The sequence below is a fragment of the Azospirillum sp. SYSU D00513 genome (assembly GCF_017356015.1).
Classification (GTDB): Bacteria; Pseudomonadota; Alphaproteobacteria; order Azospirillales; family Azospirillaceae; genus Azospirillum.
In genome coordinates this window covers 1-114,642 of sequence record NZ_JAFIQV010000014.1, presented here as the reverse complement: position 1 = coordinate 114,642, position 114,642 = coordinate 1, and the positions used below count along the sequence as shown (strand labels likewise).

The window sequence follows — 114,642 nt, the reverse complement described above, 5'->3', positions numbered from 1 at the left end:
TGCTGGACCACGCCGGACATCGTCGCCCTGCCAGGCGGGCGCGAGGCCTATGAGCCGGGGCTGAGGCTGATGGCGGAGGCCGGCATGAACATGGTCCGCGTCGGCGGCACCATGACCTACGAGGCGGACGCCTTCTTCGATCTGTGCGACGAGCTGGGGATCCTGGTCTGGCAGGATTTCATGTTTGCCAACTTCGAATACCCGACGGATCCCGCCTTCCAGCAGTCCGTCCGGCAGGAGGCCGCCCAACTCCTCGACCGCACCCAGGCCAGCCCGTCGCTCGCGGTGCTGTGCGGCGGCAGCGAGGCGATGCAGCAGGCGGCCATGCTCGGCCTGCCCAGACCAGCCTGGAGCCAGCCGCTTTTCGATGAGCTTCTGCGCGCCGAGGTGGAGCGTGCCCGTCCAGACGCCGTCTATGTCCCCAACTCGCCCCATGGCGATCCGGAATGGGGCGACCTGCCCTTCGCCGCCCATTCCGGCGTGACCCACTATTACGGGGTCGGCGCCTACCAGCGGCCGTTGGAGGACGCCCGCCGCGCCGGCGTGCGATTCGCGGCGGAGTGCCTCGCCTTCGCGAACGTGCCGGAGGCCGCCGCCCTGCCCCCCGGCGCGCCGCCTGTCCATCACCCCCGCTGGAAGGAAGGCGTGCCGCGCGATGTCGGCGCCTCCTGGGATTTCGAGGATGTTCGGGACCATTACCTGAAGCGGCTCTACGGCGTCGAGCCGGCGGCCCTGCGCTACGAGGACCCCGACCGCTACCTGCGCCTGTCCCGCGCCGTGACGGGGGAGGTGATGGAGGCCGCCTTCGCCGAATGGCGCCGTCCGGGGTCGGGCTGCGGGGGCGCGCTCGTCTGGCTGTTCCAGGATCTCCGGCCGGGCGCCGGCTGGGGCGTGGTCGATGCGGCCGGCGGGCCGAAAGCCGCCTGGCACGCCCTGAAACGCGCCTTCCGCCTGGTGCATCTCGCCCTGACGGACGAGGGAGTCAACGGGCTGGGCATCCACTTGATCAACGAAACCGCGCAAGTCATCAAGGCGACCCTGTCGCTGTCCTGCCTGCGTCACGGCGAACTTCCCGTGGTCCGCGCGGAGCGACCGGTGACCCTGCCCCCGCGCGGCGCGTTCACCCTGTCCTCCTCCGCGCTGCTGGACTCCTTCTTCGACATCACCCACGCCTACCGCTTCGGGCCGGCCCCGCACGACGCGACGGTGGCGCTGCTGGCGGACGCGGAGGGCAACCGGATCGCGGAGGCCTTCCATTTCCCGCGCGGCTATCCCATCGCCCCGGTCGATCTCGGCCTGTCCGCCGAGGCGTTGCGCGATGAGGAGGGTTGGAGCCTTCTGGTGATCAGCCGAAGACTCGCCCTGTCCGTTCATATCGAGGACGATGGCTACCGCGCGGCGGAGGAGTGGTTCCATCTCGCCCCCGGTGCCGAGCGGAGGGTGCGTCTCATCCCGCGTAACGGAAATGACATATCCGTCCGGCCCGATGGCGAGCTTCATGCGTTGAATGCCACGGCACCGGTTCGCTTCAGAGGTTCGGCATGATGCCCATAGAGTTCGACGGCTGTTTCGGCTGGCTCCACCCGGCATCGGGCGGGCGTGGGGTGGTGCTGTGCGGCCCCCATGCCACCGAGGAACTGATCCTCCACCGTGCCTGGCGCGACTTCGCGGAAACTCTGGCGGCGAGTGGCCTGCCGACCTTGCGCTTCGACTATCACGGCATGGGGGACAGCGCGGGCGGCGATGAGGATCCGGGGCGGGTGCGCGCCTGGATCGACAGCGTCCGCGCGGCGGTGAAACGCCTCCGCGCGGAGACCGGCGTGGCGGAGGTGACGCTCGTCGGGTTGCGGCTCGGCGCGACGCTGGCCGCCAGCGCGGCGGCCGAGATCGGCGGGGTCGACCGGCTGGTGCTGATGGCGCCCTGCGTGTCCGGCAAAGCCTTCGCGCGCGAGACGCGCGCGCTCGCGCGCATGATCCCCCTGCCCGAAGGCGCCCGGCAACCGGATCCGGCCAAGGGGATCGAGGCGGCGGGTTTCCTGCTGACGCCCGAGACGGTCGAGGCGCTGAACGGGCTCGATCTCCTGGCCCTGCCCCACCGCCCCGCACCCCGCGTCCTGCTGCTGAACCGTCCCGACGCGCCCGCCCCGGCCGGTCTGGCGCAGCGACTGCGCGACCTTGGCGCGGAGGTCGAGGAGGACACTCTTCCCGACTTCGCGGCCCTGATGCGCGCGACCGAGTGCGGTCCGGCGTCGCGTTCGGGCTTCGAACGCGTCGCGAGCTGGCTCGCGGAGGCCATGCCGCTTGCGGGCTCGGCTCCGATGGTGACGGCGGCGGAACCGGTCCTGGAACTGCCCGGTGCGGTGGAGCGGCCAGTGCTGTTCGGTCCGGACGGCGGCCTGTTCGGCGTTTACTGCGCGCCTTCCGGCGCTGCCACCGCGCGCCCGGCCCTGCTGTTCGTCAACAGCGGCGCGACGCACCATGTCGGGTCAGGCCGGGCCTGGGTCGTGATCGCCCGGCGTCTGGCGGCGCTTGGCTTCTCCTCGCTGCGCATCGATGTTTCCGGCCTCGGAGACAGCGCCGGGCGGACGGCGGGATGCGACAACCTGATCTACCACCGTGGCAGCCTCGGCGACGTGCTCGCCGCCGTGGATTGGCTCGAAAGCCGGGGCCATTCCCGCTGCACCGTGGTCGGGCTATGCGCCGGTGGCGCGCTGGCGCTGAACGCGGCGCTCGCCGATCCCCGAGTCACCGGGCAGGTCGTCATCAACCCCGGCCGCTTCTTCCTGGGCGCCGGAATCACCACGGAGGACATCAAGAAGGCGGCCCTGCACAAGGACGCCGGCGGCTATCTCCGCCAGCTCACCCGCCCCGGCGCCTGGAAGGCTGTCCTGCGCGCCGACCGGCGGGCCGCCGGTATCGCCCGCTCGCTCCTCATCCGGGCGGCGTGGCGGACGGCCGGGGCCGTCGGGGACGCCGCGGCGCGGCTGTTCGGGCGGGAGACGAGCGGGCCGGGCAATGTTCCCCAGCGCTTCCGCCGCCTCGCGGCGCGTGGCGTGGACACGCTTCTGGTCTACAGCCGGGGCGATGTGACGCTGGGGGAACGCGACCTGCGGCTCGGGCCCGACGCTGAACGCGTCCGCGACGTCCCGCGCCTGCGCCTCGTCATGCTCGACGGCGCCGACCACAGCCTGACCCTCCGCTCGGCGAGGGAACGCTTCATGGATCTGCTGGAGGAACATCTGCTCCAGAGCCAGCCGGCGGAGGAGAGGAGCCGTGCCGCCGATGCCACATGGTCGGGCGGTGGTGGCTGTGGCATACTGGACCGCCAATCCACATTGCCCTCGGCACCACGTCCATGCGCCTCCCCGCCCTCCTGACTGCCCGACCGGGCGGCGGAAACCCGTTCCAGCCCCTATTCCCGGCCCTGGCCGCGGGCATGCTCCTGGCATCCGTCCTTCCCGGCTCCGCCCTCGCCGCCTCGGTGTCGGCCGGACAGGCCGAGGCGAAGGACGTGGCGCGGTCCGGAAACTGCACGCCGACCAAGGTCGAGGTCATGCGCTACACCAGCGGCCGGACGGGCGAAACCGTGTTCAAGGTCAACTGCTCCGAGGACAAGGAAGCCTTCGTCCTCGTCCAGTGCCGTTCACGCACCTGCACCCTGATGCGCTGAACGGGAATTCACCGCTTTTTAACCGCCTTCGCGTGCAATGACATTTCCGGGACCTGTCCCGGTCTTTTCCGGATCGATGGTGCGGGCATGCAGTTGCGGCGTTCGATGGTTTTGGTCGGGTTCCTGCTCGCCGCCGGCGGGCTCGGCGGGTGCGCCGCCGGGCCGGTGGTCGGTGCCGCCGTGGCCGGCGCGCAGGTCGCCTCGCTCTCCAGCACCAAGAAGACCCTGGACGACCATGTCGCCTCCGGCATCCTCGGCGAGGACTGCTCGACCATTTCCCTGGCCGAGACGGGGCGTTACTGCAACGAGCGGGTGAAGGTGGACCGCTCCAACCTCTATTGCTATCGCACGCTGGCCGATGTGGAATGCCACCACATTCCCGACCCCTACCGAAACGGCAACACCGCGCTCGCAAGCCCCCCGCCGGACCGAAAAACGCTCCCCAAGGCGAAGGGCTGGTTCGAGTAGGCGCATAAACAACCCGCTCGGGCACCCTTGCATGAGGGCAAGGGGCGTGCTTGGTTGCCGGCATGACTCCCGAAGAGCTGCGCGCGCGCGTCCTCCACGAGGACTCCGACCTTTTCGTCATCGACAAGCCCGCCGGGCTGGCGGTGCACAAGGCCGGGAAGATCACCGACCATCTCGAACTTTACCTTCCAGCACTCGCCGGGCCGGACGGCGTGGCGCCGCGGCTGGGCCACCGGCTGGACCTCGACACGGCGGGCTGCCTGATCCTCGGCCGTTCCGACTGGGCGCTGAAGCGGCTCGGCCGCCTGTTCGCCACGGGCCAGGTGGAGAAGACCTATTGGGCGGTTTGCGAGGGCACGCCGGCGGCGGACGAGGGCACCATCGATCTCTCGCTCCTGAAGGTCAACCAGCCCGGATCCTGGAACGTCGTCACCGGCCACCCCGACGGCCAGCCGGCGGTCACCGATTACCGGGTCCTCGGCAGCGCCGAGGGGCTGTCCTGGCTCGAGTTGCGGCCCCGCACGGGGCGGACGCACCAGATCAGGGTCCATTGCGCCGCCATCGGCTGCCCGCTGCTGGGGGAGCCCTTCTATGGGCCGGAAAAGCGGCTGCGGGGAAATCTGCATCTGCTGGCCCGTTCCCTGGCCTTCCAGGTGAGCCCTGACCATCCCGCGGTGAAGGTGGCGGCCCCTCCCCCGCCGCACATGCGCGCGGCACTCGCGGCCTGCGGCTGGAACGGCGGTGCGGCCTCCGGTTGACCGGTCAGTGAAGCTCGACGACGCCTTCGGCGAGCCAAACCATGTGTTCGAGCGCCGGGTCCGGCATGGTCAGCGCCTTGCCCTTCGGCACGACGGTCCGCCCGGTGTTGTCCAGCACGGGTCCCCGGAAGACCGCGGCGTTGCCGTTGGCGAGCTGCATGCGCGCGGCGTCGGCGTGGGCCCGCGCCTCCAGCATCACGGACGGTCCATAGGGCGTGTTCCGCACATAGCCTTCCTTGAAGCCGCCGCGGATCACGCGCGGCCAGGGCTGGCCCGCGGCGATCCTGCGGACCACGTCCATATAGGCGTTCGTCCAGTTCCACTCCGCCCCGGTCAGGAAATTGTCAGGCGCGATGGCGGACAGGTCGGAATGCACCCCGCAGCACAGCAGGTTCCAGGCGGCCGCCGTTTCCAGCACCGGGCGCGGCCGGAGGACATGCGGGACCAGCACGTCCGCTCCGCGGTTCACCAGCGCATGGGCCGCCGCCGCGACCTCCTTCGGCGTCGCGTCCTGGCCCGCATAGGCGAGCTGGACCGTCACGGCCGGGTCGGCGCGCTTGGCGCCGAGCGCGAAGGCGTTGACGCCGCGCAGCACCGAAGAACTCGGGTGCGAGGCGACGAGGCCGATGGTCTTGGAAGCGCTCGCGTAGCCGGCGACGATGCCGGACACATGCTGCGCCTCGCTCAGGAAACCGTCATAGAAGCCGACATTGTCCGGCAGGCGCATACCCTCCATCGGTGCCGCGCAGAGCAGGAAGGCCGCTTCCCGGTGGGCGTCGGCATGGGCCAGCAGGGAGGACAGAAGGTCCCCCGGCGCCGTGACGAACACCACGCGGCAGCCCCGGCCGCGGACCAGATCCTCCACCGCCGCCGGCAGCCCGGCGGGCTCCGCCTCGATCTCCTCCAGCCGGACGCCGGGAATCGTGGACAGCGCCTGCGCGGCATCCGCATGGGCCTGGTTGTAGCCGAAATCCGTCCGGCTGCCGCAATAGGCGACGCCAACCGCCAGGGGCGCCCCAGTGGACGCCGCCATGGGCGCCTGGGCCAGGACCTCCGGGGCGAGGGCCGCGTGCGCGGCCGTGGCCAGCGCGGCGGCCCCGAAACCCTGCAAGATCCGTCGGCGGTTGAAGTCCATCTCTGCCATACAGCCTCCTGTCGACCGTATGACTATAGCGGGAGGTGCTTCTTCATTCATCCTTAAACGTCGCCGGTCCCCGGCGGGGGATCCGCAGGGGGCCGGAGCGTGCCGTTCCGGGCCGCGACTCAGGCGGCGTCCTTATGGCGGTGGCGCTCGTACAGGAAGCGGAGCACCTCGCCGCGACAGTGGATGTAGGTCGGGTCCTCGGCCAGCGACAGCCGGTGGCGCGGCCGCGCCAGCGGGATCTCCAGCACCTCGCCGATGGTCGCGGCCGGGCCGTTCGTCATCATCACGATCCGGTCGGACAGAAGCACCGCCTCGTCCACGTCGTGGGTGATCATGATAACCGTGTTGCCGAGCTTTGACTGGATCTCCATCAGGCTGTCCTGGAGATGGGCGCGGGTCAGCGCGTCGAGCGCTCCGAACGGCTCGTCCATCAGCAGGACCTTGGGCTGCATCGCCAGGGCGCGGGCGATGCCGACGCGCTGCTTCATGCCGCCGGAGATTTCCTCCGGATACTTCTTCACGGCATGGTCCATGTGGACGAGCGACAGGTTGTGCAGCGTCCATTCATGGCGCTCGGCGGCCGACTTGGTCCGGCCGAACACCTTGTCCACCGCCAGCTTCACGTTGTCGTAGACGGTGAGCCAGGGCAGCAGCGAATGGTTCTGGAAGACCACCGCGCGGTCGGGGCCGGGTTCGTTCACCTCCCGGTTCTCCAGCAGCACGCCGCCGGCCGTGGAGGTCAGCAGGCCCGCCACGATGTTCAGCACCGTGGACTTGCCGCAGCCGGAATGGCCGATGATGGAGATGAACTCGCCGCGGTCGATCCGCAGGTTCACGTCCTGGAGCACGACGGAGGTCATCTTGCCCCGCTTGAACTCCATGCCGATGCCTTCGAGGCTGAGATAGGCGCTCATGTCGGTATCCTTGTCTTCCGGGGACGGGATCTTGGCGGGATGAAGATCAAGACCGGGTACTGCGGCCGGACACGCGCGCCCCCAGGGCGCCGATCATCCGGTCGAGCAGGAAGCCGACGATGCCCACATAGACCAGCGCCAGGATGATCTCGCTCATCAGCGAGCTGTTCCAGGCGTCCCAGATGAAGAAGCCGATGCCGACGCCGCCGATCAGCATCTCCGCCGCGATGATCGCCAGCCAGGACAGGCCGATGCCGATGCGCAGGCCCGTGAACATGTAGGGCACGGTCGCCGGCAGCATGATCTTGAAGAAATACTCCGGACCCGACAGGCGGATGACGCGGGCGACGTTCCGGTAATCCTCGGGGATCTGCCGGATGCCGACGGCGGTGTTCAGGATGATCGGCCAGACCGAGGTGATGAAGATCACGAAGATGGCCGAGGGATCGGCCTGCCGGAAGGCGGCCAGCGAGATCGGCAGCCAGGCGAGCGGCGGAACCGTGCGCAGCACCTGGAAGATCGGGTCCAGCCCGCGATGGGCGAGGCTCGACTGACCGATCAGCACGCCCAGCAGGACGCCGACGACCGAAGACAGGGCAAAGCCGATGGCGACGCGCTGCAGGCTCGCGGCGAGATGCCAGAACAGCCCCTTGTCGATGCCGCCGTTGTCGAAGAACGGATCGACGATCAGCTCCCAGGTGTCGGTGACCACCTGGGAGGGCGGCGGCAGCAGGGCGCCGGGCAGTGAGCAGAGCGCCTCCCACAGCGCGATCAGGATGGCGAGCGCCACCATCGGCGGCACCACGGTGGAGGCGAGGCCGCGCAACCGGTCGGGCAAGGTGCCGATGAAGCCGGCCATGGCCGTTCCCAGCCGGGCGGAGAAGGACGGGGCTGCCTCGGCGCGCGCCTCGGAGTTGGAATAGATCGTCATGGTTCCTGAACTCCCGTGATCAGACGCGCGTGATGGCGAGCGACTTGAGGTAGGACGCCGGATCGGCCGGGTCGAAGACCTTGCCGTCGAAGAAGGTCTCCTTCCCGCGCGAGGTGCCTTCCGGCATATCGGCGGCGGCGACGCCCAGCGCCTTGGCCGCGTCGCGCCACAGATCCTCGCGGTTGACCTCGTCGATCAGCTTCTTCGCGTCGAGGTCGGCGGGCTGGTAGCCCCAGCGGATGTTCTCGGTCAGGAACCACAGGTCGTGGCTCTTGAAGGGGTAGGAGGCGAAGTCCTTCCAGAACTTCATGATGTGCGGGCTGTTCTCGACCACCCGGCCGTTGCCGTAGTCGATGGTGCCCTGGGAGCGGCCGAGGATGTCCTCCACCGGGACCTTGAACCACTCGCGCTTCGCCAGGATCTTGCACATCTCGGCCTTGTTCTCGGCCTTGTCGCACCACATCGCCGCTTCCTGGACGGCCATCAGGATGGCCTTGGTGGCGTTCGGGTTCTTCTCGACCCAGTCGGCGCGCATGCCCAGCGCCTTCTCGGGATGGTCCTTCCACAGCTCGCCGGTGGTCAGCGCCGTGTAGCCGATCTTCTGGTGGACGAGCTGGGCGTTCCAGGGCTCGCCCACGCAGAAGGCCTCCATCGTGTCCACCTTCATGTTGGCCACCATCTGCGGCGGCGGCACGACGATGGTCGAGACGTCCTTGTCCGGATCGACGCCGTTGGCCGAGAGCCAGTAGCGCAGCCACATGTCGTGGGTGCCGCCGGGGAAGGTCATGGCGCACTTCACTTCCTTGCCCGCCGCCTTGAGCTTGGCGAACTCCGCCTTCAGCCCCTTGGCGTCGGTGGTCAGCCCCAGTTCCTTGTACCGGTTGGAAACGGAGATGCACTGGCCGTTGGTGTTGAGGCGGGCCAGAATGACCATGGGAAGCTTCTGGTTGTTCTTCGTCACCTTGCCCGTGCTGATCAGGTAGGGCATCGGCGTCAGGATGTGCGCGCCGTCGATGCCGCCATTGGCCGAGCCAAGTTCGATGTTGTCGCGGGTGGTGCCCCAGCTCGCCTGCTTCTGCACTTCCACGTCGGGCATGCCGTGTTTGGCGAACAGGCCTTTTTCCTTGGCGATGATCAGCGGGGCGGAGTCGGTGAGCGCGATGAAGCCGAAAACCGCCTTCGTCGTCTCCGGCGTGGCGAGCGGCGCCGCCCAGGCCCCGCCGGGGAAGGCGCTGCGCGCGGCCGAGAGGAGCGCCGCCGTTCCCAGCGCACCCGCCGTGCCGGTCAGCAGACGGCGGCGGGAGAGGCCGGTGTTCGTGGCGCTCGGAGAGATCGTCTTCTCAGTCATCTCGCACATTCCTTCAGTGAGGCCCTTCAGTGAGGCGGCCTGGATCGAGGCGGTGGTGAGGCGTGGGTTCGAAGCTGGTCGGCCCTGGTCGTGGCCCGGGTCTGGGGCGGGGCCGTCGTGATGGCGCGTGGGGCTCGGCATGAGGTGCTCCCGGAAAAAAAGCACAAAAAAAGGCGGCCAAACGTCAGGCGGAACTCCCACCTGCGTTCGGACGCCATTATCCGAGGCCGGCCCATCTTGACCCGGCGGCTGTCTCGCGCGGTGCGCCGTCGTCAGCGCTCCGCTCGACCGCCGCATCGACGCCATTGCCGATGCGAACGAAAAGCTATTTGCAGTTACCGTGCCAACTGGAGCGGAGTTAAGAATAACCTTGTCTGGTAAGGGACGTGGTCACCGTCACTCCTTGCCCTTCTCTTCCTTCCCCTTGCCGCCTGCCCCAATGCGAAGCAAAGGATGCCAATTATTTGGGCTGCGAAGGTAACTGCACCGAGAATAGGCAGAAAAGGCGGAAATAGGGGTTTTCCGGCCCTGTTTCCACGCTCATATGTCGAGCCCCAAGTCGAGATTCGGGGCGCTGTGCGTCAGCCAGCCCACGGAGATCATGTCCACGCCGCTCTCCGCGATGGCGCGGACCGTCGCCAGCGTGACATTGCCCGATGCTTCCGTCAGCATGCGCCCGTCCACCATGGCGACGGCGCGGCGCAGCGTCGCCGGGTCCATGTTATCCAGAAGCACCACGTCGGTGCCCAGCGGAAGCAGTTCCTCCAGCTGCTCCAGCGTATCGACCTCGACCTCCACTTTCACCATGTGGCCGATGTTGGCCCGCACCCGCTCGACCGCGGCACGCACGCCACCGGCGACGGCGATGTGGTTGTCCTTGATCAGCACCGCGTCATCCAGCCCGAAGCGGTGGTTGTGGCCGCCGCCCAGCCGGACGGCGTGTTTTTCGAGCAGCCGCAGGCCGGGCGTGGTCTTGCGCGTGCAGACGATGCGCGCCTGCGTGCCCTCCACTTCGCGGACCAGCGCGCGCGTCGCCGTGGCGATGCCGGACAGCCGTCCCATGAGGTTGAGGCCCGTCCGCTCGGCCGTCAGCAGCGCCCGCGCCCGGCCGGACAGGGTCGCGATGGTCCCACCCGCCGGCACGTCGGTGCCGTCCGGTTGGGTAACCTCAATCTCCATCGAAGGATCGAGCAGGCGGAAGGCGATCAGCGCCGCCTCCAGCCCGGCCACCCTGCCCTCCTTCCGGGCGGCGATCCGCGCCGCCGTCCGCAGGTCCGCAGGCACGATGGAGTCGGTCGTCACGTCGCCCGCCCGGCCGAGGTCTTCGAGGAGCGCCGCCCGGACGAGCGGCTCGATGGTCAGAGGATGGAGCATGCTGCGTCTCCGGAAGCCGGATCCCCAGCCACGGCCAGGGCCGTGACGGGTGCGGACAGGTCGTTCAATGTGATGGTGTGACGTCGGGCGGCGGGGTTCTCCGCCGGCCAATCGCTGCGGAAATGGGCGCCACGGCTCTCCTCGCGCCCCAGGGCGGCGTGGAGCAGCAGGCGCCCAACCAGGGCCCGGTTGCGCGCCTCGCCCCAGCGGCGCACGTCGTGATGGGAAACCGCCGGCGCGGTTCCCAACCCCTCCAGCATGACGCCGATCCGGTCGAGCCGGGCACGCGCGGCCCGGAGCCCCGCGCCGCTGCGCACCAGCCCTGCCCCCTCGTACAGGACGCGGCGGGCTTCCGCCGCCATGGCATCGACCAGCGGCATGGCCGACCGGCCGGCGACGCGCGGCGGTTCCGGTAAGGCGAAGGGCGCCGCCGCAACCGCAGGCGCCTTCGCCAAGTCCTCGGCGACCCGCGCGCCAAAGACCAGCGCCTCCAGCAGCGAATTGCTGGCGAGGCGGTTGGCGCCGTGCACGCCCGTGCAGGCGACCTCCCCGCAGGCCCAGAGCCCCTCGACGCTGGTCCGCCCAGCGGCGTCGGTCACCACGCCACCCATATGGTAGTGCGCCGCCGGCGCGACCGGCACGGGCTCCTCAAAGGGTCGCAGGCCATGCGCGGCGCAGAGCGCCAGGACGGTCGGGAAGCCGCCGGGCTTGGCCGCGAGAGCCGGACGCAGGTCGAGGAAGACCGCCTCGCCCGCCGCGACCCGCCGCCCGATTGCCCGCGCCACGATGTCGCGGGGCGCCAGCTCGGCCAGCGGGTGTTCCGCCGCCATGAAGCGCCGCCCTCGCCCATCCAGGAGGGTGGCGCCAGCACCGCGCAGCGCCTCGGTCAGGAGCGGTGCCGGGTCGCGATCGACGGCGAGTGCTGTGGGGTGAAACTGGACGAACTCCAGGTCGGCGAGATGCGCCCCGGCACGCGCAGCGAGTGCCAGACCGTCCCCCGTCGCTTCCGCGGGGTTCGTCGTGCGGGCGAAGGCGGCGCCGATGCCGCCGGTCGCCAGAACCACGCGGGAGGTCCGGTGCAGGACCCAGCCCTCGGGATGGTGGGCCATCACTCCCCGCACGCGCCCCCCGCCGAGCACGAGGTCGGTGGCGAAGGCGTTCGTCTCGACGCGGACGGCGCCGGATTCGCGCAGCCGCCGCGCGAGCGCGGTCACCAGCGTGCGGCCGGTGGCGTCGCCGCCGGCATGGACGATCCGCGCCATCCCGTGCGCCGCCTCCCGACCGAGGCAGACCGCGCCGTGCGTGTCCCGGTCGAAGGGCATGCCCTCTCCGATCAGCTCCCGGACCCACCTGGCGCCCTCGCGGGTCAGCAGGCCCGCTATGGCCGGGTCCACGAACCCGGCACCCGCCGCGACCGTGTCGGCGGCGTGGAGCGCCGCATCGTCGCCCGGCCCGATGGCGGCGGCAATGCCGCCCTGGGCGTGGAGGCTCGACCCACCGGGCAGCTCTTCCGTCTTCGTCAGCAGGACGACCGGCCCGGCCCTCCCCGCGTTCCGCGCGAGGTTCAGCGCGGTCACGAGTCCGGCCAGCCCGGACCCGATCACGACGACCCCCGCCTCGCGCACCGCATAGCCGCTGGTGGCGCTCATGATCCCCTCCCTTTGGCCGGAGTTACCGGGGCTTGACGGCGAGCATGCGGCCGACGGCCCGGCGCGCCGGTTCCGCGAGAGCCGGATCGATCTCGACGCGCGGCTCCAGGGTGCGGAGCGCCTCCAGGATGTTCGCCAGCGTGATGCGCTTCATGTGCGGGCACAGGTTGCAGGGGCGCACGAACTCCGTGTCCGGAGAGGAGGCGGCGACATTGTCGCTCATCGAGCATTCCGTGACCATGAGGACGCGCGGCGGGCGCTTTTCGGCCACGAAATCGATCATGCGGGCGGTCGAACCGACGAAATCCGCCGCTTCCAGCACGTCCGGGGGGCATTCCGGGTGGGCTATGACGACGAGACCGTCGAAACGGCCACGGAAATCCTCAATCTCGGCGCCCGTGAAGCGCTCATGCACCTCGCAATGGCCCTTCCAGGCGATGATCTCCACATCCGTCTGTGTGGCGACGTGCTTGGCCAGATACTCGTCCGGCAGGAAGATGACACGCGGAACGCCGAGCGATTCCACCACCTCCACGGCGTTGCCCGACGTGCAGCAGATGTCCACCTCCGCCTTCACGGCGGCCGAGGTGTTGACGTAGGCCACGACCGGCACGCCCGGATAGCGTTCGCGCAGAAGGCGGATGTCGGCCGAGGTGATCGATTCGGCGAGCGAACAGCCGGCGCCCGTGTCGGGGATCAGCACCGTCTTGGATGGATTCAGCAGCTTGGCGGTTTCCGCCATGAAATGGACGCCCGCCACGACGATCACGTCCGCGTCGGTCTCCGTCGCCCGCGCGGCCAGCGCCAGGCTGTCGCCGACGATGTCCGCCACACCGTGGAAGATCTCCGGCGTCTGGTAATTGTGCGCCAGGATCACCGCGTTCCGCTCGCGCTTCAGCCGGTTGATCTCATGGACCAACGGCGCATGAAACGGCCACTCGACCTCCGGCATCACGCGCTTCATGCGCTCGTAGATGGGGCGGGTCGCGCGCGCGACCTCCGGGCTGTAAGTAAGTTCGGCGGCTTCGGCCATCACCTTCCCTCCAAAAAATGCTCAGAAAGAGCAAAAACCTATCTGCTCGATATGAGCATATTGTTTTCTGCTCATCAACGTCTCATTGAAAAGGCCAGAATAGAGGACGTCTAATCGACTTCGACGTGTGTTTTTGCCGAAACATTCCCTTAGCCCATCACAAAGCCCCTATCAGTAATAGCTATTTGGTGGTATACCCTGTAGGATAGGGTGCCTTGATGATGTGAACCGAGGGAATCGTGCTGAAGACAGTCAAACTTTCTTTGAACGCTTTTCCTGGGATTCCAAAATCATTGAGAGATCCTGTTAAGGGAGACGCTGCTTCAAAAATACCAGTTAACTTGGCAGACCTATATCACCAGTACTACTTAGATAGCTGGGGTGTTAGGCCGCCGATTCCAGATCCAGCGCATTTTGAACACGTGCGCTACCTACTGCCTTGTTCTGATTTTCGTTTCTCGAAGCAGGGTCTCGGAATTGCGAAAACGTTCAAGGGCAATAAGTCAAATGAACTCGGCCAAGCCTTCTGTCGCTGGTTCCTAAGTGAACACTTGGACATCCATTACATAGCACACCTTGAGTCCGTGCGCGACCATGGTGCCCTTACCGACTACGGCGGTGTTTCCGTGCATACTAAGGAGAATGGGGAAGGTGATGCCCCCGATTATTTTTGCGTGTCAAGAGATAATAATATCTACCTCGCTGAGGCGAAGGGCACTCGACACGCAGTGGGCTTCAAGACGAAGGAATTCCAAGCTTGGCGTGACCAGTTCAATCGGGTGACGGTAAACGATTCGCAGGGTGAGCCTGCTAAGGTGAAGGGTTACATTGTAGCCATGCGCTGGGCAATGGAAACTGACAGTGCAAAAATCTCTACTACTCTGTTAGCAGAAGACCCTGAGACCTTAGGCGAACGGCCACTCGGTAGTGATAGCTTGGGTTTGGTGTTTGCGACGAAGTCGATTCACTACGCCTCAAGTCTACAGCGCCTGCGCCAGCCGTTAATGGCGCAGGCGCTGCTGCGGGGTTTCACAATCCCTGAAGAACTCCAGTTTCAACTAGTCGTATGGAAGTGCCTACTGCCACCCTTAGACAAGCTTCAGTTCGTAGGAGGCTATTTCCCTGACTCCCCCGGTCTTCCCCCAATCAAACTGACCCCAGAGGGCCAAGTGATATTCCATCCAGCGGACCCTTTCCGGCTTGACATCGGCTCGGGAACTTTCTTCGGAATTGAAAAACGGACATTCAAGATCCTAGCTGAGGCTACGCGTACCGGTCCTCACGCGGTGGCACAGCTAGAACCCTTAGAAGGTAGTCGGTTTGCCGAAAGCAGCCTGAGCCTACTTCGCGACGGGCACATACTGGGTCCAGTAGATTTTTTCCGACCAGTCGAAGTTATTACGGTCTAGTTCTACGCTGTTAAATTAGTAAAATTCCACTTTTCTGGTCAATTATAAAGCCGAGGTTTTTTTTAAAGCGGGCTCTATGCCCACTCTACGGCATCGACTTACAACCCTCCTGACCGGCACATGAGACTCGGTCAATTGGAGTGGCTGCTCCGCCAGTATTTTTCTCCGTCAATGCGACCCTCAGTTCCCCAATTTAAAATACTTCCTAGTGAGCATCCGGAGGCAGCGCGCCCGTGCTCGTGCGCTCCAGCATGGCCTCGCGCCGGAAACGGTAAAGTTCCGCCGGGCGTCCGCCGGTCTGGCTCTGGAGTTGGCCGGTGGGCTCGACGAGGCCGCCGGCGATCATCAGCCGGCGGAAGTTCTGCTTGTGCAGGCGGTTGCCGGACAGCGCCTCCACCACCTGCTGCAACCGGTGCAGGGTGAAGGTCGGGGGCAGAAGCTCGAACACGATGGGGCGGTATTTCAGCTTGCCGCGCAGGCGCTCCAGCGTGGCGGCGAGGATGCGCCGGCCGTCGCGCGCCATGGGACGGCCGAGCGCGCGCGGCATGTCCAGCCGGCCGGCGCCGGGCTCCTCCACGCCGGCCCGGCGCTGAAGGTCGCGGTCCCGGAAGGACTCGACGAGCAGCCCGGCCTCGTACAGCAGCTCATAGCGCTCCAGGACCCGCTCCCCGTCCCACTCCGCGCCGTCCATCGCGAAGGCGAGGTGCGCGCGCTCCTTCCGGCGGGCACGCGCCCGCTCGTCCGTCTCGACCGCGATCCAGCGCTCCAGCGCGGGGCGGATGACGCTGTCGAGGATGGCTGGCCGCTCCTCGCGCCAGTCCTCCCAGGGGAAGCAGTCGTAGAGGTCGCGCCATTCGGCTCCACCGCCCAGCGCCGCTTCCCGCACCAGGGCGAGATAGCCGACCACCACGGACCGGGCGCCGCCGAACAGCTCGTGCGGGTCGCGGTGGCGGTCGCCGAAGGTGTAGAGCTGTTCCACATAGCGCAGCGACAGGCCGGACAGCCCCTCGGCCACGGCGCGGACCCCGTCCTGGAGCGTGCGGAAACGGTTGGGGTCGAAGGGTGCTCCCGGAAGGGCGTCGCGGTGCGGCGGGGTCTCGTCGCCGCGCCGGAAGGGCTCGGGAATCTCGAAGCCGCTGCGCACGACGACGACGCGCGGGCTGGTGCCGGCCACCGCCACGATGGCCACCGTCAAACCGAGCTGCGTCCCGTACGCCACACCTGCCTCCCCGCCCCGAACCCGGCGCGGAGCATACGCATCCCGGACGCGCGAATCATCCCCGGAAAAGGCGTCTCAGCGGGCGTCCCAGTTGGCGAGCAGCTGGCGTTCCTCGGCGGTCATGCCGCTGACGTTGCCCGGCGGCATGGCCGAGGACAGCCCGGCCTGCTCGCGGATCTGCCGGGCGTGGCGCCGGATATCCCCGGCATTGTCGAGGCGGACGCCGCGCGGCGGGTGGGCGATGCCGTCCCACACCGGCTCGGCCGCGTGGCACATGCCGCAGCGGGTCATCACGACCTCCTCCACCTGCGCGAACTCGACCGGCACAGGGGCCGGGACTGCGGCGGCCTCCGCCCGGCCGGCGGGGCCGAAGCTGCTCAGCCAGACCATGACGGCGAAGCCGGCCGCCGCGACTCCCCAGGTCCACCAGGGGGTGGGCCTCCCGGCGTGGCGGGAATTGAAGAAGTGCCGGATGGCCGCACCCATCACCAGCACCACGGCGACGATCACCCAGTTGAAGCGGGTGGCGAAGGCCAGCGGGTAATGGTTGCTGATCATCAGGAAGATGACCGGCAGCGTCAGGTAATTGTTGTGCAGCGACCGCTGCTTGGCCTGCTTGCCGAGCGCCGGATCGGGGCTTTCCCCCTTCAACAGGGCGTTCACCACCTTGCGCTGGTTCGGGATGATGAGCATCGCGACGTTGGCCGACATCATGGTGCCGATCAGGGCACCCACATGCAGCAGTGCCGCCCGCCCGCTGAACAGCTCCGTGAAGCCCCAGGCCGCCGCGACCAGGAAGGCGAAGCCGACGAGCGCCAGCGCCGTGTCGTTGCGGCCGAGCGGCGACTTGCAGAGCCGGTCATAGACGACCCAGCCCAGGACCAGCGTGCCGACACTGACCGCGATCCCTTGCCAGGGCGTCAGCTCCATCACCGTCGGGTCGATCAGGAACAGGTCGGCGCCCGCGTAATAGAGAACGCAAAGCAGGAAGAAGCCGCTGATCCAGGTGGTGTAGGCCTCCCACTTGAACCAGGTCAGCTCCTTGGGCAGCCGGTCGGGTGCGACCAGATACTTGACCATGTTGTAGAAGCCGCCGCCATGGATCTGCCAGGCCTCGCCCGCCGCCTTGTCGGGCAGCCCCTCGCGCCGCCGGAGGCTGAGGTCCAGATGCACGAAATAGAAGGAGGACCCGATCCAGGCGATGGCGGTGATGACGTGCAGCCACCGCACGGCGAAGTTGATCCATTCCCAGAGAATCAGGTCCATCGGCGAAAAACCTTCCTAGTCGCTGCGGCAAGGCGGGATGCGGGGCCGGGCTGCGGCAACGCTCCTGACCCTTCTTCGTAGCCTGCGCCGGCCCGCGCCGGAAGGCGCGCGATTTTTCAGCACTTTAAAAAATTCCGCAAAGATGGCCGGAAATGGCAGTCTGCCCGCCGGAGGGCAGTGATGGCGTTGCTTGAGAACATGCGTGTCTTCGTCCGGGTCGTCGACCTGGGCAGCCTGTCGGCGGCGGGGCGAAGCCTGCGGCTGTCGCCGGCGGTGGTCAGCCACAGGCTGCAAAGCCTGGAGGAGCATCTGAACGCCCGGCTGCTCAACCGCACGACCCGCCAGGTGCAGCTCACCGAGGCCGGCCAGGTCTTCTACGAGCATTGCCAGGAGGTGCTGGACGCGGCGGAGCGGGCGGAAAGCAGCGTCGCGGCCATCGGCGGCGCCCCGGCGGGCAGCCTGCGCGTGACCGCCCCGCTCGGCTTCGGGCGGCAGGTCCTGGCGCCTCTAGTGCCGAAGTTCCGCGAGGCCCACCCGCTGGTCGATGTGCGGCTGCGCCTGTCCGACCACATGCTCGACCTCCTGCGGGAGGCGGTGGACGTGGCGATCCGCATGGCGGTCCTGCGCGATTCGAGCCTCGTCGTCCGCCGCGTCGGCGAGCTGCGCCGGGTCCTCTGCGCCGCCCCCTCCTATCTGGAGGAGAAGGGCACCCCGGCCCGGCCGGAGGATCTGCTGGACCACCACTGCCTGCTGCTGCGCTTCCCCGGATCCCAGCAGTACCACTGGACGCTGCAGGGCGAGGGCGGGCCGATGACCCTGCCGGTGTCCGGCCGCTTCGACGCGGACGACGGCGACGTGCTGACGCAATGGGCGGTCGAGGGCCAGGGCATCGTCCTGAAGCCTCTGTGGGAGGTGGCCGGCCATCTGGAGAGCGGGGCGTTGCGCACCATCCTGCCGGACAACCCGCCGGAACCGGTGAGCCTTGCGGTTCTCTACCCGCATCGCAATCTGTTGCCGGCGAAGGTGCGGGCCTTCACGGACTTCCTCGTGGACCATCTGCGGGCCGACCTGACCCGCCGCCATCCCGACGCCCTGTTCTGACCTGATAACCTTCTTTCCCTAAGTCTGGTTTCTCGGACCCATGCACGCGGATTCCAAAGGCGTCTGCCGGGACTGCGCCGCCGCCCTGAAGGGCACGGAGGCGCGCTGCCCGAAATGCGGCAGCCGCCGGCTGTTCCGCCATGATGAGCTGCACTCTCTGCACATCGGCCACATCGACTGCGACGCCTTCTACGCGACGGTGGAGAAGCGCGACCGGCCGGAGCTGGCGAGCCGCCCGCTGATCGTCGGCGGCGACCACCGGGGCGTGGTGGCCGCCTGCTGCTACGTCGCGCGCATGGCCGGCGTCCGCTCCGCCATGCCGATCTGGCGGGCGCTGGAACGCTGCCCGGACGCGGTCGTGCTGCCGCCGGACATGGCGAAATACAAGGCGGTCGGCCACCGCGCCCGCGCGATCATGGAAACCTTCACGCCGCTGGTGGAGCCGATCTCCATCGACGAAGCCTTCCTCGACCTGCGGGACGTCGGCGACCGGCTCAGCATCAGCCCGGCCCAGGCGCTGGTGGAGCTGGTCCGCCGCTTCGAGACGGAGCTGGGCATCACCGCCTCGATCGGGCTCAGCTACAACAAGCTCTTCGCCAAGATCGCGTCCGACCTCGACAAGCCCCGCGGCTTCAGCGCCATCGGCCGGGCGCAGGCCGTGCCCTTCCTCGCACCGAAGAAGGTCTCCATCCTCTGGGGCGTCGGCCCGGCGCTGGAAAAGAAGCTGGCCGGCGACGGGATCCTCACCGTCGGCGACCTGATGGACAAGGAGGAGATCTGGCTGGTCCGCCGCTACGGCGCCATGGGCCGCACCCTGTTCCGCTTCGCCCACGGGCGCGACGACCGCCAGGTGGAGCCGGAGGGACCGTCGAAGAGCATTTCGTCGGAGACGACCTTCGACTGGGACACCAGCGAGCCCGAACTGCTGAAGCAGGAACTCCGCCCCTTGAGCGAGCGGGTCGCCCGCCGCATGGCGAGTTCCGGGCTGCTCGGGCGCAGCGTCGTGCTGAAGCTGAAATCCGCCGACTTCCAGCAGCTCACCCGCTCCCGCCGCGTCGATCCGCCGACGGCGTCCGCCGACACGATCTGGGCGACCGCCTGCCAGCTCCTGGAATCCGAAGCCGACGGCCGCGCCTTCCGCCTGATCGGGGTTGGCTGCACCGACCTGATCGATCCGGCGGAGGACGCCGAGCCAGAGCTGTTCGGGTCGGCTTGATGCAGACTCTGAGGTTACCGCCGAGACAAGCCCTTCCCGCCAAACGTGGCTGCTAACTCAAACGGCCAGCTCGAAGTCTTCGTCGAGCTTTCCTTTTTGCAACAAAAGCCACGATCCATAACCGACTGGATTTTCTGCCATTTGGTTCTCCGCAACCTGACCTAGGTCGCCTCCAAACACCCGCGGATGTTTATCGTGATTGGGGTTCTCCGCCGGCTGGGGCTCATCCTGCGCTGCCATCCCGGACCTCCATTCTGTGCGAAAACTATACTCCCGAGCGCCCGACAGAGGAAACGTTCCAACGAAACAAGACAGGACCCACCAATTTCCATTGCAGCAACCAAGATGCCGAAGCAGCGTTCATTGCCCTCCCGGAACGACTCCGCCCAGCCCCTGTTGTCCTGGCCCCTTCAACAGCGATGGCCGAGGAGACGACCGGATGGCACAGGTGAGAAAACGGGAACGTTCGAACCGCCACAAGGCGAAGCTGAAGGCCAAGCGCCGCCGCCAGCGCAACCGGGCCGGCAGCGCTGGCTGAGGACGGCGCTTAGATCCTGCGGATCAGCCGCACGGCCGCGAAGCCGAGCGTCATGATGAGGAGGCCGGCGGCGACGAAGGTCGCCGTCAGCCCGATGGCGTCGGCGCCCACGCCATAGATCATCGGCCCCAGCCCCTGCCCCAGGAAGAAGGCCGACGCGAAGAGGGCCAGCGCCGATCCGCGCGCCGTGGGGGCAAGCTCCGTCGCCTGGGTCTGCATCGTGTTGTGCAGCATGTAGAAGCTGAAGCCGGCGACCAGGAAGAACAGGGACACGACCGGCCAGGGCACCGGTGCGGCCGCCGCGACATAGGCGAGGCCGCAGAGCAGACCGCCGACCCGCATCATGCCCCACTGCCCCAAGGTCCCCAGCAGCCGCCGCACGACGAAGCTGTAGAAGACGCCGCCGACCGCGTAGGCGGCGATGGTGATACCCGCCTCAAAGGAGCCGGTGGCGCCATGGCCGGCGAGCATCGGCGCCACGAAGGGGAAGGCGCCGAACATCAGGATCCCCTCCCCCAGCACCGTCGCGAAGACGAAGACAGAGGCCGGATTGGACAGCACGAGACGGTACCGGTCCCGCGCGTCGGCGAAGGACAGGGCCGTGCGCGTCTCGTCGCTCGCCTTCAGGAACAGCACCGAGACGACCGCGATCACCCCGACGATCGCCGCCGCGAGGGCGAAGACGGGCCGCCAGCCGGTCAGCTCGACCATGGCGCCCGCCACGGCCGACCCAGACATCTGGCCCAGGATCACCGCCACCAGGAAGCGGCTGATGGCGAACTGCCGCTCGGCGTAGGGCACCCGGTCCCCGACGAGCGCCAGGGCGGCCGGGATGACGCCGCCCGCGAAGGACCCCGCCAGCACGCGCGCCGCCAGCACCGTCCAGTAGTTCGGCGCGACCGCCGACAGCGCGATTCCGACCGTGAGGACGATCAGCGACAGCCGGATCAGCCGGCTCTTCCCGATGGCGTCGCCGACCGGCCCCAGCACGAGCTGCATGACCGCGTAGGGCAGCGTGTAGGCCGAGGACAGCAGCGCCGCCTCCGACAGGCTCACGCCGAGGTCCTGCGCCAGGATCGGAAGCATCGGGTCGGTGGTGCGCAGGGAGAAAGCGCTCGCGAAGCCGCCGAGCGCCAGGACGAAAAGGAAGGGCATGCGGGCCGTTCGGTGCGGTGGAAACCGGCGAAGGTTGGGGCAGCCACGTTACCCCAACGCCCGCGCGGAAAGCCTCGAAGCATGACCATGGCAGCCATGCGGCAGGCCTCGCCCTTATACCGACAGGACAGGTCACCAGTTTGTCATTGCCGATCACGTTTCGTTCTTGCTTATCTCCGGCCCATGCACTCCGAGTCGCTCAGCACCGCCCAGCACCTCAGATCCCGAAGAACGAACATGGCGAAGAAGGCCGGTCCGGAAAGCCACAGCCTGCAAGGGGCGGAGGTCATCCGCTCCTACCTGCCCACCCTGCCGGAGACGCCCGGCGTCTACCGCATGATCGCCCATGACGGCGCGATCCTCTATGTCGGCAAGGCGAAGAACCTGCGCCGCCGCGTCGCCAGCTACACCCGCACGGACGGGCTGGTGAACCGCATCCGGCGCATGGTGTCGCTGACCCGCTCCATGGAGTTCGTCACCACCCACACGGAGGCCGAGGCGCTTCTGCTGGAAGCCAACCTCATCCGCACGCTGCTGCCGCCCTACAATGTGCTGGTGAAGGACGACCGCGCCTTTTCCTACATCATGCTGGGCAAGGGGCACGACTATCCCCGGCTGCTGCACCATCGCGGCTCCCGCCGCGGCGAGGGGGAACTGTTCGGCCCCTACGGCTCGCCGGGCTTGGTCGGCATGACGGTGTCGGTGCTCCAGCGCGCCTTCCAGCTGCGGACCTGCACCGACCAGATCTTCGATTCCCGCACCCGCCCCTGCCTTCAGCACCAGATCAAGCGCTGCTCGGCGCCTTGCGTGGGGCGGGTGACGCCGGAGGAATACCGGGAGCAGACGGACGAGGTGCGCGCCTTCCTGAAGGGCCGCAGCAGCGAGGTCCAGGCGGCCTTCGCCCGGCGCATGCACGAGCATTCCGAACGTCTGGAGTATGAGGCGGCCGCGCAATGGCGCGACCGCATCCGCGCCCTGACCAGCCTCCAGTCCCGCCAGGATATCAACATGGAAGGCGTGCTCGACGACGCGGACGTGATCGCCGTCCACGCCGAGGGCGGCACGATCTGCGTCCAGGTCTTCTTCTTCCGGGGCGGGCGCAACCAGGGCACCCGCGCCTTCTTCCCCTCCCACGACGCGGAGGAGGACGCGGCCTCCGTCCTCGCCGCCTTCGCGGGCCAGCTCTACGACGAGGCGCCGCCGCCGCGCCTGGTCCTGCTGAGCCACGATCTGCCGGAACGCGAACTGCTGGCGGACGCGCTGACCCTGCGCGCCGGGCATAGGGTCGAGGTCGAATGCCCCAGGCGCGGCGACAAGCACCGCGTCGTCGGCCACGCCCTGACCAACGCGCGCGAGGCGCACGGCCGCCGCATGGCCGAGCGTTCGACCCAGGCCCGCCTGCTGGCCGGGGTGGCCGAGGCCTTCGGCCTGCCCGCCGCGCCGAACCGCGTGGAGGTCTACGACAACTCCCACATCCAGGGCGCCTTCCCGGTCGGGGCAATGGTCGTCGCCGGGCCGGAGGGCTTCCAGCGCAACGCTTACCGCCGCTTCCACCTCGCCGCGGGCAGCGTCGATGGAACCACCGCCGGCAGCGACTACGACATGCTTCGGGAGATGCTGATGCGCCGCTTCGCCCGCGCCTTGAAGGAGGACCCGCAGCGGACCAGCGGCAGCTGGCCCGACCTCGTGCTGATCGACGGCGGCCTCGGCCAGCTCAATGTGGCGCGGGATGTGATGACGGAGCTGAGGATCACCGACGTGCCGCTCGTCGCCATCGCCAAGGGACCGGACCGGGACGCCGGCCGGGAGCGCTTCTTCATGCCAGGCCGGGAGCCCATCCAGTTCAAGCCGAACGACCCGGTGCTCTATTTCCTGCAACGGCTGCGTGACGAAGCGCACAACACCGCCGTGGAGAGCCACCGCGCCCGCCGGGTGAAGGCCATCCGCCACTCACGCATTGATGAAATCCCCGGCGTCGGCCCGATCCGCAAGAAGGCCCTGCTGCACCATTTCGGCAGCTCCACCGCCGTCGCCGCCGCCGGCCTGCGCGACCTGGAAAACGCTCCGGGCATCAGCGCCACCGTCGCCCGGCGGGTGTACGAGCATTTCCACGGGTCGGTTTGAGGAGAACAGATCGCAGCGGGCAAGCCAATGCGTGCCCACTGCATTCCTTTAAGACAGGTCGCTCATCGCCTGTTCCAACGACGGGTAGATCGACTCCGCGACGGAGCCGTCGTTGCGCATGGGGATGGGCAGGATCTTGACCGCCTCGATGGCCTTGTCGAGGGTCAGGCCGTTGACCTCGACGAAGCCGCCCTTTTCGCCATAGCGGCCGGCGACCCATTCCGCCGCCTCGGGATCGCCGTCCAGCTTGCCGTTGCAGGTGAACATGACGTGGGTGCGCTGGCCAATGTCCTTCGACCAGGCGAGATAGCCGTCGCCCGTGTCGATGGGGGTGAAGCCCTCGGCCACCGCCACCATGCGGACAGCCGCCCGCACGGTCGACTCCACGCCCTCCACGGGCTTCGCGCGCCGGTGGGTGCCTTCGTCGTAGAATCTGTCCGCCATGACCTTGCTCGCGCCCTTGTGAATCTCCCTGTGTGAACATGCAACGAGCGGAAATGTGCCGTCCCGCTTGCGGTCAGGACGAGGTCGCGGCGGCGGCAACCCGTTCGGCGGCGCGGTCGATCTCCGCCTCCGTCGTGCCCCGGCCCAGGCCGAAGCGCAGACTGCCATGCGCCTCCTCCGCCGTGCGCCCCATGGCGAGCAGCACATGCGAAGGCCCGCCCCGCCCGCCGGCGCAGGCCGAGCCGGTGGAGAGCGCCAAGTCCGGCAGGTCGAGCAGCAGGTCGGCGGCGTCCAGGCCGGGCAGCGTCACGTTCAGGCAGCCGGGCAACCCGTCCGCCGGGCTGTTGCGCCGCAGGCCCGGCAGGCGGGCGGACAGCGCGCCGAACAGCCGTTCCCGCAACAGGCGCAACCGCGCCGCGTCGCCGTCCCGCCGCTGCCTTGCAAGCCGGCAGGCGGCACCCAGCCCGACGCAGAGCGCCACCGGCAGCGTGCCTGCCCGGCGCCCCTCCTGCTGGCCGCCACCGAGGATCGCCGGGCGCAGGGCCAAGCCGTCGCGCAGCACCAGGGCGCCGATGCCCTGCGGACCATAAAGCTTGTGGCCGGAAAGGCTCAGCAGGTCGATGCCCTGCCCGCGCATGTCCAGTTTCAAGGTGGAGAGCGCCTGCACGGCGTCGGTGTGGAACAGGGCGCCGCACGCCCGGCAGAGCGCCGCCAGTTCGTCCAGCGGCTGGATCGTCCCGACCTCGTTGTTCGCGGCCATGACCGAGACGAAGGCCGGCCCAGCCTCCAGCCGCGCCGCCAGATCGGCGGAGTCCACGCGCCCGTCCCTGTCCACCGGAAGCACCGCCGTCCGGTGGCCGCGCCGGGCGAGTTCCGGCAGCATTTCCAGCACGCTCGGGTGCTCGACCGCAGAGACGACGACCGGCCAGCCCTCCGGTACGGCGCCGAGCAGGGCGAGGTTGTTCGCTTCCGTGGCGCCGGAGGTGAAGACCACCTCCCCTGGCCGCGCGCCGACCAGTGCCGCCACCTCCGCCCGCGCCGCCTCCACCGCGTCCGCCGCGCGCCAGCCCGCCCGGTGCCCGGAGTGCGGGTTCCCGGCGCCCGTGGCGGACAGCCAGGGCAGCATCGCTTCCAGCACCGCCCGGTCGAGGGGCGTCGAGGCGAGATGGTCGAGGTAGACGATATCGTCGGCGGGCGGCATGGCGGTCCGGTCGCCTCGCGGACGGCTAGGAGCCGAAGCGGCGCGCCGCCCGGTCCGTCGCCGCGGCCCGGGCTTGCGCGAAGACGGTCAGGATCTCCGCCGCCGCCAGCGCGGCGATCACCGCCGGACGCTTGTCGCTCACCCGGTCGCCGCCGATCGGACAGGTCAGGCGCGCCAGCCGGCGCGGGTCGCCGCCGCGCGCCGCATACTGCCGCTCGAAGCGCCGCCGCTTGGTGGCGGAGCCGATCAGCCCGGCGTAGGCGAAGTCGCCCCGGTCCAGCACCGCCCCGGCGATTTCGAAGTCCCGCTGGTGGTCGTGGGTCAGCACGAGATAGCCGGCCCCGGCCGGCGCCTCGGCGACGAGATCGACGGGCCGGGCGGCGACGATGCGGGTGACTCCGGGCGGCAGGAGGTCCGGAAACTCCTCGGCGCGCTCGTCGATCCACCGGACCGAGAGGGGCAGTGGCGCCAACGCGCTGGCGAGCGCCTTGCCGACATGGCCGGCCCCGAAGATCAGAACCGTGGGGTTGCGCGCGGCCTCCGCCCGTTCCTCCTCCTCCAGGCGGCGGAGCGTCGCGGCATCGGCGCGCTCCAGCCGCAGCCGGATGTGGCCGCCGCAGCATTGCCCCAGGGCGGGGCCGAGCGGCAGGTCCAGGCTCGTGCCGGCCTCGCCCCGCACGATCAGCCCGCGCGCGGCCTCGATGGCTTCCCACTCCAGCCGCCCGCCGCCGATGGTGCCGAGCGCCGCCGCCGGTCCGACCAGCATGCGGGCACCGGCCTCGCGGGGGGTGGAGCCCCGCGCCTCGGCGACCTCCACCAGCACCGCCGGGCGCCCGGCGGCCATCCATTCCCTCAACGCGTCGGCAAGGCCGATCATGCCGGCGCCAGGGCGGGTTGCGCCGTGCCGGCCTCCGCCCGCAGCCGCTCGATGGCGGCCAGCACCCGTTCCGGCGTGGCGGGCGCATCCAGGCGCGGCGGCAGGCTGTGGCCGGCGACGCTTGCCACAGCGTCGCTCAGCGCGTAGAGCACCGAGATGCCGAGCATCAGCGGCGGCTCGCCCACCGCTTTGGAGCGGAAGATCGTGTCCTCCGCGTTCCGGGCGTTCTCCAGAAGGTTGACGTTGAAGATCCGCGGGCGGTCGCCGCAGGCCGGGATCTTGTAGGTGCTGGGGGCGTGGGTGCGCAGGCGCCCCTGGCCGTCCCACCACAGCTCCTCCATGGTCAGCCAGCCCATGCCCTGGACGAAGCCGCCCTCGATCTGCCCCTTGTCCAGGATCGGGTTCAGCGACTTGCCGACGTCGTGCAGGATGTCCACCCGGTCCACGACATATTCGCCGGTCAGCGTGTCCACCGTCACCTCGCTGACGGCGGCGCCATAGGCGAAATAGTAGAAGGGGCGGCCCTGCCCCTTGGCGCGGTCCCAGTGGATCTTCGGCGTCTTATAGAATCCGGTGGCCGACAGCGGCACGCGCGCCATGTAGGCGAGGTGGGCCATCGCCGCGAATGTGATCTCCTCCGTGCCGATGCGGACGCGGCCGGGCAGGAACTCCACCTCGTCGGGCGCCACCTTCCAGTTCTCCGCCGCGAAGGCGACCAGCCGCTCCTTGATGGTGCGGCAGGCGGCCTGGGCGGCCTTGCCGTTCAGGTCGCTGCCCGAGGACGCCGCCGTGGCCGAGCTGTTCGGGACCTTGCCCGTCGTGGTGGCGGTGATGCGCACCGTCTCGATATCGACCTGGAACTCCTCCGCGACGACCTGGGCCACCTTGGTGAAGAGGCCCTGCCCCATCTCCGTCCCGCCGTGGTTCAGGTGGATGCTGCCGTCGTTGTAGACATGGACCAGCGCGCCGGCCTGGTTGTACTGGGTCGCCGTGAAGGAAATGCCGAACTTCACCGGCGTCAGCGCGATGCCCTTGCGCAGCAGCGGGTTGCCCGCGTTGTGGGCGCGGATGGCGGCTCGGCGCTCGCGGTAGCCGCTGGACGCTTCCAGCTCCTCCACGAGCCGGTCGATGATGTTGTCCTCGACGGTCTGGTGGTAGGGGGTGACGTCGCGCTCCCCGTGCCCGTAGAAGTTCCGCTTGCGCACGTCCAGCGGGTCCATGCCCAGGGCGTAGGCGATCTCCTCGATGACGCGCTCGGCCGCGACCATGCCCTGCGGGCCGCCGAAGCCGCGGAAGGCGGTGTTGGAGACCGTGTTGGTCTTCAGCGGCCGGGACGTCAGCGTCACGTCCGGGTAGTAGTAGCTGTTGTCGGCGTGGAACAGCGCCCGGTCGGTGATCGGCCCGGACACGTCGGCCGAAAAGCCGCAGCGCGCCAGGAACTCGCCCTCGATCCCCAGGATGCGGCCGGTCTCGTCGAAGCCGACCTCGTAATCGACCTCGAAGTCGTGGCGCTTGCCGGTGATGCACATGTCGTCGTCCCGGTCGGGGCGGAGCTTCACGGGCCGTCCGGTGATCCGCGCGGCCAGGGCGGCGGCGGCGGCGAACAGGTTCGACTGCGTCTCCTTGCCGCCAAAGGCGCCGCCCATGCGCCGCACCTCCACCGTAACCGCGTTCGACGGCACGTGCAGGACGTGGGAGACGACGTGCTGCACCTCGCTCGGGTGCTGGGTGGAGCTGTGGACGGTGACCTCCTCGTCCTCGCCCGGAATGGCCATGGCGATCTGGCCCTCCAGGTAGAAATGGTCCTGCCCGCCCATGGCGACCCGGCCCTTCAGCCGGCGCGGGGCCGAGGCGATGGCCGCCGAGGATTCCCCGCGCTTCAGCGTCATGCCCTTGAACACCAACTCGCCGGCCTTGCGGGCCGCCGTGATGTCCAACACGGGCTCCAACTCCTCGTAATCGGCCCTGGCGAGTTTGCAGGCGCGCCGGGCCTGGTCGCGCGTCGCGGCCACCACCAGGAACATCGGCTGGCCGACATGCTGGACCAGATCACGGGCGAAGAGCGGCTCGTCTCCCAGGCTCATCGAGCCGATGTCGTTGGCGCCGGGCACGTCGTCGGCGGTCAGCACCGCCGCCACGCCGGGTGCGGCACGCACCGCCGACAGGTCCAGCGAGCGGACCCGCGCGTGCGCCCGTTCCGACAGGCCGAGATAGGCGTGCAGCAGCCCGGCCGGCTCCCGCAGATCGTCCACGTATACGGCCTCGCCCGAGACATGCTTGTGGGCGCTGTCGTGCCGGCGGTCCTGGTGGACGGCGCCGGAAACGCCGGTGGCCGTGTCCTTTGCCGGTGCGTGGGGCGTGTTCAGCGTGTCAGGCATGGGCAAGGCTCCGGTCGCCGACCAGGCGGGTTTCCGCCGCCGGGTCCGTGGTTTCCACGTAGAGCTTCATCAGCAGGTTCGCCGCGACCCGCGCGCGGTACTCCGCACTCGCGCGCATGTCGGAGAGCGGCGTGAAGTCCTGCGACAGGGCGGCCATGGCGCGGCGCACCGTCGCCTCGGTCCAGGGCTGACCGGCCAGAGCGGCCTCCGCCGCCGCCGCCCGCTTCGGGATGCCGGCCATGCCGCCGTAGGCGAGCCGGACCGCCGTCACGGTGCCCCGCTCCACCGTCAGCAGGAAGGCGCCGCACAGTGCGGAGATGTCCTGGTCGAAACGCTTGGAGATCTTGTAGGCGCGGAAGCGCGCCCCCGCGGCCGGACGGGGCAGCAGGATGCTCTCCACGAACTCGCCGGGCCGGCGGTCCTGCTTGCCGTAATCGATGTAGAAATCCTCGACCGGCATGGAGCGGCGCTCGTCCCCGCGCCGCAGCACCAGCGTCGCCCCCGCCGCGATCAGGGCCGGCGGCGTGTCGCCGATGGGGGATCCGTTGGCGACGTTGCCGCCGATGGTCCCCATGTTGCGGACCTGGGTGGCGCCGATGCGCCGGATCAGCTCCCCGAAGTCGGGATAGAGCGCCGCGATGGCCGGGGCGGCCTCCGTGTAGGTCACGGCGGCCCCGATCTCCAGCCCGGCCTCGGTCTCCCGGATGCCGCGCAGCTCCGCCACCCGGCCCGTGTGGACCACGGTGCCCAGAACCCGCTGGAACTTGGTGACCCAGAGCCCGACGTCGGTGGCACCCGACACGATGGTGGCGTCCGGATTGTCCAGCAGAAGCTGCGCCATCTGCGCGGCGGTGGCCGGCGCGTGGAAGACCCGCCCGCCGCTGCCGACGCTGACCATCTCCTGATCCTGTAGGGCCTTGAGCTTCGCCGCGATGGCCGCCTCCTCCGCCGCGAAACGGTCGGCGGGCGCGCCGTCGCGACCCTCGCACAGGGCCTCCGCCGCCTTGACGATGGGGGCGTAGCCGGTGCAGCGGCAGAGATTCCCGGCCAGCGCATCGTCGATGGCCTGCCCGTCCGGGTTGGCCGCGCCGTGATAGAGCGCGAAGAGCGACATCACGAAGCCCGGCGTGCAGAATCCGCATTGCGAGCCGTGGCAGTCCACCATCGCCTGCTGGGTCGGGTGAAGCCGCCCGGCCGCGTCCTTCAGATGCTCCACCGTCAGGATCTGGCAGCCGTCGAGCGTGGGGAGGAAACGGATGCAGGCGTTCACCGCCTCGTAGCGGACGCGCTCACCGTCCAGCCGGCCGACCACCACCGTGCAGGCGCCGCAGTCGCCCTCGGCGCAGCCCTCCTTGGTCCCGGTGCGGCGTTCCTGGAGGCGGAGCCAGTCGAGGACGGTCAGGGTGGGATCGACCTCGCCGATCTCCCTCAGCTCATCCCCGAACAGAAACCGGATACTGGTGCGCATGGGTCCCCCCGTTGCGGCGATGCTGCATCGCGATGACACATCGATGACTATGGCGCATTGCCTGTGGGATGTTCCACCAGCCTTTCGCTCCTCTCAATCTGTGCCTTCCCGGAAAGAGTTTCAAAGCAATCCGAAAGGTCATTGCGCGGCGAAGGGTTTAGGGTGGCGCCGGTGAGATTTCGGCAGAGGAAGGCCAGCCGTGCAGGACAACACCAGCGACACCGTCCGGCGCGGCGCGGCCGATCCGTCCATCGGCGCCGCGCTGATGGCGCGCCTCGACGCGTTCGCCGCCTTTTCGGAGGAGCCGGGCGCGCTGACGCGCCTGTTCCTGACGCCGGAGCACGCGGCGGCGGCGAAACAATTGTCGGGCTGGATGGCCGAGGCCGGCATGACGGTGCGCACCGACGCGCTCGGCACCGTGATCGGCCGGTACGAGGGCACCGCGCCCGGCATGCCGGCCCTGCTGCTCGGCTCCCACATCGACACGGTGCGCAATGCCGGCAAGTATGACGGCAATCTCGGCGTGCTGGCGGCCCTCGCCGCCGTGCAGGAGCTGAACCGCCGGGGCGAGCGGCTGCCCTTCGCGGTCGAGGTGCTGGGCTTCGGCGACGAGGAGGGCGTGCGCTTCCCCGTCACCCTCACCAGCAGCCGTGCCGTCGGCGGCACCCTGACCCCGGCCATGATGGAGGTCGCGGACCGCGAGGGCGTGACGCTGTCCGACGCGCTGCGTGCCTTCGGCGGCGATCCGGGCGGTATCGCCGGTGCCGCGCGGCGGGACGCGCTCGGCTATGTCGAGCTTCACATCGAACAGGGGCCGGTGCTGGAGGCGGAGAATCTGCCGGTCGGCATCGTCACCGCGATCAACGGCGCCACGCGCCTGACCGCCACCGTGACCGGCATGGCGGGCCACGCCGGCACCGTGCCGATGGCCCTGCGCCGCGACGCGCTGGCCGCGGCGGCGGAGATGGTGCTGGCGGTGGAAGCGACGGCATTGGAAACGCCGGACCTCGTCGCCACGGTCGGCCGCATCGCGGCGGAGCCGGGTGCGGTGAACGTGATCCCCAGCCGGGCGGTCTTCACCATCGACGCGCGCTCCTCCTCCGACGCGACCCGGCGCGCCGGGCTTGACGCCATCACCGGGCGCCTGCGCGCCGTCGCCGCCCGCAGGGGCCTGGACCTCTCGCTGGAGACGGGGCACGAGGCGACGGCGACCGCCTGCGCCCCCGGCCTGATCCGGCAGCTTGAATCGGCGGTGGAGCGCTGCGGCTTCCGTCCGCTCCGGCTCGCCAGCGGCGCCGGGCACGACGCCATGGCGGTGGCCGCGGCGATGCCCGTGGGCATGCTGTTCGTCCGCTGCCGGGGCGGCATCAGCCATCACCCGGCGGAATCCATCACGGCGGAGGATGCCGGAACCGCCGTCGCGGTGCTTCTGGACTTCCTTCGGCATTTCGACCCGTCTAACCTCGCCGCCTGATCCACCGGCGCCCGCGACCGGGCGCCTCACACCGTGACGGACATGACCAACACCGCCGATCAAACCGCCATCCGCAACGCGCTCGCCGCCGACCGCGAACGCCAGACCCGCTTCCTGGCCGAGCTGGTCAAGGTCCCGTCCGACAACCCGGCCGGCGACTGCACCCCGCACGCCGAGCGCGCCGCCGGGCTGCTGGAGGAACTCGGCTTCGAGGTCGAGCGGCACAAGGTCCCCGACGATCTGGTCCGCGCCAACGGCATGATCAGCGCCACCAACCTGGTGGTGCGCCGCCGCTTCGGCGACGGGCCGGTGATCGCGCTGAACACCCATGGCGACGTGGTCCCGCCCGGAGAGGGATGGACCCGCGATCCCTATGGCGCGGAGGTCGTGGACGGCTGGATGTACGGGCGCGGCGTCGCCGTCTCCAAGTCGGACTTCGCCACCTACGCCTTCGCGCTGCGCGCGCTGGAAGCCGCCGGCGGCCCGCTGGCCGGCACGGTCGAACTGCACCTGACCTACGACGAGGAGGCCGGCGGGGAGATCGGGCCGCGCTGGCTGCTGGAGCAGGGCATCAGCCGCCCCGACTTCGCCATCGGCGCCGGCTTCAGCTACGCCGTCATCACCGCCCACAACGGCTGCCTGCATCTGGAGATCGACGTGAAGGGCCGCTCGGCCCACGCCGCCCTGCCGATGACCGGGGTGGACGCACTGGAAGCGGCGAACGGAATCCTGTCGGCGCTCTATTCCCTGCGCAAGGGCTTCTCCAAGCGCGTGTCCGACGTGCCGGGCATCGGCTCGCCCCAGCTCACCGTCGGCCTCATCAAGGGCGGCATCAACACCAACGTCGTGCCGGACCGCGTCACCCTGCGGCTCGACCGCCGCATGATCCCGGAAGAGCAGCCGGAAGCGGTCGAGGCGGAACTGCGCGCGATCATCGCCGAGGCCGCCCGGTCCTTCCCGGACGCCGTGGTCGATGTCCGCCGCATCCTGCTGGCCCGCCCGCTCACCCCCCTGCCCGGCACCGACCGTCTGGCCGAGGCGGTGTGCCGCAACGCCACCGCCTGCATGGGCGAGCCGGTCGGGACCAAGGGCGTGCCGCTCTACACCGACGCGCGCCACTACACCGAGGCCGGCGTGCCCATCGTGCTGTTCGGCGCCGGCCCGCGCAGCATCGAGGAGGCCAACGCCCACCGCGCCGACGAGCGCCTGCCGCTGAGCGACCTCCACAAGGCGACGGAAACGGTGGCGCTCTCGCTCCTCGACCTGCTGACCCCGGCCTGACCGGGCAAGGCGGAAAGCGTTATGGACACTGGGCGCGGGCTGGCTTTGCGCCGCCCGCCCCTTTACCGTGTCCGGATGTTCCGACAGGATTTCCCAGCACCATGACCCAGCGCGACAGCGGCCCCGCGGCCGAAGCCACCTCCCGCAGCCGCGCGATCCGCGGCCGCCTCCTGACCTTCCTGCGGGAGCCCGCCGGACCCGGCGACCGGGACAGCTACCGCTACATCGCCGACGGCGTCGTGCATGTCGCGGACGGGCGCATCGCGGCGGCCGGCCCCGCCGAAGAGATCCTGCCCGGCCTGCCGCCGGGCACAACGGTGGACCATCACCCGGACCGCATCGTCATGCCGGGTTTCATCGACCTGCACATCCACATGCCGCAGACGCAGGTCATCGCCTCCTACGGCACGCAGCTCCTCGACTGGCTGGAACGCTACACCTTCATCGAGGAGCAGAAATACGCTGACCCGGAGCATTCCGCGGCCGGCGCCCGCTTCTTCCTGGACGAGCTTCTGCGCAACGGGACGACGACCGCCGTCGCTTACGGCAGCGTTCACCCGCAGTCGGCCGACGCGCTTTTCGCGGAGTCGGAGCGGCGCGGCGCCTGCATTATCGCGGGCAAGGTTATGATGGACCGCAACGCGCCCAACGCGCTGCGCGACACGGCGCAGAAGGGATACGACGACAGCAAGGCGCTGATCGAACGCTGGCACGGCCGCGACCGGCTGCGCTACGCCGTCACGCCGCGCTTTGCCATCACCTCGACCGAGGCGCAACTCGAGGCCGCCGGCGCCCTGATGCGGGAGCATCCCGACGCCTACATGCAGACCCACCTGTCGGAGAACCTGGACGAGATCGCCTATGTCCGGACCCTCTTCCCGGACGCGCGCGACTACACGGACGTCTACGACCGCTTCGGCCTGCTCGGCCCGAACTCCCTGTTCGGCCATTGCATCCACCTGTCCGACGAGGAGCTGGACCGGCTGTCGGAAAGCCGCTCCGTCGCGGTCTTCTGCCCGACCTCCAACCTCTTCATCGGCTCCGGCCTGTTCGACCTCGCCCGGCTGCGCCGCCGCGAAGCCCCGGTGCGCGTCGGCCTCGCCACCGACGTCGGCGGCGGCACCAGCTATTCCATGCTGCGCACGGTGGCCGAGGCCTATAAGGTCCTCCAGCTCCGCCGCCAGAACCTGCCGGCCCTGACCGCCTTCCACCAGATGACCCGCGCCAACGCCGAAGCCCTCGGGCTGGACGCGGAGATCGGCACACTGGAGCCCGGCTGCTACGCCGACCTCGTGGTGCTCGACGCCCGCGCCACCCCCGCCATGGCCCACCGCATGGACACCGTGCGCGGCGACCTGGAGGAGGAGCTGTTCATCCTGCTGACGCTGGGTGACGACCGGTCGGTGACGAAGACGTATCTGCGGGGCGAGCCGGTGGAGTTCGAGGGCTGACTGAAAGAAGTCAGCGTCGCAGCGGCTGTTAACGTGGGCCACCACTTGAACGTCATCCCCGCTGTCGCGCATAGGCGCTAACTTTTGTACATCGGCCCGTTTTGCCGAAGCCTGCAACCTCCCTCCTCGTCATTCCCGCGAAAGCGGGAATCCAGTCCTTCCCGTAGCGAACCCTTTGGAAACTCTGGATCCCCGCGTCCGCGCTATGGAGTGTACTTATCTCGCTAAGCGGTAACGTGTTGAAAGACAATCGCTTTTCCGTCATCCCCGCGAAAGCGGGGATCCAGGAGTCCGCAGAACGAATGCTGTGGAAACGTCCTGGACCCCCGCTTTCGCGGGGGTGACGGTTAAGTGGCTGTTTTCTATGAGAAAGATGATCCAGAGATATGTACACCCTATAGCGCGTCCGCGGGGATGACGGTGGAAGGTGGTCGGAACCTTGATTTGGTCGATCAACCCTCAAAGTTAGCGCCTATGCGCTTTCGCGGGGATGACGGAGGGGTGGACGTCACTTGTTAACGGGCCTAAACGGCGGCCGTAAGAGGCGCCATCACTGTCGAATTACGAAAAAACTCAACCCAGCGCCTCACTGATCCCCCGTTCCAGCTCCCGCAGGTCGGTGATCAGCACCGTCCCCTCCGGGAACAGGTTCTCCACGCCCTCGGCCACGACGCCCACGAAGGGCATGGCGTGATGGGCCGCCGCGTCGAAGTCGGTGGTGGCGTCGCCGACGAAGACGCAGCGCGACGCGGTCAGGCCGTGCGCCTCCAGCAGTTCGGCGACGATGACCTCCTTCACCTTCGGCGCGCCGCGCACGGCGCGGAAATGACGGGTCAGGCCGCGCCGGTCCACGATGCGCCGCAGCTCCTCCTCCGGCGTGCCGGAGACGACGAACATCGGCAACTCGTTGGAGAAGCGCTCAAGGAAGGCCTCGGCCCCGGCAATGGCCGGGGTCCGCACCACCTGCTCCACCACCATCTCCTCGTAGCGCGTCGCCAGTTCGGCGATGCGCGCCTCGTCCGGCGGGTTGCCGAGCAGCACCTCCTCGAAGTAGCGGAACTTCGGGATGCGGGAGACGCCGCCATGCGCGAGCTGGTAGTCGCGCACCGCCTTGGTCACCGCCTCCCCGTGGGGGCGGTAGATCTCGACGAAGGCTTCCAGCTTCAGGATCGCGGAATCGACGATGACGCCGTCGAAGTCGAAGAAGATCGCGTCGCAGGGCAGCGTCATCGCGTCACACCACCGCCGTCGGCAGCGGCTCGCCGGCGAAGAAGGCCTTGAGGTTGGCGAGCACGAGGTTGCCCATGTCCATGCGCGTCTCCACCGTGGCGCTGGCGACGTGCGGCTGGAGGACGACGTTGTCCAGCGCGAACAGCGCCTCCGGCACCTTCGGCTCGTCCGCGAAGACGTCGAGCCCGGCGCCGCCGATCCGCCCCTCGGTCAGGGCGGCGACCAGTTCCGGCTCGTCCACGACGGTGCCGCGCGCCACGTTGACCAGGATGCCGTCGGGTCCCAGCGCGTCGAGCACGGCCCGCCCGACCATGTTGCGGGTGCCGGCCCCGCCGGTGGTCGAGACGATCAGGATGTCGCAGCCCCGCGCCAGCTCCTCCAGGCTGCCCACATAGCTCCAGGGGGCGCCTTCGACCGGGCGGCGGTTGTGGTAGGAGATTTCCATGCCGAAGCCCTGCGCGCGCTCGGCGATGGCGCGGCCGATTCGGCCAAGCCCGAAGATGCCCAGCCGCTTGCCGGAGATCTTGCGGGCGAGCGGCATCTTGTCCTTGCCCCAGCGCCCGGCGCGCACGAAGCGGTCGCCCATCGCCAGCATGCGGGAGGTGGCGATCATCAGACCGATGGCGAGGTCGGCCACGTCCTCCGTCAGCACGTCGGGCGTGTTGGTGACCCGGACGTTGCGCGAGCGGGCGTGCTCCAGGTCAACCGCGTCGGTGCCGACGCCGTTGATGCCGATGATGCCGAGATTCGGCAGCGCCTCCACCAGTTCCCGGCTCGCCCCCGTGCCGCCCCCGGTGACGATGGCGCGCACGCGCGGCCCCACCTCGGCCAGCAGGGCGGCGCAGTCGGGCGCCTGGGCCAGCCGGTGCACGGTGTAGGCCTCGTCCAGGGCCGCCTCGATGGCGGACATCATGGGTTCGACCAGGATGATTTCGGTCTTCATGAGGGCGGTCCTCCGGTGTCTCTGGCTTGTCTTTTCAGGGTGCCGAACGGGTCAGTGCGAGAGGATCTGGCCCAGGAAGTTGCGGGTGCGCTCCGACTTCGGGGCGGAGAAGAAGGTCTCGGGTGCGGCCTCCTCGACGATCTCGCCGCGGTCCATGAAGATGACGCGGTCGGCGACGCTGCGGGCGAAGCCCATCTCGTGCGTCACGCAGATCATGGTCATGCCGTCCTCGGCCAGCCCGATCATGGTGTCGAGCACCTCCTTGACCATCTCCGGGTCGAGCGCCGAGGTCGGCTCGTCGAACAGCATGATCTTCGGGCTCATGCAGAGCGCCCGCGCGATGGCGACGCGCTGCTGCTGCCCGCCGGAGAGCTGGCCCGGATACTTGCCGGCCTGGTCGGGGATGCGCACCCGCTCCAGGAAGCGCATGGCCGTCTGCTCGGCGTCCTTCTTCGCGATGCCGCGCACCTTCATCGGCGCCAGCATGCAATTCTGCAGGACCGTCAGGTGCGGAAACAGGTTGAACTGCTGGAACACCATCCCGACCTCGCGCCGCACCAAGTCGATGTTGCGCATGCCGGGGTCCAGCTCGACCCCGTCCACCACGATCCGGCCGGACTTGTGCGTCTCGAGCTGATTGATGCAGCGGATCATGGTGGACTTGCCTGACCCGGAGGGGCCGCACACGACGATGCGCTCACCCTTGCGGACTTCCAGGTTGATGTTCTTCAGCACATGGAAGTCGCCGTAGAACTTCTGGACGCCCTGCATCTGGATGATGACCTGGTCGGTCACACGGTGCGGGACGGGATGGTCCGCGATGTCGGGCGGCACCTGCATTGGGTCTCTCCGGGTCTTTCAAGGCGGTCGGGCTGGTTTGGGACGGAATCAGGGAGCCGACAGGTCGGGCAGGCCGGTGCCGAGCCACTTCTGGTGGATGGCCTCCAGCTCGCCGTTCTTCTTCACGGTTTCGACGAAGCCGTTGGTCCAGGCCAGCAACTCGTCCTGGCCGGGGCGCAGCGCTATGGCGTTCGGCTGGCGGCGGAAGACCATCTTGGTCTCGTAGCCGGCGCCGGGTGCGAGCTTCTTGATCTCCTGGGCCACGACGTTGCTGACGCCGATGGCGTCCACCTGCTGGGACAGCAGGGCCTGAACGGCGCTCGCGTCGTCGTCGAAGCGCATGATTTGCGTGCCCTGCGGGGCGACGGCGGTCACGGCCGTGTCCTGGGTGCTGGCACGGGTCACGCCGATGCGCTTGCCCTTCATGGCTTCCGCGTCCTTGATCGCGGTCGAGGCGGGGGCCAGCAGGCCGATCTCGATGGCGGCGTAGGGGGCGGAGAACTGCACCTGCTTGGCGCGCTCCGGCGTGATGCCGAGCGAGGCGACCAGCACGTCCACCTTGTTGGTCTGCAGGTAGGGGATGCGGTTCGGGCCGGTGACCGGCACGATTTCCACCGGCACGCCCATGTGCTTGCCCATCAGCTTGGCGACATCGGCGTCGTAGCCGTCCGGCTGGTTGTCGGTGTTCATGATGCCGAAGGGCGGGAAGTCCACCAGCATGCCGACGGTCAGCTTGCCCTTCTGCTTGATCTGGTCGACCGTCTGGGCGGCGGCCGTCTGGACGGCGGTGCCAAGCGTGGCGGCGGCCAGCAGGCCGGCGGCGACGGTGCGGATGAAGGTGCGCTTCATGATCTGTCCTCTCCTGGTGCGCCGGCCGGGGATTCCGGCCGGCAATGCCGGTTGGTGCCTCACCGTGCCGGTGCGGCGTAGCGTCGTTCGAGCCGGGCGCTGAGAAGCGACAGCGGCCAGCACAGGATGAAATAGAGCGCCGCGACGATCGCGAAGACCAGGAAAGGCTTGAAGGTCGCGTTGTTGATGATCTGGCCGGCGCGGGTCAGCTCGGTGAAGCCGATGATCGCGGCCAGCGACGTGCTCTTGATGAGCTGGACCAGGAAGCCCACGGTCGGCGGCACGGCGATCTTCAGCGCCTGCGGCAGCACGATGTAGCGCATGCGCCCCATGTAGCGCAGGCCCAGCGCCATGGCGGCCTCCGACTGGCCCTTCGGCACGGCCTGGATGCAGCCGCGCCAGATCTCGCCCAGGAAGGCGCTGGCGTTCAGCGTCAGGCCGAGTGCCGCGGCGATCCAGGGGTTGACGTTGAAGCCCAGCACCGTGGCGCCGAAGAACACGAGGAAGAGCTGCATCAGCAGCGGCGTGCCCTGGAAGACCTGGATGTAGGCCGTGGAGGCGATCCGCAGGCCCTTTACCGGCGAGGTGCGCCCGAGAGAGACGATCAGCCCGCCGATGGACCCGCCGATGAAGGCGATCAGCGACAGGGCCAGCGTCCATTGCACGGCGCTGAGGATGAAGAGGAATTCGTTGAAGCCGAAGGGGCGGATCATGGCGTGGCTCCGTCTCAGCGCGGTCAGCGGTCGGTTGCGTAGGCGAAGGCCAGGCGGTAGATGCCCGCGAAGACCGCCGAGAACATCAGCGACAGCAGCAGGTACAGCCCCGTCACCACGATGTAGACCTCGAAGGCCCGGAAGGTCTGGGACTGGATGTTGTTGGCGATGGAGGTCAGCTCTTCCGCCGAAATGGCGGAGACCACGCTGGAGCTGAGCATCAGCAGGATGAATTGGCTGGTCAGCGCCGGGTAGACCGTGCGCAGGGCCGGCTTCAGCACGATGTAGCGGAACACCTGCAAGGGCTTCATGCCCAGCGCCATGCCGGCCTCGATCTGTCCCTTCTGGATCGATTCAATGCCGGCGCGGATGATCTCGGCGGCGTAGGCACCGACGTTGAACACCATGGCGACCAGCGCCGCCATGTCCGGCGAGAGCCGGATGCCCGCCGCCGGCAGCCCGAAGAAGATCAGGAAGATCTGCACCAGGAAAGGCGTGTTGCGCACGATCTCGATGTAGGCGTTGATCAGCCAGCGCACCGGGCGCGGGCCGGAGGTCTTGCCCAACGCGCAGAGCACGCCGACCACGAGGCCGATCACCATCGCCATCGCGGACAGGCGGATGGTCAGCAGCGCCCCGTCCAGCAGCATGTCGGCCGAGGCGAAAACGGGCCCGAATTGAAAGGTGTAGTCCAAGATGCCCCTCCTCCCTTCCGGGTCCCTCGCCCATGGCCGCGCGGTCCGGCCCACATCCCGAACATCTCGAAATGTTCGTTGCGCGAACTATGCACGTCGTTCGGAACGGTAATTAGATCGTTCTAAATTGGCAAGCCCCAAAGATCGGCTCCAGGGATCGTCGGCGCATCAAACCAGTTGCAGAACCGCCGTGCCCACGTCGGGAAAGTGGGCCTCAACCCGGCAGCCCGGTTCGACGAAGATGGTCCCGGTCGTGGATCCCGTCGTGACAAGGGTACCGGCGCGCAGGCCCCCAAGGCTGTGGGCGCCGACGTTCGCCATCCAGACGAGCATCCGCATGGGATGGCCGGCGGAGTTGCCGCCGATTCCCTCCGCCGCCGGCTCTCCGTCGATCCGCAGCGTGACGGGAAGGTTGGGCGGGTCGATGGCGGCCCAGTCCGGGCGCCCCTCCCCCACCACCAGCACGCCATGGTTCATCTGGTCGGCCACCTGGCTCAGCCGGTCGGTGCCATTCCAGTCCCGGTAGCGGGTGTCCACGGCCTCGATCGCCGCGTGCACCGAACCAATGGCGGCGGCGACCTCCTCCTCCGTGTAGGGCGTCTCGCGCGGCGGCAGGTCCCGGGCGAAGCGGTAGCACAGCTCCGCCTCCACCCCGATCACGTTGAAGCCCGGCCCGATGAAGGTCGTGGCGGTCAGGGTGGTCTCGCCCTCGAAGATGGTCTCCGCGTGGATGGCGCCACGGAAGGGTTCGGCCTCCGGCGTCACGGCGCCGACCTTCCAGCCCTTCACCGGGCCGAGCCGCCGGGCGACCTCGTCCTGGATGGCGTAGGCCTCCTCCCAGCTCTGGGGAACGCTTCCTTCGGGCAGGGCGGCCGGACGCCCCTCTCCCTTGCGCGCGGACAGCAGGGCGGCGACGGCGCCGTTGAGATCGGTCATGGAAGGCTCCTCGTTCGGTGTGAAGGGATGGACGTCCAGCGGGATCACCCGCGGGTGAGGCCCCGCTCGCGCCGGGGCGCGGCGCCGCAGGATTCGCGGATGATCAGGCGCGTGGGCAGGATGACCCGCTCCGGCGAGCCGTTCGGATCCACGATGCGGCGGAGCAGCAGCTGTGCCGCCTCCTGTCCGATCTGGAACGGAAGGGTGGAGACGGTGGTGAGCGCCGGGCGGCTGAGCGCCGCCTCCGGCACGTCGTCGAATCCCGCCACGGCGAAGTCGCACCCCGCCTCCAACCCGCGGTCGGTCAAGCCCAGCATCATGCCGAAGGCCACGATGTCGTTGAATCCGATGGCCGCCGTCGGCGGATCGGCGCGGTCGAGCAGCGCGCCGACCGCCTCCGCGCTCGCGCGCCGGTTCAGGGGCGACCTGACGATCAGGTCTGGCGCCAGCCCGTGCCGGCGCATCGCGTTGGTGAAGCCCGTCCGGCGGTCGGACAGGGCGGAATGGACGAGGTTTCCCCCGACCAGCGCGATCCGCCGGTGCCCCAGCCGGATCAGATGCTCCGTGATCATCTCCATGCCGAGCTGGTAGTCCGACCCGGCGTAGTCGCCGTCCCGCGCCGACACATAGCGCAAGGCCTGCACCAGCGGCATGCCCCAGCGGCGCAGCCGCTCCACCAGATCCGGGCTGGATCCCGATGCCGGGCAGAGGATCACGCCGTCCACGTTCTGCTCCCGCATGCGCTGGAGCGAACGTTCCTGTTTTTCCGGCGATTCGTTGGTGTTCACCAGGAATGTGGAGACGCCAGCACCGTCCAGCACCTCGTCGATGCCCGCCGTGAGTTCCGCGAAGAAGGGGTTGCTGACGTCGCAGACCAGCAGGCCAACCGTGTTGGTCCGGCTGGCGCGCAGGTTGGCGGCACCCCGGTTATACACGTATCCCAGCGCCTCCATGGATGCCCGGACCCGTTCCCGGGTGCCCTCCGCCACCAGTGGGCTGTCGCGCAGCACCAGCGACACGGTGGAGCGCGAAACGCCGGCGTCCCTGGCGACCTCGTCGAGCGTCACACGCCGGCGCTCCGCCCCCCCAATTCCATCCGGCATCGTCACCCGTTCCGCCCGACCTGTTCGTCCGGCCCCGTGCGGACGCGATGCCGCAGCGGCCTGGAAATATTGGATCGATCCAAAACTGCTCCCGCCAGCGATCATCTGTCAAGCGGACGGAAAGGACAGGAAAATGCAGTGAAAACCCGGATCGTTCCTGACCCGTTTTTATTCCGCGGAGAGGGTTGCAAACGATGCGCGGCAGGGGCGCGTTGCGATTCACGATCCTTAACCGTTCATTCACCACGGCGGACGTATTTCGCCGCACCCTCAACAGACATCCAGTCAGTCAGCGAACCCGAACATGGCAAACAAGACGGTCATCCTCTCCGACAAGGTCGGGCGCCGCGAGGTCGAAGTCGACAGCCTGCCGCGCAACGTGCGCGCCGCCATCACCGATCTGGCCGCGAAGAATCCGCTCGCCAACATCCTCGTCGATCAAGCCGGCGTGCTCTACCGCATCCGCCTGAACGAGCCGGCGAACCTGTCCCTGGACGTCCTCTCGGTCGCCTGAGGCCTATAAGCCCAAGCAAAGCCGCCTTCTCCGGCGGGTCAGGCGCTCACCCACCGGCGCGCCGGCCCGCTGTCGAGATGCACGAAGCCCTGGCGCGGGTAATAGCCGGTCCCTCCCCCGCCCTGCGACAGGCCCAGCTTGTACAGAAGGTTGGCGCGCCGGCCCGGCACCCGGATGTCGGCGGCCATCCCCTCGATGTGAAAGCTGTGGAGCGCCGCGCGGATCCCCCGCTCGATCATGCCCTGGTTCGTCCGAAGCGAGCGGAAGCCGGACAGGATCTCGAAAGGGCGGTCCGTTTCCAGCCGCTCCTGCATCTCGGACAGCCGGTGCAGAAGCGACAGGTCGATGCGGCGGCATTCGTCGATGTGATGGTCGCGCATCAGCCAGTCGATCCGCGCCAGCGCGTCCGGAACCGGACGCCCTTCCGCCCAATAAACCCCGTCGAAGCTTTCCCCCGTCACGCAATGATGCAGCCGCAGCCGCCGCTCCGGCGCGGGCTCCCACGCCCAAGCGCTAAGGGGGTGGCCGAATCCCAGCGCGACGGCCGTCCCGAATCCGAGGGCATGCCGGCGCGACATCGTGAGACCCTGGGGGGATGGCTGACCGTGGGGAAGGGGTAAGGCAGGGTTTTGCTCGCAATGGGACGTGGAATGAGACATTGAGACAGCCGGAGTCTTGTTTGTTGCCGGTGCCCCAACAGCTCAAAACGGATTTTGTCGGCAACCTGCTTGCAATTGGATGCCGCCTGCCAAGGCCGGGGACATGATCGTGGCTGAACCGGGGCGCATCGCCCTTGCCACGCACGCCCGTCTTTGCCATGGTGCCCGTCGCTGAACGGTGCCGGACGGGTCGATGGATCCTGCCGGTTAAAAGGGAACAGCGGTGCGGACCGGAAACGGCCCAACGCCGCGGCTGCCCCCGCAACTGTGAGCGGTGAGCGTCCCTGCGATCGACGCCACTGGCCGGAAGGCCGGGAAGGCCGCAGGGAAGCAGCGACCCGCAAGCCAGGAAACCTGCCGCAGCGAACCGCGACTCCAAGCCGCCGGGTGGGCGGAGACAGGGAACAGGACCATGATGAACACCGCCGTCCGCAAGGGCTCCGTTTCGACGACCGAGACCGTTTTGGCCGCTCTCGGCGCCATGCTGCTCGGCACCTTCCTGCTGTTCGGCGTCGGCTTCGCCCAGCCGCAGGTTCTGCATGACGCCGCGCACGACGGGCGTCATTCCTTCGCCTTCCCCTGCCACTGAGCGCCCGGCATGGCGCTTTTCCGGCGGCTGATCCTGGCCGCCGTGGCCGCGGGCGCGCTCGCGGGCACGACGGTTTCCGCCGTCCAGCAGGTGACCACCGTTCCCCTGATTCTGGAAGCTGAACGCTACGAGGGCGACGGCCCGGCTACGGCCGGCCACGCCCACGGGCACTCCCATTCACACGACATCGCCGCCGGCGATGCCCAGACCCACGGCGACGCCGGGACCGGGGACGCGCATGGCCACGCCATCTTCGCCGACGCGGAGAGGCTGGGCTTCACCGTCCTCGCCAACCTGATGGTCGGGGTCGCCTACGCGTTGCTGCTCGGCGCGGCTTGGCTGCTGACCGGTGCGCCGATGGACGCGCGGCGCGGACTGCTATGGGGGGCTGGCGGTTTCGTCGCCTTCACCCTGGCTCCGGCGGTCGGGCTGCCGCCCGAACTGCCGGGCATGGCTGGCGGCGAACTGGCCGCGCGCCAGCTCTGGTGGATGTCCGCCGCGGTGAGTGCCGCCGCCGGACTGCTGGCGCTCGCCTTCGGCCGCAACCGCCTCGTTGTGGCGGCTGGCCTCGCCATCGCCGCCCTGCCCCATCTGGTGGGCGCGCCGCACGCCGACGCCTTCGGCGGCGCCCCGCCGCCCGAGCTGGCGGCGCGCTTCGCCGCCCTGTCGATCGGCGTGGCCGCCCTGTTCTGGCTGGTGCTGGGTGCTGCCAGCGGCGCCATGCTGCGGCGCCTCCTGCCCGCGCAAAGCTGAGGAGTTCTTCATGTCGCACCCGAACAAGACCGGTGCGGGCAAGACGCCCGCGACCGTCATCACCGGCTTCCTCGGCGCCGGCAAGACCACGCTGATCCGCGGCCTGCTGGAACAGGCGCAGAGCCGGCGGCTGGCGCTGATCATCAACGAATTCGGCGACGTCGGCGTGGATGGCGAGATCCTGCGCGCCTGCGGCAGCCCGACCTGCACCGACGACGACGTGATCGAGCTTGCGAACGGCTGCCTGTGCTGCACCGTGGCCGACGACTTCGTGCCGGCCATCGAGAAGCTGCTGGCCCGGCCGAACCCGCCCGAGCACATCATCATCGAGACCAGCGGCCTCGCCCTGCCGAAGCCGCTGGTGAAGGCCTTCAACTGGCCGGCCATCAAGTCGCGCGTCACGGTGGACGGTGTCGTCGCCGTGGTGGACGCGGCCGCCGCCGCCGAGGGCCGCTTCGCCCCCGATCCCGCCACGCTCGCCGCCCAGCGGGAGGAAGCCGGACAGGTCGATCACGAGACGCCGGTGGAGGAGGTGTTCGAGGACCAGCTCCTCTGCGCCGACCTGATCGTCGTGAACAAGACCGACCTCGTGGACGCCGCCGGCCTCGCCAAGGTCGAGGCGCTGATCCGCGAGGCTTTGCCGCGCGACGCCAAGATCCTGCGGGCCGCGCAGGGCAAGGTCGATCCGCGCGTGCTGCTGGGTCTGGAGGCCGCCGCCGAGGACGACCTCGCCGCCCGCCCGAGCCACCACGACCTGGAGGAGGAGCACGACCACGACGACTTCACCAGCTTCGTGGTCGAACTCCCGGCCCAGCTCGATCCGGCCGCGCTCGTGAAGCGGCTGGAAGAGGTCGCCGGCACTCATGGCGTGCTGCGCATGAAGGGCTTCATCGACGTGCCCGGCAAGCCCATGCGCCTGCTGGTCCAGGGCGTCGGCACCCGCATCCAATCCCACTTCGACCGCTTCTGGAAAGCCGACGAGACCCGCGCCAGCCGGCTCGTGGTCATTGGCGAGACGGGGCTGGACGAGGCCGGTGTGAGGGCGGCGCTGGCGGGGTGACCGCCAAGGCGTCTGATCCAACCACTTAGCCGTCACCCCCGCGAAAGCGGGGGTCCAGGACTCGCCCAAAGCATTCATTCTGCGCACTTCTGGATCCCCGCTTTCGCGGGGATGACGGAGAGGCGGTTGTTTTCATTTGGAAGGTTGATGCCGCGCGGGGCCTGGGCACATGTGTAAACTGCCTCCAGCGTGGTTCCAGCACACCGTACCGATTGACCCATCATGCATCTGATCGCCGCCCGCCAGGATGAGCTGGACGCCGGGCCCCAGGCCGAGGATCTGGGGCAGAGCCCGGCGGACGTGGTGGTCTTGTCCTTTTCCGACAGCGACCTGACCGCGCTCGCCGCCGCCTGGCGGCGGGACCGCGACCGGCTGCCCACGCTGCGGCTGGCGAACCTCGCACGGCTCGGCCACCCGCTGTCGGTCGATCTCTACACGGACGCCGTCATCCGCAAGGCCCGGCTGGTCGTGCTGCGGCTGCTCGGCGGGGCCGGTTATTGGCGCTATGGGCTGGACCATGTGGCGCAGGCCTGCCGCGAGGCGGGCGTGGCGCTCGCCGTCCTGCCCGGAGAGGCGCAGCCGGACCCCGGCCTCGACGGCTACGGCACCATCGATCCGGAGGCCGCCCGGCGGCTGTGGCGCTACTTCACGGAGGGCGGGCCGGACAACATGGCCCAGTGCTTGGCCTGCGCCGCGACGCTCGCCGGCCGGGACCTGCCCTGGCGGGAGCCGGCGCCGGTGCCGCGCTTCGGCCTCTACGAGGGCTGGCAGGGTCCGGTCGCGGACGGCGCGCCGGTGGCACCCGTCGTCTTCTACCGCTCGCACCTGCTGTCCGGCGACTTGGAGCCGGTCCACGCGCTCGCCGACGCGCTGGCCGAGCGGGGCCTCGCCCCGCTGCCGCTCTTCGTGGCGAGCCTGAAGGAGCCGGACGCCTCCGCCTGGATGCGGGCGACGCTGGTCGCGCGGCAAGCCGCCGTGGTCGTGAACCTCACCGCCTTCTCGGCCTCCAAGGACGGGGCGTCGCCGCTGGAGGCCGCCGGATCGCCGGTTCTCCAGGCCATCCTGTCCACCACGCCGGAGGCCGGCTGGCGCAACGGGCCGCGCGGGCTCGGCCCCGCCGACCTCGCCATGAACGTCGTGCTGCCGGAGATGGACGGGCGCACCGTGACACGCGCCATCGCCTTCAAGGCCGAACGCGACCTCGACCCAGACCTGGAGTTCGCGGGCACCGCCTTGCGTCCCGTCCCCGACCGCATTGCCTTCACCGCCGACCTCGCCGCCGCCTGGGTGCGGCTGGGCAGCACCCCGCGCGCGGAGCGCCGAGTGGCGCTGGTGCTGTCCGACTATCCCGGTCCGGGTGGCGGCATCGGCCACGCCGTCGGGCTCGATACGCCGGCCAGCGTCGTCGGGATGCTGAAAACGCTGAAAGCCTCGGGCTACACCGTGGACGGCATTCCGCCGGACTCGGCGGCATTGATGGCCTCCCTCACGGGCGATGCCACCGCCACACTGAGCCTGTCCGACTACCGCGCGCTGGCCCCTGGCGGGGCGCGGGACCGCATCGCCGCCGAATGGGGTGCGGAGGAGGCCGACCCGGCGGTGGCGGACGGCGCCTTCCGCTTCCGGCTGCTCCGCTGTGGAAACACGCTGGTCGCGGTGCAGCCGAGCCGTGGGCATGGCCCGCTCGACACCGCCCAGCACCATGACCCGGACACCCCGCCGAGCCACGGCTACCTCGCCTTCCACCTGTGGCTCCGCCATGCGGTGGGAATCCATGCGCTGGTGCAGGTCGGCGCGCACGGCACTCTGGAATGGTTGCCGGGCAAGGCGGTGGCGCTGTCCGCCGACTGCTGGCCGGAGATCGTCGGCGGTCCCCTGCCCTGCCTGTATCCCTTCATCGTCAACAACCCCGGCGAGGGGGTGCAGGCGCGCCGGCGGATCGGGGCCGTGCTGATCGGGCACCTGACGCCCCCGCCCGTCCAGGCCGGTCTGCACGGCGACCTCGCGGCGCTGGAACAGGCCATCGACGAATACAGCCTCGCCACCGGCATGGACCCGCGCCGGCTGGGCCTGTTGCGGGAAACGATCCTCGACCTGGCCTGGAAGTCCGGCGTCGCCGCCGACTGCAACCTGCGCCCCGACGACGATCCCGACGCGATCCTGACCCGGCTGGACGCGCATCTCTGCGACGTGAAGGAGATGCAGATCCGCGACGGGCTGCACGTCTTCGGCAGCCCGCCCGCCGAGGAGGCCCGCGCACGCCTGCTCGCCGCCGTGGCGCGTTTCCCGCGCGGGCGCGGTGAGGGGCGGGACATGGCCCTGCCCCGCGCGCTGGCGCTCGACCTGGACTTGCCCACCGAAACCCTTTTCACCGCAGCGCCGGAAACGCCCTGCGAGGACGCCCGCTGGCGCACCGCCGGCGACGCCCGTTCGGCGCTCGACGCCTTGGCCGCCGAACTGCTGTCCGGCACCCGCACGGCGGAGCCCGGCTGGGCCAACGCCCGATCCGTGCTGGATGCCATCCGGGAGGAACTGTCCCCGAGGCTCGACGGCTGCGGCGCCGCCGAGACCGCCGCGCTGCTGGACGGGCTGGACGGGCGCTTCGTCCGGCCCGGCCCCGGCGGGTCGCCCGCGCGCGGGCGCGCCGACACGCTGCCCACGGGGCGAAACCTCTACGCGCTGGACCCGCGCGCCGTGCCGACGCCGACCGCTTGGACGCTCGGCTGGAAGGCCGCCGACGCGCTGCTCACCCGCTATCTCCAGGACCATGGCGACTGGCCCAGGCGGCTTGTCGTGGATTGCTGGGGCACGCCCGCCATGCGCACGGGCGGCGACGAGCTGGCCCAGGCGCTGGCGCTGCTCGGCGTGCGGCCAGTGTGGGAAGGCGGGTCGGGCCGCGTCACCGGGATTGAGATCCTGCCCCCCGGCCTGCTCGACCGGCCGCGCGTGGACGTGACCCTGCGCGTCTCCGGCCTGTTCCGCGACGTCTTCCCGCAGCAGATCGCCCTGTTCGACCAGGCGGTGCGGACCGTCGCCGGCCTGGACGAGCCGGATGAGACGAACCCGCTGATCGCCACCGTCCGCGCCGACCGCGCGGCGCTGGGCGCCGGCATCCCCGACGCCGAACGCTGGGCGACCGCCCGCGTCTTCGGCGCGGCGCCGGGAGTCTACGGCACGGCGCTCTCCGGCATGGTGGCGTCCGGACAATGGACGGACCGCGCCGACTTTGGCGCTGCCTATCTGGAAGGCGGCTGCCACGCCTACGGCGCCGGGCTGGACGGCGTGCCCCTGCCCGGTCTGTTCCGCCGCCGGGTCGGCGGGGCCGATGCGCTGGTCCACCACCAGGACCAGCGGGAAACGGACGTGCTGTCGCAGGACGGCTTCATGCAGTTCGAGGGCGGCTTCGCCGCCGCCGCCGCGCTGGAGGACTCCTCGCCTACCCTCTACCATCTGGACAGCGCCGAGCCCGACCGCATCACCGTGCGCACCCTGCCGGAGGAGATCGCCCGCACCCTGCGCGGCCGGGCGGTCAACCCGCGCTGGATCGCCGGCATGATGCGGCACGGCTACCGCGGGGCGGCGGAGATGGCGGCGACGGTGGACAACCTCTTCGCCTTCGCCGCCACCACGGACGCCGTGCGGCCCCATCACTTCGACCTCCTCTTCGACGCCTATGTCGAGGAGGCGGAGGTCTGGGACTTCCTGTCCCGCGCGAACCCGGCGGCGGCGCGCCACATACTGGACCGGCTGGCCGAGGCGCTGGAACGCGGCCTCTGGCATCCGCGCCGCAACTCCACCCCTGATGAGCTGCGCGACCGGCTGCGGAGGGCCGCATGACCGGCCCCATGCGCAAGGGCTACTGCCCCGGCGTGCTCGCCCCCATGGCCGCGCGCGACGGGCTTCTGGTGCGGATCCGCGTGCCGGGCGGGCGGCTGCCGTCGGCCTCCGCGCGCCGAATCGCCGAACTTGGCCGCCGCCACGGAAACGGGCTGATCGACCTCAGCCAGCGCGCCAACCTTCAGCTTCGCGGCGTCAGGCCGGAGGAGCTGGAGGCCTTGACCGAGGAGCTGCGGGCGCTCGGGCTGGTGTCCGATGACGCGGCGAGCGAGGCCGTGCGCAACGTGCTGACCAACCCGACGGCCGGTCTGGACCGCCGGGCGGTGCTGGAGGCGCTGCCCCACGCGCTGGCGCTGGACGCGCGTCTCGCCTCGGACAAGGCCCTGCACGCCCTGCCGGCGAAATTCGCCATGATCGTGGACGGCGGGGGCGGCGGTCATCTCGCGGACAGCGCCGCCGACATCCGCTTCGACGCCGTCGCCCTGCCGAGGGGGTCCCTGTACCGCGTGGCGCTTGGCGGAGACTTGGCCTCGGCCAAGGGCCTCGGCTTCTGCGCCCCGAACGACCTTCCAGATGCGGCGGCCTCCATCGCCGCCGCCTTCCTGGAGCTGCGCGCCACGCTGCCGGACCCGCCGCGCCGCATGGCGGCCCTTCTGAGGGCGACCGGCGCCGAGCCGGTCCGGGAGCGTGCGTCCGCCCTCACCGGGCCGCTGGAAAGCCCGGCGCCCGAGCGGCCCGCCCGCGCCGTGCTGGGGCGCAAGCCCGGCTGGCTCGGCGTGGCCTTCGCCTTCGGGCGGCTGGACTGCGACGCGCTGGAGGGGATGGCGGCCCTCGCCGGCGAACTGCGCCTGACGCCCTGGCGCGCCCTGCTGCTGCCGGGTGCCGGGGCCGCCGCCACGGCCGCCGTCGAAGGACTCGGCGGCATCCTGGACGAGAATGATCCGCGCCTTGCCGTGGCCGCCTGCAGCGGCGCGCCGGGCTGCGAGGCGGGCACGACGGACACCCACGCCGACGCCCGCGCCATCGCCGACGCCGCCCGCGCGTTGCTCGCGGCGGGCCGGACGGTGCATGTTTCCGGCTGTGCGAAGGGCTGCGCGCACCCGGCCCGCGCCGATGTCACGCTGACGGGACGTGACGGCGGGTACGATATCGCGCTAAACGCCCTTCCCGGCGCGCCGCCCACGTATGCCGGGCTATCGCCGGAAGAGGCCGTGCGCACGGTCGCCGCCCTGAGTTCAGAGTTTTGAGGATCGAGGAGTGTCGCGTGTCTGACGGGCTGTACGATTACATTCGCGATGGTGCGGCCATCTACCGGCAGTCCTTCGCCACCATCCGGGCGGAGGCGGACCTGTCCGGCCTGCCGCCCGACCTGGCGCCGGTGGCCGTCCGGATCATCCACGCCTGCGGGCTGGTGGAGGTCGTGCAGGACCTGATGTTCTCCCCCGACGTCGGGTCCGCCGCGCGGGCCGCACTCCGGGCCGGGGCACCCATCCTCTGCGACAGCGAGATGGTCGCCCACGGCATCACCCGCGCCCGGCTGCCCGCCGATAACGCGGTGGTCTGCACGTTGCGCGATCCCTCCGTGCCGGACCTCGCGAAGGAGATCGGCAACACCCGCTCCGCCGCGGCGCTGGAGCTGTGGCGCCCGCAACTCGCCGGATCGGTCGTCGCCATCGGCAACGCGCCCACGGCCCTCTTCCGCCTGCTGGAGATGCTGGCTGACGGCGCGCCCAAGCCGGCGGCGATCCTCGGGTTCCCGGTCGGCTTCGTGGGTGCGGCGGAGAGCAAGGACGCGCTGGCCGAGCATTCCTACGGCATTCCCTTCCTGGCCGTGCGCGGCCGGCGCGGCGGCAGCGCGATGGCAGCCGCGGCGGTCAACGCCCTTGCGAGCGACGTCGAATGAACAGCCCCACCCAGACCACCGGCGTCCTCTACGGCGTTGGCACCGGCCCCGGCGATCCCGAGCTGATGACCGTCAAGGCGATGCGGACCATCCGCGCCTGCCCGGTGGTCGCCTATTTCTGCAAGCGCGGCACCAAGGGCAACGCCCACCGCACGGCGTCGGACTGCATCACGGCCGAGCATGAGGAGATGCCGCTAGTCTATCCGGTGACGGTCGAGCTGCCGCCCGGCCACCCGGAATATGGCCGGCAGATCGAGGCCTTCTTCGACGAATCCGCCGAGCGCGTCGCCGCCCATCTCGCCGCCGGCCGCTCGGTGGTCGTGCTGAACGAGGGAGACCCGTTCTTCTACGGCTCCTTCATGCACCTGTTCCTGCGGCTGGCATCGCGCTTCCCGACGGAGGTGGTTCCCGGCGTCACCTCCATGGTGTGCAGCGCCTCGCTGCTGCCGCGCCCGCTGACGATCCGTGACGACGTTCTGTCGGTCATTCCCGGCACGCTGGACGAGGAATCGCTGCTGCGCGCGCTCAACAACGCCGACGCCGCCGTGGTCATGAAGCTGGGCCAGAACCTGCCGAAGGTGCGCCGCGCCGTGATCGCCGCCGGCCTCGCCGAGCGCGCCTGGTACGTGGAGCGGGCGAGCATGGAGAACCAGCGCGTCATGCCCTTCACCGAGGCGCCGGAAAGCGGCGCGCCCTACTTCTCGCAGATCGTCATTCCCGGCGTGGGGAAGCGCGGATGAGCGCGCCAGGGACGAAGGCGGACGGTGCAAGCGGCTGGCTGACCGTCGTCGGGCTCGGTCCGGGGCCGGAGGACTGGCTGACGCCGGAGGCGCGGCGCGACCTTGCCGAGGCCACGGACATCGTCGGCTACGGCCCCTATGTGGACCGCGTGCCGCCGGGTCCACAGATCCGCCACGCCTCCGACAACCGGGTCGAGCTGGACCGGGCGCGCCAGGCGCTGGCGCTCGCGGCCGAGGGGCGGCGGGTCGCGGTGGTGTCCGGCGGCGACCCCGGCGTCTTCGCCATGGCCGCCGCCGTGTTCGAGGCGCTGGACGACCCGGCAGCACCCGCCGCCTGGCACCGTGTTCCCCTGCGCGTCGATCCCGGCGTGTCGGCCATGCAGGCCGCCGCAGCAAGGGCCGGCGCGCCGCTGGGCCATGATTTCTGCGCCATCTCCCTCTCCGACAACCTGAAGCCCTGGGAGGTGGTGACCCGCCGCGTGCGGCTGGCGGCGGAGGCGGACTTCGTCATCGCCTTTTACAACCCCATCTCCCGCGCCCGCCCCTGGCAGCTCGGCGCCGCCTTCGACGTCCTGCGGGAGGTGCGCGCGCCGGAGACGCCGGTGATCCTGGGACAGGCCATCGGCCGCCCGGACGAGAAGCTGATCGTCACCAGCCTCGGCGCCGTCGATCCGGCCCAAGCCGACATGCGCACGGTGGTGATCGTCGGCGCCTCCCATACCCGCCTGATCCCGCGCGACGGCAGGCAGCCCTGGGTCTACACCCCGCGCAGCTACAGGGCGCCCGCGTGACCGGCGAGTCCTTCCAGCCAGCGGAGTGCTTCGGCGGGGTCATGCGTCTCCGGCACGCCGTTTCCACGTGGGCGCTCGACCATCACCACGGGGATGCCCCGCGCGCGCGCGGCGGCCAGCTTGGCCTCCGTCGCCCGTCCGCCGCTGTTCTTGCTGACCAGCGCGCCGATGCGGTGCCCGTCCAGCAGGGCCAGTTCCCCCTCCAGCGTGAAGGGGCCTCGGTCGAGCAGGAGCCTATGGTTCGGCAGGGCGGGCATGGGATCCGGCGGATCGACCGCGCGGATCAGGTAATTCTTTTCCGGAACGGCCTCGAAGGGCTCCAGCTCCTGCCGGCCGACGGTCAGGAAGATGCTGGGGCCGAGCGGACGGACCGCCTCTGCGGCGGCCTCCATGTCCGGAACGCCGATCCAGCGGTCCTCCGGCCCCGGCACCCAGGGGTCGCGTGTCAGCACAAGCAGCGGCAACCCCAGCGCGCGGCAGGCCGTCGCCGCGTTGGCGGACATGCCGTCCGCGAAGGGGTGCGTGGCGTCCACCACGGCGCGGATGCCCTCTTCGGTGAGATAAGCCTTCAGCCCCTCGACGCCGCCGAATCCGCCGATGCGCGTGGGCAACGGCGGCAGCACGGGCCGTTTCGTGCGCCCTGCCAGCGACACGGTCGCCGCGACCGCCGCGTGCCCGGCCAGCAGGCGGGAGAGCGCCATCGCCTCCGTCGTTCCGCCGAGAATCAGCGCTTTCATGCGGTTTCCTGTGCCCCAAACATCATTGCACCCGTCCCGGCCGTTTCCCTCTCCCCTCCGGGGAGAGGAAGGGGCCCAAGCCATAGGCTTGGGAAGGTGAGGGGGTTCCGCCTTTGCCGAACGTAAACGTCCCTCCGCAACCCCCTCACCCTAACCCTCTCCCCAAGGGGAGAGGGGATCAAGTGACTAGCACGTCCAACCGCTGGCTCTCCATCGTCGGAATCGGCGAGGACGGCTGGGACGGGCTGGCGCCTTCCGCCCGCTCTCTCATAGAGGCCGCCGGGCTTCTGGCCGGCGGGGCGCGGCACCTGTCGATGGTGCCGGAGCGGGTGGGACAGGAGCGGTTGCTTTGGCCCTCCCCCCTGTCCGACGCCTACCCGCTGCTCTTGGCCCGGCGCGGCCGTCCGACCTGCGTGCTGGCGAGCGGAGACCCCTCCTGGTACGGCATCGGCGCGACCCTGAGCCGGCTCGTTCCGGCGGCGGAGACTCTGGTGCTGCCGGCCCCTTCCGCCTTCAGCCTGGCGGCGGCCCGGCTCGGCTGGCCCTTGCAGGAGGCGACCTGCCTGACCGTGCATGGCCGCCCTCTGGAACTGGTCATCCCGCACCTGCGGCCGGGCGCGCGCCTGCTGCTGCTGAGCTGGGACGGCACCACGCCGGCCAGGCTCGCCGCCCTGCTGCGCGCGCGGGGCTTCGGCCCGTCGCGCCTGACCGTGCTGGAGGCGATGGGCGGACCGCGCGAACACCGGGTCGAGGCCACGGCCGACGCCTGGACCGAGGAGCGCACGGCCGACCTCAACACCATCGCGCTGGACTGCGCGGCGCTGCCCGGCGCGCGAGTCCTGCCGCTCACGCCCGGCCTGCCGGAGGATTGGTTCGAGCAGGACGGCCAGATCACCAAGCGCGAGGTGCGCGCCATCACCCTGTCCTGGCTGGCGCCCCGTCCGGGGGAGCTGCTGTGGGACGTGGGCGCCGGGTCGGGCTCCGTCGGGATCGAATGGATGCTGGCCTCCCCCGCCTGCCGCGCCGTTGCCATCGAGCCGCGCGAGGACCGCGCCGCGCGGATCCCGTTGAACGCGGCGGCACTCGGCGTGCCGGGGCTGGAGTTGGTGCGGGGCAAGGCCCCCGACGCGCTGGCCGGCCTGCCGGCGCCCGACGCCGTCTTCATCGGCGGCGGCCTGACCGCCCCCGGCCTGCTCGACGCCTGCTGGGACGCGCTCAAGCCCGGCGGGCGGCTGGTCGCCAACGCCGTGACGCTGGAAAGCGAGGCGGCGATGGTCGCCGCCCATGCGCGGTTCGGCGGGCATCTGTCGCAGATCTCGGTCAGCCGGGCCGTGCCGCTCGGCGGCTTCCACGGCTGGCGTCCGCTGATGCCGGTCACGCTCTGGCGGACGGAAAAGCCGTGGGCATGAGGCTGGTCGCGGCAGGCGTCGGCTGCCGGAAGGGCTGTCCGGCGGAGGAGATCGCCGGGCTGCTGCGCGCCTGCCTGGACGAGGCTGGAATGGACGGGAATGCCCGCGCCCGCCTGATCCTCGCTGCCCCCGCCCGCAAGGCGGAAGAGCCGGGCATCGCCGGGACCGCGCGGCTTCTGTCCCTTCCCCTGCGGCTCATCGACGATGCGGCGTTGCACGCGGCGCAGGATCGTGTTCAAACCCGCTCCGCGCGGGTCGAGGCGGCGGTCGGCCTCGCCTCGGTGGCCGAGGCCGCGGCGCTGGCCGCCGCCGGGCCGGGCGCGCGGCTGCTGCTGACGCGCCGTTCCAGCCCCGCCGCCACCTGCGCCATCGCCGTCCTGGAGGAGTTGCCATGACCGTTCACTTCATCGGGGCCGGACCGGGCGCGCCCGACCTCCTCACGCTTCGTGGCCGCGACCTGATCGCCTCCTGCCCGGTGTGCCTCTACGCGGGCTCGCTGGTGCCGAAGGAGATCCTGGCCCACTGCCCGCCCGGCGCGCGCATCCTGGACACGGCCCCCCTGACGCTCGACGGCATCGCCGCGGAATTCTCGCGCGCCCACGCGGCCGGGCAGGACGTGGCGCGGCTGCATTCGGGCGACCTGTCGGTCTTCAGCGCGGTGGGCGAGCAGACCCGCCGCCTGCGGGAGCTTGGGATCCCCTACACGATAACGCCGGGCGTGCCGGCCTTCGCCGCCGCCGCCGCCGCGCTGGGACAGGAGCTGACCCTGCCGGAGGTCAGCCAGACGTTGGTGCTGACGCGGACGGAGGGCCGCGCCTCGGCCATGCCGGCGAAGGAGACGCTGGAGGTGCTGGGCGCCTCGGGCGCCACGCTGGCGATTCACCTGTCCATCCACACGCTCGAAAGCGTGGTGGCCCGGCTGACCCCGCTCTACGGCGCCGACTGCCCGGCGGCCATCGTCTACCGCGCCTCCTGGCCGGACGAGGCGGTGCTGCGCGGCACGCTCGGCACCATCGCCGCGCGCTTCGCCGAGGCACCGGTGGAACGCACGGCCCTGATCCTCGTCGGCCGCACGCTCGGCCATGAGGATTTCCGCAACAGCGCGCTCTATGATGGCTCCCACATCCGCCGCTACCGGGGCATGGGGGAATGAGAATCCGCGTCCGGCCCGCGCCAGGGCGCCGCGCCGACGATCACGCCGGCGCGGTTCACGACCAGCACCTCGACCACGACAGGCGCGCCTTCCAGCACGCCGAGTGCGGTCGCCTGCGCCAGCTCCGCGATCCGGCCGGCGAGCGGCAATCCGGCCGCCTCCGCCATGCCCTGAACCTGGAGGGCGGTGTTGGCCTGCCGCGCCTCCGCGACCAGGACCGGTGCAGCGCCCAGTTCGGCCAGCCGGTCAGCCAGCCAGTCGAAATCGACGCTGCCGCGCTTGGAATGCAGGTCGAGCAGCCCGCGCGCGAGCTTGCCCATCTTGGCGACGCCCCCGGCGATGGTCAGGCGCGGCACCGGGTTGCGGCGCAGATACTTCAGCGTGCCCCCGGCGAAGTCGCCCATGTCGATCAGCGCCTGTTCGGACAGGCCGTGGTGCCGCGCCGCAGCCTTCTCGGACACGTCGCCGGTGCAGGCCGCGACGTGGTCGATGCCAGCCGCCCGCGCCACGTCCACGCCGCGCTGGATCGACGCGATCCAGGCGGCACAGGAATAGGGCACGACGATCCCCGTGGTGCCCAGGATCGACAGGCCGCCGAGGATGCCCAGCCGGGCGTTCATGGTGCGCTTGGCCAGCAGCTCCCCGTTCTCGACGGAGATCTCCACCACCACGTCCGGCGCCACGCCGGCCAGCGCCGCGGCCTCCTCAACCGCCTGGCGGATCATGGCGCGCGGCACCGGGTTGATGGCGGGCTCTCCCACGGGGAGCGGCAGGCCCGGCAGCGTGACCGTGCCGACGCCGGATCCGGCCCGGAAGCTCACCCCGCTGCCGGGCGCGCCGCGCGTCACCCGCGCGCCGACCAGCGCGCCGTGGGTCACATCCGGGTCGTCGCCCGCGTCCTTCACCACGCCGGCCATGGCCCAGCCCTCCCCGGCCTCGTGGCAGGCCAGCGCGAAGGCGGGCGTCTGCCCGCCGGGCAGCGTGATGGTCACGGGGTCGGGGAAGTTACCGGTGAAAAGCGCCTCGCAGGCCGCGCGCGCCGCGGCGGTGGCGCAACTGCCCGTCGTCCAGCCCCGGCGCAAGCTGGCCGTCTCCATCCCATTGCCGTCTTCGTTCGATGAGCGCTGCTCCATGACCACCGCAGAGCCGATTCCCGACTCCGTCCTCGTTCCCTTCGAACCCGGCACCGTTTGGCTTGCCGGGGCCGGTCCCGGCGATCCGGGCCTGCTGACGCTTCTGGCCCTGCAAGGTCTAAGGCAAGCCGACGTGATCGTCCACGACGCGCTGGTGGGCGACCGCATTATGGCCCTGGCGGGACCGAACGCCCGGCTGGAGTTCGCCGGCAAGCGCGGCGGCAAGCCGTCCGCCCAGCAGGAGGACATCACCCGCCGCCTGATCGAGCTGGCGCGCGAGGGCAACCGCGTGCTGCGCCTGAAAGGCGGCGACCCCTTCGTCTTCGGGCGCGGCGGTGAGGAGGCGAGCGCACTGTCGGACGCCGGCGTCCCCTTCCGCATCGTGCCCGGCCTGACCTCGGGCATCGCTGGGCTCGCCTACGCCGGCATCCCGGCGACGGACCGGCGCACCAACCAGGCGGTGATCCTGGCGACCGGCTATTCCCAGGGCGGAGGGCCGGACTGGCGCGCGCTCGCCGCCACCGGCGCGCCGCTGGTCCTCTACATGGCCTGGCGCGGCCTTCCGCAGATCGCGGCGGAGCTGATGGCGGGCGGACGCGCCCCCGCGACGCCAGTCGGGGTTGTGACGGAGGCGACGACCGAACGGCAGCGCGTGCTGGTCACGACGCTGGAGGCTTGCGTGGAGGATCTCGCGGCAAGCGGGCTGGAGCCGCCGGCCATCATCGTCATCGGGGAGGTCGTCACCCTGCGCCCCTCGCTCGACTGGCTGAAGGATCTGCCCCATGGCTGAGCCCTCCGTCCGCGGCCTGATCGTCGCCGCCCCCGCCTCGGGCACCGGCAAGACGACCCTGACGCTGGGCCTGCTTGCCTCGCTCCGCGCGCGGGGGGTGCGGGTGGGCGCGGCGAAGGCCGGGCCGGACTACATCGACCCCGCCTTCCACCAGGCCGCGACCGGCCGGCCGAGTGTGAACCTGGACAGCTGGGCCATGGCGCCCGGCCTGCTCGACGGGCTGATCCGGCGGGCGGGCGACGGCGCCGACCTCGTGATCGGCGAAGGGCTGATGGGGCTGTTCGACGGGGTGGCCGTTCCCGGGGCCACCGGCAGCGGGGCCACCGCCGACATTGCCGCCCGCACCGGCTGGCCGGTGCTGCTGGTGGTCAACGCCGGGGGCCAGTCGCAGTCCGCGGCCGCGCTGGTCAAGGGATTCGCGACATACCGCGGGGATGTGCGCATCGGCGGCGTGGTGCTGAACAACCTGGGCAGCCCGCGCCACCGGGCACTGGCCGGCGGCGCCATCGAGGCGCTGGGCATCCCGGTTCTCGGCGCCCTGCCCCGCAAGCCCGACATCGCCCTGCCTGAACGCCATCTCGGCCTCGTCCAGGCGGGGGAGACGAAGGACCTGGAGGCACGGCTCGACGCGCTCGGCCGCATCGTCGCCGAGCATGTGGACCTCGACGCCGTCCTAGCGCTGGCGAAGCCCTACGGCGTCCCCGACCGGCCGCTCCACCCGGCCCTGCCGCCGCTGGGGCAGCGCATCGCCGTGGCGCGCGACGCCGCTTTCACCTTCGCCTACCCGCACCTGCTGGAGGGCTGGCGCGCAGCCGGGGCGGAAATCGCCTTCTTCTCCCCCCTGGCCGACGATCCGCCGCCGGCAGGCGCCGACGCCGTCTATCTGCCCGGCGGCTATCCGGAGCTGCACGCCGGGCGCATCGCCGGAGCCCGCACCTTCCTGGAGGGGCTGCGCGGTTTCGCGGAGACGGCCACCGTCTATGGGGAGTGCGGCGGCTACATGGTGCTGGGCGAAACGTTGGAGGATGCCGAGTGCACCACCCACGCCATGGCCGGCCTGCTCGGCGTCCGCACCTCCTTCGCCAAGCGCAAGCTTCATCTCGGATACCGGCGGGCGACGCTGCTGGGCGACAGCCCGCTCGGCGGGGCCGGCGGCGTGCTGATGGGGCACGAGTTCCATTACGCGTCCATCCTGACACGCGGCGAGGACGAACCGCTCTTCAACGCCTGCGCCGCCGACGGCACCGACCTCGGCGCGCTCGGCGGGCGGCGCGACCGGGTCTCGGCCTCCTTCTTCCACATCATCGCCTCGGGTGAAGCCTCGTGAGCGGCGGGGACGGATTCTCTCAAGCAGAACGCGACGCGCTCTACCGCGCCATCTTCACCCGGCGCGACGTGCGCGGGCAGTTCCGACCCGACCCGGTGCCCGAGGATCTGCTCCGCCGGCTGCTGCTGGCGGCGCATCACGCGCCGTCGGTCGGCTTCATGCAGCCCTGGAACTTCGTCCTCATCACGGACCCGGCGGTGAAGGACCGCATCCACGCCGATTTCCTGAAAGCCAACGACGAGGCCGCCGCGCTGTTCACCGGCGAGCGGCAGGCGCTCTATTCACGGCTGAAGCTGGAGGGGATCAAGGACGCGCCGGTGAACCTGCTGATCACCTGCGACCGCGGGCGCGGCGGCCCGGTGGTGCTGGGCCGCACCCACAACCCGGCCATGGACCTCTACAGCTGCGCCTGCGCCGTACAGAATCTCTGGCTCGCCGCGCGGGCCGAGGGGGTGGGCGTCGGCTGGGTCAGCATCCTGCACGAACAGGCCCTGCGCGACGCGCTGGGGCTGCCCGAGGAGATCGTGCCGGTCGCCTATCTCTGCATCGGCTACGTGACCCACTTCCTCGACCAGCCCGAACTGGAAAAGGCTGGCTGGCGCAACCGCCTGCCGCTGGAGGAGTTGGTCTTCCGCGACCAATGGGGACGGAAAGCCGGGCAGGATTGAACGAAGCGCCTCAACCGAACGCGTTCCGACGCAGCCCGCTGCACCCGCAGCTCCCACTGTGGACGTGCCCGGAGGCCGGCGCGCCGGACACAGCGGGGGACGCACCGCCGCCCAGACTCGGCGCGCGCAGGAAGGCGCGGGAGGAACTGGCACCACACACCGGGCAGGGCTGCGGCAGGCTGGATTCCGACATGGGCCGCATTTCGGTGAAGGGGCCGCAGGCGTCGCAGAGATAGTCGTAACTCGGCATCGGGTTCCGTTCCCAATCGGACAGGCCCGGCCGGACCGGCCGGGATGGCTTGTTATCGCACGGGAGCAACGGCCCGCGCGACGGTGGGGTCCTTGCCGCAACGGAAAATCGGGCTGAAAAAGCGAAAGGCCGGCGTTACCGCCGGCCTTTTCGATGTCGCTTCATCCATCCCGCTGGGGGAGGATGGAGCGGGCGAAGGGATTCGAACCCTCGACCCCAACCTTGGCAAGGTTGTGCTCTACCCCTGAGCTACGCCCGCAGTGTGTGGCGCGAGTGACGGGACTTGAACCCGCGGCCTCCGGCGTGACAGGCCGGCGCTCTAACCAACTGAGCTACACCCGCATCCCCTCCGGCCTGCACCGGAAGTGGCGCGTAAGTACGACAAAGCCGGGCCGGCGGCAAGGGGCATTTTTCGTTTTCGTGAAACTTCTTCCCGAACCCTGCCATCCGCCCCTGCCCTGCTCCAGCCTGTCGCATCCCGCAACCGCTTGGCGTTGGGCGCTTTTTTAGACAAATTGACACGCGGGTTGAAAGGCTCGGCGCCCGTCCGGCATTGTCCGGTTCATCGGTGGCGGGCCGGCCCAGGCCCCGCCCGCAAAGCCCCCGCCCGCAACGCCAGTGATTCACCGCCATGACAGTTACGGTCGCACCGAAGCCGAACGCGGACGCCAAAGCGGCGGACGGCAACCGGCAACTCCTCGTGCTCACAGGCCTTCTCCAGCTCGAGCGCCGGGCGAGGCAGGCCGCGACGGCGGAGGAGCTGGGCTTTCTGATCGTGAACGAGACTCTGGGGCTCCTGCGCTACCGGCAGGCAGCCCTCTGGCGTGATGGGGCGGTGGCCGCATTGTCCGGCGTCCCCATGGTGGACCGCAACGCACCCTACGTGCTGTGGCTGAAACGCCTGTTCGCCTGGGCGCGCGCGACCCATGGCGGTCCCGTGGCGCTGGACGCGGCCGCGCTGCCGCCGGACCTCGCGGGCGGCTGGGCCGACTGGCTGCCGGCCCATGCCCTGTGGCTGCCGTTGGCCGGCGCCGGTGAACGGCCCGCCGCCCTCCTCCTCGCCCGCGACGAGCCGTGGAGCACGGGGGAAATTCACCTGCTCGGCTACGCCGCCGACGCCTATGGGCATGCGCTGAAGGCGCTGACCGGGGGCAAGCGCCGCTGGCGCCTGCGCGGTCCGGGACGGCTCCTCCTGACCATGACGCTGCTCGGCGGCGCCGTCGCGGCGCTGGCGACGCCCGTACCGCAATCCGCCCTGGCGCCGGCCGAGGTGATCGCGCTCGACCCCACGGTCGTGCGCGCGCCCATCGACGGGGTGGTGGACCGGTTCGAGGTCCAGCCGAACGAGGCGGTGCGGGAGGGACAGCTTCTCCTGGTGCTCGACCGCACGAAGCTCCAGAACCGGCTTGAGGTCGCCCGCAAGGCCTACGAGGTGGCCGAGGCCGAATACCGGCAGGCCTCGCAGCAGGCCGTCTTCGACACGCGGACCAACAAGGCCAGCGTCGCCGTCCTGAAGGGCCGCATGGAGCAGCAGGCCGCCGAGGTCGCCTACGTCAACGAGCTCCTCGCCCGCGTGGAGATCCGCGCGCCGCGCGCCGGCATCGCCATCTTCAACGACGTGCATGACTGGATTGGCAAGCCGGTGAGCCTCGGCGAACGGATCCTCACCGTCGCCGATCCGGCCGAGGCGGAGCTGGAGATCCGGCTGCCCGTCGCCGACGCCATCGCGCTCGACCAGGGGGCCGAGGTGCGCCTGTTCCTGAACATCGACCCGCAGAACGTCATTCCCGCCCGGCTCAGCTACAGCGGCTATCAGGCGGAGCCGACGCCGGAAGGCGTGCTGGCCTACCGGCTGAAGGCGCGGCTGGAGGGCGAGAGCGCGCCGCCGCGCATCGGCCTGAAGGGGATCGCCAAGCTCTACGGCCAGGACAGCCCGCTGATCCTGTCCATCCTGCGCCGGCCGCTCGCCGCCGCCCGCCAGCGGCTCGGGCTGTGACGGCGGCGGTCACCGTCGGCGCGGCGGACGCCGGGGAGCCGGCGGCCCAGCCGATGCGCCTTCCGCCCCTGCGGGAGGAGCTGTCACTGCATCCCGGCCCGCGCTCGCCCGACGGCGCACCGAGCTGGACGCTCCAGGACCCGTCCAGCAACCGGTTCTTCCGGATCGGCTGGGTCGAGCTGGAGATCCTGTCGCGCTGGCATCACGCGGAACCCGCGGCCATCGCCGCCGCCGTGTCGCGAGAGACGACGATCGCCGCCACCCCCGGCCAGGTTGAGGGCTTCGCGCGCTTCCTCTGGTCGCAGGGGCTCCTCCAGGCGCAGGGCGACGGAGCGCTCGGGCGGCTGAAGACCTTGGCCGACGCGCAGCGCCCGCCCTGGCTGATGTGGCTGCTGAAGACCTATCTCTCCTTCCGCATCCCGCTGGTCCGCCCCGACGCCTTCCTGCGCGCGACCCTGCCGCTGGCCTCGCTGCTCTACAGCCGGGCGTTCCTGCTGCTGACGCTGCTGGCGGCGGTCACCGGTGGCTATCTGGCGCTGCGCCAGTGGGACGCCTTCGTGACCACCTTCCTGCATTTCTTCTCGCTGGAGGGGGCGATCCTGGCCGGCTGCGCGCTGGGGGGTGCGAAGATCCTGCACGAGTTCGGGCATGCCTACACGGCACGGCGCTACGGCTGCCGGGTGCCGACGATGGGGATCGTGTTCCTGGTGATGTGGCCGGTGCTCTACACCGACGTCAGCGAGGCCTGGAAGCTGCCATCGCGGGCCAAGCGCCTGCGCATCGGCGGCGCCGGCATCGCGGCGGAGCTGGCGCTGGCGGCCTGGGCCACGCTGGCCTGGAGCTTCCTGCCGGACGGGCCGTTGCGCAGTGCCGTGTTCCTGCTCGCCACCTCCACCTGGGTGCTGACGCTGCTGATCAACCTGAACCCGCTGATGCGCTTCGACGGCTATTTTCTGCTGTCGGACTGGCTCGACGTGCCGAACCTCCAGGACCGCGCCTTCGGGCTTGCCCGCTGGCGCCTGCGGGAGCTGCTGTTCGGCTTCGGCGACCCGCCGCCGGAACCCGTCGCGCCGCGCCTGCGGGGCACCCTGCTCCTCTACGCCTACGCGACCTGGATCTACCGCTTCTTCCTGTTCCTGGGCATCGCGCTGCTCGTCTATCACCTGTTCTTCAAGCTTCTGGGGCTGTTTCTGATGGCGGTCGAACTCTGGTGGTTCATCGGCAAACCGATCTTCACCGAGCTGCGCGGCTGGATCTCTCGGCCCGGCGGCATCCGTCCGACCCGCAACGCCCTCGTCACGGCGACCGTTGCCCTGGCCGGGCTGGCCGCCGTGCTGGTGCCATGGGAGGGGGGCCTGACGGCCCCGGCGGTGCTGAAGGCGGAGCAGCAGACCCAGCTCTTTGCGCCGGAAGGCGCGCGCCTGGCGGAGATGAACGCCCGCCCCGGTGCTGCCGCCGCCGAGGGCGACCGGCTGTTCCGCCTGGAATCGCCCGACCTCGCCCATGAGCTGGCCCAGGCCGAGCGAAAGGTCGAGGTGTTGCAGGGCCGAGTCCAGGTGATGAGCCTCAACCGCGACCTGCTCGACCAGACGCAATCCACCTGGCGGGAGTTGGAAACCGCGCGTGCCGAAGCGCAGGCGCTCAAGGCAGACCTCGCCCGGCTCGACGTGACCGCGCCCTTCGCCGGCGTGTTGGTCGATGTCGCCGATCCCCTGGCAACCGGCGAGTGGGTGAAGAGGAACGACCGGCTGGCGACCTTGATCGACCCGCGTTCCAGCGTGATCGAGGCCTACGTCCGGGAGGAGGACTTGCGCCGGATCGGCGTCGGAACCCGGGCGCGCTTCCTGCCCGACGATCCCTCCGGCGACGCCGTCGACGCGGAGGTCACGGCCATCGCGACGGCGAGCAGCCGCCTGCTGACGGAACCGTCCCTGGCGTCGGTCCATGGCGGCGGCGTCCCCTCCTACCAGGGGCAGGACCAGGCGCTGGTCCCGGAAAAGCCGGTCTACCGGGTGCTCCTGCGCGCCACCTCCCCCCTGCCCGCCCCGGCCCGCGTGGAGCGCGGCGCCGTGAGGCTGGAGGGCGAGCGGGAGAGCATCGCCGCGGGAATCTGGCGCACGGCGCTGGGCGTTCTGGTCCGGGAAAGCGGCTTCTAACGAGTGTCCCGTCCAGGCGAAACGGTCCGTTCCGCTGTTGCCGACGCACCGAGCATCGGCGATGGGCGACGGAGGACAGGGGTCATGCCGAAGACGGACGCTTTCACCTGGGACGAACTGCCTGCGGCAGGCGGGAACGGGGCGGAGCGCCGGGAGATTCGCGGCACCGGCGCGAGCCTCAGGCGGATCCGAACCAAGGCGGGCGCCGTGGCCGCGCGCCACAGCCACGACCATGAGCAGTTCCTGCTGGTGCTGGAGGGTCGCGCGCGGCTCGACTGCGAGTCCGGCCCAGTCGAGCTGCGCCCCGGCATGGTGGTTCGCTTCGACCCCGACGCCTGGCACGCGGCCGAGTTCCTGGCCGACACCGTGCTGGTCGAGGTGAATTTGGCTCGCGCGCCCTGAAGTTCAGCCGCCGTGCGCGGGAATGTCGAAGCGAGCGTTGCCGCTCATGCCGGACATCAGTTCCGGGAAGCTGCCGGTGACGGACCCGAACAGCTTGACCGTCTGGCTCACCGGATCGATGCGGGCCGCCAGCCTGTCCACCTTGGCGGGATAGTCCTTGCCTGTCTCGTCCAGCGCCAGGGTGAAGGCGCTGCCCGGCTTCAGCCAGGTCAACCAGCGCGACGGGACCACCAGTTCGACCTGCAATTCGCGGTCGTCGAGGATCTCCAGAAGCTCGCTGCCCTCGCCGACATACTGGTGGCGCTTCACCTTCAGCTCGACGACACGCCCCGGAAAGGGGGCCGCGATGGCGCAGCGGCTCACGACCGTGCGCATCATGGCGACCTCCGCCTCGGCGGCGGCGAGTTCGGCGGCGGAGGTCTCGAACTCCAGGGTGCTGTTGGACCCCAGCTTGGCGAGCCGCCCCTGCACCTGGTGCGTCTTGCGTGCGCCCTGCTGCAGGGCGAGCGCCTTGTCCAGCCGGGCCTTGTGCATCGTGCAGTCCAGCGTCACGAGCGGCTGCCCCTCCGCGAAGCGCTCACCCTCGCGCACGCTCAGATCGCCGATCTTGCCCGGGATCTCCGCCGACAGCACCGTGCTGCGCGTCGGGCTGAGCTGCGCGCGGATTTCCGGCTGCGGCTCCTCCGGCGATGGCGCGGTCTGGGCCAGCGCCGCGCCGGCCCCCAGCACCAGGAGGGCCGTCAGACCATTCAGGAGGCCGCCCCGCAGAGGGGGTTGCGCCGTCATGACGACGGTCCGGCAATCGACGGATCCGATGGAGCCGCCGCGACGGGAACGCCGCCGGTGTGGGGTGCCACCGGCTCGGGCATGGCCTGCTCCGGCGCTTCCGCGGCCGGGAGGTCCGCCGGCACCGCCTCCTCCGCCGGGAGCATGTCCAGCCGGATGCGCCCGGCCATCCAGTCGGCGACCAGCGGGGTCAGGCCGGCGGTCAGGCCCTTGATGTCGTGGCTGTCCACCGTCTCCGGCACCGGGTCGAGTCCGAGCGAGACATAGAGGCTCGACACCGCGTTCTGCAGCTCCGCGTAGGCGCGGTCGCGCGCCAGCTTCGCGGTGATCGCCTGCGCGCCGGCGCGGATCCGCTCCAGGGAGGATTCGGCGTCGGCCGTGGCCGCCTGCTGGATGTTCTCGTTGATGCGCTGCTCGATCGTCTCCATCAGGCGCGCCTGCTCGAAGCCGGTGCGGGTGCGCTTGTACTGCTGGACCGCCACATGGACCTGCGTCAGCGTCGCCATGCTGAGGGCGAGGCGGCGGAACTCGCCCGCCTCGACCTGCGCCTCGGCGGCGGCGATGTTCGCGGGGCCGGTGAAGACGTTGAACAGGTTCAGCGTCAGCCTGGCGCCAGCCTCGGCCCAGGCGTTGTTGACTAGGTAGGAGTTGCTGTCGAAGTTCAGCGAGGTGTTCAGGTTGATGCCCGGCAGCATGCGCAGCATCGCCTTGCGGACCTCCTGCGCGTTGATGCGGCTCTGGTATTGCTCCTCCCGCATTTCCGGGCGGTTCAGGAGCGCCGCCGTCTCCATCCGCTCGATGGGAATGTCGATCTGCGGGATGTCCTGCTTGAACCCCTCCGGCAGCGCCAGCGTGAAGCTCTGCCCCAGCGGGACGTTCATCAGGGCGGCGAGCTGCGCCTTGGCGATGGAGAGGTCCTGCTGCACCATCTCGAGCTGGCGGATGATCTCCAGCAGCGCCTTCTGGTAGCGTAGCGCCTCCAGCGGCGGCCTCAGCCGCTCCTCCTCCACCTGCTGGGCGTCGGCCAGCGCCTGGCGCGCCTCGGCCAGCAGCGGCTCGATCTCCACGAGGATGCGTTCGCTGCTGACGGCCAGCCAGTAGGAACCGCGCACCTGCTGGATGATGGAGTTGATCAGCCGGCGGCGGCGCTCATGCGCGATCAGCACGCGGTCGGACTGCTGCTTGGCCTGGTAGTAACTGACGCCGAAATCCAGGACGTTCCAGGTCAGGCCGAGGTCGGCGACGAACCGGTTGTCGTCCTGGCTGATCGCCGGGTCGATGGACCGGAAGTTGGTGATGGTGTTGCGGCTCAGCGACTCGTTGGAGGGCGCCCGCGTCAGGTAGCCGGCGCTCGCCGCGAGGCGCGGCAGCATGTCGTAGCTGGTGACGTCGAGCTGGCGCGCCTGGAGAACCTCCTCCATCAGCGCCTGCCGCGAATCGAGATTGTACTTGATGGCGCGCGCCATGGCCTCCGCCAGGGTGATGGGGCCGGTCACCGGCTCCTGATCGGCGAAGAGGCGGGACCGGTCGTCCCTGGCCTGGGCGAGGCGCTGCTCGACCGTCACCGGCTCCGGCGTCACCGCGCAGGCCGAGGCTGAGACCGCCACCGCTGCGGCCAGAACCAGGCGCGACACACCCGCCCGCATCCGATCGGACACCCTCCTGGCCCGCCTCTCCCCCGTCACCATCACCGAAGTTCCTTTCCAAGCACGCCGCAGATCGACCATGCGTCAACTCACTAGACAAATGCTTGAAAAATTCAAGTCTTTCCGGCAGCTTCGGCATCAGTGATCGCTGATGTCACGCTCCTATCCAGGGCTTCCCTTGGAGCGGTGCAAAAGAACAGAGGTCAGATCTTGTCACAAAATGCTACATTTCGCTTTTTTTGAAGAAAATAGCGAACTGAACGGCGCGGAAGAACAGACGAGTACCGGAGTTGGACAAAACTCTTCATGAAAAGCTCTAGGCGTAACCGCTTATGCGTATTTGCCTATAACTTTACCTGAATTGTCGAAACCGGAAGAACAAGGACCTCGGCGCTCCAGCATACTGTGGTGTTCAGCCGGGCAACATCGGATCGAGGGGAAGTGGCCATGGGCATTCTGAAGCGCGTTTCGAAAGGCAAGGCAAAGCACGGCTTGGTGGCGTCACGTCCGGCCGACGGGCTTGCCATCGCGCTGGAACCGCGCTTCCTGTTCGATGCGGCGGGGGTCGCGACCGCTGTGGAGACGGCGCATTCAATTTCCCATGACGACGCCCTGCCTGCAGCCGTGTCTCCAATGGCTGATCAGCATCTGATCGAGGCAGCCGAGTCGGTCGGTGCGCAGGCAACACCCCCGCGTTCCATCGTCTTCGTCGACTCGTCTGTCGGCGACCACCGGAACATGCTGCGGGACATTCCGGCCGGAACGGAAGTAGTCGTGCTCGACGCCGAACAGGACGGCCTGGGCCAGATCGCGCGGGCACTCTCGGGGCGGACCGGGATCGAGGCGATCCACATTATTTCGCATGGCTCGGCGGGAAGCGTGACCCTCGGCACGACAACGCTAACGGCTGGGAACGTCGCGGACTTCAGCGTCCAGCTTCAAAGCATTGGCCAGACGCTGACGGAAAACGCGGACATCCTCATCTATGGCTGCGATGTGGCCAGTGCGGATCACGGCCAGATCCTGCTTTCCGAACTGGCACGGATGACGGGCGCGGACATCGCCGCGTCCGATGATCTCACGGGAAACGCCGAGTTCGGAGCGGACTGGACTCTCGAATCCCGCACTGGCGTCATCGAAGCGTCCGAATTGTCCGTCCCAGCTTATGGCGCGGTGCTTTCCGCTTCCTCGGGAACGCTGAAGGACGTGGACGGGACCGTCATCGTGTCCGGAGGGCGGATCACCACCGACAACACGAAACTCAATCTTGCTCTGGCCACCCCCGACGCCACCGGCGAGAGCTCCATTCAGAACACTTCCGACCTTTACGGTACGGTCGGAATGTACGCATCCTATGTTTATGATACCGACGCTAATGGCAACATCATCAATGGTGATGGTTATATCGCTCTGCGCGTCGCGGTAAATTCGGCTTTCAATTCATATCTTCAGATCGACATCGACGCGATCAACAATCCCACGGGCGCCGCAGGTCCGGACGGCAAAATGGATTTCGCCATCGTCGTCGATACCAACCTGACGAGCAACGGCAACAAAGGCGTCTATATCACGGGCGTGACCAAAGCCGCATCCGCTTTGGCTACCGACAACAACAGCCCAAGTTCGACCACCTTCGTGATCGGAGCCAGTGCGCTCTCGGACCACGCGTTCGACGGTTCGGTCGCTCTCAGCAGCGGTACCGGCATCACCACCCTGGCCGGAGCCAATGCCTCGGTCAGCGCGGTCACGATCGGCTCGTCGAAGTACATCGACGTCATCGTCTCGATCAGCGCGATCAAGAGCAAACTGAGTTCGGTCGACATCTCCGGGCGTCCGGCGACGAATTCAGGCGGTGACCCAGGTTCCGATGACTTCCAGTTCATCGACCGAACGTCGCAGCTTCGCTTCGCGCTGACGTCATCGACGCAGGTCAATACCATCAACAAGGACGTATACGGCGGTAGCGACAGCACGTCCTGGTCGGTCCTCAGCCCGGCGACGACCACCTTCGCCCAGCTGGGCGGCGAATCCCCGACTGACACGACCCCGCCCGTCTTCGCCTCGGCGACCGTAAGCGGTACGTCGCTGGTGATGTCCTACACCGAAGCGACCACCCTGGATGCCACGCGGCCGCCGGCCGCTGGCGCCTTCACGGTCATGGCCGGCGGAACGGCGGTTACAGTGAACGGCGTCTCGGTCGACGCCGCCAGCAAAACCGTCACGCTCACGCTCGCCAGCCCCGTCACGCACGGGCAGCAGGTGACGGTGGCCTATACCGACCCGAGCGCCGGGAACGACGCGAACGCCATCCAAGACGCGACCGGCAACGACGCCGCGACCCTGGCGGCCACCAGCGTCACCAACAGCACGCCCGACACCACGCCGCCTGTGTTCGTGTCGGCGACCGTGAATGGCACTTCGCTGGTGATGACCTACACCGAAGCAACTATCCTGGATGCAGCGCATCCGCCGGCCGCAGGCGCCTTCACGGTCATGGCGGGCGGCTCGGCCGTCGCAGTGAGCAGTGTCGCGGTCAACGCCGCCAACAAGACCGTCACGCTGACGCTGGCATCGGCGGTTGCGAACGGCCAGGCGGTGACGGTCGCCTACACCGACCCAAGCGCCGCAAACGACACGAACGCCATCCAGGACAGCGCCGGCAACGACGCCGCGACCCTGGCGGCCACCAGCGTCATCAACAGCACGCCCGACACCACACCGCCTGTGTTCGCGTCGGCGACCGTGAACGGCACCTCGCTGGTGATGACCTACACCGAAGCAACGACCTTGGATGCGGCGCATCCGCCGGCTGCCGGAGCCTTCGTCGTCAAGGCCGGCGGCACGACCATAACGGTCAGCAGCATCGCGGTGGACGCCGATAACAAGAAGGTCACGTTGACCTTGGCATCACCGGTGACCGGCGGCCAAACGGTGACGGTGACCTACACCGACCCGAGCACTGGCAATGACCCGAACGCCATCCAGGACGCAGCCGGCAATGACGCCGCGACTCTGGCCGTGACCGATGTCACCAACACCACCAGCAGTGCGTTCACGATCAGCGCCTCCACCGCAACCGGCCCGAGGATCGGGGCTTCGTCCGACACGCTGGCGGAGCTGCGCACGAAACCGACTGCACCACACGGCTCGAATAACGAAGTGTCAGGCACTTCGGCACTTTGGGAAAACGTCGCCACCCTGCCCGATGGTTCGAAGATCGATTTGCGCGCAACTCTGGTCGAAGGTTCCAACACCACTGGAAAGCCTCCCAAATTCGGCACGGTAAACGATGACCCGAAGGTTCTCACGGACGGCGCCGGCAGCTTCACTATCCGCTGGGAATTGTTCAAGGCCGGAACAGACATTCCGGTAACCGGCAACGTCACATTCAACATCAAGGATCTTGACGGAAACGGCCCCAATGAATACGTGACGGCTGTTTTAGGTCAAATCAGCAGCTATTCGGTTGCATCGCCAACGTCTTTGACGATCAACAAGACCAATGAAAAAGTTACGTTCTCTGGAACGTCCAACGACTCAACCGCACTGCCGAGCAACACCGTTCAGCTCAAATGGGTCAATGTTTCCTCGTTCGAACTGACCTACGGCGCCGCTCAGACCAATCGCGGCTTCGAGCATGACGGCGACCTGGATTTTTCGCTCGGCGCCAACCCCATTACCTACAATCTACCCCCGTCCGTGATCGCCCAGACCACCCGTGATACGACACCCACCATTACAGGTCGCGCTACCCTTGATTCGGGCCAGACATTGGCGGTCACGGTCACCAACGGCACTTTCACGAAGACCTACACGGCGGCGGATGGTCTCTCCTTCGACAACGCGAACTGGTCGCTGACCATCCCCAACGGTGACGCCCTGTCGGATGGCACCTATTCCGTGACCGCCACGGTCAAATCGAGCGGTGGAGCGACCGTGTCTTCGGACCCGACCGAAGGGGAGTTGGTGGTCGACACCACCGCCCCGGCGATCCCGACCGTCGACAGCCTTACGACCAAGAACACTAAGCCGACGCTCACCGGCACGGCGAACGTGGTGCAGGGCGAAACGCTGGTGGTGACCGTCCATGGGGCGACCTATACGGTGGTGCCCAGCAACGGCAACTGGACGCTGGACCTCTCCACCGCCGTGCCGACCTCCGGTACGCTGGGGACCTTCGTCGACGGGCAGACCTACAGCGTCGAGGCCAAGGTTACCGACGCCGCCGGCAACGCCAGCTCGGACGTCACCGCAAGCGAACTGAAGATCGACACCACGGCGCCCAGGCTGACGAGCAGCGTCCGCCAGACGCCCGCGGCAGAGTTCACCAGCGCGGACGCCGTGACCTTCCGGGTCACCTTCAGCGAGGCGGTCGCCAGCGTCGATGCCGCAGACTTCGCCCTGTCCGGCACGGCCGCCACCGGGGCCAGCGTCACGGGCGTGACGAAGGTCAGCGACGGCGTCTACGACGTCACGGTTGGCGGCATCGCCGACGCGAACGGAACGCTGAACCTGGACCTCGCGGCCAACGCGAGCATCGCGGACGCCGCCGGGAATGCCCTGACCGACCGGACCGCAACCGGAGCCGACCAGGACTACACGCTCGACAACACCAAGCCGGCTGCGCCGACGGTCACCGCGACGACCACAAACAGCACGACGCCCACGCTCAGCGGTACGGCATCGGTCAGCGATGGTGAGACGCTGACGGTCGCCGTTAACGGCGCGACCTATACGGTGGTGCCCAGCAACGGCAACTGGACGCTGAACCTCTCCAGCGCCGTGCCGACCTCCGGCTCGCTGGGGACCTTTGTCGACGGGCAGACCTACAGTGTCGAGGCCAAGGTTACCGACGCCGCCGGCAATGCCAGCTCGGACGTCACGACGGGCGAACTGAAGATCGACACCACGGCGCCTGCGGTCCCAACGGTCGCAACGAAGATCGCCAACAGCACGAGCCCGACGCTCACCGGCACGGCTACGGTCAGCGATGGTGAGACGCTGACGGTTACCATCAACGGCGCGACCTACACCGTGGTGCCCACAAACGGCACTTGGACGCTGGACCTCTCCAGCGCGGTGCCAACCTCCGGCTCGCTCGGGACCTTTGTCGACGGGCAGACCTACAGTGTCGAGGCCAAGGTTACCGATGCCGCCGGCAATGCCAGCTCGGACGTCACGGCAAGCGAACTGAAGATCGACACCACGGCGCCCAGGCTGACGAGCAGCGTCCGCCAGACGCCCTCGGCAGAGTTCACCAGCGCGGACGCCGTGACCTTCCGGGTCACCTTCAGCGAGGCGGTCGCCAGCGTCGATGCCGCGGACTTCGCCCTGTCCGGCACGGCCGCCACCGGGGCCAGCGTCACGGGCGTGACGAAAATCAGCGAAGGCGTCTACGACGTCACGGTTGGCGGCATCGCCGACGCGAATGGCACGCTGAACCTGGACCTCGCGGCCAACGCGAGCATCGCGGACGCCGCCGGCAACGCCCTGACCGACCGGACCGCAACCGGGGCCGACCAGGACTACACGCTCGACAACACCAAGCCGGCTGCGCCGACGGTCACCGCGACGACCACAAACAGCACGACGCCCACGCTCAGCGGTACGGCATCGGTCAGCGATGGTGAGACGCTGACGGTTACCATCAATGGCGCGACCTATACGGTGGTGCCCAGCAACGGCAACTGGACGCTCGACCTCTCCACCGCCGTGCCGACCTCCGGCACGCTGGGGACCTTCGTCGACGGGCAGACCTACAGCGTCGAGGCCAGGGTCACCGACGCCGCCGGCAACGCCAGCTCGGACGTCACCGCAAGCGAACTGAAGATCGACACCACGGCGCCCAGGCTGACGAGCAGCGTCCGCCAGACGCCCGCGGCAGAGTTCACCAGCGCGGATGCCGTGACCTTCCGGGTCACCTTCAGCGAGGCGGTCGCCAGCGTCGATGCCGCGGACTTCGCCCTGTCCGGCACGGCCGCCACCGGGGCCAGCATCACGGGCGTGACGAAGGTCAGCGACGGCGTCTACGACGTCACGGTTGGCGGCATCGCCGACGCGAACGGCACGCTGAACCTGGACCTCGCGGCCAACGCGAGCATCGCGGACGCCGCCGGGAATGCCCTGACCAACCGGACCGCCACCGGAGCCGACCAGGACTACACGCTCGACAACACCAAGCCGGCTGCGCCGACGGTCACCGCGACGACCACCAACAGCCCGACGCCCACGCTCAGCGGTACGGCCACGGTTGGTGACGGCGAGACGCTGACGGTCGCCGTTAACGGCGCGATCTATACGGTGGTGCCCAGCAACGGCAACTGGACGCTCGACCTCTCCACCGCCATGCCAACCTCCGGCACGCTGGAACCTCTCTTCAACGGACAGACCTACAGTGTCGAAGCCAAGGTCACCGACGCCGCCGGCAATGCCAGCTCGGACGTCACCGCAGGCGAACTGAAGATCGACACCACGGCACCCAGGCTGACGAGCAGCGTCCGCCAGACGCCCTCGGCAGAGTTCACCAGCGCGGACGCCGTGACCTTCCGGGTCACCTTCAGCGAGGCGGTCGCCAGCGTCGATGCCGCGGACTTCGCCCTGTCCGGCACGGCCGCCACCGGGGCCAGCGTCACGGGCGTGACGAAAATCAGCGAAGGCGTCTACGACGTCACGGTTGGCGGCATCGCCGACGCGAATGGCACGCTGAACCTGGACCTCGCGGCCAACGCGAGCATCGCGGACGCCGCCGGGAACGCCTTGACCGACCGGACCGCCACCGGGGCCGACCAGGACTACACGCTCGACAACACCAAGCCGGCTGCGCCGACGGTCACCGCGACGACCACAAACAGCACGACGCCCACGCTCAGCGGTACGGCATCGGTCAGCGATGGTGAGACGCTGACGGTTACCATCAATGGCGCGACCTATACGGTGGTGCCCAGCAACGGCAACTGGACGCTCGACCTCTCCACCGCCGTGCCGACCTCCGGCACGCTGGGGACCTTCGTCGACGGGCAGACCTACAGCGTCGAGGCCAGGGTCACCGACGCCGCCGGCAACGCCAGCTCGGACGTCACCGCAAGCGAACTGAAGATCGACACCACGGCGCCCAGGCTGACGAGCAGCGTCCGCCAGACGCCCGCGGCAGAGTTCACCAGCGCGGATGCCGTGACCTTCCGGGTCACCTTCAGCGAGGCAGTCGCCAGCGTCGATGCCGCGGACTTCGCCCTGTCCGGCACGGCCGCCACCGGGGCCAGCGTCACGGGCGTGACGAAAATCAGCGACGGCGTCTACGACGTCACGGTTGGCGGCATCGCCGACGCGAACGGCACGCTGAACCTGGACCTCGCGGCCAACGCGAGCATCGCGGACGCCGCCGGCAACGCCCTGACCGACCGGACCGCAACCGGAGCCGACCAGGATTACACGCTCGACAACACCAAGCCGGCTGCGCCGACGGTCACCGCGACGACCACCAGCAGCACGACGCCCACGCTCAGCGGTACGGCATCGGTCAGCGATGGTGAGACGCTGACGGTTACCATCAATGGCGCGACCTATACGGTGGTGCCCACAAACGGCACTTGGACGCTGGACCTCTCCACCGCCGTGCCGGCCTCCGGCACGCTGGGGACCTTCGTCGACGGGCAGACCTACGGCGTCGAGGCCAAGGTCACCGATGCCGCTGGCAACGCCAGTTCCGACGTCACCGCAAGCGAACTGAAGATCGACACCACGGCGCCTGCGGTTCCAACGGTCGCAACGAAGACCACCAACAGCACGACGCCGACGCTCACCGGCACGGCCACGGTCAATGACGGCGAGACGCTGACAGTCACCGTGCACGGCGCGACCTATACGGTGGTGCCCAGCAACGGCAACTGGACGCTGGACCTTTCCACCGCCGTGCCGACCTCCGGCTCGCTCGGGACCTTCGTCGACGGACAGAGCTACAGTGTCGAGGCCAAGGTCACCGATGCCGCTGGCAATGCCAACTCCGACGTCACGTCAAGCGAACTGAAAATCGACGCCACGGCACCAACGGCACCGGGTGTCGGGCTGCTGACCGACAGCGGCACGATAGCCACCGACAAGATCACGAACAACGCCACTCTCAGCCTTACTGGCGTAGAGGCGAACGCCACCGTCGAATACAGCACCGACGGCACCAGCTGGTCCACGACGGCTCCGGTTCCGACCCAGGGCTCCAACACGGTGCAGGTGCGGCAGGTCGACGCCGCAGGCAATGCGTCCAACGCGACGACCTTCACGTACCAATACGACACTGTTGCGCCGGTTATCGCCTCGGCCGTCGTCAACGGAAACACGCTGGTCCTGACCTATACCGAAGCCAGCACCCTCGATGCTACGGGCGCTCCGGCAGGAACGGCGTTCGCCGTGACGGTTGCAGGCCAGCCCGTTACCGTCACCAACGTCGCGGTGAACGCTGCGAACAGGACGGTCACCCTGACCCTGGGCACTGCGGCATCGCATGGGCAGGCGATCACGGTCAGCTACACCGATCCGTCCGCCATCGACGACTCCCAAGCCGTCCAGGACGCGGCGGGGAACGACGCGGTCAGTTTGGTGAACCAGCCGGTGACCAACGACACTCCCGCACCGCCTCCGCCGCCCCCGCCGCCGCCGCCGCCCCCGATCGTGTCTCCTCCGGTCGTATCGCCGCCGGTTGTATCGCCGCCGGTCACACCACCGACTCCGGATCCGGTGTCGCCTCCAGTATCGCCGCCACCGGTCGTTTCGCCGCCGGTCGCACCGCCGACACCGGATCCGGTGTCGCCTCCAGTATCGCCGCCGCCGGTCGTTTCGCCACCGGTCGCGCCGCCGACTCCGGATCCGGTGTCGCCTCCAGTATCGCCGCCGCCAGTCGTATCGCCGCCGGTCGCACCGCCCTCTCCGGATCCGGTGGCACCGCCGGTCGCTTCGCCACCGATTCCGCCGACAGCGTCCGTTTCGCCCCCCGCGCCTCCCGCTCCTCCTGTCGCGCCCGCCACACCTGCGGTTCTGTCGACGGTGCAGACAGGCACCGGCGCACCGGCCGCGCCCACCATTCCAGGGGCGTCGGTGCTGACGACCGTGACAACCATGGTGCCGACCGCACCGGCTGCGCCCACAGCACCGGCTGCGCCCACAGCCACGCAAACCGTGGTTACGCCGGTCCAAACATCCACCCCGGCCCCGGCGAACACGCCGGCGGCCCCGCTTTCTGTTGCCAGTACACCGGCCGTGGCCACTTCCGACCCAGGTCCGAACACGCCGCTGGCCGGCAACGGTTCGTCCACCATCAACAGCCTTCCGCCTCCCGTGGTGCTGGCGACCAACGCGGCTGGCAGCGGCCCTAGCCTCCTGGTCGTCGGGACCGTGGGCGACCGCGTGATCAGCGCCGGCCAGCCGAGCAATTTCGCCGTGCCCGCCGGCACCTTCCAGAGCACCGATCCGCAGGCCAGCGTCACGCTGGAAGCGACGCAGGCCGACGGCTCGCCGTTGCCGGTTTGGCTGAAGTTCGATGCCTCCTCCGGCACCTTCACGGGCAGCCCTCCAGCCGACCTGAACCAGCCGGTCAACATCAAGGTGATCGCGCGCGACAGCCAGGGTGCCGAGGCGGTGACCGAGTTCCGTATCAGCGTCGGCGAGAACGCCGGGGAGACGGATGGCGCTCCGGCCGAGCCGAACGCACCGGCGCAGGGTCAGGGTTCCGCCCCGGCGGCCGGCGACGCGGCACCGGCCAGCGCCCCTGCCAATGCCCCCGCGGACGGCGCCGCTCAGCCGGCGGGCGAGCCGGCAGGGGAGCCGAACGGCGCGGACGCCCAGGATGCCCCTGCCGGCGGGACCGAAGCGAATGGCCGCCGGGCCGACGCGGCGGAACCCGCGGCGCCGGTCGGCAAGCCGGCTTTCAGCCAGCAACTCAGTGGTGCCGCCGGCTCGGGCGTTGCGGCGGAGATCGCGGCGCTGCTGCGCAGCCTGGAGGACATGCTGGTCGGTTGACCCTGCAAAGCAGCAGCCCTTGGCAGGTTCCAGGTGCGGGTGCGGGCGCCCCCTACCCGACCGGAGGCGTGGCGGCACCCGTCCCCGGCCTCCATATGGAAGGGCCGGGTGGCGCGTGACGGCAGGGGCGGCGAATGCGTTGGTTCATGGTCCTGGTGCTGGCCGCCCTCCTGGCGGCCGGCGCGCTGCTCCTGACCGGTCGCCTCGCACTGCCCCCTGACTTCGACCCGTGGGCGCCGCTGGACATTCGGGCAGAGCCCAACCTGCTGACGGGGTTCAAGCTGTCACGGCTGGAGGGCGACCTGCCGCGGTGCCTTGCCGCGCTCGGCAGGTCCGGGCTGCGCTTCACGCCCCTGCCCGACCGCCCATCGGACAGGGGCTGCCCATTGGAGGGCACGGTGCGGGTGAGCCGTTCGGAAGGGCTGGAGTTCAGCAGCGCCTTCACCGCCACCTGCGCGGTGAGTGCGGCCTGGTCGCTGTTCGAGCGCCACGCCCTGCAACCGGCCGCCCGCGCGCATTTCCGCAAGCCGGTCACCCGCGTCGTCCATCTCGGCAGCTATGCATGCCGGAACATCTACAACCGAGCCTCCGCCCGGCGCAGCGAGCACGCCACGGCCAACGCCCTGGACGTCGCTGCCTTCATTCTCGAAGACGGAACCCGGATCTCCGTCGCCGTGGACTGGAACGGCGGCTCACCGGCCAAGCGGGCCTTCCTGCGCGACGTACAGCAGGGGGCCTGCCGCTTCTTCGATGTCGTTCTCGGTCCGGACTACAACCAAGCCCACAGAGACCATTTCCACCTGGACATGGGTCCCTTCGGAAGCTGCCGCTGAAGGACGCGCAAAAAAAGGACCGCAACGCCGTTGCGGTCCTTTTTCGTGGATGCGCCGATACGCCTTGCCGCCATCGGCACCGCCTGGCCCTTTGGGACCAGGAGTGCCTGGCGCTCCATCAGGCGCGAGGCAGCTTCGGCAGGTCCATGGCGTAACGGGCGACGTCCTCGCGGCGCAGGCCCTTGGCCGCCAGCGTGGACGGGCTCTTCGGCGACAGCTCGCGGTAGAGCGTGTAAGCGGCGGACGCCTCGGCCCAAGCGCTGACGAACTCGCGGACAGCCTTGAAGAAACGGGACGGGCCACGCTCGGTGCCGAACTGGGAAACGGTCGAGTAGGTCACAGCAGGTCTCCTTGTTCTTATGGAGACGAATATAGGCTGGTACACCCAATGCCAAATCCGCACATTTTGCAATGCAACAGAGCAGAAACGCATAGCTCTCAAAAGACTACGGCTACACTTTCCGTGACGCAAACAATCATTTCTTCGAATTGCCTGAATGGGAAAGCCGCGCTGTTGGGGAGCATTCTCCGGCGTCTGCTCTGCCGCCGGCGATCACTCCGGAACGCCGCACCGGCCGCTTCCTGCACCACGCTGTGGGCGTCGGCGCCTTCCGCGCCTGACTTCGAGGGAAAGGAAAACGCCCCCGTTTCGGCTTTCGCGGAAACGGGGGCGCGGGGAGATTGGAAGGCGAACAGACTGGGGTCGCGACGGGGAACGTCAGGGTGCTTCGATCAGCAGCGCGCGGAAGTCGTTGACGTTGGTCAGGGTCGGGCCGGTGGTCACCAACCCGCCGACCCCGGCGAAGAAGCTGTAGCCGTCGTTGTTCCGCAGGCAGGCCTTGGCGTCGATGCCCGCCGCCGCGGCGCGGGCCAGCGTGTCGGGGCCGGTGATGCAGCCGGCATTGTCCTCCGTCCCGTCGATGCCGTCGGTGTCGGCGGCCAGCGCGTGCACGCGCGGCAGCCCGTCCAGCGCCACCGTCAGGGCCAGCAGGAATTCGGCGTTGCGCCCGCCGCGTCCCTTGCCGCGCACGGTGACCGTCGTCTCGCCGCCGGACAGCAGGACGCAAGGCGCCCGGCCCGGCTGGTTGTGTTCGACCACCTGCCGGGCGATGCCGGCATGGACCATGGCCACCTCGCGCGACTCGCCCTCCAGCGCGTTGCCGAGTATCACCGGCTCGTAGCCGGCCTTGCGCGCCACCTCGGCGGCGGCCTCCAGCGCCATCTGCGGCGTGGCGATCATCACCATGCGCGCGTCGGAGAGGCGCGGGTCGCCCGGCTTCGGCGTCTCGTCGCGTCCCTCGGTCAGGTGGCGCATGACGGACTCCGGCGCCTCGATCCCGTACTTGTCGATGATGGCCAGCGCGTCCGCGAAGCTCGTCGGGTCGGGCACGGTCGGGCCGGAGGCGATGACGGAAGGATCGTCGCCCGGCACGTCGGAGATCACCAGCGACACGACCCGCGCCTTCGTCGCCACGGCGAGCCGGCCGCCCTTGATCGCGGAGAGGTGCTTGCGCACGCAGTTCATTTCCGTGATCGAAGCGCCGGACTTCAGCAGCGCCTTGTTGACGGCCTGCTTGTCGGCCATGGTCAGGCCGGCTGCCGGCAGCGCCATCAGCGCCGACCCGCCGCCCGAGATGAGGCAGAGCAACAGGTCGTCGGACCCGAGCGTTCCGACCAGTTCCAGGATCCGCCGCGCCGCTTCCTCCCCCGCCGCGTCGGGCACGGGGTGGCTCGCCTCCACGACCTCGATCCGCTCGCAGGGAACGTTGTGGCCGTAGCGCGTCACCACCAGCCCTGACAGCGGCCCCTTCCAATGGTCCTCCACCGCCTTGGCCATGCTCGCGGCCGCCTTGCCGGCGCCGACCACGACCGTGCGGCCCTTCGGCGGTTCCGGCAAATGCGCCGGCACGCAGGCCGCCGGCAGCGCGGACGTCACCGCGGCGCGGAACATGTCGTTGAGAAGGGTATTCGGATCGGTGGTCATCGTGCGTTCCCCGTGGGCCAGTCCGGCGGCCTCATGCGCGGGCCGCTTTGGTGGATGGAAGTACGTTAAGTCCGTCCGGGCAACAAAGCTTTCCGTGCCGGGCTTTTTTCCCGCAAGACGGAAAGCTCAGGTTGGCACGGCCCGTACGGTAGCGTACATTTGATGCAGAATAGGCAACGATGCGTACCGGCGACAATTGCCAGTCTTCACCTTTGCGCAATACTTTCGTGCCAAAAGCTATTACAGGGAGGCAGACGCCTCAATCAATGTCGGTGCGCAAGGGGCATATGAACCTCACCGTGGACGCTCAAGCCGAGGCGAACCGCGCGTCGGAGCGCTTGATGACCCTCGTGGTCCGCGACCGGGATCGCGCGGCCTTCGCCGCGCTTTACCGGCTGTTCGCGCCGCGCGTGAAGGGTTACGCCATGCGCGGCGGGCTGGGCGCTTCCGAAGCGGAGGAACTCGCCCAGGAAGTGATGATCGCCGTCTGGCAGCGGGCGGAAACCTACGACGCCTCGCAGTCCGCGGTCGGTACCTGGATCTTCGCCATTGCCCGCAACCGCCGCATCGACTGGCTCCGGCGCGAACGCCGTCCGGAGCTGGATCCCAACGACCCGATGCTGGTTCCGGCACCGGAATCGGCGGCCGACGAGCAGCTTGCCCTTGCCCAGAACCGCCGCACGTTGCAAAAAGCGATGGAATCCTTGCCGGAGAGCCAATCCGATCTGCTGCGTCTCGCGTATATCGAAGGCAAGACGCAGAGTGCGATCGCAGCGGAGCGGAACATTCCGCTCGGTACGGTAAAATCCCGCATGCGTGCGGCGTTGGAGCACCTGAAGGGTGCGATGAAGGAGAGCGCGTGATTCGTACGGCACACCGCCAAACGGCATATGACCTGCCGACATCTCACCCTGGTGACGATCTTCTGATCGCTTACGCCTCGGGAACGATGCTGGAGGTGAAGTCGCTGCTCGTGGCAACGCATCTCGCCTACTGCCCCGCCTGCCGCGCGCGCGTCGCCGAATTCGAATCGCTATGCGGCGACTGGCTCGAAGCCCTTCCGCCCGAACCGGTGTCGGAAGACGGGCTCCAGGCGCTGCTCGGCCGGCTGGATTCGGGTGACCTCCAGCCACCGCCGCCGCGCGCGAAGGTGCCGCTCCCCACCGGCGCCTTCGCCCGCGTCCCCGAACCGCTGCGCAGCCGTTTCCCGGCCCCCTACGAGGAGCTGGAATGGTCGAACATCGCGCCAGGAATCGACCTTTCCACCTGGTCGGTGGCCGACGAGTCGACCATCTGCCTTCTGCGCATGCAGCCCGGAAAGGCCGTGCCTCCACACCGCCACACGGCGGATGAGATGCTGCTCGTGCTGTGGGGTTCCTACACGGACGAGTATGGCCAGTTCCGGCCGGGCGACGTCGCCTCCTACGTCGGGGACACGGATCACCACGCGACTGGCGACGAGCATGGCGAGTGCCTGTGCCTGTTCCTGCTTGACGGACCGCTGATCTTCCTGCGCGACTGACGGGCGCGTATCACCGCTTCCCGTGCAAGAGTCGCCACCACGCCGAAGCGCGGGGCGTTTGCAACGTCCGGCTGCGCCTGAAGTTCTTGTTAATGTTTCAGCGTCATTCTTGTGACATCCGGTCCCTACCGAACCGAGGCCGAGATGGAACAGCGCCGAGTCCCTCCGACCAAAGAACGCCCCTCCCGCCTCCTTCCGGACCCTATCCGGAAGGCCGGCCGCGGCATGGTCGGCGTCCTTCCGGAAGAGGCGGCGGAAGTCCTGATCCTGCTCGCCTGCGGCGTTCCCGCCTACATGGCGGCGACCGGCGCCGGGCTCGGCGACCGCATCCTCGACTGGGCGGAACAGCATGGCATGGGGCATCTCCAGCCCAATGGCCTTGTGGTCGGCCTCTCGCTGAGCGTCTTCGGATTCGGATGCTTCGCCGTGCGGCGCTGGCGCCAGGCCCGCCGGAACGCGCAGGCCTATGAACGGACCCTGTGGGATCTGAGAAAGACCCAGGCCGAAGCGGTCTTCATCCGGGACGAACTCGCCCGTTCGAACCTTCGCCTCGTCGGCGCCATCGAAACGATTCCCGAAGGTGTTGCCCTGTTCGACGCCGAAGACCGCTTCGTGCTCTGGAACAGCCGGTACGAGGAACTCTACGGCAAATGCCGCGACCTGATCGTCGCGGGCGCCCGCTTCGAGGATGTGCTGCGCCAGGGCGCCGAACGGGGCATGTACGCCCATGCGGTCGGCCGGATCGAGGAGTGGCTGGCCGAGCGGCTGGAGCTTCACGCGCACCAGACCGGCAGTCACGAACAGCCGCTCGATGACGGCCGCTGGCTGCTCGTCCAGGAACGCCGTTTGGCGGACGGCGGGAGCGTCGGCGTGCGCATCGACATCACCGACCTCAAGCGGCGCGAGGCATCGCACCGGCTGCTGTTCGAGGCGAACCCGCTGCCGATGTGGGTGTATGACCTGGAAAGCCTGCGCTTCCTGGCGGTGAACGACGCCGCCGTCGCCCGGTACGGCTACAGCCGGGAGTGCTTCCTGGGCATGACCATAGAGCAGATCCGCCCGCCGGAGGATCTTGCGCGGCTGCGGTCCGACCTCGCGGCACCCCGGATCTCCAAGCTCCAGCATTCCTCCACACCCTGGCGCCACCGGAAGGCCGACGGGACTCTCATCGCCGTCGAGATCGCCTCGCACTCCATCGATTTCGAGGGCCGCCCGGCGGCGCTCGTGGTGGCCATCGACGTGACGGCCTCGCAGGCGGCGGAGGCGGAGCTGAAGCGTGCGCGCGACGCCGCCGAGGCCGGCAGCCGGGCCAAGTCGGAGTTCCTGGCGAACATGAGCCATGAGCTGCGGACACCGCTCAACGCGATCATCGGCTTCTCGCAGCTGATCATGGACCAGACCGCCGGCCCGGTGCCGCCGGAGCATGTCGAATATGCGCGGGACATCAACCGCGGCGGGCAGCATCTGCTCGCCCTGGTGAACGAGATCCTGGACCACGCAAAGGCCGAGTCCGGGCAGATGATCCTGCGTCCCGAGCGTGTCAGCCTTCAGCATGTCACGGCGCAATGCGTCCGGCTGGTGCGCGAACAGGCCGAAGCGGCTCGGCTGAGGCTCGTCACGGAGCTTCCGCGCGAGAGCGTCATTGCGCTTGCCGATGAGCTTCGACTGCGCCAAACCCTGCTGAACCTGCTCTCCAACGCGATCAAATTCACGCCGCCCGGCGGCCGGATCATCCTGACGGTCGACAGCGACGATGGCTGGGCGCGCATCATCGTCGCCGACACGGGCGTCGGCATGAACCGCGACGACCTCGCCAAGGCCCTTGAGCCCTTCCAGCAGCTCGAGAACCACAAGACCCGCCACACGCAGGGAACCGGGCTCGGGCTGCCGATCGCCAAGCGCCTCATCGAGCTTCAGGGCGGCCGCTTCGCCATCGAGAGCCGCCCGCGCGCAGGCACCACCGTCATCATTTCCCTGCCCCAGGAGGCAGAGGACGCGGAACCGAGGCGCGCGGGTCAGGCGCTGGAGCCCGCCTGATCCTGACGCCTGCCCCAAATAGGGCGAAGGCCCCTCCCCCAGCGCGGGAGAGAGGCCTTCGATGCCGCGTCGAGGTGGCTCCCCGGCCGGGGCTCCGGCCTCGGCGTCAGGCCGTGGCGCTGATCCCGGCCGCGTCGGCGGCGTGGTCGCCGATGCCGTTGTTCATGGCCCAGATGGCGGCCTGGGTGCGGTTGGACGCGTTGATCTTGCGCAGCAGGCTCTTGAGGTGGACTTTGACCGTGGCCTCGGTGATGCTGAGATGGTTGGCGATCATCTTGTTGGAGTTGCCGTTGAGCAGGCAGCGCAGGATCTGCACCTCGCGCTGCGACAGCCCCTTGCGGCGCGCCGGCACCTCGGCCCCGATCTCCTCGGTGCGGCCGCTCACCAGAAGCTCGGCCAGGTGGGTCGGGAACACCTTCTCGCCCATCATCACAAGCTTCAGCGACTGCATCAGCGACTCGCAGGCGATGTCCTTCATCAGGTAGCCGTCGGCGCCAGCCCCCAGGGCACCCGACAGGCGCCGCGTGCAAAGATCGGAAGTCAGCACCACGATGCGCAGGCCCGGATGCTCCGCGCGCAGCGCCCGCATCGCCTCGACCTCCTCCTCGTTCCCGCTGACCGGGTCCACCAGCACCAGCGCCGGCGCTGCGGCGGCCGAGCCGATCCCCTCGCGCACGGAACCCGCCTCGCCGACCACCGCGAAGGGCGAGCCGTCGAACAGCCGCTTCATCCCCTCGCGGAACAGCTTGTTCGAATCGATCAGGAAAGTGGTGATGCTGTCCATTGCTCTTGACCCGCCATTTTGAGTTCTTGTCTTCGGTCGCTTCCGCGCCGTTCCGGCGGCCCGCCCCTTTTGCTCCGGCCCGATGCCACGGACGCACCCGTCTCGCCCCGTCATCCGGCTGAGCGCTCCATCGGGAGCGACCACCATTGGATGAAAGGTAATCCCTTCTCGCGGGAGCGAACATTTCCCCTAAGTATCAAATTCCGGATTCATTGATCATATCCCCCATTGCCGTGGCAAAGCGGGCATGTGCCGAGAAAGGCAGGGGTCCTATGACCCCGTTCAGGCGCAAGAATCGCCGCTTTCAGTCTCGCCGGAACGCTTGTCATGGAAAGGCCACAGCACGGGATCCACCAGCACGCTCTTTTCGCGTGCGGCGGTGAAGACCATTCACAATCCACCCGCGATTTGACGGCAATTGCCAGAAATACGGGGTTTTCTTACGGGAGGCTTCCCCGATGATAGGTCCGCCCCTTTGGATGAGGCGGAAGAGATTAGCCGGAAAGGGGAGCTTTGGGCTCGTTCAGGATCCACGTGGCGCCAAGGAGGCAATAACAAGGAACCAGCCAAAACAAAGGACATCTTTAACATGTCGTTAACCAGCGTGACGGCTCAATGACCTCACGAAATCCTGCTCCATCGGAGATCCGAGCCATGATGACCGCCGACGCCGCGCAGAAACTCTTCACCGCCTCGCAGGTCCATCTGAGCGTCCTGGAGGAGTTCATCGGCACCGTCGAAGCAAGGCTGACCGCGCCGATGAGCGCCTTCGCCCGTGAAAGCCTGACGGAACTGCTCGGCAGCCTGCGCGAGCAGCGCGCCAGCTACCGGCTGCCGGTCCAACTGCGGGCCACCGGAGCGCCCACCGGGGGCGAGGCGCTGGCCGCCGCCTGAACGCCTGCCCCCGGACGGGGCCGCCGGTAACTCGCCAGCGCCTCAGGCGGATGCCGCCCGCGCGCCCTTCATGGCTGCCGGGCGGGCCGTCTCGCCGGCATAGCGGGCGATGGACAGGCCCGTGGGATCGGTTTCGGGCTGCCGCCCCGACACGAGGTCGGCGAGCAGCCTCCCGGACCCGCAGGCCATGGTCCAGCCCAGCGTGCCGTGCCCGGTGTTGAGATAGAGGTTCGACAGCGGCGTCGGGCCGATCACCGGCGTTCCGTCCGGCGTCATCGGGCGCAGCCCGCTCCAGAACTCCGCCCGGCCCACGTCCCCGCCGCGCGGGAACAGGTCCGTCACCGAATGCTCCAGCGTCTTGCGCCGGGGTGTGCTGAGCTGGATGGCATAGCCCGACAGCTCCGCCGTGCCGCCGACGCGGATGCGGTCGCCCAGCCGGGTGATCGCCACCTTGTAGGTCTCGTCCATCACGGTCGAGACGGGTGCGGCGTCCGGATCGGTGATCGGCACGGTGATGGAATAGCCCTTCACCGGATAGACCGGCAGGTCGATCCCGAATTCCTTCACCAGGAAGGGCGAGAAACTGCCCATCGCGAGGACGAAGCTGTCGGCGGCGACATCGCCCGCGTCCGTCGCCACGCTGACCACCCGCCCGCCCGAGGCGTTCAGGCGCCGGATAGCGGTGTTGAAGCGGAAATCCACCCCCAGCTCCGCCGCCATGCGGGCCAATTCGCCCGTGAACATGCGGCAGTCGCCGGTTTCGTCGCCGGGCAGCCGCAGGCCCCCGACGAACTTGTCCCGCACGGCCGCCAGCGCCGGCTCCACCGCCACGCAGCCCGCCGGGTCGAGAAGCTCGTTGGGCACCCCGGACTCCTTCAGGACGGCGATGTCCTTGGCCGAGGCGTCGAGCTGCTTCTGCGTCCGGAAGAGCTGGAGCGTTCCGAGGCTGCGCTCGTCGTAGCGGATGCCCGTCTCGGCGCGCAGCGCCCGCAGGCAGTCGCGGCTGTATTCGGCCAGCCGGACCATCCGCGCCTTGTTCACGGCGTAGCGTTCGGCCGTGCAGTTGCGCAGCATCTGGGCCAGCCACATCCACATGCGTGGATCGAGCTGCGGCTTGATGACCAGGGGGCCATGCTCCATCGTCAGCCACGTCACCGCCTTCAGCGGCACGCCCGGCCCGGCCCAGGGCGCTGAATAGCCGGGCGAGACCTGGCCCGCGTTGGCGTAGCTGGTCTCCAGCCCGGGGCCGGGCTGCCGGTCGATGACCGTGACCTCATGCCCGAGCTTCGCCAGGTAATAGGAGGTGGTGACCCCGATGACGCCCGCCCCGAGTACGACGACCTTCATGCCTCCACTCCCCCATCGATGTAGCGGCGGCAATAGCGGCCGCCGAGGCTGGTAAGAATCTCATAGCCGATGGTGCCCGCGCGCTCGGCGACCGCGTCCACCGGCTGTTCCGGCCCGATCAGGTCCACGAGCGTGCCCATGGGCAGCGCTCCCCGAGGGAGCGCCGTCGCGTCGAGCGTGATCGAGTCCATCGAAACCCGCCCGGCGAAAGGCAGGGCCACCGACCCCGCATGGGCAATGCCCCGGTTGCCGAGGCTGCGCAGGAAGCCGTCCGCGTAGCCCACCGACACGGTGGCGATCCGCCCGGGCGCGGTGGTCCGGAAGCTGTGGCCGTAGCCGACCGGCGTCCCGGCCGGCACCTCGCGGACCTGAACGATCTTGCCCTGAAGCCGGACAACCGGCCGCATTGGATTCAGCTGGCCGTTCACCGGCGCCACGCCGTAGAGCGCGGCACCGGGCCGCACCATGTCGAAATGATAATCGGGACCCAGGAAGATGCCCGAGGAATTGGCGAAGGACGCGGGTGCCGCGGGCAGACGGCGGAGGGCCGAGCGGAAGCGCTGGAGCTGTTCGCGGTTGGCCGGGTGCTCCTGGTCGTCGGCGCAGGCGAGATGACTCATCACCGCGCGCAGCCCGACGCCTTCCAGGCGGCCCGGATCCTCCGCCAGGACCGACAGCTCGTCCTCCGGCAGGCCCATTCGCGCCATGCCGCTGTCGACCTGAAGCACCGCCGGCAGACTCCGCCCGACAGTCGCCGCCAAGGCGGTCCAGGCGTCGATCTGCTCCAGGCTGTTCAGCACCGGGGTCAATCCATGCTCGGCGCAGTCCAACTCGGCGCCAGCCGGCGCGCCATGCAGGACGAACAGCTCGGCGTCCGTCGGCAGCGACGACCGCAGGGCGATGCCCTCTTCCAGATGGGCGACGAAAAACTCCCGGCAGCCCTCGTCATAGAGGACCGGCGCCACGCGGGCGGCGCCCAGCCCATAGGCATCGGCCTTGACCACGCCGGCGCAGACACCACTGCCCAGCCGGCCGCGCAGCAGCCGGTAATTCTCGCGGATGGCGCCCAGGTCGATGGTCAGCAGGGCTCCGGCACGGTCGGCGGCGCTGCCCGACCCGGTCTCCGCAACGGCCATCGCCGGCTTGGGCAGAACGGAAGACCTCGGGATCATGACAGGCCACCTCCGCGTGCGACGATACTGCATTCTTCATGGGGCGAATCGGGGTCCGGAAAACCACCCGGCGATCCCGAAAACCCGCCCACGATCAATGATATGGCAGGCGGCTCCGCCGGTCTTTGCGTTCCGTCGTTGAATGTGCGATGGCTAGGGGACGTCTTCGCAGAAGATGAACGGACTTCGCAGATTCGTGCATGCCCACCCTCGACGCCATCGACCATAAGATCCTCCGCCTGCTCCGGACCGATGGCCGGATGAGCAACGCCAAGCTGGCCGAGGAGGTCGGCCTGTCGCAGTCGGCCTGCCTGCGCCGGCTGCACATGCTGGAGCACAGCGGCGTCATCCGCGGCTACACCGCCATCATCGAGGAGCCGGAGGTCGAATGCCCCACAGTCGTGGTCATCCAGATCACGCTGGAGCGCCAGACCGAAGAATTCCTGAACCGCTTCGAGGCCGCCGTCCGGAAATGCCCGGAGGTCCGCGAATGCTATCTGCTGTCGGGCATGGCCGATTACCTGCTGCGGGTCGAGGCGCGGGACGCCGCCGACTATGACCGCATCCACAAGGAACACCTGTCCCGCCTGCCCGGCGTCGCCCACATCCAGTCCAGCTTCACCATCCGCAACGTGATGCGGAACGGGTCCCAGCGCTAGGATAGCGCTAGGACAGGGTCACGCGGTGCCGATGGCTGCCTGGCAGGCCTGCTCGCACCGGCGGCAGGCCTGGGCGCAGATCCGGCAATGCTCGTGCATCCTGGCGTGGCTCTCGCACTCCTCCGCGCATTTCCGGCAGGCGGCGAGGCAGGCCGTCAGCATGGCGCGGATGACCTCCTTGTTCGATCCCGTCCGGCGCGAGGCGATGGTGCCCGTCGCCGCGCAGGCGTCCGCGCAGTCCAGATTGTAGCGGATGCACTGCCGCAGCTCCGCCACCATCTCCTCCGCCAGGCAGGCGTCTGCGCAGGAAGCGCAGGCCTGGGCGCAGGAGAAGCACTCCTCGATGCAGCGGACCAGCGCCTCGTTGACGCTGCCCTTCACGTCGGGGTGCGTGGAGATCATCTCGCGTGCGAACATGGGCTCGATCCTCTCAGGCTTGTTGGATTTCAAACGACATCGGGGACGCCGATGGCGTCCCCGATTCGAGCCAACACCCGATCCCCGGAAAGCTCACGCCCCCAAGGACCGGAAGGAGGAAGGCGCAGCCTCAGTGCTCGGCACCGCTGCGGAAGTTGAACTGCGCGCCGGAGCGGATGCCCGACGGCCAGCGGGCGGTGACGGCCTTCTGCTTGGTGTAGAAGCGCACGCCCTCCGGCCCGTGGATGTGCAGGTCGCCGAACAGGCTCTGCTTCCAGCCGCCGAAGCTGTGGTAGGCGACCGGCACGGGGATCGGCACGTTGACACCGACCATGCCGACCTGGACCCGCGCCACATAGTCGCGCGCGCAGTCGCCGTCGCGGGTGAAGACCGCCGTGCCGTTTCCGTACTGGTGGTCGTTGACGAGCTTCAGCGCCTCGTCGTAGGCGCCTACGCGGACGACGCTCAGCACCGGGCCGAAGATCTCGTCCTTGTAGATGCTCATGTCCGGCGTCACCCGGTCGAACAGGGAGCCGCCGACGAAGAAGCCCTTCTCGTAGCCCTGGAGCGCCAGATCGCGCCCGTCCACCACCAGCTCGGCCCCCTCGCGGACGCCCGCGTCGATGTAGCCGCGAATGCGGTTCAGGCTGTCGCGGCTGATGATCGGGCCCATCTCCGTCTCGGGGTCGCTGGCCGCCCCGACCTTCAGCGCGCGGACCTTCGGCGCGAGGCGCCGGATCAGCTCGTCGCCGGTCCCGTCGCCCACCGTGACCGCGACCGACACCGCCATGCAGCGCTCGCCGGCCGAACCGTAGGCAGATCCCATCAGCGCGTCGGTCACCTGGTCCATGTCGGCGTCCGGCATGACCACCAGGTGGTTCTTGGCGCCGCACAGCGCCTGCACCCGCTTACCGTTGGCGCAGCCCGTCGCGTAGATGTAGCGGCCGATGGCGGTCGAGCCGACGAAGCTGATGGCCGGGACGCGCGGGTCCTCCAGCAGCGTGTCCACCGCCTCCTTGCCGCCGACCACGACGTTCAGGACGCCGGCCGGCAGCCCGGCTTCCACCAGCAGCTCGGCCATGCGCAGCGACGCCGAGGGCACCTTCTCCGACGGCTTCAGGACGAAGCAGTTGCCGCAGGCCAGCGCCACCGGAAACATCCAGAGCGGCACCATGGCCGGGAAATTGAAGGGCGTGATGCCCGCCACGACGCCGAGCGGCTGGCGGAAGCTGAAGGCGTCCACCGCCGTGGCGACGTTCTCGCTGTATTCGCCCTTCATCATCTGCGGGATGCCGCAGGCGAACTCGACCACCTCCAGCCCGCGGGCCAGCTCGCCCTTGGCGTCGGCCAGCGTCTTGCCGTGCTCCTCGGAGATGAGCTGCGCGATCTCGTCCGCGTTCCGCCGCAGCAGGTCGCGGAAGGCGAACATCACCTGGGCGCGCTTGGCCGGCGGGGTCGCGGCCCAGGCCGGGAAGGCCGCCTCGCAGGAGGCGACGGCCTCGCGCACCTCGTCGGCGGAGGCGAGCGGGGCGCGCTTGGCGACCTCGCCCGTCGCCGGGTTGTAGACGTCGCCGAACTGGCCGCCGCGCCCTTCGACGCGCCGGCCGTTGATGTAATGGTGCAGGGTGTTCATCAGCTGTGCCTCACGCGACGGTCTTGAGAATGTCGCCGATCGTGGAAACGATGGTATCGATCTGGCCCGTCTCGACGATCAGCGGCGGCGAGAGGGCGATGATGTCGCCGGTCTGGCGGACCAGGACGCCGGCCTCGAAGCACTTCACGAACAGCTCGTAGGCCCGGGCACCCGGCGCGCCGGGGCGCGGCTCCAGCTCCACGGCGCCGACCAGCCCGATGGCGCGCAGGTCGATGACGTGCGGCGCCCCCCGCAGCGAGTGGATGGCGTCGCTCCAGTAACCCGCCAACTCGGCGCCGCGGGTCAGCAGCCCCTCCTCCCGGTAGACCTCCAGCGTCGCCAGGCCGGCGGCGCAGGCCAGCGGGTGGCCGGAATAGGTGTAACCGTGGAACAGCTCGATCGTGCCTTCCGGCCCGTTCATGAAGGCGTCGTAGATGAAATTCCGCGCGAAGACCGCACCCATCGGCACCGCACCATTGGTCAGCCCCTTGGCCGTGGTGACCAGGTCCGGCTGCACGCCGAAATGATTGACCGCGAAGGGCGAGCCGAGCCGGCCGAATCCGGTGATCACCTCGTCGAAGATCAGCAGGATGCCGTGCTTGTCGCAGATCTCGCGCAGGCGCTTCAGGTAGCCCTTGGGCGGGATCAGCACGCCGGCGGACCCCGCCATCGGTTCGACGATCACGGCGGCGATGGTGGAGGCGTCGTGCAGGGCGACGATGCGCTCCAGATCCTCGGCCAGATGCGCGCCCCACTCCGGCTCGCCCTGCGTGAAGGCGTTCTTCTCCAGATTGTGGGTGTGCGGCAGATGGTCGACGCCGGCCAGCAGCGGGCCGAAGAACTTACGGTTGTTCGGCAGCCCGCCGACGGAGATTCCACCGAAGCCGACGCCGTGATAGCCCTTCTCGCGCCCGATCAGGCGGGTGCGGGTGCCCTCCCCGCGCACGCGGTGGTAGGCCAGCGCGATCTTCAGCGCCGTGTCCACCGATTCGGAACCGGAGTTGGTGAAGAACACCTTGTCCAGGTCGCCCGGCATCAGCTCGGCGAGCTGGGTGGCGAAGTCGAACACCAGCGGGTGGCTCATCTGGAAGCCCGGCGCGTAGTCCATCTCCGCCGCCTGGGCCTGGATCGCCTTGGTGATCCGGTCGCGCCCGTGGCCGGCGTTCACGCACCACAGGCCGGACGTGCCGTCGAGCACCTGCCGCCCGTCGTCCGTCGTGTAATACATGCCCTTGGCGGAGGCCAGCATGCGCGGCTTGGCCTTGAACTGGCGGTTCGCCGTGAAGGGCATCCAGTGGGAGGAGAGATCTGGGGCGTTGCGGAGAGTCGCGGACATGCCGTGGGCCTCGGTTTCAGCCGGTGTCGGGATGCTGGAAGACTGCGGCGCTTTCCGGGACTTAACAAGATGATTTCTTGCGCTGTCCTAAGTCTTTGATTTCTCTATGACGCTGTGCAAAAACGTTCAGTATCCTGAACAGCCGAAACGGGGAGCCCCTTCCATGGACGTCGATGTCGGCACGCGGCTGCGCGCGGTGCGGCTGATGCACAACCTGTCCCAGCGCGAACTGGCCCGGCGGGCCGGCGTCACCAACGCGACCATCTCGCTGATCGAATCCCACCAGCTCAACCCCTCGGTCGGCGCGCTGAAGCGGGTGCTGGACGGCGTGCCGATGAGCCTCGCCGCCTTCTTCGCCTTCGAGCCGGCGATCCCCCAGAAGGTCTTCTTCCCGGCGGAGGAACTGGTGGAGATCGGGCGCGGCGGCATCTCCTACCAGCAGGTCGGCCCCGACCTCACGGGACGCTCCCTCCAGATCCTGAAGGAACGCTACCGCCCCGACGCCGACACCGGCCGCGTGCTGCTGACCCACGAGGGCGAGGAAGGCGGCATCGTGCTGAGCGGCCGGCTGGAGATCACCGTCGGCGACCAGAAGCGCACGCTCGGCCCCGGCGACGCCTACTATTTCGACAGCCGCACGCCCCACCGTTTTCGGAATGTCGGCGACGACGACTGCCATGTGGTCAGCGCCTGCACGCCGCCGAGTTTTTGAGAAGTGGGCACTTCTGCACGGAAAAAGCCGTCCAGAGCGGAGCCGTCATAGCAGAAGATCCCTTGCCGTCACCCCCGCGAAAGCGCATGGGCGCGGCTTTTGCACATCGGCCCGTTTTGCCGAAGCTCACGCCCTCCCCCTCATCATTCCCGCGAAACGCTCCCGGCGAATGCCTTTGGCATTCGCTTGCCGCGTCAGCGCAAACGAAGTTTGCGTGAGAGCGGGAATCCAGTCCCTCCCAAAGCGAACCTATTGGAAACTCTGGATCCCCGCGTCCGCGGGGATGACGGTGGAAAGGCGGTCGGATGCGCGGTTTCATCGGTCGATTCTCAAAGTCAGCGCCTATGCGCGAGAGCGGGGGGCCAAGACTGTTCCAACGAATCCGCTCCACGGGCTTCTGGATCCCTCGGACTCACGGCGCTCGATGAACTCGGCCTGCTGGAGCGCGACCCGGACACGGGAAGGCTCTCCATGACGATCGATGAGATTTCCTCGACCATCCGTCTCAAAGCTTGAACGGAAAAGGGGACGGCCCACCCTGCGGCAGACCGTCCCCTTCTTCAAACCGAATAACAGCCCGATCAGGCGGCCTTCAGCTGGGCCTCGGCAAACTCGTAGTTGGCGAGGTTGTCCAGGAAGTTCTGGGTGTAGTCCGGACGGCGGTTGCGGAAGTCCAGGTAGTAGCTGTGCTCCCACACATCGAGGCCGAGCAGGACCTTGCCCTCGCCGGTGGCGAGCGGGTTGGAGCCGTTCGGGGTCTTGGTGACCTTCAGCTTGCCGTCGCCGCCAGCGACCAGCCAGGCCCAGCCCGAACCGAACTGCGAGGTCGCGGCGGCCTTGAAGGCTTCCTTGAACTTGTCGACGCTGCCGAAATCCTCGGTCAGCTTCTGCTCCAGGCTGCCCGGCAGCTTGCCGCCGGTCGGGGACAGGCACTGCCAGAACAGGATGTGGTTCCAGTGCTGGCCGGCGTTGTTGAACACCGGGGCCATGTCGTCCTTGCCGAAGGAGAGCTTCACGATCTCCTCCAGCGATTTGCCCTTCAGCGCGTCGTTCTTCTCGACGAAGCCGTTCAGTGCCGTGACGTAGGCCTGGTGGTGCTTGCCGTGGTGCAGTTCCAGCGTCTCCTGGCACATGCCGCGCTCGGCCAGGGCGTTGTGCGAGTAGGGAAGGCTCGGAAGTTCGAAAGCCATGGAAGCGTCCTCCGCTTTGATTCTCAAAAGATCGAAATCGTTGTGCCGCTGCCGCGTCGGCGCGAGGCGGCGCGTTGCAATGATGGACGCCGGTCCCGTCCCGGACAAGCCCCGGCCCCATCGGCGGGCGCCATACAAGCATGAAATTCCACGGACCGAAAGCCCACGCTTAAGCTCCGCCCGCCCGCGAAACCGCCATGGGGGATCAGGACCGGCAACATTCACGCCTGTCCGTTTGTTCCCATGCAAGAGATGTCCTGCCGCGGGGCGGCAGGAACGGGATGTCTTGCCGTGGCGCGGCGGGAAGGCGCATCATCCGGGCATCGACAGGCGAAAGGGAGACGCGGATCATGTCAGGAGACCTCGCGGGCCGGCGGTTCATGGTGCCGGAGAGCCGGGAACTCGACCTCTTCGCCAGGATGCTGGAAAGCCAGGGCGCGGAAACCCTGCGCTGCCCGCTGGTCTCGATCCTCGACCTGGAGGACACGGCCCCGGTCCGGGCCTGGCTCGACCGGCTGTGCGCGGGCGCCTTCGATGACGTGATCCTGCTGACCGGCGAGGGCATGCGCCGCATGATGGCGGTCGCGCGGGCGCAGTCCATCGACGCGCAGGTCGTGGAGGCTCTCGGAGAGGTCCGCAAGATCACCCGCGGACCGAAGCCGGCGCGGGCGCTGCGCGAACTCGGCCTGACCTCCGACCTGCCGGCCGAGGAACCGACGACCGAGGGCGTGATCGCCTCGCTGGCGGGCGAGGACCTGACCGGCCGCACGGTCGGCGTCCAACTCTATCCCGGCAACCCGAACGACCTTCTCCTCGATGCCCTGCGCGGGGCCGGCGCCGCGGTGGAGACGGTCACCCCCTACCGCTACGCCACGGACGCCGAAACCGAGCAGGTCGCCGCCGCGATCCGCGAGATGGCGGATGGCAAGGTGGACTACATCGCCTTCACCGCCTCGCCCCAGGTCCGCCGCCTCCAGGACGTCGCCCGCGACCGGGGGCTGGAAAAGGAACTGCACGACGGGCTGTCGCGCACCCGCATCGCCGCCGTCGGCCCCGTGGTCGCCTCGGCGGTGGAGGCCCTGGGCTTCACCATCGCCGTCTCGCCGGAGAGCACCTTCCACATGAAGCCGCTGGTGAACGCCATCCGCGAATCCCTGAAGGCGGCGTGAACGCAGGCGGCATAAGGAAAACTCCTTACCCGCACGCACCGCACTTGCCCGCCGGTGCACGCTGAGGCAAAAGTACGCCCGTCGACCTCCAGGAGCCGCCGAGCCATGCGCGATCAGTCCATCACCATCGATCAAGCCGCGAAGTGGCTCAACTGCTCGACCGAGCAGGTGGAAGGCTACCTGTCCTCCGGCCGGCTTCTACCCTTCGCCGGCGCCTCCGGTGGCTCGCCGCTGGTGTCGCTGAACTCGGTCGTCGTCCTGGCGGAGGCGCTGCCGGCCGAAGCCGGCATCTTCCGCATCCGCGAAAGCTCCGGCATGGGCGGCCCGGACATGGGCTTCAGCCCCCGCCCCCACTCCGGTCCGCCGGGCGGCCGTTCCCCGGTGGTGGTCGAGCGCAAGCCGACCCGCAGCTTCACGCCACGCTCCTGACGGCTTTGGGCGCCTGATCGGCGGGCGCGCATCCCACCCTTGCGCGTCCGGTCAGGTCCAGCCCCATGGAAGAGCTTGACAGCGGCCTCCCTTCGCGTCCAGTTATTGCAAATCATTCGCAGTTGCATAATTGGCCGATCACCGTAGGGGGAAATCCATGTTGAAGCGCGCTGTCGGCACCGCCGTCCTCGCCACCGTGCTGCTTGCCGCACCTGTCTCGGCCCAGACTGCCCAGAAGGCGGCACAGCCGGCGGCGGCCGATGTCCTGAAGACCTACGCGGACATCGCGCATGCCGCCTTCCAGGACTCCCTGACTTCGGCCAAGGCGCTGAAGGCCGCAGTGGACGCGCTTGTCGCCAACCCGACCGAGGACAACCTCGCCAAGGCGCGCCAAGCCTGGCTGAACGCCCGCGTTCCCTACATGCAGACCGAGGCCTTCCGCTTCGGCAATCCGGCCGTTGACGAGTGGGAGGGCAAGGTCAACGCCTGGCCGCTCGACGAGGGGCTGATCGACTATGTCGACGCGAATTACGGCGCCGGCGAGGACAACCCCTTCCGCAGCGCCAACGTGATCGCCAACAAGACCCTGCGCGCCGGCGGCAAGAACATCGACGCCTCGAAGATCGACGCCAAGCTGCTGTCCGATGACCTGCACGAGGCGGGCGGCGTGGAGGCGAACGTCGCCACCGGCTACCACGCCATCGAATTCCTCCTGTGGGGCCAGGATCTGAACGGAACGGGTCCGGGCGCCGGCAACCGCAAGGCCACGGACTTCGCCAAGACCGGCTGCACCAACGGCAACTGTGACCGCCGCGCCCAGTATCTCCAGGCCGCCACCGACCTCCTGATCTCCGACCTGGAGACGATGGTGAAGGCCTGGGCGCCGCAGGGCGAGGCCCGCGGCTCCATCCTCCAGGCGGGCGCGCAGGACGGGATCGCCCGCATGCTGACCGGCCTCGGCAGCCTCAGCTACGGCGAGCTGGCGGGCGAGCGCATGAAGCTCGGCCTCATGCTGCACGACCCGGAGGAGGAGCATGACTGCTTCTCCGACAACACCCACAACTCGCACTTTTACGACCAAGTCGGCATGATGAACGTCTACACCGGCAAGTACCGCCGGACCGACGGCAGCGTGGTGTCCGGCCCGTCCCTGTCGCAGTATGTCGCGGCGAAGTCGCCGGAGGCCGACGCCAAGGTGCAGGCCAGCATGGCCGCGGCGCTGAACGCCTTCCAGACGATGAAGGACACGGCCGACGGCAAGAAGATGGCCTATGACCAGATGCTCGGCGCCGGCAACGACGCGGGCAACAAGATCATCGCCACCGCCGTGGACCGTCTCGTGGCCCAGAAGCAGGCGCTGGAAGGCGTCGTCAACGCGCTCGGCGTGACCATCCAGATCGAGGGCTCGGACAGCCTCGACAACCCGTCGGCCGTGCAGTAAGCCGGCGGCCTTCACCAGGGTAAGGACAGGATCATGGGACCCACCGCCGCCCGCACCGGCGCCACCGCGCGCCTGACGCGGCGCTCGCTTCTGCTGGCGGGCTGTGGGGGCCTGGGGGCCGCCGCGCTGGGCCTGCCGCCCGCGCGGGTCACGGCGGCTCCGCCCCTGCCTGTCCAGTCTGCGGGTCCTCCGCCGGAACCGCTGGAGGTGGAGCTGGTGGCCCGCCGCCGCTCCGCTCGGATCCTGCCCGAACCCGCCGGGCCGACCCCGGTCGTCACCTACGGCGACGACTTCCCCGGCCCGGTGATCCGCCTCAAGAAGGGCCAGCGGCTCAGGGCGATGCTCGTCAACGAGCTGGACGCGCACACCTCCATCCACTGGCACGGCATCCGCCTGCCCAACGCAGAGGACGGCGTTCCCTTCCTGACGCAGGCGCCGGTGAAGCCGGGCGAGCGCCATCTGTACGACTTCACGCCCCCCGATTCCGGTTCCTTCTTCTTCCACACCCACTGCAACACGGTGGAGATGCTGGGGCGCGGCCTCGCCGGCATCCTGATCGTGGAGGAAGAGGGCGGCCCCGCCTTCGACGCAGACCTCGTCTGCGCCGTGAAGGACTGGCAGCTCAACAAGGATGGAAGCTTCGGGACGATCATCACCGACCGGGGCGCCGGCCGCGCCGGCACCTTCGGCAACACGGCGACGGTCAACGGGCGGATCGGGCCGGTGTTCGACGTGCCCGCCAACGGCGACGTCCGCGCCCGCCTCTACAACATCGACAACACCCGCATCCTCGACCTGCGCGTGGAGGGAGCCGACGCCTGGATCATCGCGGTGGACGGCAACCCGCTGCCGCCCCGGCCGCTCGACGGCTGGCTGATGGGGCCGGCGATGCGGCTCGACGTCGTCTTCCGCGCGCCAAAGACGGCCGGCGGGACGGTGCGGCTGGTCAACGTCTACGCGCCCGAGCCCCGGCCGCTCGCCAGCTTCCGCGCGGTGGGGGAGCCCCTGCGCAAGCCCGCCTTCGAGCCTGCCCCCCTGCCCGCCGCCGCGATCCCCGAACCCGAACTGGACGGGGCCGCTGCGATGCGGGTGGACTTCTCCGCCACGGCGGTGGCGCAGGTCTTCGACCCAGCCATATCCGGCGACCTTCCGCTCGCGGATTCCCTCTGCCTGTCCGACAAGACCTTCTGGGCGGTCAACCAGCGCAGCTGGCCGGAGGACGGCCACCAGCGCCTGCCGCCACCCATCGCGACGCTGGAGCGCGGCCGGAGCTACGTCTTCGAGCTGGCGAACCTTACGCCGCACCTCCACCCGATCCACATCCACGGCCACACCTTCCTGGTGCTGGATTCCGACAAGCGCGAGCTGCCCCGCCATCACGCCGACACCGTCCTGCTGGAGCCGAGGGAGCGCATGCGCGTCGCCATCCGGGCCGACAATCCCGGCGACTGGATGTTCCACTGCCACATCATCGAGCACCAGGAGACCGGGATGATGGGCTATCTGCGCGTCGCCTAGGAACGGCCCCGCCATGCGGCCATCCCTCCTGCCGGCCGTCGCGGCCCTCACCCTCCTGACGGGCGCCGCCGCCGCCGGAAGCCTCGACGACCGCATCGGCCGGGCGATGTTCGAGCGGCTGTGGGTCACCGCCCCGGCCTCCACCCAGGCGACCGACGGGCTGGGACCGCTCTACACGGCGCGCTCCTGCGCGACCTGCCACCCCGCCTCCGGCGGGCTGCCCGGCGGCCGGGGACGCCCTCCCACGCCAGGCGATGCGGAGGATCGCGGCGTCGGCTTCGTGCTGCGGCTGAACGAAGACCCGGTCTACGGGCGCCAGTTCCACACGCTCGCGACACCCGGCATCCCCGCCGAGGGGCGCGTCACGGTCGCGTGGAAGGACGAAAAGGTCGCCTATCCCGACGGCAGCAGCGCCGTCCTGTCCCGCCCGGACTACGGCACGGCCGACCTCGGCTACGGCGCCCTGGCCGGCGGCACGTCCCTGTCCGCCAGGTTGGCGCCGGCCGTCCGTGGCCTCGGCCTTCTGGAGAGGGTGGCCGAGGCCGACATACTGGCGCTGGAGGACCCGGACGACCGGGACGGCGACGGCGTGTCCGGCCGGGCCAACCGCGTCGGCGGCGCCGTCGGGCGCTTCGGCTGGAAGGCCGCCCACCCCACCCTGACCCGCCAGAACGCCGAGGCCTTCAGCCTCGACATCGGACTGTCCACCCCGCTTTTCCCCGACCATTGGGGCGACTGCACCCCGGCGCAGGTGGCCTGCCGCGAGGCCAAGCACGGCGACTCGCCCCAGTTCGAGGGGGTGGAGATCCCCACCACCATCCTGGCGCTGCTGGACGGGTTCCTGCGCCGGCTGCCACCGGCGGGCGGCGACGCCCCGGACGACCCGGAAGGCGCGGTCCTCTTCGCCGCGACGGGCTGCGCCGCCTGCCACCGGCCGTCCTTCCCGGCCGGCGGAGAGGCCGTCGCCGCCTTCACCGACCTGCTGCTGCACGACATGGGCGACGGCCTCGCCGACGCCGTTCCGGCGGCAGAGGCAAGCGGCCGCGAATGGCGGACAGCCCCGCTCTGGGCCCTTGCGGCCGGCCGGGCTGCGGACGCAACAGGCACGAACGGCAACCTCGCCCTGCTCCATGACGGCCGGGCGCGCAGCGTGGAGGAAGCCATCCTCTGGCACGGCGGCGAGGCCGATGGCGCGCGCGGGCGCTTCATGGAGCTTCCGCTTTCCGACCGGCAGCGACTTGTCCGATATGTTCTGTCCCGCTGACGTGAGTGCGGGCCTGGAGATGAAAGTGGTTTCGATGCGACGCAGAACGATGCTCCCGCTCCTCTCGGCGGCGGTCCTGGGCCTCCTTCTTCCCAGCGGCCCGGCGCTCGCCGAGCGGAGCGAGGCGGGGGACAAGGCCTTCCTCGACGGGCTGGTCCGCACCCATGTGCAGCCCCGCGTGAGCGCCCTGGCGAGCGCCGGGGCCGAGCTTGCGGCGCGGTTCGAGCGCTTCTGCGCGGCACCCGACGCGGCTGGGCTGGACTCCGTCCGTGGGGGCTATGACGCGGCGATGGACGGCTGGGCGGGCGCGCAGCACCTGCGGCCCGGGCCGATCCTGCTGGAGGGCCGCTCCGACCGGCTGGCCTTCTGGCCGGAGCGGCGCGGGATCGTGGGCCGGCAGCTCGGCCAGTTCCTCTCCGCGAAGGATCCGAAGGCGCTGGAGCCAGGTGCCCTCGCCAAGCAGAGCGCGGCCGTCCAGGGTCTCACCGCCATCGAGATCCTGCTCCACGACAAGTCCCCGACGCCGGAGTCCTTCACCGGCGATGAGGCCGGGCGGTACCGCTGCGCGCTCGGCACGTCCATCGCCCGCAACTTTGCAGCACTGACGGCGGAGGTCCGCGACGGCTGGGCCGAACTCGGCCCGAAGCTCGCGGCCGGAGAGGCGACGGCGGTCGGCGCCGACGCGCGGGAGTCCGCGAACAACCTCTACCGTTCCGTCCTGACCATGATCCAGGTCGTGGTGGACCAGAAGCTGCTGGCCCCGCTCGGCCAGTCGCTGGAGGACGCGAAGCCGGCGCTGGCCGAATCGCCGCGCGCCGGCCGCGGGCTCCGCAACATCGCCCTGAACCTCGCGGCCATGCGCGGCTTCCTGGCCGGGGAGAATGGCGGACCCGGCATGCTGACCCTCCTGCCCGCGACGGCGGAAGGGACCAGGGCGGCCTCGGTGACGCTGGCCGCCTTCGACGAAGCACAGGCCGCAGCGGCGGCGGTGCCCATGCCGCTCGGCCCGGCGGCGGCGGATCCGCAGGCCCGCCCCTCCGCCGAGGCGCTGCTGCGCGCGGCCAAGAAGGCCCAATCCCACATCAACCAGACCCTTCCGCCCTTGCTCGGCATCACGCTGGGCTTCAACGAACTGGACGGCGACTGATGACCTTGCCGGATGATCCCCTGCAGATTGGCCCCCTGAGGATCGGCCCCCTGAAGATTGGACGGCGCCGGCTGCTCGCCGGTTTCGGCGGCGGGCTGCTAGCAAGCATGGCCGTTCCGGTGCTGGCGCGGGCCGGCGCGGAACCGCTGCTGCTCAGCGCCTACGGGACGGGCGGCAGCGCGGGCGGCGAGGCCAACTACGGCGTCGCCGGGCTGAACCGGGCGGGCGAGCTGGTCTTCGCAACGCCCCTGCCCGGCCGCGCCCACGCCGTCGTCCCGAACCCGTCCCGCGCGGAGGCCGTGGTCTTCGCGCGGCGGCCGGGGCGCTGGTTCGTTCCCGTCTCGCTCGAGGGCGGCGGCGCCGGCCCGGCTGTCGCCGTGCCGAAGGACCGGCGCTTCACCGGCCATGGCGCCTTCACCGCCGACGGCCGCATTCTCTACGTCGCGGAGGACGACGTGCCGAACGAGACCGGCGCGGTCGCGATTTACGATGTGACGGACGGCTATCGGCGCGTCGGCATCCTGCCGACCCACGGCACCGGCCCGCACGAGTTGATCGCGCTCGACGGCGGACGGGTGCTCGCCGTGGCGAACGGCGGCGTCATCACCCACCCCGACACAGGGCGCGCCAAACTGAACCTGGACCGGGTGGACGCCTCGCTCACCTATGTGGAGACCGCGACCGGGCGCCTGCTCGAACAGGTGCGCCTGCCCTTGGGGCATGACAACCTGGGCATCCGCCATCTTGCCCCTTTGCCGGACGGCGGCGTCGCCTTCGGCGTGCAGGACGAACGGCCGAACGGCGAGCTTCAGCCCCTGGTCTGGACCCACCGCCCCGGCGGCGCCCCGGTGCCGCTCGCCATGCCGGAGGAGGATCTGGCCCGCTTCGACGGCTATGTCGGCAGCGTCGCGGCCGGCGGCGGCACCATCGCGGCCAGCTCGCCGCGCGGCGGGCTCATCGGCCTGTGGAACGCCGCTGATGGCGCATGGCTCGGCTCCGTCCCCCTGCCCGACGGCTGCGGCATCGCCCCGCTCGACGGCGGTTACCTCATGTCCAACGGCTTCGGCGTGGTCGCCACCCTTGCGCCGCAAGGACCGACCGAAGGTCCAGCGCACGTGGTGGCAGGTTTCCGCTGGGACAACCACATGACGGCGGTGGGTGGGTGAGGGTTTGCGGTAGCGAAGTACGCCAACGAAACTTGGATCACATCAAAAGGGCTGCACAATTTCGTAGCAGTATTTTTTGGAAAAACATGCCCCTAACCGTCACCCCCGCGAAAGCGGGGGTCCAGAACTCTTCCACAGCGTCCGTTCTGCGAACTTCTGGATCCCCGCTTTCGCGGGGATGACGGCGTCTCATTTACTTTTTTATGCTTCAGGACCCCATCGGAACATCTCGGCCGGCCTCAATCATCGCAGCCACCCAGCTTCTAACGGCGTCCGAACCGTTTTGAAGCGCCTCCTCGGCGGTTTCCCCATCCGACATGCACCCCGGAAAATCCGGAAATTCGATCAGGTAGCCGCCACCGTCTTCCGCACTCAGCGGACGCAAGATGAAGGCATGGTCCGGCACGTTCATCGCAAGCAACTCCCCTACCCCTTGCGGGAGACCTGCTCCAGCACCTGCTTCAGCTCGTCGGGGTGGATTGGCTTGTGGAGAAAGGCGCAGCCGCGGTTGCGGCCTTCGATCAGGGTTTCCTGGGCCGTCTCGCCGCTCAGCACGACGGCGGGTATGTCGCGCTTGTAGAGGCGCCGCACCCGGTCGATGACGTCGAAGCCCGACACGTTCCCGGTCAGGCGCAGGTCGGTCAGGATCGCGTCCGGGGGCTCGTCCAGACCGTCCAGTGCCGCGAACACCTCGCGCATGCTGGTCACCGCCACGACCTTGCAGCCCCAGCCCTGCAGGATCAGCTCCAGCCCGGACAGCACCATCGCATCATCGTCCACGGCGAGAACGGTGAGGTCCGCCACCGCCGAATCCGCCTCGGGCGAGGACTCCCGCGCGTCCCGCGCCGGCTTCTCCGCCGGCTCGGCCTCGATCCGCTCGACCGTCACCGCGAAGACGGATCCCCGGCCGACCTCTGACCGGATGTCCACCGGGGCGTTCAACAGCTCGGACAGCCGCCGCACGATGGCGAGGCCCAGGCCGAGGCCGCGCGTCGGATCGCGGCTGGGGTTGGAGAGCTGGTGGAACTCGTCGAAGATCGCCTGCTGCTGCTCGTCCGGAATGCCGAAGCCGGTGTCCCACACCTCGACGCGCCAGCGGTTGCCGCGCCGGCGCATGGACAGCATCAGCCCGCCGCGTTGCGTGTAGCGGATCGCGTTGGTCATCAGGTTGCGCACGATCCGCCCGAGCAGGACCGGGTCGCTGGTCGTGAAGCCCGGCTGGAGATGCACGCGCAGCTCCAGACCCTTTTCCTTCACCTGGGGGCGGAATTCCTCGACCAGCTGGCCCAGCATTTCGTCCAGAGCGAAGGTCCGTATCTCCGCCTTCACCGTGCCGGCGTCGAGCGTGGAAATGTCCAGCAGCGCGTTGAGGAGCTGCTCGCCCGCCGTCATGGCGTTGCCGAGCATCTCCGCCGTGCGGCGGGGCTTCTCCTCCTTGATCTGCGCGTTCAACGCATCAAGGAACAGCCGCATCGCCTGGAAGGGCTGGCGCAGGTCGTGGCTGGCCGCGGCCAGGAAGCGCGAGCGCGCGGCGGTGGTGCGGTCGATTTCCGCGCGCATGGCCTTCGCCATGCGGCCGGTGACGTCGTCCGTCGCCGCCATGGCGAGCGCGCCGACCACCCGCCCGCGTTCGACCAGCGGGACGGCGCGCATGGGCAGCGGCTCGGTCTGGCCGGGCAGGGATTCGACGGCCAGCGGGACGCCTTCGGACAGGCCGGCTCCACCCGGCGCGAACAGCGGGCGGAGCGCCGCGGCGACCGAGGGCCAAGCATCCTGGAGATAGGCATGGGCCGGCCCCGACCCGCTCAGCGGCCTGTGGCCGAGAAGGGCCGCCAGCGCGGCGTTGCCGTGGACCAGGGCGTCGTCGTCCGGCAGCCCCGTCACCAGCAGGGCTGGCACGGCGCACAGGTCGCAGATCCGGCGCGCGTTCCCGATGCAGTCGGATTCCTCCCGCACGGGGCTGACTGCCTGTTCGTCGTGCGGTCGAAACGTCACCCGTAAGTCCCTTGGATCGTGGATGGCAAGTGTATCGGACATCGTGGGCAAGAACCAGTGCTAGCCATGATTTAATCGGGTGCCGGAATTCGCGCAGCCCGGAAATTGGTGAGGCGGCTCCGGACCCAATCCATTGGGAACATACCGAACGATGTAGAACCACTATGAGGGTGCCGGACCGCGCGACAGCCTCAGGAATTGGTCCTCGACGAAGTATTTCCGCCTCAGCAGCGCCATCAACCGGATTTTCAGCACTTCCATCGCTTGGGCCTTGCCCACGAAATCGTCCGCCCCCGCCGTCAGGCTCGCCATCAGCTTGTCCTCGCTGTCCTGGCTGGTGAGGATGACGATCTGGAAGAACAGCCCGCGCCGGCGGCGGAAACGGTCGAACCGCTCGCAGAGCTGCGTCCCGCTGGTGCCCGGCATGACGAGGTCGAGGATGACGCAGTCGAGCCCGCCGTCGTCCAGCGCGGCCACCGCCTCCTCCGCGTTGCGGGCGGCGGTGACGTTGCAGCCCTCCTCCTCCAACTCGGCGCGCAGATACTCGCGGTAGGTGGCGCTGTCGTCCACGATCAGGATGCGCGCGCGCCGGAAGATGTCGGCCGCACTCGGCGGCCCGTTCCGCTGGGCCAGTATGGCCGTCGCCTCGCGCACCACGGCGTGCGGGTCGGCCAGATCAATGGCGGGCGCGTCCCCGTCCCGGCGCCCGGCCCCGACCTGGGACCCGCTTAGCAGGATGACCGGCGCCGGGCAGCGCCGGCGCAGCTCCGCGATCTCCTCGGGCCCGGCAAGGCCGCTCTCGACCAGCAGCAGGTCGGCCGACCGCAGGGACAGATCCGCCACCGCGCCGTCGATCCGCTCCACGCAGACGGCCTCGATCCCCTGCTCTTCCAGCAGGAGCTTCAGAAGCAGGCCCTGGGTCTGCGACGAGACGGCGATCAATGCCCTGGGGCCGGTCATGGCTGCTCCATTCCCATAGAAACCAATTCCAGCAGGCGGGGCGCGATGCTGTCCAGTGGCAATTCCTCCAGCGCCGCGCCGAGCCGCACGGCGGTGCCGGGCATGCTGTGGATCACCGCCGTCGAGGCGTGCTCGGCGATGGTGTAGGCGCCGGCCTGCCGCATCTCCAGCAGGCCGCGCGCCCCGTCCTCCCCCATGCCGGTCAGCAGCACGCCGATGGATGAGGGGCCATAGCCGCGCGCCATGGAGGAGAACAGCACCTCCCCGGCCGGCTTCTGGCCGCAGACCAGCTCCCCCTCGACCAGCCGGATCCCGCCCGTGTCCACCGTCATGTGGCGGTCGCCCGGGGCGACATAGACCCGGCCGCGGCGCGGCTGTTCGCGCGGCTGGCCGAGCCCGACCGGAAAGGGGCAGACGGACTCCAGCCAGGAGGCGAAGCCCGCCACGAAGGGGGCGCCGATGTGCTGGACGATGAAGATCGGCAGGGGGAAGTCCTTCGGCAGCCCGTTCAGCACCTTCACCAACGCCGCCGGCCCGCCGGTTGAGGCGACCAGTGCCAGGGCCTGGTAGCTGCGCGCGGAGGGCGGCGGCCCTACCGGGCGGACGGCTGCCCCCGGCTCCGGCGCCACGGCGGGCCGGAAATCCGCGATCGCCCGCGCGGCGTCGCGGAGGGGCGGGCCGCCGAGGCGCTGGCCGGCGCGCTGGGTGATCACCTTGACCTGGCTCATGCTGTAGAGCTGCGTGCGCAGATGCCCGGCAACGGTCTCGTAATCCGCGCGCGCCATGCTGCCCGGCTTCGCCACCACCGCCAGCGCGCCGGCCTGCAGGGCGCGCATGGGGATGTCCAGGTCGTTCACGTCCGCGGCGACCACCACGATGGGCGTCGGCCGCTGCCGCATGATCCGGGTGGTCACCTCGAACCCGTCGATGCCCGGCAGCCGGATGTCGAGCGACACGACGTCGGGTTTCACCCGGTCGATCAGCCGCAGCGCCTGCTCGCCGGAGGAGGCGACCGCCGCGATCTCCAGCCGGGGATCGCCCAGGATGATGTGGGTCAGCAGTTGCTGCACCACGGGCGAGTCCTCGACCACAAGGACCCTGACCTTCGCCTGGCTCATATCAGCCGCCTTATGCCGGCCAGCAGTTCGTTCTGATCGAACCGGGTCTTCACGATGTAGGCATCGGCGCCCAGCCGCAGCCCGCGCTCCTTGTCCTCGTCGCTGGCGCGCGAGGTGACCAGTATGACCGGCAGGTCGGCGGTCCTGGGGGTGGACTTCACCGCCTGGAGCAGCGCGAAGCCGTCCATGCGCGGCATCTCCACGTCGCTGATGACGAGCTCCACGTCGATCCCCTCCAGCAGCCGCTCCAGCGCCTCGCGCCCGTCCACGCATTGGGTGACGCGGTACCCGTGCGCCTCCAGGATGCTCTTCTCCAGCGTCCGGGTGGTGATCGAATCATCCACGACCAGGATATGGGGACGCGCGGCCGGCGCCGCCTCGGCCGGGCGCACGAAACGCGGCATCTCCGCCCCGGCGGCCGGGAACAGCCCGGCCACGTTCAGCACGATGGCGGGCGAACCGTCGGCCAGCAGGACCGTGCCGAGGAAGCGCGCGGCGTCGATTCCGCTTTCCTCCGCCGACGCCACCACCGTGTCGGCGGTGTGCAGGAACTCGTCGAGGATCACCGCCATCCGCCGTTCCCCCGCCCGCACGAGGGCGAGCAGAAGCCGCTGCCCCTCCTTCGGGACCGCGGGCGCCTCCATGCCGAGCAGGGCCGCGAGCGGGGCCAGCGGCACGTCCTCCCCGTCGATCCGGACCATCGGCACGGCGGAGCCGGTCAGCAGCGCCCCGGCGTCGGTCCGCACCAGCCGCGCCACGTCCGCCGATGGCAGCGCCAGCACGCTGTCCTGGACGCGGACGAAGACCAGCCTCTGGCTGAGCAGGCTGAGCGGCACCTCGATGGTGACGGCGGTCCCGCCGCCCGCGCGTTCCGTGATGGTCAGCGTTCCCTGGAGGGCCTTCACCTCGCGCCGGGCGATGGCCATGCCCATGCCCCGGCCGGAGATCTCCGTGGTGGACTCCGCCGTGGAGAAGCCCGGCTCGAACAGCAGTTCGGCCAGCCGTTCGGCCGGCCCGTCGGACAGCGCCGCCGTCGCCTCCTCCTCGGACAGGAAGCCGTGCTCCACCGCCCGGCGGGCGATCGCCTCGAGGTTGAGGCCGCGGCCGTCGTCTTCCACGCGGATCCGCAGCCGGCTGCCGACCGTCTCCGCCTCCACCCGCACGCTCGCGGCCGGGCGCTTGCCCGCTGCCTCCCGCTCGCGCGGGGTCTCGATGCCATGACCGACCGTGTTGCGCGCGATGTGCAGGATCGGATCCTTCAGCCGTTGCAGCACGGCGCGGTCGGCCTTGACCTCCATGCCGCGCAGATCGACCTCGACCTCCTTGCCCTGGGACCGGCTCAGTTCCCGGATCATGCGGCCGAGCCCGCGGAAGGTGCTTTCCGCCGGCACCATGCGCAGATGGCTCACATCCTCCTGAAGCCCGCCGCCCCAGCGCCGCAGGGACCAGAGCAGCCGGTCGTGCGAGCGGTGGACCCCGTCCAGCCCGCCGCCGAGCCCCCGCAGCCGCCGTTCGAATCCGGCGAGCATCGCCTCCATGCCGTCCTTGTCGGCCGTTTCCTTTGCTCCGGCCTTGTCCATGCGGGCGCGAATGTCCCGCCAAGACCGGTCCAGCGCCCGCCATTCCCCGCGAAGCTGGCGCAGTTGCGCCGCCAGCCCGGCCTGCGCCTCCACCTCCGGCAGAAGCGCGGCGGTGGCGGTGAAGAGCCGTTCCAGCCCCTCGCTGCCCACCCTCACCAGCGACGGCGTGTCGGCGTCGGCCGCCCGCCGCTCCGGTGCGGCGCCCCCAGCCCGCGCCGCGGTCTCCACCACCGCCGCGGGCGCGGTCTCGGCGGGGCGCGGCGCCGCGCGCGCGCCGGCCAGCCGGTCCAGATCGGCCAGCAGATCGGCGAGCGCCACCTCCTCCCCGCCCCGCGTCGCCCAGGCGACCACGTCCTCGATGGCGTCCAGCGACCGCCGCACGACCGAGACGGTCCCGGCGTCCAGCGGGACGGTCCCCGCCTGAACGGCTAGGAAGACCTCCTCCAGCCGATGGGAGATCGCCTCGACGTCGGGCAGGTCCACGGCGCGCGCGGCGCCCTTCAGGCTGTGGGCGCGCCGGTGGACGTCGATCAGGTCCGGCGGCTCGCCGGTCGACTCGGTCAGCCGCAGGGCCTCCCGGATCGAGGCGAGATGGTCCTGGTGTTCGATCTCGAAGGCGGCGAGCAGCCGTTGCCGGATGTCGGTCACACGCGGTAGTTCCGTACAGCCTCGACCAGCCCCTGGCCGAGGTCGTTGAGGTTGGTGGCCGCACCCTCGAGCTGCCGGGTGCCCGCGGCGGTCTGGCTGCTGGCGGCGCGGATGTTCTGGAGCGCCTGGATGACCTGCTCCAGCCCGATCTGCTGCTGGTTGGTGCCGGCGACGATCTGCTGGAAGGCGATGACGCTTTCCTGGATGTTCTCCGCCATGTCGCGGATGGTGCCCTGGGCCGCGTCGGTCTGGCGCTTTCCGGCGGTCACGCGCTTGACCGCCTCCTCGGTCAGCATGACCGAGCTGTTGATGCCGTGCTGGATCTCGCTGAGGTTGGAGCGGACCTGGACCGTGGCCTCCTTGGACTGGTCGGCCAGGCTCTTGATCTCGGCCGCAACGATGGCGAAGGTCCGGCCGTGCTCGCCGGCGGCGGCCGCCTCGATGGCGGCGTTGAGCGCCAGCAGGTGGCAGCGCTCGGCGATGTCGTTGACCGTCACGATGATCTCGCCGATGGCCTGGGTGCGCTCGGACAGGATCACGATGTTCTCCGCCACGGCTTCCGCCTGCTCGCGGATCGCGTCCATGGCCGTGTTGGTGTCCTCCACCGCCTTCAGCCCGGTGCCGCTGGTGGCGGACGCCGTCTGCGCGCTCTTGGCCACGTCCTGGGCGCGGCGGCTGATCTGCGCGCCGGACTCCGTGATCTCGCTCAAGGTCGCCGTCGTCTCCTCCACGGCGGCGAGCTGCTGCGACACGCTGGCCGCCTGCTGCTGGGTGGAGGCGCGGATCTGCGCGGTGGCCGCGTGGACGCTCTCCGCGGTCGCCCGCGTGGTCTGCGCCATCGACCGCAGCTTCCCGGTCATATCGTTCAGGTCGCGGCCGAGCGCGGCCAGCTCGTCGTCCCCCGGCACGGTCACGGTCTGGGTCAGGTCGCCCTGCCCGACCCGCGCGACGTAGCCGATGGCGGTTCCCAGCCGCCCGGTGATGGAGCGGCCGATGATGTAGGCGATCAGGACGGCGGCGGCGACCACGACCAGAAGGGCGATGACCGACGACCGGACCGCTTCGTTGTAGATCTCCGTCACGTCCTGCCGGCCGGTGTCGCTCAGCCGCGCGACGGTCGCGTGAAGCTGATTGCGCCGGTCCTGCATGGGCCGCCGCGCCTGTTCCAGCCGGTCGCGCTGCTCCTCGATCCGGTCGAGCTGGCCGCGCTCCACGAAGTCGATGAGTGCCGCGTCCTGCTGGAGCGAGGCGCGGAGCGCCCGGTCAAATTCGAAGGTGATGTTCAGCAGCTCCGTCCAATAGGCGCGGCGGCGCTCCGTCACGCCCTGGGTCGAGCGGTCCTGCAGCCGTGCCTCCATGGCCTCGACCGTCGCGATCAGGGCGCGCGCATGTTCGTCGTGCCGCTGCCGGAGATTGCCCGTGTCGGGCACCTGCCCCTGCGTGCCGGCGAGCGCCGCGGCGGCGATGGCCGTCTCGCGCAGGCTGCGCAGCTCCGACTGCCGGTTGCCGATCTCGCGGATCTGTTCCGAAACCTCCAGGTCGTAGGTCGCCATGGCGGTCATGATGCGCACGGCTTCGGAGAAGCGCGACATCTGGAAAATGGCGAGCAGCGCGGTGAGCACGCACAGCGCACCGAAGCTGAGCATCAGCTTGTGCGCGACCTTGAACCTCATACGTCCCCCGTGCCCTTGCGGGCATCCTGTAGAGCATCGATGATGGCCGCCACGTCGAGGATCGCGACGCGCTCCTCGGTGATGGCCCGAACATAGGGTCCGGCTTCCGAACGGCTGCCGAACCGGGTGAGATCGATCTCGGCCACGGCCTCGACCGACTGGAGGCGCAGCGCCACGGGCCGCGCCATGCCGCGCAGGACGATGGCAAAACCGCCCTCCTGCGGTTCCGAAGGCTTGGCGCCCTGCCCGCAGAGCCGGTCCACGTCATAGAGCCGCATCACGCGTCCGCCGACGGCGATCAGCCCGGCAAGCTGCGGCGGCGCGCCCGGCACCCGCGCCACGCGCGGCAGGGGCAGGATGCTGCCGAGCCGCGTCAGCTCCAGCCCGTAGCGGCGGCTGCCCTGCCCGCGCGCGATCAGCACCGCCGCGCGCGGGCTCTCCTCCTCGGCTGAGGCCGCCGCGTCGGCAAGCTCCCGCTCCCGCCGCAGCAGGAGGTCGTCGGTCCAGGGGCCCTCGCCGGAAAAGGCACTTTCCAGCGCGGCGCGGGAACGGTCCAGCCGCTCGCGCACCACCCGCCAGTCGATGCCGCCCGTCCGGGTCGTCGGGACCTGCGGTTCGGTCATGCGGTCCGGCATCAGCCCTCCTCACCCGAAAGCCACAGCTCGATCATGCTGCGCAGTTCCGTCACGGTCAGGCCACCGCCCTCCGCCACAAGCGCGTCGCCGTCCATGCCGTTGACGCTGTCCAACGCGTTGCGGAAATGGCGCTGCGCCGCCGTCAGCTTGCCGCGCCGCCAATAGGCGAGCGCCAGCTGGTAATCGGCCAGCGCGAAGCCGGGGTCGAGGTAGAGCGCCCTCCGGAAGGCCGCGACCGCGTCTCCGACCCCCAGCTCCTCCTCCAGCAGGCCGAGCTGGAAGTGGAGCGCCGGGTTCAGCCGGTCACCCTCGATCCTGGCAAGGCAGGCCTCCAGCGCCGAGGCGCGGTCGAGGCTGTCCGGCAGGTCCGCCCCTGGGGGCGGGGTCTTCGCCGCCGGGGCAGCCTCGGCGCGGGACTCCTCGGATCGCGGTTCCTCGCGTCGCGGCACCCGCCGCGCTTCCGGGGTCGGACGGGGCCGGGCGGGGGGCGGCAGCGTTGGGAGTTCGTCCGGCACGGCGGCCGGCGGGGGCGCCGGCTGCGCGGCCGGTTCGGGCTTGCGGTAGAGCGTTGCGCCGGGCACAGGCACCGGCGTGTAGAGCGGCGTCATCTGCTGGCCGGTTTCCGCATGGCCGACGACCAGCCAGCCGCCGTTCACCAGCGTGTCGTGCAGCCCCTGCAGAAGCCGGACGCGCGCCGCCTCGTCGAAATAGATCATGACGTTGCGGCACAGCACGATGTCGAGCGCCCCCAGCCCGCGCGTGTAGCTCGGCAGCGGCCCTTCAACCAGGTTGAACTGGAAGAAGCTGGTCCAGGTCCGGTATTGCGGCTTCACGACCCACTGGTCCTTCTCCCGGTCGAAGCAGGCCGACAGCGTCTCGGGCGACAGGCCGCGCATGGCCCAGTCGCCATAGGCCGCGCGCTTGGCGTGCTCGATGAAGGCGCCGTTGATGTCGGTCCCGACGATGCTGACCTGCCACCCCTCCAGCTCCGCCGCGAAATGCTGCTTCAGCAGGATCTCCAGCGTGTAGGCCTCCGGCCCGATGGAACAGCCCGCACTCCAGATACGCAGGGTCCGGCTGGCCTGGTTGCGGCGCAGGCATTCCGGGATCGCCACGGCGCGCAAGGCCTCGAACTGCTCCGCATAGCGGAAGAAGAAGGTCTCCCCCACCGCCAGTTCGTTGATCAGCGCCTGAAATTCCGGCCCGGCCGGCCCGTCCTTCAGCAGGACGGCCAGATAGTCGGACAGGCCGGTGAAGTTCCTCTTGTCCTGGCGGCGGGCGATGCGTTCGGCGAAGGCGGCGTCCTTGTCCATGTAATAGGCAAGGCCCGTCGCCCCGATCACCACCGACTTCAGCCTCTGGAAGGCGGGATCGCGCAGGACGTCGTCGATCAGGCTCATGGGACGGCCTGCGTCCCGGCCACGCCACCCGCTTCCACGGGGGCCTGCCCGGCATCGAAGGCCGACCAGCGCGCCAGCCGCTCGGCCTCGACCGCCCGCAACCCGTCGAGCAGCCGCACCTCCGTCTCGGTCAGCAGCCGGCCGGCGGCCAGCAGCGTGGCCGTCCGCCCCCCCCCGGCGGGCAGGCTGCCGACCGCGCAGCCGTTGAAGGACAGGGCCGGGTCCGCCGGCAGGATGGCGTCGTCCCTCACCTCGGCGATGTCCTGGACGCGCTCGGCCAGGAGGGCCACCGGCCGGTCACGGCCCTTCAGCAGGATCAGCGGCGTGTAGACATGGTCGGCGCCGCGCGGCAGACCGAGCAGCCCGTCCAGGCGCAGCACCGGCACGACCTCTCCCCGGTAGCGGAACAGGCCCTCGACAAGGCCGGGAGCGGCGGGAACGCGTTGCAGGCGCGGGAGAGGCACGAAGGCGCGCACCGCGTCCGCGGGCAGGGCCAGAAGCTGGCCCGCCACGGAGAAGACGGCATAGCGTGTCGCCGGTGCGGAAGACGCTGCGACCATTCGGAAAAAGGCACCTTGTATTTCGGCGGGAGAATCAGCGGCAAAAATGCCGCAACCACACCGGGATGGAAATACCCCTAACGTCCCCGGCGCATCATCATATAACCTTCCGCCTAGAGCGCCCGAAGTCTTGTGCCGTTTCCTTTCCAGCGCTCCGGCCAATATTGCAGAGGTTGATCTGTCCGCCCGCGGCCTCTGCCGGAGATGTTTCCATGCCCCGCTTCGCGCGATCCCTGCTCGCCGTCCTTTGCCTCGCCACCACGGCGGGTCCGGCCCTGGCCGACGATGGTGCCTGGGCGGCGCTGCGGGAGCCGGGAACGGCGGCGCTGATGCGGCACGCGACGGCACCGGGCGTCGGCGATCCGCCGGGCTTCCGGCTGGAGGACTGCGCGACCCAGCGGAACCTGAACGAGGCCGGACGGGCGGAGGCGCGGGCCACCGGCGCCGCTCTGCGCGAACGCGGTGTCCAGGTGGACCGGGTTCTGACCAGCCGCTGGTGCCGTGCCCTCCACACGGCCGAGGAAATGAACGTCGCCCCGGTCGCACCGGAACCCGTCCTGGATTCCTTCTTCGGAAACTGGGAGGACGGCAAGGCCCAGACCGAATCCCTGCGCAGCCTCCTGGCCGAGCGGGCGGGTTCGGAAAAGCTCGTGCTGGTCACCCACCAGGTGAACATCACGGCACTGACCGGCGTCCATCCCGCCTCGGGCGAGATCGTGGTCATCGCCATGGGCGCCGACGGAAAGCCCGCCATCCGCGGACGGATCGCGCCCGGGCGCTGACAGCGCCATCGGCCGGGACGCCGGCCGTTGCGCCGAATCGCTACCCCCTTCTTTCTCACGAGGCCGGGGCAAGGTCTGGAACCTTGGGCGTGGCTGTCGCGTCTTGCTGTCACGGAAGACCGGACGGCAAGCGGGAGAAAGCCACCGTGGACAGCGGACAAAGACGCGCATGGCCGTTCGACCGGGCCAAGATCGGCGTCTCGCTTCTGAGCATCCTGACGCTCATCGCCGTCATCTGGCTTCTTCAGGTCACCTCCTCCATCTTCATCCCGATGACGGCCGCCTTCTTCGTGGCGGTCGGGGTCGCCCCGGTCAGCCGCTGGGTGCAGGACCGCGTTCCGGCGCGCGTCGGGTGGCTCGGCTACGCGGCGGCGATGCTGGTCATCCTGGCACTGATCGCGGCCTTCGTCGGCAGCCTCTGGTTCGTGGCGCAGAGCGTCGCGGCGCAGTTCCCCCAATACGCCGACGAGTTCCAGAAGCTGCTGGCCGACGCGCAGGCCTGGGTGAACGGCACAAAGCAGGACATCCTCGGCGACGCGGCCGGCGCGCAGGGCGCGCAGCCGGCCGCCGGCGCCGATCCGGTCACGAGCGTGGCGCTGGCCGTGCTCGACTCGCTGCGCCACACCGCGCTGACGCTGGCGCTGATCGTCTTCCTCGCCCTGCTGATGCTGGTCGAGGCACCGGTGTGGCGCGAGAAGGTCGCCAACACGCTGGGCCGAGACTCGGTGGCGGAGGCGATGGACGCGGTCACCGCCATCGCTCAGAAATTCCGCCAGTACCTCGTGGTCAGCAGCCTGCTGGGCATCCTGACGGGCGTGCTCTACGTCCTCTGGCTCTGGCCCTTCGGGCTGGACTTCATCTTCCTGTGGGGCTTCCTCGCCTTCCTGCTGAACTACATCCCGCTCGCGGGATCGCTGATCGCCGGCGCCCTGCCGGTGATGATGGCCGTGCTCCAGAAGGATCCCGGTACCGCCCTGATCGTGGCCGGCGGCATCCTGGTGATCGAACAGGTCATGGGCAACCTCGTCGCACCCTGGGTTCAGGGCAAGCAGCTCTCCATCTCGCCCCTGGTGATCATGTTCCAGCTCATGCTGTGGAGCTGGCTATGGGGGGTGGCGGGCGCGCTGCTGGCCGCCCCCATGGCGGTGATGATCGCCATCGCCATGACCCACATCGACGGCCTGCGTCCCTTCGCCGTCTATTTCAGCGACAAGAGCGACGTAAAGGACTTCGAGGAGAGCACCCGCGCGGAATGATTCCGCGCCCTCCCTGTCTCAACCTCTTGTGACATCAGACCATCAAGGGCATTGTCTGTCGCAATCGGGCAATTTCCGTCGCAAATCGGCCTGAACGGGAGAGTGGGAGGAACATGGACTCGGAATCCATCCGCAACGCGTACCGCCGCTACGCGCGTCTGTACGACAAGGTGTTCGGCACGATCATGGCCCCCGGGCGCCACGCCGCCGTCGAACGGATCAACAGGCGCGGCGGGCTACGCGTGCTGGAGGTCGGGGTCGGCACCGGCCTGTCCCTGCCGGACTACCGCAAGGACATCCGCGTCGTCGGCATCGACCTGTCGACCGACATGCTGCGCATCGCGCAGAAGCGCGTCCGCGACGAACGGCTCGACAATGTGGAGGGGCTGCTGGAGATGGATGCCGGCAAGCTCGCCTTCGAGGATGGCAGCTTCGATCTCGTCGTCGCCATGTACGTGATGACCGTGGTGCCCGATCCGCAGGGCACGATGGCGGAGTTGCAGCGGGTCTGCAAACCCGGCGGCGACATCCTGATCGTCAACCATTTCGCCGAGACCCGGCCCGGCATCCGCCGCACGGTCGAACGCCAGCTGGCGCCGCTCTCCAAGACGCTCGGCTGGCGCCCGGATTTCACGCTCGATTCGCTGCTGGCGGGATCGGAGGTCGAGGTCGCGGCGCTGGAGCAGGTACCGCCCTTCGGGCTGTTCAGCGTCCTGAACTGCCGCAACACCGCACCCGCGCGCCAGGCGGCGCAGTAAGCGGGTCCATCGGGATAGGGGGCGATCCTGGTGGACCGCACCCCTCCCACACCACCCGGCATGCGGGTCCGCACCGGGCGGTTCGAAGGATTGAGGTCATGCGAGCCTGGGCAGCCCGA

General features: G+C 69.4%; 96 protein-coding genes, 2 tRNA genes and 1 riboswitch (1 of these 99 only partly in view). Of the genes, 48 read left to right on the top strand and 50 right to left on the bottom strand.

Annotated features, from left to right (window positions below; all coding sequences use genetic code 11):
- The 5 genes from JUB11_RS12850 to JUB11_RS12830 form a co-directional block, all read left to right on the top strand.
- A protein-coding gene (locus JUB11_RS12850; protein ID WP_207458939.1) for a glycoside hydrolase family 2 protein crosses the window boundary here: on the top strand, positions 1–1,545 show its 3' portion. Its footprint begins 951 nt before the window's first position; 1,545 of the gene's 2,496 nt are visible here — the last part of the coding sequence; its start codon lies beyond the left edge, outside the window; it ends in the stop codon at positions 1,543–1,545.
- Positions 1,542–3,377, top strand: a complete 1,836-nt coding sequence (locus tag JUB11_RS12845) for an alpha/beta hydrolase (protein WP_207458938.1) — start codon at positions 1,542–1,544, stop codon at positions 3,375–3,377. The genes JUB11_RS12850 and JUB11_RS12845 overlap by 4 nt, the downstream gene beginning before the upstream one ends.
- Before the next feature lie 59 nt (positions 3,378–3,436).
- The gene (locus JUB11_RS12840) at positions 3,437–3,670 is read left to right on the top strand and encodes a hypothetical protein (protein WP_207458937.1); all 234 of its coding nucleotides are present in this window, start codon (positions 3,437–3,439) and stop codon (positions 3,668–3,670) included.
- 87 nt (positions 3,671–3,757) lie between these two features.
- Entirely contained in the window at positions 3,758–4,138 is a 381-nt protein-coding gene (locus JUB11_RS12835; protein ID WP_207458936.1) for a hypothetical protein, read from the top strand.
- Positions 4,139–4,200: 62 nt separating this feature from the next.
- Positions 4,201–4,896 (top strand): RNA pseudouridine synthase, encoded by a 696-nt coding sequence (locus tag JUB11_RS12830; RefSeq protein ID WP_207458935.1) that lies wholly within the window; start codon positions 4,201–4,203, stop codon positions 4,894–4,896.
- A gap of 4 nt (positions 4,897–4,900) precedes the next feature.
- On the opposite strand, the gene JUB11_RS12825 is transcribed toward JUB11_RS12830, so the two are convergent.
- The 7 genes from JUB11_RS12825 to nadA all read right to left on the bottom strand — a co-directional run bounded on the left by JUB11_RS12825 (position 4,901) and on the right by nadA (position 13,289).
- Complete coding sequence (locus JUB11_RS12825) at positions 4,901–6,040, bottom strand: BMP family ABC transporter substrate-binding protein (RefSeq protein ID WP_207458934.1); 1,140 nt, start codon at positions 6,038–6,040, stop codon at positions 4,901–4,903.
- A gap of 119 nt (positions 6,041–6,159) precedes the next feature.
- The gene (locus JUB11_RS12820) at positions 6,160–6,954 is read right to left on the bottom strand and encodes an ABC transporter ATP-binding protein (RefSeq protein ID WP_207458933.1); all 795 of its coding nucleotides are present in this window, start codon (positions 6,952–6,954) and stop codon (positions 6,160–6,162) included.
- 46 nt (positions 6,955–7,000) lie between these two features.
- Positions 7,001–7,885: a nitrate ABC transporter permease gene (gene ntrB / locus JUB11_RS12815; protein ID WP_247887014.1), complete on the bottom strand. Its 885-nt coding sequence runs from the start codon at positions 7,883–7,885 to the stop codon at positions 7,001–7,003.
- 19 nt (positions 7,886–7,904) lie between these two features.
- Positions 7,905–9,233 (bottom strand): CmpA/NrtA family ABC transporter substrate-binding protein, encoded by a 1,329-nt coding sequence (locus JUB11_RS12810; RefSeq protein ID WP_207458932.1) that lies wholly within the window; start codon positions 9,231–9,233, stop codon positions 7,905–7,907.
- A 540-nt stretch (positions 9,234–9,773) separates the two neighbouring features.
- Positions 9,774–10,607: a carboxylating nicotinate-nucleotide diphosphorylase gene (gene nadC, locus JUB11_RS12805; RefSeq protein ID WP_207458931.1), complete on the bottom strand. Its 834-nt coding sequence runs from the start codon at positions 10,605–10,607 to the stop codon at positions 9,774–9,776.
- Positions 10,592–12,256 (bottom strand): L-aspartate oxidase, encoded by a 1,665-nt coding sequence (locus tag JUB11_RS12800; protein WP_207458930.1) that lies wholly within the window; start codon positions 12,254–12,256, stop codon positions 10,592–10,594. The genes nadC and JUB11_RS12800 overlap by 16 nt, the downstream gene beginning before the upstream one ends.
- 22 nt (positions 12,257–12,278) lie before the next feature.
- A complete protein-coding gene (nadA, locus tag JUB11_RS12795; protein ID WP_207458929.1) occupies positions 12,279–13,289 on the bottom strand; it encodes a quinolinate synthase NadA in 1,011 nt (336 codons plus the stop codon).
- A 239-nt stretch (positions 13,290–13,528) separates the two neighbouring features.
- Between nadA and JUB11_RS12790 the strand changes: the two genes are divergently transcribed.
- Positions 13,529–14,698: a hypothetical protein gene (locus JUB11_RS12790; RefSeq protein WP_207458928.1), complete on the top strand. Its 1,170-nt coding sequence runs from the start codon at positions 13,529–13,531 to the stop codon at positions 14,696–14,698.
- A gap of 205 nt (positions 14,699–14,903) precedes the next feature.
- Here the strand turns inward: JUB11_RS12790 and JUB11_RS12785 are convergent, their stop codons facing one another.
- Both JUB11_RS12785 and JUB11_RS12780 read right to left on the bottom strand, forming a co-directional pair.
- Positions 14,904–15,917, bottom strand: a complete 1,014-nt coding sequence (locus JUB11_RS12785) for a hypothetical protein (protein WP_207458927.1) — start codon at positions 15,915–15,917, stop codon at positions 14,904–14,906.
- A 75-nt stretch (positions 15,918–15,992) separates the two neighbouring features.
- A complete protein-coding gene (locus tag JUB11_RS12780; protein WP_207458926.1) occupies positions 15,993–17,183 on the bottom strand; it encodes a urate hydroxylase PuuD in 1,191 nt (396 codons plus the stop codon).
- A gap of 180 nt (positions 17,184–17,363) precedes the next feature.
- Between JUB11_RS12780 and JUB11_RS12775 the strand changes: the two genes are divergently transcribed.
- Both JUB11_RS12775 and JUB11_RS12770 read left to right on the top strand, forming a co-directional pair.
- Positions 17,364–18,284, top strand: coding sequence for a LysR family transcriptional regulator (locus JUB11_RS12775; protein ID WP_207458925.1), 921 nt, complete (start codon positions 17,364–17,366; stop codon positions 18,282–18,284).
- 40 nt (positions 18,285–18,324) lie between these two features.
- On the top strand, positions 18,325–19,500 hold the full coding sequence (locus tag JUB11_RS12770; RefSeq protein ID WP_207458924.1) for a DNA polymerase IV: 1,176 nt from the start codon (positions 18,325–18,327) through the stop codon (positions 19,498–19,500).
- 57 nt (positions 19,501–19,557) lie between these two features.
- Here the strand turns inward: JUB11_RS12770 and JUB11_RS12765 are convergent, their stop codons facing one another.
- Together JUB11_RS12765 and JUB11_RS12760 are read right to left on the bottom strand one after the other, a co-directional pair.
- Positions 19,558–19,740, bottom strand: a complete 183-nt coding sequence (locus JUB11_RS12765) for a hypothetical protein (protein ID WP_207458923.1) — start codon at positions 19,738–19,740, stop codon at positions 19,558–19,560.
- Between the two features lie 307 nt (positions 19,741–20,047).
- A complete protein-coding gene (locus JUB11_RS12760; RefSeq protein WP_207458922.1) occupies positions 20,048–21,193 on the bottom strand; it encodes an MFS transporter in 1,146 nt (381 codons plus the stop codon).
- Positions 21,194–21,430: 237 nt separating this feature from the next.
- Here JUB11_RS12760 and uvrC point away from each other — a divergent pair, with 237 nt between their 5' ends.
- Positions 21,431–23,317 (top strand): excinuclease ABC subunit UvrC, encoded by a 1,887-nt coding sequence (gene uvrC, locus JUB11_RS12755; protein ID WP_207458921.1) that lies wholly within the window; start codon positions 21,431–21,433, stop codon positions 23,315–23,317.
- A gap of 48 nt (positions 23,318–23,365) precedes the next feature.
- Here the strand turns inward: uvrC and JUB11_RS12750 are convergent, their stop codons facing one another.
- The 5 genes from JUB11_RS12750 to xdhA form a co-directional block, all read right to left on the bottom strand.
- Complete coding sequence (locus JUB11_RS12750) at positions 23,366–23,761, bottom strand: hypothetical protein (RefSeq protein ID WP_211112519.1); 396 nt, start codon at positions 23,759–23,761, stop codon at positions 23,366–23,368.
- Between the two features lie 73 nt (positions 23,762–23,834).
- Positions 23,835–24,962 (bottom strand): cysteine desulfurase family protein, encoded by a 1,128-nt coding sequence (locus JUB11_RS12745; RefSeq protein WP_211112518.1) that lies wholly within the window; start codon positions 24,960–24,962, stop codon positions 23,835–23,837.
- A 25-nt stretch (positions 24,963–24,987) separates the two neighbouring features.
- The gene (gene xdhC / locus JUB11_RS12740; protein ID WP_207458920.1) at positions 24,988–25,839 is read right to left on the bottom strand and encodes a xanthine dehydrogenase accessory protein XdhC; all 852 of its coding nucleotides are present in this window, start codon (positions 25,837–25,839) and stop codon (positions 24,988–24,990) included.
- Positions 25,836–28,217, bottom strand: a complete 2,382-nt coding sequence (gene xdhB / locus JUB11_RS12735; protein WP_207458919.1) for a xanthine dehydrogenase molybdopterin binding subunit — start codon at positions 28,215–28,217, stop codon at positions 25,836–25,838. Before xdhB ends, xdhC begins: the two co-directional genes overlap by 4 nt.
- On the bottom strand, positions 28,210–29,685 hold the full coding sequence (gene xdhA / locus JUB11_RS12730) for a xanthine dehydrogenase small subunit (protein WP_207458918.1): 1,476 nt from the start codon (positions 29,683–29,685) through the stop codon (positions 28,210–28,212). The genes xdhB and xdhA overlap by 8 nt, the downstream gene beginning before the upstream one ends.
- 199 nt (positions 29,686–29,884) lie before the next feature.
- Between xdhA and JUB11_RS12725 the strand changes: the two genes are divergently transcribed.
- The 3 genes from JUB11_RS12725 to guaD all read left to right on the top strand — a co-directional run bounded on the left by JUB11_RS12725 (position 29,885) and on the right by guaD (position 33,891).
- Positions 29,885–31,159: an allantoate amidohydrolase gene (locus tag JUB11_RS12725; RefSeq protein ID WP_348771421.1), complete on the top strand. Its 1,275-nt coding sequence runs from the start codon at positions 29,885–29,887 to the stop codon at positions 31,157–31,159.
- Positions 31,160–31,201: 42 nt separating this feature from the next.
- The gene (locus JUB11_RS12720) at positions 31,202–32,440 is read left to right on the top strand and encodes a M20/M25/M40 family metallo-hydrolase (protein WP_207458917.1); all 1,239 of its coding nucleotides are present in this window, start codon (positions 31,202–31,204) and stop codon (positions 32,438–32,440) included.
- Between the two features lie 101 nt (positions 32,441–32,541).
- On the top strand, positions 32,542–33,891 hold the full coding sequence (gene guaD / locus JUB11_RS12715) for a guanine deaminase (protein ID WP_207458916.1): 1,350 nt from the start codon (positions 32,542–32,544) through the stop codon (positions 33,889–33,891).
- Positions 33,892–34,464: 573 nt separating this feature from the next.
- Here guaD and JUB11_RS12710 read toward each other — a convergent pair.
- The 8 genes from JUB11_RS12710 to JUB11_RS12675 all read right to left on the bottom strand — a co-directional run bounded on the left by JUB11_RS12710 (position 34,465) and on the right by JUB11_RS12675 (position 41,200).
- Positions 34,465–35,121, bottom strand: a complete 657-nt coding sequence (locus JUB11_RS12710) for an HAD family hydrolase (RefSeq protein WP_207458915.1) — start codon at positions 35,119–35,121, stop codon at positions 34,465–34,467.
- A 4-nt stretch (positions 35,122–35,125) separates the two neighbouring features.
- Positions 35,126–36,064, bottom strand: a complete 939-nt coding sequence (locus JUB11_RS12705; RefSeq protein ID WP_207458914.1) for a 2-hydroxyacid dehydrogenase — start codon at positions 36,062–36,064, stop codon at positions 35,126–35,128.
- A 51-nt stretch (positions 36,065–36,115) separates the two neighbouring features.
- Positions 36,116–36,904 carry an amino acid ABC transporter ATP-binding protein gene (locus tag JUB11_RS12700; RefSeq protein ID WP_207458913.1) on the bottom strand — a complete coding sequence of 263 codons (789 nt, stop codon included), beginning with the start codon at positions 36,902–36,904 and terminating at the stop codon, positions 36,116–36,118.
- Positions 36,905–36,952: 48 nt separating this feature from the next.
- Positions 36,953–37,753, bottom strand: coding sequence for a transporter substrate-binding domain-containing protein (locus tag JUB11_RS12695; protein ID WP_207458912.1), 801 nt, complete (start codon positions 37,751–37,753; stop codon positions 36,953–36,955).
- A 59-nt stretch (positions 37,754–37,812) separates the two neighbouring features.
- The gene (locus tag JUB11_RS12690) at positions 37,813–38,466 is read right to left on the bottom strand and encodes an amino acid ABC transporter permease (protein WP_207458911.1); all 654 of its coding nucleotides are present in this window, start codon (positions 38,464–38,466) and stop codon (positions 37,813–37,815) included.
- Positions 38,467–38,489: 23 nt separating this feature from the next.
- Complete coding sequence (locus JUB11_RS12685; RefSeq protein ID WP_207458910.1) at positions 38,490–39,161, bottom strand: amino acid ABC transporter permease; 672 nt, start codon at positions 39,159–39,161, stop codon at positions 38,490–38,492.
- A 168-nt stretch (positions 39,162–39,329) separates the two neighbouring features.
- Positions 39,330–40,097, bottom strand: a complete 768-nt coding sequence (locus JUB11_RS12680; RefSeq protein WP_207458909.1) for a fumarylacetoacetate hydrolase family protein — start codon at positions 40,095–40,097, stop codon at positions 39,330–39,332.
- A 44-nt stretch (positions 40,098–40,141) separates the two neighbouring features.
- On the bottom strand, positions 40,142–41,200 hold the full coding sequence (locus JUB11_RS12675) for a LacI family DNA-binding transcriptional regulator (protein WP_207458908.1): 1,059 nt from the start codon (positions 41,198–41,200) through the stop codon (positions 40,142–40,144).
- Between the two features lie 304 nt (positions 41,201–41,504).
- Between JUB11_RS12675 and JUB11_RS12670 the strand changes: the two genes are divergently transcribed.
- Positions 41,505–41,714, top strand: a complete 210-nt coding sequence (locus JUB11_RS12670) for a hypothetical protein (RefSeq protein WP_207458907.1) — start codon at positions 41,505–41,507, stop codon at positions 41,712–41,714.
- Positions 41,715–41,752: 38 nt separating this feature from the next.
- Here the strand turns inward: JUB11_RS12670 and JUB11_RS12665 are convergent, their stop codons facing one another.
- Positions 41,753–42,292: a DUF882 domain-containing protein gene (locus tag JUB11_RS12665; protein ID WP_207458906.1), complete on the bottom strand. Its 540-nt coding sequence runs from the start codon at positions 42,290–42,292 to the stop codon at positions 41,753–41,755.
- Positions 42,293–42,532: 240 nt separating this feature from the next.
- Positions 42,533–42,750: riboswitch (cobalamin riboswitch) on the top strand.
- Positions 42,751–42,785: 35 nt separating this feature from the next.
- Between JUB11_RS12665 and JUB11_RS12660 the strand changes: the two genes are divergently transcribed.
- From JUB11_RS12660 to cobJ, 8 genes are all read left to right on the top strand, one after another.
- Entirely contained in the window at positions 42,786–42,962 is a 177-nt protein-coding gene (locus JUB11_RS12660) for a CbtB domain-containing protein (protein WP_207458905.1), read from the top strand.
- A 9-nt stretch (positions 42,963–42,971) separates the two neighbouring features.
- A complete protein-coding gene (locus tag JUB11_RS12655; protein ID WP_207458904.1) occupies positions 42,972–43,715 on the top strand; it encodes a CbtA family protein in 744 nt (247 codons plus the stop codon).
- Between the two features lie 10 nt (positions 43,716–43,725).
- Positions 43,726–44,775, top strand: coding sequence for a cobalamin biosynthesis protein CobW (gene cobW / locus JUB11_RS12650; RefSeq protein ID WP_207458903.1), 1,050 nt, complete (start codon positions 43,726–43,728; stop codon positions 44,773–44,775).
- 222 nt (positions 44,776–44,997) lie between these two features.
- Complete coding sequence (cobN, locus tag JUB11_RS12645; RefSeq protein WP_207458902.1) at positions 44,998–48,612, top strand: cobaltochelatase subunit CobN; 3,615 nt, start codon at positions 44,998–45,000, stop codon at positions 48,610–48,612.
- Entirely contained in the window at positions 48,609–49,859 is a 1,251-nt protein-coding gene (gene cobG / locus JUB11_RS12640; RefSeq protein ID WP_207458901.1) for a precorrin-3B synthase, read from the top strand. Before cobN ends, cobG begins: the two co-directional genes overlap by 4 nt.
- A gap of 29 nt (positions 49,860–49,888) precedes the next feature.
- A complete protein-coding gene (locus JUB11_RS12635) occupies positions 49,889–50,515 on the top strand; it encodes a precorrin-8X methylmutase (protein ID WP_207458959.1) in 627 nt (208 codons plus the stop codon).
- Positions 50,512–51,255 (top strand): precorrin-2 C(20)-methyltransferase, encoded by a 744-nt coding sequence (locus JUB11_RS12630; protein WP_207458900.1) that lies wholly within the window; start codon positions 50,512–50,514, stop codon positions 51,253–51,255. The genes JUB11_RS12635 and JUB11_RS12630 overlap by 4 nt, the downstream gene beginning before the upstream one ends.
- Entirely contained in the window at positions 51,252–52,046 is a 795-nt protein-coding gene (gene cobJ, locus JUB11_RS12625; protein ID WP_207458899.1) for a precorrin-3B C(17)-methyltransferase, read from the top strand. Before JUB11_RS12630 ends, cobJ begins: the two co-directional genes overlap by 4 nt.
- Here the strand turns inward: cobJ and JUB11_RS12620 are convergent.
- A complete protein-coding gene (locus JUB11_RS12620; RefSeq protein WP_207458898.1) occupies positions 52,028–52,783 on the bottom strand; it encodes a cobalt-precorrin-6A reductase in 756 nt (251 codons plus the stop codon). The genes cobJ and JUB11_RS12620 overlap by 19 nt on opposite strands.
- Positions 52,784–52,965: 182 nt before the next feature.
- On the opposite strand from JUB11_RS12620, the gene cbiE reads away from it, so the two are divergent.
- Genes cbiE through cobM form a run of 3 tightly spaced genes read left to right on the top strand, consistent with a single transcriptional unit; the run spans position 52,966 to position 55,345 of the window.
- Entirely contained in the window at positions 52,966–54,192 is a 1,227-nt protein-coding gene (gene cbiE, locus JUB11_RS12615; protein ID WP_207458897.1) for a precorrin-6y C5,15-methyltransferase (decarboxylating) subunit CbiE, read from the top strand.
- On the top strand, positions 54,189–54,587 hold the full coding sequence (locus JUB11_RS12610; RefSeq protein ID WP_207458896.1) for a cobalamin biosynthesis protein: 399 nt from the start codon (positions 54,189–54,191) through the stop codon (positions 54,585–54,587). The genes cbiE and JUB11_RS12610 overlap by 4 nt, the downstream gene beginning before the upstream one ends.
- Positions 54,584–55,345 (top strand): precorrin-4 C(11)-methyltransferase, encoded by a 762-nt coding sequence (gene cobM / locus JUB11_RS12605; RefSeq protein WP_207458895.1) that lies wholly within the window; start codon positions 54,584–54,586, stop codon positions 55,343–55,345. Before JUB11_RS12610 ends, cobM begins: the two co-directional genes overlap by 4 nt.
- Here the strand turns inward: cobM and JUB11_RS12600 are convergent.
- Positions 55,324–56,442: a cobalt-precorrin-5B (C(1))-methyltransferase gene (locus JUB11_RS12600; protein WP_207458894.1), complete on the bottom strand. Its 1,119-nt coding sequence runs from the start codon at positions 56,440–56,442 to the stop codon at positions 55,324–55,326. The genes cobM and JUB11_RS12600 overlap by 22 nt on opposite strands.
- A gap of 34 nt (positions 56,443–56,476) precedes the next feature.
- Between JUB11_RS12600 and cobA the strand changes: the two genes are divergently transcribed.
- From cobA to bluB, 3 genes are read left to right on the top strand one after another with little or no spacing between them, the layout of a single operon-like run.
- A complete protein-coding gene (gene cobA, locus JUB11_RS12595) occupies positions 56,477–57,268 on the top strand; it encodes a uroporphyrinogen-III C-methyltransferase (RefSeq protein WP_207458893.1) in 792 nt (263 codons plus the stop codon).
- Entirely contained in the window at positions 57,261–58,595 is a 1,335-nt protein-coding gene (locus JUB11_RS12590; protein WP_207458892.1) for a cobyrinate a,c-diamide synthase, read from the top strand. Before cobA ends, JUB11_RS12590 begins: the two co-directional genes overlap by 8 nt.
- Positions 58,592–59,263 (top strand): 5,6-dimethylbenzimidazole synthase, encoded by a 672-nt coding sequence (gene bluB / locus JUB11_RS12585; RefSeq protein WP_207458891.1) that lies wholly within the window; start codon positions 58,592–58,594, stop codon positions 59,261–59,263. The genes JUB11_RS12590 and bluB overlap by 4 nt, the downstream gene beginning before the upstream one ends.
- Positions 59,264–59,273: 10 nt before the next feature.
- Here bluB and JUB11_RS12580 read toward each other — a convergent pair whose 3' ends face one another.
- The 3 genes from JUB11_RS12580 to JUB11_RS12570 form a co-directional block, all read right to left on the bottom strand.
- Positions 59,274–59,513, bottom strand: coding sequence for a zinc ribbon domain-containing protein (locus JUB11_RS12580; protein WP_207458890.1), 240 nt, complete (start codon positions 59,511–59,513; stop codon positions 59,274–59,276).
- A 184-nt stretch (positions 59,514–59,697) separates the two neighbouring features.
- Positions 59,698–59,772, bottom strand: a tRNA-Gly gene (locus tag JUB11_RS12575).
- 6 nt (positions 59,773–59,778) lie between these two features.
- A tRNA-Asp gene (locus tag JUB11_RS12570) sits at positions 59,779–59,855 on the bottom strand.
- Positions 59,856–60,144: 289 nt separating this feature from the next.
- Here JUB11_RS12570 and JUB11_RS12565 point away from each other — a divergent pair.
- The 3 genes from JUB11_RS12565 (at position 60,145) to JUB11_RS12555 (ending at position 64,067) form a co-directional block, all read left to right on the top strand.
- Positions 60,145–61,509, top strand: a complete 1,365-nt coding sequence (locus JUB11_RS12565; RefSeq protein ID WP_207458889.1) for an HlyD family efflux transporter periplasmic adaptor subunit — start codon at positions 60,145–60,147, stop codon at positions 61,507–61,509.
- Positions 61,506–63,665, top strand: a complete 2,160-nt coding sequence (locus tag JUB11_RS33370; RefSeq protein WP_207458888.1) for an HlyD family efflux transporter periplasmic adaptor subunit — start codon at positions 61,506–61,508, stop codon at positions 63,663–63,665. The genes JUB11_RS12565 and JUB11_RS33370 overlap by 4 nt, the downstream gene beginning before the upstream one ends.
- Before the next feature lie 84 nt (positions 63,666–63,749).
- Positions 63,750–64,067 (top strand): cupin domain-containing protein, encoded by a 318-nt coding sequence (locus tag JUB11_RS12555; protein WP_207458887.1) that lies wholly within the window; start codon positions 63,750–63,752, stop codon positions 64,065–64,067.
- A 3-nt stretch (positions 64,068–64,070) separates the two neighbouring features.
- Here the strand turns inward: JUB11_RS12555 and JUB11_RS12550 are convergent, their stop codons facing one another.
- Entirely contained in the window at positions 64,071–64,853 is a 783-nt protein-coding gene (locus tag JUB11_RS12550) for an efflux RND transporter periplasmic adaptor subunit (RefSeq protein WP_207458886.1), read from the bottom strand.
- Positions 64,850–66,487 carry a TolC family protein gene (locus JUB11_RS12545; protein ID WP_207458885.1) on the bottom strand — a complete coding sequence of 546 codons (1,638 nt, stop codon included), beginning with the start codon at positions 66,485–66,487 and terminating at the stop codon, positions 64,850–64,852. Before JUB11_RS12545 ends, JUB11_RS12550 begins: the two co-directional genes overlap by 4 nt.
- A 459-nt stretch (positions 66,488–66,946) precedes the next feature.
- On the opposite strand from JUB11_RS12545, the gene JUB11_RS12540 reads away from it, so the two are divergent.
- The gene (locus tag JUB11_RS12540) at positions 66,947–76,504 is read left to right on the top strand and encodes a SwmB domain-containing protein (protein WP_207458884.1); all 9,558 of its coding nucleotides are present in this window, start codon (positions 66,947–66,949) and stop codon (positions 76,502–76,504) included.
- Positions 76,505–76,638: 134 nt separating this feature from the next.
- On the top strand, positions 76,639–77,337 hold the full coding sequence (locus JUB11_RS12535) for an extensin family protein (protein ID WP_207458883.1): 699 nt from the start codon (positions 76,639–76,641) through the stop codon (positions 77,335–77,337).
- A 118-nt stretch (positions 77,338–77,455) separates the two neighbouring features.
- Here the strand turns inward: JUB11_RS12535 and JUB11_RS12530 are convergent, their stop codons facing one another.
- A complete protein-coding gene (locus JUB11_RS12530) occupies positions 77,456–77,677 on the bottom strand; it encodes a hypothetical protein (protein ID WP_207458882.1) in 222 nt (73 codons plus the stop codon).
- A gap of 378 nt (positions 77,678–78,055) precedes the next feature.
- On the bottom strand, positions 78,056–79,321 hold the full coding sequence (locus tag JUB11_RS12525; protein WP_207458881.1) for a glycerate kinase: 1,266 nt from the start codon (positions 79,319–79,321) through the stop codon (positions 78,056–78,058).
- Between the two features lie 266 nt (positions 79,322–79,587).
- Between JUB11_RS12525 and JUB11_RS12520 the strand changes: the two genes are divergently transcribed.
- The 3 genes from JUB11_RS12520 to JUB11_RS12510 all read left to right on the top strand — a co-directional run bounded on the left by JUB11_RS12520 (position 79,588) and on the right by JUB11_RS12510 (position 82,880).
- Entirely contained in the window at positions 79,588–80,184 is a 597-nt protein-coding gene (locus JUB11_RS12520) for a sigma-70 family RNA polymerase sigma factor (protein ID WP_247887013.1), read from the top strand.
- On the top strand, positions 80,181–80,843 hold the full coding sequence (locus JUB11_RS12515) for a ChrR family anti-sigma-E factor (RefSeq protein ID WP_348771420.1): 663 nt from the start codon (positions 80,181–80,183) through the stop codon (positions 80,841–80,843). Before JUB11_RS12520 ends, JUB11_RS12515 begins: the two co-directional genes overlap by 4 nt.
- 225 nt (positions 80,844–81,068) lie before the next feature.
- Positions 81,069–82,880, top strand: a complete 1,812-nt coding sequence (locus tag JUB11_RS12510) for an ATP-binding protein (RefSeq protein ID WP_207458879.1) — start codon at positions 81,069–81,071, stop codon at positions 82,878–82,880.
- Between the two features lie 106 nt (positions 82,881–82,986).
- On the opposite strand, the gene JUB11_RS12505 is transcribed toward JUB11_RS12510, so the two are convergent.
- The gene (locus tag JUB11_RS12505) at positions 82,987–83,664 is read right to left on the bottom strand and encodes a response regulator transcription factor (protein ID WP_207458878.1); all 678 of its coding nucleotides are present in this window, start codon (positions 83,662–83,664) and stop codon (positions 82,987–82,989) included.
- Between the two features lie 654 nt (positions 83,665–84,318).
- Between JUB11_RS12505 and JUB11_RS12500 the strand changes: the two genes are divergently transcribed.
- On the top strand, positions 84,319–84,558 hold the full coding sequence (locus JUB11_RS12500; RefSeq protein WP_207458877.1) for a hypothetical protein: 240 nt from the start codon (positions 84,319–84,321) through the stop codon (positions 84,556–84,558).
- Between the two features lie 42 nt (positions 84,559–84,600).
- Here JUB11_RS12500 and JUB11_RS12495 read toward each other — a convergent pair whose 3' ends face one another.
- Positions 84,601–85,905 (bottom strand): D-amino acid dehydrogenase, encoded by a 1,305-nt coding sequence (locus tag JUB11_RS12495; RefSeq protein ID WP_207458876.1) that lies wholly within the window; start codon positions 85,903–85,905, stop codon positions 84,601–84,603.
- A complete protein-coding gene (gene alr, locus JUB11_RS12490) occupies positions 85,902–87,041 on the bottom strand; it encodes an alanine racemase (protein ID WP_207458957.1) in 1,140 nt (379 codons plus the stop codon). Before alr ends, JUB11_RS12495 begins: the two co-directional genes overlap by 4 nt.
- Before the next feature lie 236 nt (positions 87,042–87,277).
- Here alr and JUB11_RS12485 point away from each other — a divergent pair, with 236 nt between their 5' ends.
- Positions 87,278–87,736 carry an Lrp/AsnC family transcriptional regulator gene (locus JUB11_RS12485; protein ID WP_207458875.1) on the top strand — a complete coding sequence of 153 codons (459 nt, stop codon included), beginning with the start codon at positions 87,278–87,280 and terminating at the stop codon, positions 87,734–87,736.
- An 18-nt stretch (positions 87,737–87,754) separates the two neighbouring features.
- Here the strand turns inward: JUB11_RS12485 and JUB11_RS12480 are convergent, their stop codons facing one another.
- The 3 genes from JUB11_RS12480 to JUB11_RS12470 form a co-directional block, all read right to left on the bottom strand.
- Positions 87,755–88,153, bottom strand: a complete 399-nt coding sequence (locus JUB11_RS12480) for a four-helix bundle copper-binding protein (protein ID WP_207458874.1) — start codon at positions 88,151–88,153, stop codon at positions 87,755–87,757.
- Between the two features lie 130 nt (positions 88,154–88,283).
- The gene (locus tag JUB11_RS12475; protein WP_207458873.1) at positions 88,284–89,786 is read right to left on the bottom strand and encodes a CoA-acylating methylmalonate-semialdehyde dehydrogenase; all 1,503 of its coding nucleotides are present in this window, start codon (positions 89,784–89,786) and stop codon (positions 88,284–88,286) included.
- A gap of 10 nt (positions 89,787–89,796) precedes the next feature.
- Entirely contained in the window at positions 89,797–91,122 is a 1,326-nt protein-coding gene (locus JUB11_RS12470; protein WP_207458872.1) for an aspartate aminotransferase family protein, read from the bottom strand.
- Positions 91,123–91,285: 163 nt separating this feature from the next.
- On the opposite strand from JUB11_RS12470, the gene JUB11_RS12465 reads away from it, so the two are divergent.
- Positions 91,286–91,834 carry a cupin domain-containing protein gene (locus JUB11_RS12465; RefSeq protein WP_207458871.1) on the top strand — a complete coding sequence of 183 codons (549 nt, stop codon included), beginning with the start codon at positions 91,286–91,288 and terminating at the stop codon, positions 91,832–91,834.
- Positions 91,835–92,415: 581 nt separating this feature from the next.
- Here JUB11_RS12465 and JUB11_RS12460 read toward each other — a convergent pair.
- Positions 92,416–93,024, bottom strand: a complete 609-nt coding sequence (locus tag JUB11_RS12460; protein WP_207458870.1) for a superoxide dismutase — start codon at positions 93,022–93,024, stop codon at positions 92,416–92,418.
- Positions 93,025–93,374: 350 nt separating this feature from the next.
- On the opposite strand from JUB11_RS12460, the gene JUB11_RS12455 reads away from it, so the two are divergent.
- The 7 genes from JUB11_RS12455 (at position 93,375) to JUB11_RS12425 (ending at position 101,158) form a co-directional block, all read left to right on the top strand.
- On the top strand, positions 93,375–94,193 hold the full coding sequence (locus JUB11_RS12455) for a uroporphyrinogen-III synthase (RefSeq protein ID WP_207458869.1): 819 nt from the start codon (positions 93,375–93,377) through the stop codon (positions 94,191–94,193).
- A 105-nt stretch (positions 94,194–94,298) separates the two neighbouring features.
- Positions 94,299–94,622 (top strand): hypothetical protein, encoded by a 324-nt coding sequence (locus JUB11_RS12450; RefSeq protein WP_207458868.1) that lies wholly within the window; start codon positions 94,299–94,301, stop codon positions 94,620–94,622.
- 157 nt (positions 94,623–94,779) lie between these two features.
- Positions 94,780–96,063, top strand: a complete 1,284-nt coding sequence (locus tag JUB11_RS12445) for an imelysin family protein (protein WP_207458867.1) — start codon at positions 94,780–94,782, stop codon at positions 96,061–96,063.
- A gap of 33 nt (positions 96,064–96,096) precedes the next feature.
- On the top strand, positions 96,097–97,581 hold the full coding sequence (locus JUB11_RS12440; RefSeq protein WP_207458866.1) for a multicopper oxidase family protein: 1,485 nt from the start codon (positions 96,097–96,099) through the stop codon (positions 97,579–97,581).
- Between the two features lie 13 nt (positions 97,582–97,594).
- Positions 97,595–98,845: a di-heme oxidoredictase family protein gene (locus JUB11_RS12435; RefSeq protein WP_207458865.1), complete on the top strand. Its 1,251-nt coding sequence runs from the start codon at positions 97,595–97,597 to the stop codon at positions 98,843–98,845.
- Between the two features lie 34 nt (positions 98,846–98,879).
- The gene (locus tag JUB11_RS12430) at positions 98,880–99,992 is read left to right on the top strand and encodes an imelysin family protein (RefSeq protein ID WP_247887012.1); all 1,113 of its coding nucleotides are present in this window, start codon (positions 98,880–98,882) and stop codon (positions 99,990–99,992) included.
- The gene (locus JUB11_RS12425; protein WP_207458864.1) at positions 99,992–101,158 is read left to right on the top strand and encodes a DUF1513 domain-containing protein; all 1,167 of its coding nucleotides are present in this window, start codon (positions 99,992–99,994) and stop codon (positions 101,156–101,158) included. Before JUB11_RS12430 ends, JUB11_RS12425 begins: the two co-directional genes overlap by 1 nt.
- 208 nt (positions 101,159–101,366) lie before the next feature.
- On the opposite strand, the gene JUB11_RS12420 is transcribed toward JUB11_RS12425, so the two are convergent.
- The 9 genes from JUB11_RS12420 to JUB11_RS12380 all read right to left on the bottom strand — a co-directional run bounded on the left by JUB11_RS12420 (position 101,367) and on the right by JUB11_RS12380 (position 111,727).
- On the bottom strand, positions 101,367–101,570 hold the full coding sequence (locus JUB11_RS12420) for a type II toxin-antitoxin system HicB family antitoxin (protein ID WP_207458863.1): 204 nt from the start codon (positions 101,568–101,570) through the stop codon (positions 101,367–101,369).
- A gap of 14 nt (positions 101,571–101,584) precedes the next feature.
- Positions 101,585–103,153, bottom strand: a complete 1,569-nt coding sequence (locus tag JUB11_RS32730) for a hybrid sensor histidine kinase/response regulator (RefSeq protein ID WP_348771419.1) — start codon at positions 103,151–103,153, stop codon at positions 101,585–101,587.
- Between the two features lie 162 nt (positions 103,154–103,315).
- Positions 103,316–104,113, bottom strand: coding sequence for a response regulator (locus JUB11_RS12410; protein WP_207458861.1), 798 nt, complete (start codon positions 104,111–104,113; stop codon positions 103,316–103,318).
- Positions 104,110–105,231: a chemotaxis protein CheB gene (locus JUB11_RS12405; protein ID WP_207458860.1), complete on the bottom strand. Its 1,122-nt coding sequence runs from the start codon at positions 105,229–105,231 to the stop codon at positions 104,110–104,112. The genes JUB11_RS12410 and JUB11_RS12405 overlap by 4 nt, the downstream gene beginning before the upstream one ends.
- Positions 105,228–107,459 carry a response regulator gene (locus JUB11_RS12400; protein ID WP_207458859.1) on the bottom strand — a complete coding sequence of 744 codons (2,232 nt, stop codon included), beginning with the start codon at positions 107,457–107,459 and terminating at the stop codon, positions 105,228–105,230. Before JUB11_RS12400 ends, JUB11_RS12405 begins: the two co-directional genes overlap by 4 nt.
- On the bottom strand, positions 107,456–109,132 hold the full coding sequence (locus JUB11_RS12395; RefSeq protein ID WP_207458858.1) for a methyl-accepting chemotaxis protein: 1,677 nt from the start codon (positions 109,130–109,132) through the stop codon (positions 107,456–107,458). Before JUB11_RS12395 ends, JUB11_RS12400 begins: the two co-directional genes overlap by 4 nt.
- Positions 109,129–109,767 (bottom strand): chemotaxis protein CheW, encoded by a 639-nt coding sequence (locus JUB11_RS12390; RefSeq protein WP_247887011.1) that lies wholly within the window; start codon positions 109,765–109,767, stop codon positions 109,129–109,131. The genes JUB11_RS12395 and JUB11_RS12390 overlap by 4 nt, the downstream gene beginning before the upstream one ends.
- On the bottom strand, positions 109,767–111,167 hold the full coding sequence (locus JUB11_RS12385) for a CheR family methyltransferase (RefSeq protein WP_207458857.1): 1,401 nt from the start codon (positions 111,165–111,167) through the stop codon (positions 109,767–109,769). Before JUB11_RS12385 ends, JUB11_RS12390 begins: the two co-directional genes overlap by 1 nt.
- Positions 111,164–111,727: a chemotaxis protein CheW gene (locus JUB11_RS12380; RefSeq protein WP_207458856.1), complete on the bottom strand. Its 564-nt coding sequence runs from the start codon at positions 111,725–111,727 to the stop codon at positions 111,164–111,166. The genes JUB11_RS12385 and JUB11_RS12380 overlap by 4 nt, the downstream gene beginning before the upstream one ends.
- Positions 111,728–111,939: 212 nt before the next feature.
- On the opposite strand from JUB11_RS12380, the gene JUB11_RS12375 reads away from it, so the two are divergent.
- The 3 genes from JUB11_RS12375 to JUB11_RS12365 all read left to right on the top strand — a co-directional run bounded on the left by JUB11_RS12375 (position 111,940) and on the right by JUB11_RS12365 (position 114,523).
- The gene (locus JUB11_RS12375; RefSeq protein WP_207458855.1) at positions 111,940–112,509 is read left to right on the top strand and encodes a histidine phosphatase family protein; all 570 of its coding nucleotides are present in this window, start codon (positions 111,940–111,942) and stop codon (positions 112,507–112,509) included.
- A 146-nt stretch (positions 112,510–112,655) separates the two neighbouring features.
- The gene (locus tag JUB11_RS12370) at positions 112,656–113,765 is read left to right on the top strand and encodes an AI-2E family transporter (protein ID WP_207458854.1); all 1,110 of its coding nucleotides are present in this window, start codon (positions 112,656–112,658) and stop codon (positions 113,763–113,765) included.
- A 113-nt stretch (positions 113,766–113,878) separates the two neighbouring features.
- Positions 113,879–114,523, top strand: a complete 645-nt coding sequence (locus JUB11_RS12365; RefSeq protein ID WP_207458853.1) for a methyltransferase domain-containing protein — start codon at positions 113,879–113,881, stop codon at positions 114,521–114,523.
- The last annotated feature ends 119 nt before the right edge of the window (positions 114,524–114,642 follow it).

Bases quoted from the DNA above. Each gene is read 5' to 3' on its own strand.
- JUB11_RS12845 (WP_207458938.1), top strand. From the start codon at position 1,542: ATGATGCCCATAGAGTTCGACGGCTGTTTCGGCTGGCTCCACCCGGCA.
- JUB11_RS12840 (WP_207458937.1), top strand. From the start codon at position 3,437: ATGCTCCTGGCATCCGTCCTTCCCGGCTCCGCCCTCGCCGCCTCGGTG.
- JUB11_RS12835 (WP_207458936.1), top strand. From the start codon at position 3,758: ATGCAGTTGCGGCGTTCGATGGTTTTGGTCGGGTTCCTGCTCGCCGCC.
- JUB11_RS12830 (WP_207458935.1), top strand. From the start codon at position 4,201: ATGACTCCCGAAGAGCTGCGCGCGCGCGTCCTCCACGAGGACTCCGAC.
- JUB11_RS12825 (WP_207458934.1), bottom strand. From the start codon at position 6,040: ATGGCAGAGATGGACTTCAACCGCCGACGGATCTTGCAGGGTTTCGGG.
- JUB11_RS12820 (WP_207458933.1), bottom strand. From the start codon at position 6,954: ATGAGCGCCTATCTCAGCCTCGAAGGCATCGGCATGGAGTTCAAGCGG.
- ntrB (WP_247887014.1), bottom strand. From the start codon at position 7,885: ATGACGATCTATTCCAACTCCGAGGCGCGCGCCGAGGCAGCCCCGTCC.
- JUB11_RS12810 (WP_207458932.1), bottom strand. From the start codon at position 9,233: ATGACTGAGAAGACGATCTCTCCGAGCGCCACGAACACCGGCCTCTCC.
- nadC (WP_207458931.1), bottom strand. From the start codon at position 10,607: ATGCTCCATCCTCTGACCATCGAGCCGCTCGTCCGGGCGGCGCTCCTC.
- JUB11_RS12800 (WP_207458930.1), bottom strand. From the start codon at position 12,256: ATGAGCGCCACCAGCGGCTATGCGGTGCGCGAGGCGGGGGTCGTCGTG.
- nadA (WP_207458929.1), bottom strand. From the start codon at position 13,289: ATGGCCGAAGCCGCCGAACTTACTTACAGCCCGGAGGTCGCGCGCGCG.
- JUB11_RS12780 (WP_207458926.1), bottom strand. From the start codon at position 17,183: ATGGACCTGATTCTCTGGGAATGGATCAACTTCGCCGTGCGGTGGCTG.
- JUB11_RS12775 (WP_207458925.1), top strand. From the start codon at position 17,364: ATGGCGTTGCTTGAGAACATGCGTGTCTTCGTCCGGGTCGTCGACCTG.
- JUB11_RS12770 (WP_207458924.1), top strand. From the start codon at position 18,325: ATGCACGCGGATTCCAAAGGCGTCTGCCGGGACTGCGCCGCCGCCCTG.
- JUB11_RS12765 (WP_207458923.1), bottom strand. From the start codon at position 19,740: ATGGCAGCGCAGGATGAGCCCCAGCCGGCGGAGAACCCCAATCACGAT.
- JUB11_RS12760 (WP_207458922.1), bottom strand. From the start codon at position 21,193: ATGCCCTTCCTTTTCGTCCTGGCGCTCGGCGGCTTCGCGAGCGCTTTC.
- uvrC (WP_207458921.1), top strand. From the start codon at position 21,431: ATGGCGAAGAAGGCCGGTCCGGAAAGCCACAGCCTGCAAGGGGCGGAG.
- JUB11_RS12750 (WP_211112519.1), bottom strand. From the start codon at position 23,761: ATGGCGGACAGATTCTACGACGAAGGCACCCACCGGCGCGCGAAGCCC.
- JUB11_RS12745 (WP_211112518.1), bottom strand. From the start codon at position 24,962: ATGCCGCCCGCCGACGATATCGTCTACCTCGACCATCTCGCCTCGACG.
- xdhC (WP_207458920.1), bottom strand. From the start codon at position 25,839: ATGATCGGCCTTGCCGACGCGTTGAGGGAATGGATGGCCGCCGGGCGC.
- xdhB (WP_207458919.1), bottom strand. From the start codon at position 28,217: ATGCCTGACACGCTGAACACGCCCCACGCACCGGCAAAGGACACGGCC.
- xdhA (WP_207458918.1), bottom strand. From the start codon at position 29,685: ATGCGCACCAGTATCCGGTTTCTGTTCGGGGATGAGCTGAGGGAGATC.
- JUB11_RS12720 (WP_207458917.1), top strand. From the start codon at position 31,202: ATGACCAACACCGCCGATCAAACCGCCATCCGCAACGCGCTCGCCGCC.
- guaD (WP_207458916.1), top strand. From the start codon at position 32,542: ATGACCCAGCGCGACAGCGGCCCCGCGGCCGAAGCCACCTCCCGCAGC.
- JUB11_RS12710 (WP_207458915.1), bottom strand. From the start codon at position 35,121: ATGACGCTGCCCTGCGACGCGATCTTCTTCGACTTCGACGGCGTCATC.
- JUB11_RS12705 (WP_207458914.1), bottom strand. From the start codon at position 36,064: ATGAAGACCGAAATCATCCTGGTCGAACCCATGATGTCCGCCATCGAG.
- JUB11_RS12700 (WP_207458913.1), bottom strand. From the start codon at position 36,904: ATGCAGGTGCCGCCCGACATCGCGGACCATCCCGTCCCGCACCGTGTG.
- JUB11_RS12695 (WP_207458912.1), bottom strand. From the start codon at position 37,753: ATGAAGCGCACCTTCATCCGCACCGTCGCCGCCGGCCTGCTGGCCGCC.
- JUB11_RS12690 (WP_207458911.1), bottom strand. From the start codon at position 38,466: ATGATCCGCCCCTTCGGCTTCAACGAATTCCTCTTCATCCTCAGCGCC.
- JUB11_RS12680 (WP_207458909.1), bottom strand. From the start codon at position 40,097: ATGACCGATCTCAACGGCGCCGTCGCCGCCCTGCTGTCCGCGCGCAAG.
- JUB11_RS12675 (WP_207458908.1), bottom strand. From the start codon at position 41,200: ATGCCGGATGGAATTGGGGGGGCGGAGCGCCGGCGTGTGACGCTCGAC.
- JUB11_RS12670 (WP_207458907.1), top strand. From the start codon at position 41,505: ATGGCAAACAAGACGGTCATCCTCTCCGACAAGGTCGGGCGCCGCGAG.
- JUB11_RS12665 (WP_207458906.1), bottom strand. From the start codon at position 42,292: ATGTCGCGCCGGCATGCCCTCGGATTCGGGACGGCCGTCGCGCTGGGA.
- JUB11_RS12660 (WP_207458905.1), top strand. From the start codon at position 42,786: ATGATGAACACCGCCGTCCGCAAGGGCTCCGTTTCGACGACCGAGACC.
- JUB11_RS12655 (WP_207458904.1), top strand. From the start codon at position 42,972: ATGGCGCTTTTCCGGCGGCTGATCCTGGCCGCCGTGGCCGCGGGCGCG.
- cobW (WP_207458903.1), top strand. From the start codon at position 43,726: ATGTCGCACCCGAACAAGACCGGTGCGGGCAAGACGCCCGCGACCGTC.
- cobN (WP_207458902.1), top strand. From the start codon at position 44,998: ATGCATCTGATCGCCGCCCGCCAGGATGAGCTGGACGCCGGGCCCCAG.
- cobG (WP_207458901.1), top strand. From the start codon at position 48,609: ATGACCGGCCCCATGCGCAAGGGCTACTGCCCCGGCGTGCTCGCCCCC.
- JUB11_RS12630 (WP_207458900.1), top strand. From the start codon at position 50,512: ATGAACAGCCCCACCCAGACCACCGGCGTCCTCTACGGCGTTGGCACC.
- cobJ (WP_207458899.1), top strand. From the start codon at position 51,252: ATGAGCGCGCCAGGGACGAAGGCGGACGGTGCAAGCGGCTGGCTGACC.
- JUB11_RS12620 (WP_207458898.1), bottom strand. From the start codon at position 52,783: ATGAAAGCGCTGATTCTCGGCGGAACGACGGAGGCGATGGCGCTCTCC.
- JUB11_RS12610 (WP_207458896.1), top strand. From the start codon at position 54,189: ATGAGGCTGGTCGCGGCAGGCGTCGGCTGCCGGAAGGGCTGTCCGGCG.
- cobM (WP_207458895.1), top strand. From the start codon at position 54,584: ATGACCGTTCACTTCATCGGGGCCGGACCGGGCGCGCCCGACCTCCTC.
- JUB11_RS12600 (WP_207458894.1), bottom strand. From the start codon at position 56,442: ATGGAGACGGCCAGCTTGCGCCGGGGCTGGACGACGGGCAGTTGCGCC.
- cobA (WP_207458893.1), top strand. From the start codon at position 56,477: ATGACCACCGCAGAGCCGATTCCCGACTCCGTCCTCGTTCCCTTCGAA.
- JUB11_RS12590 (WP_207458892.1), top strand. From the start codon at position 57,261: ATGGCTGAGCCCTCCGTCCGCGGCCTGATCGTCGCCGCCCCCGCCTCG.
- JUB11_RS12580 (WP_207458890.1), bottom strand. From the start codon at position 59,513: ATGCCGAGTTACGACTATCTCTGCGACGCCTGCGGCCCCTTCACCGAA.
- JUB11_RS12565 (WP_207458889.1), top strand. From the start codon at position 60,145: ATGACAGTTACGGTCGCACCGAAGCCGAACGCGGACGCCAAAGCGGCG.
- JUB11_RS12555 (WP_207458887.1), top strand. From the start codon at position 63,750: ATGCCGAAGACGGACGCTTTCACCTGGGACGAACTGCCTGCGGCAGGC.
- JUB11_RS12550 (WP_207458886.1), bottom strand. From the start codon at position 64,853: ATGACGGCGCAACCCCCTCTGCGGGGCGGCCTCCTGAATGGTCTGACG.
- JUB11_RS12540 (WP_207458884.1), top strand. From the start codon at position 66,947: ATGGGCATTCTGAAGCGCGTTTCGAAAGGCAAGGCAAAGCACGGCTTG.
- JUB11_RS12535 (WP_207458883.1), top strand. From the start codon at position 76,639: ATGCGTTGGTTCATGGTCCTGGTGCTGGCCGCCCTCCTGGCGGCCGGC.
- JUB11_RS12525 (WP_207458881.1), bottom strand. From the start codon at position 79,321: ATGACCACCGATCCGAATACCCTTCTCAACGACATGTTCCGCGCCGCG.
- JUB11_RS12520 (WP_247887013.1), top strand. From the start codon at position 79,588: ATGTCGGTGCGCAAGGGGCATATGAACCTCACCGTGGACGCTCAAGCC.
- JUB11_RS12510 (WP_207458879.1), top strand. From the start codon at position 81,069: ATGGTCGGCGTCCTTCCGGAAGAGGCGGCGGAAGTCCTGATCCTGCTC.
- JUB11_RS12505 (WP_207458878.1), bottom strand. From the start codon at position 83,664: ATGGACAGCATCACCACTTTCCTGATCGATTCGAACAAGCTGTTCCGC.
- JUB11_RS12500 (WP_207458877.1), top strand. From the start codon at position 84,319: ATGATGACCGCCGACGCCGCGCAGAAACTCTTCACCGCCTCGCAGGTC.
- JUB11_RS12495 (WP_207458876.1), bottom strand. From the start codon at position 85,905: ATGAAGGTCGTCGTACTCGGGGCGGGCGTCATCGGGGTCACCACCTCC.
- alr (WP_207458957.1), bottom strand. From the start codon at position 87,041: ATGGCCGTTGCGGAGACCGGGTCGGGCAGCGCCGCCGACCGTGCCGGA.
- JUB11_RS12485 (WP_207458875.1), top strand. From the start codon at position 87,278: ATGCCCACCCTCGACGCCATCGACCATAAGATCCTCCGCCTGCTCCGG.
- JUB11_RS12480 (WP_207458874.1), bottom strand. From the start codon at position 88,153: ATGTTCGCACGCGAGATGATCTCCACGCACCCCGACGTGAAGGGCAGC.
- JUB11_RS12475 (WP_207458873.1), bottom strand. From the start codon at position 89,786: ATGAACACCCTGCACCATTACATCAACGGCCGGCGCGTCGAAGGGCGC.
- JUB11_RS12470 (WP_207458872.1), bottom strand. From the start codon at position 91,122: ATGTCCGCGACTCTCCGCAACGCCCCAGATCTCTCCTCCCACTGGATG.
- JUB11_RS12465 (WP_207458871.1), top strand. From the start codon at position 91,286: ATGGACGTCGATGTCGGCACGCGGCTGCGCGCGGTGCGGCTGATGCAC.
- JUB11_RS12460 (WP_207458870.1), bottom strand. From the start codon at position 93,024: ATGGCTTTCGAACTTCCGAGCCTTCCCTACTCGCACAACGCCCTGGCC.
- JUB11_RS12455 (WP_207458869.1), top strand. From the start codon at position 93,375: ATGTCAGGAGACCTCGCGGGCCGGCGGTTCATGGTGCCGGAGAGCCGG.
- JUB11_RS12450 (WP_207458868.1), top strand. From the start codon at position 94,299: ATGCGCGATCAGTCCATCACCATCGATCAAGCCGCGAAGTGGCTCAAC.
- JUB11_RS12445 (WP_207458867.1), top strand. From the start codon at position 94,780: ATGTTGAAGCGCGCTGTCGGCACCGCCGTCCTCGCCACCGTGCTGCTT.
- JUB11_RS12440 (WP_207458866.1), top strand. From the start codon at position 96,097: ATGGGACCCACCGCCGCCCGCACCGGCGCCACCGCGCGCCTGACGCGG.
- JUB11_RS12435 (WP_207458865.1), top strand. From the start codon at position 97,595: ATGCGGCCATCCCTCCTGCCGGCCGTCGCGGCCCTCACCCTCCTGACG.
- JUB11_RS12430 (WP_247887012.1), top strand. From the start codon at position 98,880: ATGCGACGCAGAACGATGCTCCCGCTCCTCTCGGCGGCGGTCCTGGGC.
- JUB11_RS12425 (WP_207458864.1), top strand. From the start codon at position 99,992: ATGACCTTGCCGGATGATCCCCTGCAGATTGGCCCCCTGAGGATCGGC.
- JUB11_RS12420 (WP_207458863.1), bottom strand. From the start codon at position 101,570: ATGAACGTGCCGGACCATGCCTTCATCTTGCGTCCGCTGAGTGCGGAA.
- JUB11_RS12410 (WP_207458861.1), bottom strand. From the start codon at position 104,113: ATGACCGGCCCCAGGGCATTGATCGCCGTCTCGTCGCAGACCCAGGGC.
- JUB11_RS12405 (WP_207458860.1), bottom strand. From the start codon at position 105,231: ATGAGCCAGGCGAAGGTCAGGGTCCTTGTGGTCGAGGACTCGCCCGTG.
- JUB11_RS12395 (WP_207458858.1), bottom strand. From the start codon at position 109,132: ATGAGGTTCAAGGTCGCGCACAAGCTGATGCTCAGCTTCGGTGCGCTG.
- JUB11_RS12390 (WP_247887011.1), bottom strand. From the start codon at position 109,767: ATGCCGGACCGCATGACCGAACCGCAGGTCCCGACGACCCGGACGGGC.
- JUB11_RS12385 (WP_207458857.1), bottom strand. From the start codon at position 111,167: ATGAGCCTGATCGACGACGTCCTGCGCGATCCCGCCTTCCAGAGGCTG.
- JUB11_RS12380 (WP_207458856.1), bottom strand. From the start codon at position 111,727: ATGGTCGCAGCGTCTTCCGCACCGGCGACACGCTATGCCGTCTTCTCC.
- JUB11_RS12375 (WP_207458855.1), top strand. From the start codon at position 111,940: ATGCCCCGCTTCGCGCGATCCCTGCTCGCCGTCCTTTGCCTCGCCACC.
- JUB11_RS12365 (WP_207458853.1), top strand. From the start codon at position 113,879: ATGGACTCGGAATCCATCCGCAACGCGTACCGCCGCTACGCGCGTCTG.